This is a genomic window from Pseudomonas lundensis, assembly GCF_002269125.1.
GTDB classification, from domain to species: domain Bacteria; phylum Pseudomonadota; class Gammaproteobacteria; order Pseudomonadales; family Pseudomonadaceae; genus Aquipseudomonas; species Aquipseudomonas lundensis_A.
Genome location: NZ_NQKI01000018.1, coordinates 1 through 91,396 on the forward strand (window position 1 = coordinate 1; position 91,396 = coordinate 91,396).

General features: G+C 56.5%; 73 protein-coding genes and 2 pseudogenes. 32 read left to right on the top strand and 43 right to left on the bottom strand.

Annotated elements, in window-relative coordinates; translation table 11 throughout:
* Positions 1–429 (bottom strand): exodeoxyribonuclease VII large subunit (locus tag CJF39_RS12655; protein WP_170942680.1); only part of this gene is annotated, 429 nt, incomplete at its 3' end.
* An 80-nt stretch (positions 430–509) separates the two neighbouring features.
* Between CJF39_RS12655 and CJF39_RS12660 the strand changes: the two genes are divergently transcribed.
* From CJF39_RS12660 to CJF39_RS12695, 8 genes are all read left to right on the top strand, one after another.
* Positions 510–1,256, top strand: a complete 747-nt coding sequence (locus tag CJF39_RS12660) for a sulfite exporter TauE/SafE family protein (RefSeq protein ID WP_094993729.1) — start codon at positions 510–512, stop codon at positions 1,254–1,256.
* 102 nt (positions 1,257–1,358) lie between these two features.
* The gene (locus tag CJF39_RS12665; protein ID WP_094993792.1) at positions 1,359–1,907 is read left to right on the top strand and encodes a sugar ABC transporter ATPase; all 549 of its coding nucleotides are present in this window, start codon (positions 1,359–1,361) and stop codon (positions 1,905–1,907) included.
* A 150-nt stretch (positions 1,908–2,057) separates the two neighbouring features.
* Positions 2,058–3,527, top strand: a complete 1,470-nt coding sequence (guaB, locus tag CJF39_RS12670; protein ID WP_094993730.1) for an IMP dehydrogenase — start codon at positions 2,058–2,060, stop codon at positions 3,525–3,527.
* 102 nt (positions 3,528–3,629) lie between these two features.
* A complete protein-coding gene (gene guaA / locus CJF39_RS12675; protein WP_094993731.1) occupies positions 3,630–5,207 on the top strand; it encodes a glutamine-hydrolyzing GMP synthase in 1,578 nt (525 codons plus the stop codon).
* 307 nt (positions 5,208–5,514) lie between these two features.
* Positions 5,515–6,723: a tyrosine-type recombinase/integrase gene (locus CJF39_RS12680; RefSeq protein WP_094993793.1), complete on the top strand. Its 1,209-nt coding sequence runs from the start codon at positions 5,515–5,517 to the stop codon at positions 6,721–6,723.
* A gap of 306 nt (positions 6,724–7,029) precedes the next feature.
* The gene (locus CJF39_RS12685; RefSeq protein ID WP_170942681.1) at positions 7,030–7,260 is read left to right on the top strand and encodes a helix-turn-helix transcriptional regulator; all 231 of its coding nucleotides are present in this window, start codon (positions 7,030–7,032) and stop codon (positions 7,258–7,260) included.
* A 3-nt stretch (positions 7,261–7,263) separates the two neighbouring features.
* On the top strand, positions 7,264–8,160 hold the full coding sequence (locus CJF39_RS12690) for a helicase RepA family protein (RefSeq protein WP_094993733.1): 897 nt from the start codon (positions 7,264–7,266) through the stop codon (positions 8,158–8,160).
* Complete coding sequence (locus CJF39_RS12695) at positions 8,147–8,899, top strand: ABC transporter ATPase (RefSeq protein ID WP_094993734.1); 753 nt, start codon at positions 8,147–8,149, stop codon at positions 8,897–8,899. Before CJF39_RS12690 ends, CJF39_RS12695 begins: the two co-directional genes overlap by 14 nt.
* A gap of 496 nt (positions 8,900–9,395) precedes the next feature.
* Here the strand turns inward: CJF39_RS12695 and CJF39_RS12700 are convergent, their stop codons facing one another.
* From CJF39_RS12700 to trbJ, 4 genes are read right to left on the bottom strand one after another with little or no spacing between them, the layout of a single operon-like run.
* A complete protein-coding gene (locus CJF39_RS12700; protein WP_094993735.1) occupies positions 9,396–9,590 on the bottom strand; it encodes a hypothetical protein in 195 nt (64 codons plus the stop codon).
* Between the two features lie 29 nt (positions 9,591–9,619).
* The gene (gene trbL, locus CJF39_RS12705; RefSeq protein ID WP_094993736.1) at positions 9,620–11,194 is read right to left on the bottom strand and encodes a P-type conjugative transfer protein TrbL; all 1,575 of its coding nucleotides are present in this window, start codon (positions 11,192–11,194) and stop codon (positions 9,620–9,622) included.
* Positions 11,195–11,196: 2 nt separating this feature from the next.
* Positions 11,197–11,367: a hypothetical protein gene (locus CJF39_RS23055; RefSeq protein ID WP_170942682.1), complete on the bottom strand. Its 171-nt coding sequence runs from the start codon at positions 11,365–11,367 to the stop codon at positions 11,197–11,199.
* A gap of 2 nt (positions 11,368–11,369) precedes the next feature.
* The gene (gene trbJ / locus CJF39_RS12710) at positions 11,370–12,176 is read right to left on the bottom strand and encodes a P-type conjugative transfer protein TrbJ (RefSeq protein ID WP_094993737.1); all 807 of its coding nucleotides are present in this window, start codon (positions 12,174–12,176) and stop codon (positions 11,370–11,372) included.
* A gap of 927 nt (positions 12,177–13,103) precedes the next feature.
* On the opposite strand from trbJ, the gene CJF39_RS12720 reads away from it, so the two are divergent.
* A complete protein-coding gene (locus CJF39_RS12720; protein ID WP_047282258.1) occupies positions 13,104–13,475 on the top strand; it encodes a plasmid mobilization protein in 372 nt (123 codons plus the stop codon).
* Positions 13,476–13,656: 181 nt separating this feature from the next.
* The gene (locus CJF39_RS12725; protein ID WP_047282259.1) at positions 13,657–18,549 is read left to right on the top strand and encodes a DEAD/DEAH box helicase; all 4,893 of its coding nucleotides are present in this window, start codon (positions 13,657–13,659) and stop codon (positions 18,547–18,549) included.
* Between the two features lie 517 nt (positions 18,550–19,066).
* On the opposite strand, the gene treR is transcribed toward CJF39_RS12725, so the two are convergent.
* Positions 19,067–19,771 carry a trehalose operon repressor gene (gene treR / locus CJF39_RS12730; protein ID WP_094993738.1) on the bottom strand — a complete coding sequence of 235 codons (705 nt, stop codon included), beginning with the start codon at positions 19,769–19,771 and terminating at the stop codon, positions 19,067–19,069.
* Positions 19,772–20,038: 267 nt separating this feature from the next.
* Here treR and treP point away from each other — a divergent pair, with 267 nt between their 5' ends.
* The 7 genes from treP (at position 20,039) to tadA (ending at position 29,092) form a co-directional block, all read left to right on the top strand.
* A complete protein-coding gene (gene treP, locus CJF39_RS12735; protein ID WP_094993739.1) occupies positions 20,039–21,481 on the top strand; it encodes a PTS system trehalose-specific EIIBC component in 1,443 nt (480 codons plus the stop codon).
* 48 nt (positions 21,482–21,529) lie between these two features.
* Positions 21,530–22,912, top strand: a complete 1,383-nt coding sequence (locus CJF39_RS12740; RefSeq protein ID WP_094993740.1) for an alpha-amylase family glycosyl hydrolase — start codon at positions 21,530–21,532, stop codon at positions 22,910–22,912.
* 111 nt (positions 22,913–23,023) lie between these two features.
* Positions 23,024–24,247 carry a maltoporin gene (locus CJF39_RS12745; RefSeq protein ID WP_094993741.1) on the top strand — a complete coding sequence of 408 codons (1,224 nt, stop codon included), beginning with the start codon at positions 23,024–23,026 and terminating at the stop codon, positions 24,245–24,247.
* Positions 24,248–24,306: 59 nt separating this feature from the next.
* Positions 24,307–26,829 (top strand): phosphoenolpyruvate--protein phosphotransferase, encoded by a 2,523-nt coding sequence (gene ptsP, locus CJF39_RS12750; protein ID WP_094993742.1) that lies wholly within the window; start codon positions 24,307–24,309, stop codon positions 26,827–26,829.
* Between the two features lie 2 nt (positions 26,830–26,831).
* Positions 26,832–27,098, top strand: a complete 267-nt coding sequence (locus CJF39_RS12755) for a PTS transporter subunit EIIB (protein WP_094993743.1) — start codon at positions 26,832–26,834, stop codon at positions 27,096–27,098.
* Between the two features lie 120 nt (positions 27,099–27,218).
* On the top strand, positions 27,219–28,595 hold the full coding sequence (locus tag CJF39_RS12760) for a multicopper oxidase family protein (RefSeq protein WP_094993744.1): 1,377 nt from the start codon (positions 27,219–27,221) through the stop codon (positions 28,593–28,595).
* Entirely contained in the window at positions 28,595–29,092 is a 498-nt protein-coding gene (gene tadA, locus CJF39_RS12765; protein WP_094993745.1) for a tRNA adenosine(34) deaminase TadA, read from the top strand. Before CJF39_RS12760 ends, tadA begins: the two co-directional genes overlap by 1 nt.
* Positions 29,093–29,121: 29 nt before the next feature.
* Here tadA and cmoB read toward each other — a convergent pair whose 3' ends face one another.
* The 7 genes from cmoB to lon all read right to left on the bottom strand — a co-directional run bounded on the left by cmoB (position 29,122) and on the right by lon (position 35,733).
* The gene (gene cmoB / locus CJF39_RS12770) at positions 29,122–30,078 is read right to left on the bottom strand and encodes a tRNA 5-methoxyuridine(34)/uridine 5-oxyacetic acid(34) synthase CmoB (protein WP_094993746.1); all 957 of its coding nucleotides are present in this window, start codon (positions 30,076–30,078) and stop codon (positions 29,122–29,124) included.
* Positions 30,075–30,818, bottom strand: coding sequence for a carboxy-S-adenosyl-L-methionine synthase CmoA (gene cmoA / locus CJF39_RS12775; RefSeq protein ID WP_094993747.1), 744 nt, complete (start codon positions 30,816–30,818; stop codon positions 30,075–30,077). Before cmoA ends, cmoB begins: the two co-directional genes overlap by 4 nt.
* A gap of 111 nt (positions 30,819–30,929) precedes the next feature.
* Entirely contained in the window at positions 30,930–31,439 is a 510-nt protein-coding gene (locus tag CJF39_RS12780) for a hypothetical protein (protein WP_094993748.1), read from the bottom strand.
* Positions 31,440–31,529: 90 nt separating this feature from the next.
* Positions 31,530–32,165: a lysoplasmalogenase gene (locus CJF39_RS12785; RefSeq protein WP_094993749.1), complete on the bottom strand. Its 636-nt coding sequence runs from the start codon at positions 32,163–32,165 to the stop codon at positions 31,530–31,532.
* A gap of 1 nt (position 32,166) precedes the next feature.
* Positions 32,167–32,559 carry a protease inhibitor I42 family protein gene (locus tag CJF39_RS12790; RefSeq protein WP_094993750.1) on the bottom strand — a complete coding sequence of 131 codons (393 nt, stop codon included), beginning with the start codon at positions 32,557–32,559 and terminating at the stop codon, positions 32,167–32,169.
* A gap of 89 nt (positions 32,560–32,648) precedes the next feature.
* Positions 32,649–33,149: a hypothetical protein gene (locus CJF39_RS12795; RefSeq protein ID WP_094993751.1), complete on the bottom strand. Its 501-nt coding sequence runs from the start codon at positions 33,147–33,149 to the stop codon at positions 32,649–32,651.
* Positions 33,150–33,303: 154 nt separating this feature from the next.
* Complete coding sequence (gene lon, locus CJF39_RS12800; protein WP_094993752.1) at positions 33,304–35,733, bottom strand: endopeptidase La; 2,430 nt, start codon at positions 35,731–35,733, stop codon at positions 33,304–33,306.
* A 400-nt stretch (positions 35,734–36,133) separates the two neighbouring features.
* Here lon and CJF39_RS12805 point away from each other — a divergent pair, with 400 nt between their 5' ends.
* From CJF39_RS12805 to CJF39_RS12815, 3 genes and pseudogenes are all read left to right on the top strand, one after another.
* Complete coding sequence (locus CJF39_RS12805; RefSeq protein ID WP_094993753.1) at positions 36,134–38,476, top strand: putative bifunctional diguanylate cyclase/phosphodiesterase; 2,343 nt, start codon at positions 36,134–36,136, stop codon at positions 38,474–38,476.
* 56 nt (positions 38,477–38,532) lie between these two features.
* A pseudogene (locus tag CJF39_RS12810) lies at positions 38,533–38,721 on the top strand (transposase); the annotation flags it as partial.
* A 159-nt stretch (positions 38,722–38,880) separates the two neighbouring features.
* A complete protein-coding gene (locus CJF39_RS12815) occupies positions 38,881–39,069 on the top strand; it encodes a hypothetical protein (protein ID WP_094993754.1) in 189 nt (62 codons plus the stop codon).
* 251 nt (positions 39,070–39,320) lie between these two features.
* Here CJF39_RS12815 and CJF39_RS12825 read toward each other — a convergent pair whose 3' ends face one another.
* From CJF39_RS12825 to CJF39_RS12850, 6 genes and pseudogenes are all read right to left on the bottom strand, one after another.
* Positions 39,321–40,028, bottom strand: coding sequence for a DUF4225 domain-containing protein (locus CJF39_RS12825; protein ID WP_094993756.1), 708 nt, complete (start codon positions 40,026–40,028; stop codon positions 39,321–39,323).
* Entirely contained in the window at positions 40,025–40,522 is a 498-nt protein-coding gene (locus CJF39_RS12830; RefSeq protein WP_094993757.1) for an Hcp family type VI secretion system effector, read from the bottom strand. The genes CJF39_RS12825 and CJF39_RS12830 overlap by 4 nt, the downstream gene beginning before the upstream one ends.
* A 181-nt stretch (positions 40,523–40,703) precedes the next feature.
* Positions 40,704–40,886: pseudogene (locus tag CJF39_RS12835) on the bottom strand (IS5/IS1182 family transposase); the annotation flags it as partial.
* A 450-nt stretch (positions 40,887–41,336) separates the two neighbouring features.
* Positions 41,337–43,766, bottom strand: coding sequence for a glucose/quinate/shikimate family membrane-bound PQQ-dependent dehydrogenase (locus CJF39_RS12840; protein WP_094993758.1), 2,430 nt, complete (start codon positions 43,764–43,766; stop codon positions 41,337–41,339).
* A 138-nt stretch (positions 43,767–43,904) separates the two neighbouring features.
* The gene (locus CJF39_RS12845; RefSeq protein WP_169963184.1) at positions 43,905–45,287 is read right to left on the bottom strand and encodes a carbohydrate porin; all 1,383 of its coding nucleotides are present in this window, start codon (positions 45,285–45,287) and stop codon (positions 43,905–43,907) included.
* Between the two features lie 448 nt (positions 45,288–45,735).
* A complete protein-coding gene (locus CJF39_RS12850) occupies positions 45,736–47,772 on the bottom strand; it encodes a TonB-dependent receptor (protein WP_094993759.1) in 2,037 nt (678 codons plus the stop codon).
* A 222-nt stretch (positions 47,773–47,994) separates the two neighbouring features.
* Here CJF39_RS12850 and CJF39_RS12855 point away from each other — a divergent pair, with 222 nt between their 5' ends.
* The gene (locus tag CJF39_RS12855; RefSeq protein ID WP_094993760.1) at positions 47,995–48,225 is read left to right on the top strand and encodes a VF530 family DNA-binding protein; all 231 of its coding nucleotides are present in this window, start codon (positions 47,995–47,997) and stop codon (positions 48,223–48,225) included.
* 7 nt (positions 48,226–48,232) lie between these two features.
* Entirely contained in the window at positions 48,233–48,880 is a 648-nt protein-coding gene (locus CJF39_RS12860) for a Pr6Pr family membrane protein (RefSeq protein WP_094993761.1), read from the top strand.
* A gap of 57 nt (positions 48,881–48,937) precedes the next feature.
* Here CJF39_RS12860 and CJF39_RS12865 read toward each other — a convergent pair whose 3' ends face one another.
* The 3 genes from CJF39_RS12865 to CJF39_RS12875 all read right to left on the bottom strand — a co-directional run bounded on the left by CJF39_RS12865 (position 48,938) and on the right by CJF39_RS12875 (position 53,526).
* A complete protein-coding gene (locus CJF39_RS12865) occupies positions 48,938–49,723 on the bottom strand; it encodes a siderophore-interacting protein (RefSeq protein ID WP_094993762.1) in 786 nt (261 codons plus the stop codon).
* Positions 49,720–50,295: a PadR family transcriptional regulator gene (locus tag CJF39_RS12870; protein ID WP_094993763.1), complete on the bottom strand. Its 576-nt coding sequence runs from the start codon at positions 50,293–50,295 to the stop codon at positions 49,720–49,722. Before CJF39_RS12870 ends, CJF39_RS12865 begins: the two co-directional genes overlap by 4 nt.
* Positions 50,296–50,427: 132 nt before the next feature.
* The gene (locus CJF39_RS12875) at positions 50,428–53,526 is read right to left on the bottom strand and encodes a transglycosylase domain-containing protein (RefSeq protein WP_094993764.1); all 3,099 of its coding nucleotides are present in this window, start codon (positions 53,524–53,526) and stop codon (positions 50,428–50,430) included.
* A gap of 369 nt (positions 53,527–53,895) precedes the next feature.
* Between CJF39_RS12875 and CJF39_RS12880 the strand changes: the two genes are divergently transcribed.
* Entirely contained in the window at positions 53,896–55,326 is a 1,431-nt protein-coding gene (locus tag CJF39_RS12880) for an amino acid permease (protein ID WP_094993765.1), read from the top strand.
* A gap of 53 nt (positions 55,327–55,379) precedes the next feature.
* Here CJF39_RS12880 and CJF39_RS12885 read toward each other — a convergent pair whose 3' ends face one another.
* From CJF39_RS12885 to CJF39_RS12895, 3 genes are all read right to left on the bottom strand, one after another.
* Positions 55,380–56,486 (bottom strand): OpgC domain-containing protein, encoded by a 1,107-nt coding sequence (locus CJF39_RS12885; RefSeq protein ID WP_169963190.1) that lies wholly within the window; start codon positions 56,484–56,486, stop codon positions 55,380–55,382.
* A 174-nt stretch (positions 56,487–56,660) separates the two neighbouring features.
* Complete coding sequence (locus tag CJF39_RS12890) at positions 56,661–61,685, bottom strand: dermonecrotic toxin domain-containing protein (protein ID WP_094993767.1); 5,025 nt, start codon at positions 61,683–61,685, stop codon at positions 56,661–56,663.
* Between the two features lie 209 nt (positions 61,686–61,894).
* Complete coding sequence (locus CJF39_RS12895; RefSeq protein WP_094993768.1) at positions 61,895–63,514, bottom strand: FMN-binding glutamate synthase family protein; 1,620 nt, start codon at positions 63,512–63,514, stop codon at positions 61,895–61,897.
* Positions 63,515–63,870: 356 nt separating this feature from the next.
* Between CJF39_RS12895 and CJF39_RS12900 the strand changes: the two genes are divergently transcribed.
* The 3 genes from CJF39_RS12900 to CJF39_RS12910 are packed head-to-tail and all read left to right on the top strand — an operon-like array spanning position 63,871 to position 65,525.
* The gene (locus CJF39_RS12900; protein WP_094993769.1) at positions 63,871–64,314 is read left to right on the top strand and encodes an NUDIX hydrolase; all 444 of its coding nucleotides are present in this window, start codon (positions 63,871–63,873) and stop codon (positions 64,312–64,314) included.
* A 32-nt stretch (positions 64,315–64,346) separates the two neighbouring features.
* Entirely contained in the window at positions 64,347–64,982 is a 636-nt protein-coding gene (locus tag CJF39_RS12905; protein ID WP_432760246.1) for a LysE family translocator, read from the top strand.
* Positions 64,983–64,994: 12 nt separating this feature from the next.
* Entirely contained in the window at positions 64,995–65,525 is a 531-nt protein-coding gene (locus tag CJF39_RS12910) for a GNAT family N-acetyltransferase (protein ID WP_094993771.1), read from the top strand.
* A 32-nt stretch (positions 65,526–65,557) separates the two neighbouring features.
* Here CJF39_RS12910 and metR read toward each other — a convergent pair whose 3' ends face one another.
* Entirely contained in the window at positions 65,558–66,475 is a 918-nt protein-coding gene (gene metR, locus CJF39_RS12915; protein ID WP_094993772.1) for a transcriptional regulator MetR, read from the bottom strand.
* A gap of 107 nt (positions 66,476–66,582) precedes the next feature.
* Between metR and metE the strand changes: the two genes are divergently transcribed.
* Complete coding sequence (gene metE / locus CJF39_RS12920; RefSeq protein WP_094993773.1) at positions 66,583–68,895, top strand: 5-methyltetrahydropteroyltriglutamate--homocysteine S-methyltransferase; 2,313 nt, start codon at positions 66,583–66,585, stop codon at positions 68,893–68,895.
* A gap of 219 nt (positions 68,896–69,114) precedes the next feature.
* On the opposite strand, the gene CJF39_RS12925 is transcribed toward metE, so the two are convergent.
* The 11 genes from CJF39_RS12925 to CJF39_RS12975 form a co-directional block, all read right to left on the bottom strand.
* Entirely contained in the window at positions 69,115–69,441 is a 327-nt protein-coding gene (locus CJF39_RS12925; RefSeq protein WP_170942683.1) for a GlpM family protein, read from the bottom strand.
* 8 nt (positions 69,442–69,449) lie between these two features.
* On the bottom strand, positions 69,450–70,775 hold the full coding sequence (locus CJF39_RS12930) for a sigma-54-dependent transcriptional regulator (RefSeq protein WP_094993775.1): 1,326 nt from the start codon (positions 70,773–70,775) through the stop codon (positions 69,450–69,452).
* Positions 70,772–72,676 (bottom strand): sensor histidine kinase, encoded by a 1,905-nt coding sequence (locus CJF39_RS12935; RefSeq protein WP_094993776.1) that lies wholly within the window; start codon positions 72,674–72,676, stop codon positions 70,772–70,774. The genes CJF39_RS12930 and CJF39_RS12935 overlap by 4 nt, the downstream gene beginning before the upstream one ends.
* Positions 72,677–72,788: 112 nt before the next feature.
* Complete coding sequence (locus CJF39_RS12940) at positions 72,789–73,523, bottom strand: amino acid ABC transporter ATP-binding protein (RefSeq protein ID WP_094993777.1); 735 nt, start codon at positions 73,521–73,523, stop codon at positions 72,789–72,791.
* Positions 73,520–74,194: an amino acid ABC transporter permease gene (locus tag CJF39_RS12945; RefSeq protein ID WP_047273982.1), complete on the bottom strand. Its 675-nt coding sequence runs from the start codon at positions 74,192–74,194 to the stop codon at positions 73,520–73,522. Before CJF39_RS12945 ends, CJF39_RS12940 begins: the two co-directional genes overlap by 4 nt.
* The gene (locus CJF39_RS12950) at positions 74,194–74,940 is read right to left on the bottom strand and encodes an amino acid ABC transporter permease (RefSeq protein WP_094993778.1); all 747 of its coding nucleotides are present in this window, start codon (positions 74,938–74,940) and stop codon (positions 74,194–74,196) included. The genes CJF39_RS12945 and CJF39_RS12950 overlap by 1 nt, the downstream gene beginning before the upstream one ends.
* A gap of 195 nt (positions 74,941–75,135) precedes the next feature.
* Entirely contained in the window at positions 75,136–76,053 is a 918-nt protein-coding gene (locus tag CJF39_RS12955; RefSeq protein ID WP_094993779.1) for a glutamate/aspartate ABC transporter substrate-binding protein, read from the bottom strand.
* 307 nt (positions 76,054–76,360) lie between these two features.
* Entirely contained in the window at positions 76,361–77,899 is a 1,539-nt protein-coding gene (gene glpD, locus CJF39_RS12960; protein ID WP_094993795.1) for a glycerol-3-phosphate dehydrogenase, read from the bottom strand.
* A gap of 231 nt (positions 77,900–78,130) precedes the next feature.
* Complete coding sequence (locus tag CJF39_RS12965; RefSeq protein ID WP_047273988.1) at positions 78,131–78,886, bottom strand: DeoR family transcriptional regulator; 756 nt, start codon at positions 78,884–78,886, stop codon at positions 78,131–78,133.
* 135 nt (positions 78,887–79,021) lie between these two features.
* Positions 79,022–80,527: a glycerol kinase GlpK gene (glpK, locus tag CJF39_RS12970; protein WP_094993780.1), complete on the bottom strand. Its 1,506-nt coding sequence runs from the start codon at positions 80,525–80,527 to the stop codon at positions 79,022–79,024.
* Between the two features lie 87 nt (positions 80,528–80,614).
* A complete protein-coding gene (locus tag CJF39_RS12975; RefSeq protein ID WP_094993781.1) occupies positions 80,615–81,466 on the bottom strand; it encodes an MIP/aquaporin family protein in 852 nt (283 codons plus the stop codon).
* Between the two features lie 379 nt (positions 81,467–81,845).
* On the opposite strand from CJF39_RS12975, the gene ybaK reads away from it, so the two are divergent.
* Entirely contained in the window at positions 81,846–82,316 is a 471-nt protein-coding gene (ybaK, locus tag CJF39_RS12980; RefSeq protein ID WP_094993782.1) for a Cys-tRNA(Pro) deacylase, read from the top strand.
* A gap of 44 nt (positions 82,317–82,360) precedes the next feature.
* On the opposite strand, the gene CJF39_RS12985 is transcribed toward ybaK, so the two are convergent.
* Positions 82,361–83,470, bottom strand: a complete 1,110-nt coding sequence (locus CJF39_RS12985) for an ABC transporter ATP-binding protein (RefSeq protein ID WP_094993783.1) — start codon at positions 83,468–83,470, stop codon at positions 82,361–82,363.
* Entirely contained in the window at positions 83,467–84,387 is a 921-nt protein-coding gene (gene argF, locus CJF39_RS12990) for an ornithine carbamoyltransferase (RefSeq protein WP_094993784.1), read from the bottom strand. Before argF ends, CJF39_RS12985 begins: the two co-directional genes overlap by 4 nt.
* A 389-nt stretch (positions 84,388–84,776) precedes the next feature.
* On the opposite strand from argF, the gene grxD reads away from it, so the two are divergent.
* Positions 84,777–85,118, top strand: coding sequence for a Grx4 family monothiol glutaredoxin (gene grxD / locus CJF39_RS12995; protein WP_094993785.1), 342 nt, complete (start codon positions 84,777–84,779; stop codon positions 85,116–85,118).
* Positions 85,119–85,211: 93 nt separating this feature from the next.
* Here the strand turns inward: grxD and bfr are convergent, their stop codons facing one another.
* Both bfr and CJF39_RS13005 read right to left on the bottom strand, forming a co-directional pair.
* A complete protein-coding gene (bfr, locus tag CJF39_RS13000; RefSeq protein ID WP_094993786.1) occupies positions 85,212–85,682 on the bottom strand; it encodes a bacterioferritin in 471 nt (156 codons plus the stop codon).
* A gap of 199 nt (positions 85,683–85,881) precedes the next feature.
* Positions 85,882–86,100: a bacterioferritin-associated ferredoxin gene (locus tag CJF39_RS13005; RefSeq protein ID WP_094993787.1), complete on the bottom strand. Its 219-nt coding sequence runs from the start codon at positions 86,098–86,100 to the stop codon at positions 85,882–85,884.
* A gap of 278 nt (positions 86,101–86,378) precedes the next feature.
* Between CJF39_RS13005 and CJF39_RS13010 the strand changes: the two genes are divergently transcribed.
* Positions 86,379–86,981: a peroxiredoxin gene (locus CJF39_RS13010; protein WP_047274004.1), complete on the top strand. Its 603-nt coding sequence runs from the start codon at positions 86,379–86,381 to the stop codon at positions 86,979–86,981.
* Between the two features lie 72 nt (positions 86,982–87,053).
* On the opposite strand, the gene rnt is transcribed toward CJF39_RS13010, so the two are convergent.
* Both rnt and pyrC read right to left on the bottom strand, forming a co-directional pair.
* Entirely contained in the window at positions 87,054–87,725 is a 672-nt protein-coding gene (gene rnt / locus CJF39_RS13015) for a ribonuclease T (protein WP_094993788.1), read from the bottom strand.
* Positions 87,722–88,768: a dihydroorotase gene (gene pyrC, locus CJF39_RS13020; protein WP_094993789.1), complete on the bottom strand. Its 1,047-nt coding sequence runs from the start codon at positions 88,766–88,768 to the stop codon at positions 87,722–87,724. The genes rnt and pyrC overlap by 4 nt, the downstream gene beginning before the upstream one ends.
* A gap of 155 nt (positions 88,769–88,923) precedes the next feature.
* Here pyrC and CJF39_RS13025 point away from each other — a divergent pair, with 155 nt between their 5' ends.
* Both CJF39_RS13025 and CJF39_RS13030 read left to right on the top strand, forming a co-directional pair.
* Positions 88,924–89,829, top strand: a complete 906-nt coding sequence (locus tag CJF39_RS13025; RefSeq protein ID WP_094993790.1) for a flagellar protein MotY — start codon at positions 88,924–88,926, stop codon at positions 89,827–89,829.
* A 128-nt stretch (positions 89,830–89,957) separates the two neighbouring features.
* Positions 89,958–91,175 (top strand): argininosuccinate synthase, encoded by a 1,218-nt coding sequence (locus CJF39_RS13030; protein WP_094993791.1) that lies wholly within the window; start codon positions 89,958–89,960, stop codon positions 91,173–91,175.
* The last annotated feature ends 221 nt before the right edge of the window (positions 91,176–91,396 follow it).

Below are 91,396 nucleotides of genomic sequence, written 5' to 3' on the forward strand. Positions count from 1 at the left end.
GGCGGGCAGGGCAACCTTGCGTTCAGCGCTGAACAGGCCTTCGGCGCTGAGCTTTTCTTTCAGTGCCTCAAAGGCCAACCGCAGCGCGCCGTCACCCGCGGGTTCAACGGTATCGAGGATCAGTTGGTAATCGCCCCGGCCTTCGAATAACGACACCTTGCCGCGCACCTTGACCGCCAGGCCGTCTTTTAATGCTTGGCGCACGCGGGCAGCATTGTTGCGAAACAGCGCGCAGCGCACCTGAGCGCCGCTGTCTTTGAGTGTGAAATACACGTGGCCGGACGCCGGGCGGGCGAGGTTGGAGATTTCGCCTTCGACCCAGATGTTGCTGAACACGTCTTCGAGCAACACCCGGGCTCGGCCGTTGAGCTGGCTGACGGTCAGGACTTCGCGGTCGAGATTGAGTCTTGCAAAGGGGTCTTTAATCATGTCGGCCATCATAAGGGCGGATTGTTATGACTGCACGTATCTGGTTACAGTCCGCGCACTAAAAACAAGGAAGTTGCCCCATGGATCTGCCTTATACCGGGAGCGAGTGGCTGTTGCTGGAGCTGGCCATTGCACTGGCGTACATCGTGTTTGGCGTAGCCGGGTTCGGCACGGCGCTGGTGGCGGGACCGCTGTTGATCCTGTGCCTTCCCCTGTCGAAAATAATCCCGCTACTGGTGTTGCTTGATTGTGTAGCGGCATTTGGCAATTGGTTGCCTGCGCGTCGCGACGTGGCGCGTCTCGAACTTTTACGTTTACTCCCTTGTATGGCGTTGGGTTGTGTTGTCGGGGTGGTGTTTCTGCTGAACCTCAAGTCAGATTTATTACTGCTGCTGATGGGAATATTCATCAGCGCGTATGCGGTTTATAGCTTGGCCGTGAAGGTACGGCCGAAGCACGTGCCTGCCGGTTGGGCGATTCCGACCGGCACCGTGGGCGGATTATTTGGTGCATTGTTTGGCAGCGGTGGCTTTTTGTATGCGCTGTACCTCAATGCACGTTTGCCCATAGAGGCGGCGCGGGCCACGCAAAGTGCGTTGATCAGTTGCAGCACGGTGGTGCGCCTGAGCTTGTTTGTGATTGCCGGGGTGTACGCCGATGGCGCTCTGCTGCTATTGGCCGTGTGTCTGTTACCGGCAATGGCGCTTGGGCTATGGGCAGGGCGACGACTGACGCGCAAATTGTCCCGCGAGGCCTTTGTGCGACTGGTGACATGGCTGGTGCTGGCCAGCGGCATCGCGCTGATCGTCCGCTACTTGAGCGCTTGACCTCAGGGGATCAGGCTTTAAGCTGCGCCCCCTGAGACCCAGCAGCCTGCGCCAGTGTTTACACTTTTGGCTTTGTTTTCTTTTTTATACGTGTCGTTTGTCATGAATTCGCAAAGCATCATCGTCCCCAAAATATCCACCTTGCCGGTTCATGAGCCGCGCGCCCGCGCGATCGTGCGCTGGTTGGTGCGCAAGAACATCATTGAGGAAGCCCTGACCACGTGCGGCCGCACCGGCAACGGCATGGCCCATGCGATCGCGCCGGGGGCTGCCGACGTCGTGCTTCATCCCGAGGCGCTGCCGTTCGCGGAACCGGTCAATGGCCTGGAAATCATTACCAAGCGCTGCATCTATACCCCGGCCAAGGGGTTTCTTGAAGAGGCCGGATGCGCCGAGTGCCGCAAGGAAGTCGGTGAGGCGTTGTTCGAAAGCCTTGAAGACTGGATGCCGGGGCGTACAGACAACTTCACGTGCCCGTTATGTGGCCATGAAGATGACATCAATGGCTTCCTGTTCTTGCAGCCGTGCGCGTTCTCCAATCTGGGGTTCATCTTTAATAATTGGGCCGAAGCGGGTTTCAAGCAGAGCTTCCTGGATGAATTTGCTGACTGGCTGGATCAGCCGGTGGCGTGGGTGAAGGTGGAGCTTTAACGCTTGTGCCGGTGCCAGGGCGTTTTTCTGCCTTGGGAGTCAGCAAATCATTGACCCTTAGCGCAAAACTCTCTAAAGGTTTCCGTTGAGCCGCACAGGTGTTTTAAGTACAATGGCGCGCTTCCATTTTCCCGCTCGGGAGCCCCAGCGATGCTGCGTATCAGCCAAGAAGCACTCACCTTCGATGACATCCTTCTCGTCCCCGGTTATTCCGAGGTTCTCCCGAACGAAGTCAGCCTCAAGACTCGTTTGACCCGTGGCATTGAACTGAATATTCCGCTGGTTTCCGCCGCAATGGACACCGTAACTGAAGCCCGTCTGGCAATCGCCATGGCTCAGGAAGGCGGTATCGGTATCATCCACAAGAACATGACCATCGAGCAGCAAGCTCACGAAGTCCGCAAGGTCAAGCGCTTCGAAGCCGGTGTGGTTAAAGAGCCCATCACGATCGAGGCGGATGCAACCGTCCGTGAATTGCTCGAACTGACCCGTCAGCACAACATCTCCGGCGTTCCGGTCCTGCAAAATGGCGACCTGGTCGGTATCGTGACCTCCCGTGACGTGCGCTTTGAAAACCGTCTGGAAGCCTCCGTACGCGATGTGATGACGCCTAAAGAGCGTCTGGTCACCGTCAAGGAAGGTGCCGACAAAGAAGAAGCCCGCGAGCTGTTGCACAAGCACCGCATCGAGCGCGTCCTGATCGTTGACGACAAATTTGCCCTCAAAGGCATGATGACCGTTAACGACATCGAAAAAGCCAAGGCTTACCCGTTGGCCAGCAAGGACGATCAAGGTCGTCTGCGTGTGGGCGCTGCGGTCGGCACCGGCAAAGACACCGCCGATCGCGTTGCAGCGCTGGTTGCTGCCGGCGTAGACGTTGTCGTTGTTGATACCGCGCACGGTCACTCCAAAGGTGTGATCGACCGCGTACGTTGGGTCAAGCAGAACTTCCCTGAGGTTCAGGTGATTGGCGGCAACATCGCCACCGGCGCTGCGGCGCTGGCGCTGGCCGAAGCGGGCGCTGACGCGGTCAAGGTCGGTATCGGCCCAGGCTCGATCTGCACCACCCGTATCGTGGCCGGTGTTGGCGTTCCGCAAATCAGCGCGATTGCCAATGTGGCTGCTGCCCTTGAAGGCACTGGCGTTCCCCTGATCGCCGATGGCGGCATCCGTTTCTCGGGTGACCTGTCCAAGGCCATCGTGGCCGGTGCGTCCTGCGTGATGATGGGTTCGATGTTTGCCGGTACTGAAGAAGCACCGGGCGAGATCGAGCTGTTCCAGGGTCGCTCGTACAAGGCCTATCGCGGCATGGGTTCGCTGGGTGCGATGTCGCAGTCTCAGGGTTCGTCTGACCGTTACTTCCAGGACTCTTCTGCGGGTGCCGAGAAGCTGGTGCCGGAAGGCATCGAAGGTCGCGTACCGTACAAAGGCTCGCTGACAGCGATCATTCACCAACTGATGGGCGGTCTGCGTTCTTCGATGGGTTACACCGGCAGCGCCGACATCGAGCAAATGCGTACCAAGCCAGAGTTCGTGCGTATCACAGGTGCCGGCATGGCTGAATCTCACGTCCATGACGTGCAGATCACCAAGGAAGCGCCAAACTATCGCGTAGGTTGATAGTTATCGCACCCAGGCCAGTGCCGGGTGCGATGCGAATTAAGTAACCGGGGCTGTTTGATTCAGCCCCGTGTCGTTTCTGAAATTAATCGAGATTTTGTCATGGCCCTCGACATTCACGCTCACCGCATCCTGATCCTGGACTTCGGTTCCCAGTACACCCAGCTGATTGCCCGCCGCGTGCGCGAGATCGGTGTTTACTGCGAACTGCACCCGTTCGACATGGACGACGCCGCGATCCGCGAGTTCGCCCCAAAAGGCATCATCCTGGCAGGCGGCCCGGAGTCGGTTCACGAAGCCAACAGCCCGCGCGCACCGCAGGCCGTGTTCGATCTGGGCGTACCGGTATTCGGCATCTGCTACGGCATGCAGACCATGGCCGAGCAACTGGGCGGCAAGGTTGAAGGTTCCGAGCTGCGTGAGTTCGGTTATGCCCGTGTAGACGTAGTCGGTAAAAGCCGCCTGCTCGACGGCATTGAAGACCACATCGACTCCGACGGCCTGTTCGGCCTGGACGTATGGATGAGCCACGGTGACAAAGTCACCAAAATGCCTTCTGACTTCCACATTCTGGCCAGCACCCCGAGCTGCCCGATTGCCGGTATGTTCAACGACGAACGCGGCTACTACGGCGTTCAGTTCCACCCGGAAGTGACCCACACCAAGCAGGGCGGCCGCATCCTGTCGCGCTTCATCCTCGACATCTGCGGCTGTGAAGCCCTGTGGACGCCATCGAAGATCGCTGAAGACGCCATCGCCAACATCCGTTCCCAGGTAGGCTCCGACAACGTGTTGCTCGGTCTGTCGGGCGGTGTGGACTCCTCGGTCGTGGCGGCCTTGCTGCATAAGGCCATTGGCGACCAACTGACCTGTGTGTTCGTCGACAACGGCCTGCTGCGCCTGCACGAAGGCGAGCAAGTGATGGCCATGTTCGCAGAGAACATGGGCGTCAAAGTGATTCGCGCCAACGCTGAAGACCAGTTCCTCAACAACCTGGCTGGCGAATCCGATCCTGAGAAAAAGCGCAAGATTATCGGCCGTACCTTTATCGACGTGTTCGATGCCGAATCCTGCAAGCTGGACAACATCAAGTACCTGGCCCAAGGCACCATCTACCCGGACGTGATCGAGTCGGCTGGCGCCAAAAGCGGCAAGGCACACGTCATCAAGTCGCACCACAACGTGGGCGGCCTGCCGGAAGAAATGAACCTCAAGCTGGTTGAACCTCTGCGCGAGCTGTTCAAGGACGAAGTGCGTCGTCTGGGGCTGGAACTGGGCCTGCCGTACGACATGGTCTACCGTCACCCGTTCCCGGGCCCGGGCCTGGGTGTGCGCATCCTGGGTGAAGTGAAGAAGGAATACGCCGACATCCTGCGTCGTGCTGACCACATCTTCATCGAAGAACTGCGCAAGGCGGACTGGTATCACAAAGTCAGCCAGGCATTCGTGGTGTTCCAGCCAGTGAAGTCGGTAGGTGTTGTGGGCGACGGCCGTCGTTACGCCTGGGTTGTGGCCCTGCGTGCGGTAGAAACCATCGACTTCATGACCGCGCGTTGGGCGCACCTGCCTTACGAACTGCTGGAAACCGTAAGCGGTCGCATCATCAACGAAATCGAAGGCATCTCCCGCGTCACCTACGACGTGTCGAGCAAGCCGCCGGCAACGATTGAGTGGGAATGATTGGACGTCCGGCATTGACCGGCACCAAGCAGCAATAAACACCCTGAAGCCCGCGTAATTGCGGGCTTTTGGCTTTTTGGGTCTGGCAAATTCTGGCAGCTTTGTGCATCGCCAAGCACCGTGTTTATGTGGCATGGTACGGGGCATTGACTGAGCCAAATGCCATGCTTGGTGCTCGATACCATGTCGCCTTCGTAGGAGAGGGCATGGTATCAAATCTCATCATCAGCCCGGTTTCATTGGGTTTTATCGTGGTGCATGAGTGCTTTCTGAGCATGGTATTTTTTCCATGGAATCCATGACTGCCATGCTGACCGATACCAAGCTGCGTAACCTCAAGCCGAAAGAAAAGCTCTACAAAGTGAACGACCGAGATGGACTCTACGTCGCTGTCACTGCTGCGGGATCAATCTCATTTCGCTACAACTACTCCATCAACGGCCGTCAGGAGACCATTACGTTCGGCCGCTATGGCGTGGGTGGCATCACACTTGCGGAAGCTCGAGAGCGTTTGGGTGAGGCCAAAAAGATGGTTTCGGCTGGTAAATCACCGGCCAAGGAGAAGGCCCGTGATAAGGCTCGTACCAAAGGAGCAGAGACGTTTGATGCATGGGCCGAGAAATGGCTACGCGGGTATCAAATGGCCGACTCGACGCGTGACATGCGCCGATCAGTCTACGAGCGCGAGCTCAAACCGCACTTTGGCAATCAGAAACTGGTCGAAATCAACCATGAGGACCTACGAACGCTAACTGATGTAATCGTGGAACGAGGTGCACCAGCAACGGCGGTGCACTCCCGTGAGATCGTGATGCAGGTTTTCCGTTGGGCAATCGAGCGTGGTCAGAAGGTTGAGAATCCCGCCGATCTAGTACGTTCTGCGAGCATCGCAAAATTTGAGCCACGTGACCGCACTTTGACACCTGATGAAATCGCTTTGATGTACCAATACATGGACCGTATTGGCACCGCGTCATCTGTGAGAGCTGCGGCGAAGTTGCTGCTGTTAACAATGGTACGCAAAAGTGAGCTGACAAATGCAACCTGGAATGAGATCAACTTCACCGAAGCTCTTTGGACCATTCCAAAGGAACGGATGAAACGGCGCAATTCCCATTTGGTGTTCTTATCCAGACAAGCATTGGATTTCTTCATCGCATTGAAGACTTTCGCCGGTGGTTCAGATTACGTCCTTCCCTCCCGATACGATTCTGATTTACCAATGAGTACCGCAACGATTAATCAGGTGCTTACGCTTACTTATCGACTTGCGCAGAAAGAAGGAAAGCCACTGACTAAGTTTGGGCCACACGACCTGAGACGGACAGCAAGCACGCTGCTGCATGAAGCCGGCTACAACTCAGACTGGATTGAGAAGTGTCTTGCGCACGAGCAGAAGGGCGTGCGGGCCGTCTACAACAAGGCTGAGTATCGTGACCAACGCCGGGATATGCAGCAGGATTGGGCCGATATGATCGATGGCTGGACCCTGAAAAAAGCAGCCCTAAACGACTGACTTTACCACCATGTGATGTTCTGAGTTTCGCGCCATTAGCTTGAAGTACAGTCAATCGCCCACCTTCGGTGGGCTTTTTTTTGCCCGTAAAACCCCTAGTTAATGGACACGTTATTTGTCGAAATACTAACAGGCAAAAAGCCTATAAAAACAAAACATTACCCGTGGATTTCTGTCCGAAAACTCAACGTTTTATGGGCAGTAACTTACTGATTTATATATATAAAATTAAATATTCATGCTGGAATGCACCAGCATTGTAGGGCAATAATCGAGCCTCGCTATAGAGCAGTCGAGGTATTTGGTGTGACAAAGGAATCGGAAAAAAGGAACAAAGTCCTCATCAGCAAAAAGCAATTGCTGGCGATCATCCCGTTGTGCGAGCGCACGATCTACAACTTCGAGAGAGATGGGAAATTTCCGCGTCGGATCGCGATTAGCAGCCGTAAGGTTGTATGGGATTTGTCCGAGGTTGAGGCGTGGATTGATACTTGTAGGGAGTCTGGCTCAGCCACTCGCCCGGGGATCGGGGTATGAGCTATGGCAATTGATCTACTTGTAGCGTTCGAAAATGAACCTCCAGCACTGGACTTCATATGGCCTGGATTTTTAGCAGGGACAGTTGGAGCACTAGTAGCTCCCGGGGCAACAGGGAAGAGTTTTTGGGCGCTGGAAGCTGCAATGTCCGTTGCATGCGGTGCAGCCGTCGACGGCAAGGCTGCTGGAGGCGATTTAGTCGGGCTCGCCCCTGAAAGGCGAGGTCGAGTTATCTATTTTGCCGGAGAGGACCCAGAGATCGCATTGGTGGGCCGAATTCACTCTATAGGCAAGCATTTAGATCCGCAGGCTCGTCAAGCCATCGCGGATAACTTGACGGTTGAACCGATCATGGGCAAGCGTCTGAATGTGATGGATAAGGAGCACCTTGCCCGTGTCATCAAGTTTTGCGGAAATGCTCGGCTGATTGTGCTGGATACCTTGAGTCGAATTCATTGTCTTGATGAAAATAGCAATGGCGATATGGCGCAGCTTGTCGCCACTCTGGAGCACATAGCAGCTAACACCGGAGCTTCTGTCTTATACCTGCACCACGTTAGCAAAGGCAGTGCCCGAGAGGGCCAAACAGACCAGCAGCAGGCGGCGCGTGGCGCGTCGGCTCTGATCGACAATGCCCGGTGGTGCGGATTCGTCGCGAAGATGACCGAGGACGAGGCCAAGTGTCTAAGTGATCGCTCCTTTGATAGACAGCCTATCTACAATGACAGGCGACGCTTATTTGTGCGTTTCGGCGTATCTAAACAAAACTATTCAGTAACGCCGGTTGACCATTGGTACTTACAGCACGACGGCGGAGTGCTATTGCCGGTAGAACTTATGGAGGCTAAGAAGGAGGGCGTCTTGCGCACAGTAAAAGGTCGCGACGATGAGCGGTGGTAATGCTGTAACCCCAACCAGTACTACGGCGCAGGCACGGGTAATGCTTTATCAGCCTAGCCAGCGCCCGCGCTGGAGCCAAGGCGGCTGGATGGATACATCTTTCGGTCGCTGCCGTGTGACCGGTAGGCTAGGTCAGCGGCACGCTGATATTGTTGAGGCACTTCTGTATCGAGCGGAGCGTCGACGTGATGTCTCAGACGGAGGCATTGAGCTTTTGGTTGACCCTGCCCGCGTGCGGAAAACGCTGTCCGACAGCGGCTATAGCTTCACTCAGATGAGAAAGCTTTTGGCTGAGCTGCGAGCTGCGACAATCACAATCGAAACGCCGCAATTCGATTTCCCAATCATAGGTGGATTGATTGATCACGTAATCCCTTCAGAGCTGAAGCGTCCCGATCCGCTTACAGGAGGTGAGCGGAGTCTATGGCGTGTGCGGCTTGGAGTTGCGCTGGTTATGCTGCTTGAACATGACTTGAGTTTGTATTACGACCCTACCCCCATTGCCCGTCTATATCATGGCATCAGTCAGGCCATCGCACGGCACGTTTTGAGCCATAAAATAGAACCAACAGGTGGTTGGTATCTGGACACACTAATCGTTGCCGTGGCCGGGAATCTGCCCAGTAAAGCCATGCGTGATGCACGATTCAGGCTGAAAAAGGACTCGGCTGGATTATGGGCTATTGGACTAGTTCTTGACGGCATCCGCATAAGGAAAAGACGTACCAGCGACTGTTAGGCGTCGCACAGACGCCCGATAGCGTCGTACACCCGCCTGATGGCGTCGCATACCCGCCCGAAACGTCGCATACCCGCCCGGAAGTAGCAGGATACTCAGGATAGTCAGTACCTGCGCGGCGCAGCCCGCGCTTGAGGCGCGGTCAGGCCTTGCCGGTCGGTTTATGGCCTCATTGCCAGTAAAGAGTCTGTCCGTCGAATACACACCATCAGCGCACCTGACAGACCGTGATGCCAGAGCGTTTAGTTTTACACCAAAAGGAAAGGCAGAGCATCATCGACCGTGTGAGACAGGCAAAATAGCCTTAATTCCAGCCACGTTAAGTGGAGGACGCGCAAGTATGGGCTGTGTAGCTTGTCGTCCACTGAGTAATCTTACAGAGTACAAGTGTGTGTAATAGACGCAGCCGCCTGCCCCTCCTTTTGGTGTCAAAAAAAACCTCACATACCCAAGCCTTGTCTGCGCGAGGCTTGGGTATGGCAACTAGATAAGTTAACTACTTTCTCCTTTTGAACATGACATTGGCCATAGGCAGGAGAAGCGAGTTAATCCGCCACTGCACCGCATAGTAATGTTTCCCAACAGCTTCAAGTTTTGCGCCATGGCCACGTAATTGCAGCCAGCGGCCAAGGAAGTGCATCCCAAAAGCGTAAGAAGTAGCAGCCACACAAAAAAGGATAAATTCGATCATTAGGAAAACTCCGGTTTTTCAGTGTTGTATTAGGATGGCGTAGGTGCTGCCGCTGGCTCTTGAGTCGGGCGGATGATGTTAGGCGTCTCACTTACTTCAATACTGTTAACGCTGCTGCGTTCGTTAGCGAAACCGCTATCGACCTGGGGTTGATTGCTCCCGAATTCACCACCCATAGTCGCGGCATGTTCCATTCCAGGTACGGATATAGCCGCCAGAATGCCAGCGCCACGGGTCAGCGCATTGGCCACCTGATGCCCACTGATGCCGCTACCCTCCTGCTGAGAGGTATGCGGCGAGCTGCTGCCGCCCTGAACGCCTTGTGGGGTCGCCTGCGGTTGCCCCTCACCTGCGCTGCCTTTGGTATTGTTATGTCTTTGAGCCGAGTTACTGGACTGTTTCACCCATTCGCTTGGTTGTGGTCCTGAGCCGCTAACGTTAGGGACGCCGGAGTTACTACCGCCAGCTTTGGCACCAGCCGATTTGGCGGCAGAGCTGCCACCAGTACTGGAGCCGAGGCTAGCGCCAAATGGCTCAGTGCGGGCTGAGCCAGAACCACCAGCTCCGGTGGCACTACCACCGGTAAAGCTAGAGTTGATCGAGTTGGCTAACCCACCAACTGCTTCACCTGTCTTGCTACCGGTAGCGCCAAGTCCTCCCGCCACTGCCGCACCTGCTGTTGCAATTGACGCTGTAGCTGTTACTGCGGCTGCTATTGCTGTAGTAGCCATGCTACCAATCCCGGTGCCACCACCCATAGACGAGCCGTTAATCATGCCCGCTATCAATTCGGGGATGGTTTTTGTCAGATAGGCACAGACCAACGACAACCCAATCAAGGTCATAAGAGACGCCTCATCATTGATATATGCAGCTCGCCATTGCTCTGCGACTGTCAGAACAAGACCAACTATGAGTGTCACCATAAATAACTTGGCACCCACAGAAACGGTATAGCGAACAATGGCTAAGGTGTACTCCCGCGTCCATTGTGATGCGCCAAAGCCCATAAACAAAACAGCGGCATTTATAACAACGTAAGCTTCGATCAAGGTCACAAAGACAAACGCTGCAATGAACGAAAAGCAGAGAAGAACAAGGAGGCCAGCTAAGGCAACAACAAAATTTAGTGACCCATTAAAAAAACTTATTCCGCTTAGGATTGCCCGCGAAAAATCAACCGCCATAGCAAACATATCACCCGGCATTAGCTCAGGGGTTGGTAAGTTTGCTGCGTGCGCGCCTGCTTGCCTGAAGCTGCTAATTATGTATCCGGTCCACTCTGTTGAGTGGTCAAGAAGGATGTTGAAAAATCCGATTATCATAATAAATCGGATCAATTCCCCGATTAGCTCTCCGAAATCCGCCTGTTTGAAGATCAGTGGGACAAATGTCCATATAAATTGGATAAGAGCCAAACTCCAAAATACAGTAACGGCATTGCCATGAAGGCGAGGCCCCCAACTGTTAGATGCCTGCTGTATTAATTGTAGAAGTCCAGTCATTGATGTGTTGCTTTGTGCCAAGTCAAGTTCAGCAGCGATTGCACTGCCGAAGGGAAGTAGTGCTACTAAAATTATTGCGTAAATCGCTAATTTTCTCATAATTAAAATCCCTGAGACTGGCCGCGAATATTTGGGCGTTCTTGGAATTTATTTACGGTTTTCTCAGAGGCTTCTGAGCAACCATTTACGTTTGAAATCACGTTATTTAAAATTGCGCCACTAACTCCAGATGCAGCGAGTAGAGCAGTCAGAAACCATTTTGAAATTGTCATGATCAAAACCCTCGAGATGGACCGCGAGTATTGGGGCGGGCTTGAAACTGCTCGGCAGCTGCATCACTGGTTGCTTGACGGTCCGTTTCAAGAGCCAGGTAATTAGCTTGTGCGGTGATTTGAGTCGCCACTAAGTCACGCAGTTTTTGGAGTTGCTGCACATTGGAGACGGCAATTTCGTTTCCGGCTTGAATTGCTTGCATTCGACCTGCCGACGACTGAGAACGATTCACTAGTTGTTTTAGGTGTGCGTCTTCATCGGCAAAGGTACTGATGTTCATGCCTGCCGACTTCATTGCAGTTTTGACACTATCAAACCCTTTGCTTGCCCATATTTTGAACTGTTCCGATGTGCTGCTAGAAGCTGTGCCGCTCGACTGGTAGAAGTTGTTTAAGTGTTTTTCATAATCAGGATACTGCGCGTTAAACTGAGTTTCGATACTCTCTACGTTTCGGCCTAGAGACTGCGCTTGGTTATAGATGTTGGCCACTCGCTCCATATCATTGTTAATGCTGATAAACATACTGTTAGGCAACGAAAGTCCTTGTGTGATCATGTTGTTGTATTGTTGGATTTGCGTTGAGAGTTGTTCGGCTGTGTGCAGCGTTGTGTTGACTGCTTCTGCGTACTCAAACATTTGTTGATAAAATGTCGAGCAGTTGGAGCAATAAATGGCGTAGGCGGGTGTGTTTGTAGAAATGTACAGGCAGCTACCGAGTATCGAAGCGATAAAGGTATTAATTAATGGTTTTTTGTGTGCGATTAATGAGCTAAGGGTTGGCTTGATTTTTAGTTGTTTATTTTTCATTGGTGATCTTCACTTTGTTGTTTGGTTGTCTTTCATTATCGTCGTTTATTTTGATAAGGAAAGAGTGTGTCAGTTGATGGACATTTGATGGACAAAAAATATGGAGCCCAGAATGAATTCTGTAGGCTGGTCGCTATTTTTAATGCTGAATTTATTTGGTGGTTATACCTACGTCAGATTCATCGAAAAAGCTACGCTAAGTAATTGCGTGCGGATATCATTTGGTGTTTTTGGTGTGGTTTTGTATTTCACTCGCAGGAGTACGCGCAGCGGACCACTGGAGTAATAATCACAAGACGCGCTGTGCATTTGAGTAGGAAGTGGGGTTGTTATGTTTTATATGTCGAGTTAGATATTTTGTAAATTGTGTATAGCCAGATTTTAGGCGGACCGAGAAAGCCTCATGAATCCATATCAAGGAATAGCCTTAATTAACCTTGCTTTTTATTTTGTTCGCGATGGCTATGAATGATGCGCGGCCGTCCCCACGTCTAGCCTGTGTGTCTATTCCGAGTGTTTTGTTTTGGGTGCTCACATGTCAGTCCTGTGTTTTTAATTCCTATGGCTAGTATAGGTATGCAAGAAGAAATAATGGAGGTTGGCGCAACTTAATTAGGTGGGGAGCTGTCTCAAGGCAACTTAAGGCAACTTAAGGCAACTTAAGGCAACTTAAGGCAACTTAAGGCAACTTAAGGCAACTTAAGGCAACTTAAGTAAAATTAACGCAACTCGGCGCGATTGGTTTGTAAGTTGGATAGAGTTGCCTAATAACCGAAGGCAAGATGTGTGTTGTACGGGTACGGGCAAGCCCGCCCCCGTTCAACCCCTCCTCTTATTCGCCTTCGGCTCAACGGATCTCGCTCGCGAGGCAGGCAGCCGCTGCCGCGTCTAAGAGCAAAAGTGCAGTGGTAAAAACAGGGGGCAATCATGACAGGCGACACCAAAGAAAAGGCCCCGGCTCGTCGACGCAGCAAGCCAATCGAGGTTTGGGTTTCTGACGAGGAGAAGTCGGCGATCACAGAGAAAGCTAACGAAGCTGGTTTGTCTCGGTCCGGTTATCTTCGCGCCCTTGGCTTGAGCACGCCAATCCGTTCGGTCGTTGATCTGAAGGCGGTGGCCGATCTCGCTAAAGTCAACGGCGACTTGGGTCGGGTCGCGGGCTTGCTGAAACTATGGCTTGTGGAAAAAAACGGCCACGGCGCAAGGCCAATCGAGATTGAGCGGATGATGATCGAGTTTCGTGAATTGCAGGCAGGAGTCCGAGAGAAAATGAGTGCTATCGTCTTTGCTCGAAGATAGCGATAGCCCATATGTGCTGCTTTTCTTTCTCTGGACTGTGCAATCCAATCGAGTAGTAGGACTGATGGGAGTAGCGGGGCTTTAAGCTGGATCTTTGTGGTGATAATCCCGCGCTGAGGCAGCATTCAATTGCTAGAATGCCGCATTTCTCTTCTGTTAGCCGCCTTGAAAGGAAATGCACATGTCGGTTCTTGCTACGCTTTTGGAATCGTACCGTACCGCCTCAGTTACCGAACGCGAAAAAGGCACCTACTTCGAAGAGCTAATATGCGCCTACCTGCGCAATGAGGCTACCTATCGCGATCTGTACGACAAGGTGTGGATGTACGGCGACTGGGCTAAGGAGCATGGGCAGGACGGTCGCGACACCGGCATCGACTTGGTGGCGCGTACCCAAGGTACCGGCGAATACCACGCCATCCAGTGCAAGCTGTACGCTGAGGGTTATCGCGTCCAGAAGAAGGATATCGATAGCTTCTTCACCGCCTCGGGAAAAGCACCGTTCTCGCATCGTATCATCGTCACCACGACCAATAACTGGAGCGGACACGCCGAGGACGCATTGCAGGGTCAGCACCAGTCAATCAACAAGATCGACTTGCAAGCCTTGGAAGACAGCCAAATTGACTGGGCCAAATACCAACCCAACCAGCCTGTTGCCCTGAAGGCGCGTAAACAACTGCGGGATCATCAACAGACCGCACTGAATGCAACCGCTGCCGGCCTCAAAGATGCCGAACGTGGCAAGCTGATCATGGCCTGCGGCACTGGCAAAACCTTTACTAGCCTCAAGATTGCTGAAAAGCTAGCTGGCAAGGGCAAGCGTGTACTGTTCCTAGTGCCGAGTCTGTCATTGCTGTCGCAGACGCTAACCGAGTGGACGCAGGAAAGCGAAACGCCGCTCCACAGCTTTGCCGTGTGCTCCGACAGCGACGTGGGCAAGAAGCGTAAGGCCGATGAAGACACCGTACAGGTGTTCACCCATGAGCTGCGTTACCCGGCCACCACCAAGGCGGATCGCCTCGCGGCAGAAATGCTCAAGCGCCATGACGGCGAGCATATGAGCGTGGTGTTCTCGACTTATCACTCCATCGATGTGATCAGCCGCGCCCAGCACGAATATGACCTAGCAGCGTTTGACCTAGTGGTCTGCGACGAAGCGCACCGTACAACCGGCGCCACCTTCGGCGAGGATGATGAAAGCACTTTCGTACGTATCCATGATGCCGACTACATCCGCGCAGCCAAGCGCCTGTACATGACTGCCACGCCCCGTATTTATGGCGACAACGCCAAGATCAAAGCCGAGTCAGGCGAAGTCACCCTCTGCTCGATGGACGATGAAGCGCTGTACGGCAAAGAGCTGTTTGTCATCAACTTCTCCGAGGCTGTTCAGCGTGGCTTGCTCACCGACTACAAGGTGCTGGTGCTCACTGTTGAAGAAAGCGCCATCAGCCGCCGCCTTCAAGACTTGCTGAAAGACGAAGACAACCAGCTCAAGGTGGATGATGCCGCCAAAATCGTCGGCTGCTGGAAAGCGCTGGCCAAGCAAGGGCTAGCAGAAAACCTAGTAGGCGATGATCAGCCCATGAAGCGTGCCGTGGCCTTCTGCCAAGTCATCGCACCCAACTATAAGGGCACCAAGCACAAGGTCAGCTCTATCAATATCGCCAGTATGTTTAAGTCGGTGGTGGAGGCTTACCAGGAGTCGGAAGAAATAGATGAGGCTTCACGCATCATTTGCGAAGCCGAGCACGTCGATGGAGGCATGAATGCCAGCCAGAAAGAAGCCAAACTCGACTGGCTTAAGGAAGAGGCTCCGGTCAACACCTGTCGCATCCTCAGTAATGTGCGCTGCTTGTCTGAGGGTGTAGACGTACCTGCCTTGGATGCAGTGCTATTCCTTACCCCGCGTAACTCCCAGGTGGACGTTGTGCAGTCAGTAGGCCGGGTGATGCGCAACGCCCCAGGCAAGAAACGCGGCTATGTCGTGCTACCCGTGGTCATTCCGGCTGGTATGGAACCCCACGAAGCACTTAACGACAACCAGACATACAAGGTCGTTTGGCAGGTGCTCCAGGCGCTGCGCTCCCATGATGACAGCTTCGACGCGATGGTTAATAAGCTTGATCTGATCGGATCAGACCCACGCAAGATGGAAGTTATCGCCATCACTGACAAGGTCGATAAGAAGTCGAAGAAAGGCAGTGGCACGAGCAACGGCAAGGCCGGCAAAGGTGGATTCGGCATCGGTAGCAAAAAACACGATGCCGAAGGCCAGATGACCCAACAGGCTGATTTGACCTACGAAGTGGGTGAGATCGAAAAAGCTATCTACGCCAAGATCGTTGAGAAATGTGGTAACCGCCACCACTGGGAAGACTGGGCCAACGACATCGCCAAGATCGCCCGCACCCATATCGACCGTATCCAAGGCATCTTGGCGAACCCATGCAACACTCAGGAAAATGCGGCATTCAATGCCTTCGCCACCGAGCTGCGTGACGACCTCAACGACAGCATCAGCGATGGCGAGATTGTCGAAATGCTCGCCCAGCACTTGGTAACCAAGCCGGTGTTTGATGCGCTGTTTGATGAATACAGTTTTGCCAGCCACAACCCAATGTCCAAGGCCATGCAAGGCGTGCTGGACGCGCTCCACGAGCATCAACTAGCCAAGGAAACTGACACTCTAGAGAAGTTCTACGCCAGCGTGCGTCAACGCGCTGCGGGCATCGACAACGCACACGGCAAACAAAAAATTATTGTCGAGCTATACGACAAGTTCTTCCGCAACGCCTTCCCCAAGATGACCGAGCGCTTGGGTATCGTTTACACCCCGGTCGAGGTGGTGGACTTCATCCTCCACAGCGTCAACCACCTTCTGAAACAGGAGTTCGGCCAGACCCTCGGCAGTAAAGGCGTCCACATCATCGACCCGTTCACTGGCACAGGCACCTTCATTACCCGCCTGATCCAGTCGGGCCTGATCAAACCGAATGAGTTGCCGCACAAATACAGACACGAGATCCACGCCAACGAGCTGGTTCTGTTGGCTTACTACATCGCCGCCATCAACATCGAAGCGGCCTACCATGGCGAAATGAACGAAGAATACACCCCGTTTGAAGGTATCTGCCTGACCGACACCTTCCAGATGTATGAGAAGGACGACCTGGTAGACGCCCTGCTGGAGGACAACAGTGCCCGTCGCAAGCGGCAGAAAGCGTTGGATATTCGGGTGATTGTGGGCAATCCGCCCTATTCTGCGGGACAGAAAAGCGAGAATGATGACGCCGCCAATATAAGCTACCCATCATTAGATAAGCGTATAGAAGAAACATACGTTAATAGATCTTCAAATAAAATGGGCAAGAGTAAGGCTTATGATTCATATATTCGTGCTATTCGCTGGGCCTCAGACCGCATCGGTAATGCAGGGATAATTGGGTTTGTCACAAATGCTGGATTTCTGGACTCCAATTCTGCTGACGGACTACGCCTTTGCTTGGCGGAAGAGTTCTCCAGCCTTTATGTGTTTCACCTGCGCGGAAACCAGCGTACCAGCGGCGAAACCTCCCGTAAGGAAGGCGGCAAGATTTTTGGCAGTGGAAGTCGTGCCCCCATTGCCATTTCTCTGTTAGTCAAAAACCCCGAAGCGGAGGCTCACGGGCAGATCAACTTCCACGATATTGGCGACTGTCTTAGCCGCGAAGATAAGCTGGAGAAGATTGTCAGCTATGCCAGTGTTGCCGGTATTCCTGGCTGGCAGCATGTAGTCCCCGACGAGCATGGTGATTGGATCAAGCAAAGAGATACATCATTTAATAACCATATCTCTATAGGGAATAAATCATCGAAAAGCGAATCTGTAATTTTCACTACATATTCTATCGGTGTTCTTAGTAATAGAGACTCTTGGATATATAATTCTTCCAAAAAAACTCTTGAGCAAGTTGTAAGAGGTACGGTGGCTGCCTATAAGGAGGAGTTGTTGAAATATTCCGGCCTGCCGGCAGAAGAGGTTGAGAAAAAAATCAAGCGCAGTGATCCAAGGATTAAATGGTCTTCAGATGTCATAAAAAAGTTGGCAAAAGGACTGGATTATTCTTTCGATCCTAGTGTTCTTAGAGTTTGGCAATATCGCCCGTTTTCAAGGTATTGGCATTATTCAAGCAAGATGTGGAATTGGTCACATCACTTAATGCCCCGTTTTTTTCCTACGCCAGATACTGGAAATATTGTTATATGTGTACATGGCGTTGGAATGAGCAAGCAATTTTCGGCCCTTGCCTCTAATGTACTTCCTGAAAAGCAATTTTTAGCAAATGGCCAATGCTTTCCGATGTATTTGTACGAGTCCGCGGCAGAAAGCGACCAGATTAATTTTGATGGCACGGACGATCTGTTCAGCGAAAAAGCCGTCAAGTCCGGCGCCTGCAAAACGGGCTATACCCGTAAGGATGCCATCACGGACGCTGGCCTGGCTCACTTTCAAGTGGCCTATCCCAGCGAGCAGATAAGCAAGCAAGACCTGTTCTACTACGTCTACGGCGTCCTGCATTCCTCGGACTACCGTGAAAGCTTTGCTGACAACCTGAGTAAGGAGCTGCCGCGCATTCCGGCAGTCAAAAAAGCTGCAGACTTCTGGGCCTTCAGTAAAGCCGGCCGCGACCTGGCCGACCTTCACTTGAACTACGAAACCGTCGAGCTATACCCGCTGACCATCGAATCCAAGGGCGCGCTCACCAACGCTGATTACCGAGTGGAGAATATGAAGTTTGCCAAGAAGGGTGACAAGACCACCGTCATCTACAACCACCGCATCACCCTTAAAGGCATCCCCGAGGGGGCATGGGATTACGTGGTCAATGGTAAGGCCGCACTCGACTGGGTGATGGAGCGCCAAGCAGTGCGCACCGACAAAGCCAGCGGCATCGTCAACGACGCCAACGATTGGGCCATCGAAACCATGGACAACCCCAAGTACCCACTGGAGCTGTTCCAACGTGTCGTGACTGTCAGTCTGAAAACCATGGGGATCGTGAACGGATTACCTGCCCTGGATATCTGATTCTGCGAGCTTGAGATGTTGATGCCGGCTTGGATGCTGGCTCAGCGTCCTATGGATTGCATCGTCGCTAATGGACAGGTGAATTTTGATAGATCGTAGCCACGATGAAGCAATGGAAAATTTGTTCCAGACTGATCCGTAGTACGCAGCTGAATTGCTCACCGAAGTCCGCCTTGATGGTGGTGCCGATGAGTTGGCGGTTCTTGAACGTCAGCTTTGTTCTGTCTTTGCTGTCAAGGAGGCTGAACTAAGCATCCAGTAATTCGGCTTGATTCTAAATGGTATTTTTCATGGTTTTTAAATCGTGAGTACCTTTCGGACTCTTATTTTACTGGGGCTAAGCAGGCACTTGATAATAGAGTGGGTAAGTCTGGCCGGTTAACCGGTTCGATGTGAAAAAGGCGGTCAACACTCAGTGTTGGCCGCCTTTTTTGTTTCTCCGGGTGGTCACTGTTCGGCTGTCCGGGGCCTGGTCACTGAGGAGAGCAAGCCTGCGCGCAACCAGTGAGTGAACGACCTAGCGCCGCGCCACATCGGAAAAGTAAAACTTGTCCAGCGTGTGCCGCGACTCGGTGTACTCAAACTGCCGGCCGTCCTGCAAAAACGTCTGGTTGCTGACCACGATCACATGGCTTTGGCCGTCCATGTCCAGGTGTTGCTGATCGTCCTGGCTGCGCGGCACGGCTTCGATGGTGCGCTGGGCGTAGCTGATTTGCAGCTTCAGTTGCTGTTCGATATAGGCATAAATCGAGTGCTGGGCGATGCCTTCGTCCAGCCCCGGGATCAGGTCGGTCACGAAGTGGTTGATGTCCAGAATCACGCGTTTGCCATCGATGCGCCTGACCCGTTTGATGCGGGTGATGGCGCTACCTGCCTCGGCATCAATGTGCTTGTGCAGGGCTCCTTCGAGGGCAACCTGGCTGAACTCGACGACATCGGTGCTGACGTTTTCACCCAGCCGCGGCCAGGTTTCTTGAAAGCTGACGATGCCACCCAGTTGAAATTCAATCGGGCTGGAAGACAGTACAAACGTTCCTTTGCCATGCACCTTGTGCGCAAAACCGCGCTCCTGCAGTTGCTCAATCGCTTTGCGCACCGTGCCGCGACTGGCGTCGTAGGTGGTCATCAGCTCTGCTTCCGAGGGCAGGCGGGCACCGCGTTGCAGCCGCTCAGTGGTAATGCTGGCAAGCAGATCGCTATAGATCTGGTTGTATTTGGTCATGGCGATGGCTCTATGCCGATGGGTGCTCAGGGCCCGAACCTTAAGGGCAGGGCTCAGGCAGCGCAAGTCTCATAAAGGATTGGGAGTCTTCATACGCAGTTTTCAGAACGTCCTCTCAGACTCAATCCTGTGCCCGCGAATGAAAAATAAAATAACTCAACTCGTCTGTACCAGTTATTAATTTAACTGGTACAGACGAGTATTTTTCGTTTCAGCGTGCTGCCTCAACGACGCGCCATAAAAATAATGACAAGCGGGAGATACGGCATGAGCCACGATTACTCATCCATCGCCAGCGAGCTGCTAAAAAGCCTCGGTGGTGCCGACAACATCGAACAGGCTGCGCACTGCGTCACGCGTCTGCGCCTGGCGCTAAAAGACGTGAATCGGGTCGACAGTGCAGCGCTCAATCAGATCGATCTGGTCAAGGGGTCTTTCTTCAACGGCGGGTTGTTTCAAATCGTGATCGGCCCCGGCGACGTCGAAAAGGTGTATGCCGCCTTACGCGAGCAAACCGGGCTGGCGGCTGCCACCCTGGCTGACGTCAAACAAAAGGGCGTCGACAAGGCCAACGCCATGCAGCGTCTTGTACGGGTGTTTTCGGATGTGTTCATGCCGATTCTCCCCGCGCTGATCATTGCCGGCCTGTTGATGGGCATCAACAACCTGATCGGCGCCAAGGGCATGTTCATCGAAGGTCAGACCTTGCTTGAGGCCTACCCCAAGCTGGACGGGCTGTGGAGCCTGATCAACATGATGGCCAATACCTCCTTTGTATTTCTGCCCGCGCTGGTCGGCTGGTCGGCAGCCAAACGATTTGGCGGCAGTGAAATCCTGGGCATTGTGCTGGGCCTGATGCTGGTCCACCCCGACCTGCTCAATGCCTGGAACTATGGCAAGGCCGTGGCCGGGCTGGAGGGTCAAAGCCTTCCCTACTTCGACATTTTTGGTCTGTTCCAGATCGAGAGGGTCGGCTATCAAGGGCAAATCCTGCCGATCCTGCTGGCCGCCTATGTGATGAGCGTGATCGAGAAATGGTTGCGTGCGCGGGTGCCCAATGCCATTCAATTACTGGTCGTGCCGATAACGACCATCGTCATTACCGGTGTGCTGGCGCTGGCAATCATCGGCCCGGTAACGCGGCACCTGGGTATTTTGATCACCGAGGGCGTGGTCACGCTGTTCAATCTGGCCCCCCTGATCGGCGGCCTGATTTTTGGCCTGCTGTATGCCCCTATGGTGATTACCGGCATGCACCACATGTTCCTCGCGGTCGACTTGCAGTTGATCTCCACGCAGGGCGGCACCTTTATCTGGCCGATGATTGTGATGTCCAACCTGGCGCAAGGCAGCGCGGCACTCGGGGTTTTCTACATGAGCCGCAATGTGCGTGAGCGCAGCATGGCCTCCACCTCGGCAGTCTCGGCCTATTTCGGAATCACCGAACCGGCCATGTTCGGCATCAACTTGCGTTACAAATTCCCGTTTTATGCGGCGCTCACAGGGTCGGCACTGGGCAGCATTTTCCTGTCGTTAAATCAGGTCCAGGCTTCGGCAATAGGTGTCGGCGGCTTGCCCGGTTTTATCTCGATCATCCCTCAACACATCCCCATGTTCGTGATCGGGATGCTCGTGGCCATCGTGGTGCCGTTCGTCCTGACCTGTGTCCTGAACATGAAAATCATCCGCCCCGGTTTCCGCGTGGCCTGACTTCCGTCATTTGCCGGCAATGACGCAGAGCAAAGCAAGGAACTTGATATGCACGACTGGCAGCGTTCGGTGATCTACCAGATCTACCCCAAGAGTTTTTACAGTCACGCCGGCAATGCCACGGGCGATTTGCTGGGGGTGGTCGACAAGCTCGATTATCTGCAATGGCTGGGGGTCGATTACCTGTGGCTGACGCCGTTTCTGCGTTCGCCCCAGCGGGACAATGGCTACGACATCAGCGACTACTACGCCATTGATCCGAGCTACGGCAGCATGGCCGATTGCGAGCTGCTGATTCTCGAAGCCCGTGCCCGGGGCATCAAGTTGATGCTCGATATTGTGGTCAATCACACCTCCACGGAACACCCCTGGTTTCAGCAAGCCCGCAGCAGCCTCGACAACCCGTATCGAGACTTTTATATCTGGCGCGACCAGCCAAACAACTGGCATTCCAAGTTTGGCGGGTCAGCGTGGGAGTACGAAGCGCAGACTGGCCAGTACTACCTGCACCTGTTTGACCACACCCAGGCCGACCTCAATTGGGACAACCCCACGGTGCGCGCCGAGGTCTATAAATTGATGCGCTTCTGGCGCGACAAAGGCGTGGGCGGTTTCCGTCTGGACGTCATCAACCTGATCTCCAAGCCCGCCGATTTTGCCCAGGATGACAGCGACGGCCGCCGTTTTTACACCGATGGCCCGCGTGTGCACGCCTACCTGCAAGAGATGCACCGCGAGGTGTTCGCCGGGCACGATCTGGTCAGCGTCGGCGAGATGTCTTCGACCTCCCTGCAACACTGCATCCGTTACTCGAATCCGCAGAGCCGTGAGCTGTCGATGACGTTCAATTTTCATTACTTGAAGGTGGACTACCCAAACCAACAAAAGTGGGTGCACGGCGACGTCGAAACCTTGAACATCTACCGCCTCAAGCGCGACGCAGGCGAGACCCATGCCGGGTGCATGGCCGCGATCATGCAAAAGTCGCGGGACAACGGCCGCACCCCGATGCAATGGGACCATCAGCCGAATGCGGGTTTCAGCAGCGCCCGGCCCTGGATAGACCTGCCTGACAATGCCGCCCGCATCACGGTCCAAGACCAGCGCAATGACCCGTCTTCGGTGTTGCACCACTACCGCCACCTGATTGCCTTACGTCGCGCTGAGCCGTTACTGCAACACGGCAAATATCACCCGTTATTGTTGGAGCACCCGCACGTCTGGGCCTACCTGCGCGAGGGCGATGACGAGCGATTACTGGTGCTCAACAACTTTTACGGCATGCCCTGCGATATCGAATTGCCTGCTGAGGTCATCAGCGAGCACATGCCGCAGCGTGTACTCATCAGCAACTACGACGACTGCCCGCAGCGAACGCGGCGCATCACGTTAAGGCCCTACGAATCGTTCGTCCTGCACGTGCAGTCCTGACGCGCATTCAGCCTTGCAGGCCGCGTTGTGCGGTCTCAAGCAGCCTGTTGCAGCGGCGACAGGCGTTTTGCCCGCAGCGTTTTACCCATAAAAATAAAAAAAGGTGGATGTATGAACACAACACTCAACCGCAGCGTAATCGCCGCGTGCTTAGGCTTGCTTGCGCCCTTGCCATCACAGGCCCTGGAGTTCTCGGGCTACCTGCGCAGTGGCGTTGGCAACGCGCTCAACGGTGGAAAACAAACCTGTTTCAAGCTCCCCGGCGCTGAAACCAAATACCGGCTGGGCAACGAGTGCGAGCAGTACGCGGAGCTGGAACTTCGCCAGGACATTTTGACCCTCGATGACGGCTCGGTGCTCAGCGTCGACGGCATGGCGTCGTTTTATAACCGGTATAACCGCCAGCTCACCTTCCAGGGGGAGAACGGTTCGGTGCGCATGCCCCAGCTGTATGCACAATGGTCGAACCTGCCGAGTCTCAATGGCGGTTCGCTGTGGGCCGGGCGCCGTTACTACAAACGTAACGACATCCACATCTCTGATTTCTACTACTGGAACCAGAGCGCCACAGGCGGGGGCATCGAAGATGTACTGATCGGCGGCCTGAAATACAGCTACGCCTTGTCCCGCAAAGACAGCCTGTACCAAAAAGACCCTGTCACCCGTCACGACGTTAACGTGGCCGGGTTCAAGATCAATCCCGGGGGCGAGCTGGAGTTTGGTCTGACCTACCTGGAAAAGCCCACGCGCACCAATGCCCACAGCGGTTGGGCGATCACCGCCCAGCATGTGCAAAACGACTTTTTGGGCGGCCGCAACAAGTTCGCAGTGCAGTATGGCGAAGGGTCGGGCACGGGACTCGGTTACACCGGCAATACCCAACTGGACAACAGCAGCAAACGCTATCGCCTGGTTGAGTTTTTTGACTGGCAAGTGACGCCGCGTTTTGGCGGCCAAATCGAAGCCGTCTACCAAAAGGATGTTCGTCCCCAGGGTGGCAATCAGCACTGGATGTCGCTTGGCGTACGCCCGGCCTACGCGATCAGTGAGCAATTCAAACTGGTGACGGAGCTGGGCCACGATCAAGTCAGGGCCGCAGACGGCACCCGCACCCTGAGCAAATTCACCTTCGCGCCCACCTGGTCGCCCAAGGGGCCCGGCTTTTGGGAGCGCCCCGAAATTCGCCTGTATTACACCTATGCCCGCTGGAACAAAGCTGCGCAGCTCGCCGCCAATCAATTGGACGCCGGTTCGGCGTTATCTGACAGCGGCGCGTTTGGCAGGGCGCGGCATGGTTCAAACATGGGGTTGCAGGTCGAGTACTGGTGGAAATAAGCGACGCTGCCGGGGCTCGCACGCCATTGGCACTCAAACTCTCTATTGCAGGTGAAGTCATGGTTACACCCTCACAACTGGAACTGCTGACGCCCCTGCCGGGAATCGTGCGTGCACTTGATGATGTCCCCGACCCGGTGTTTTCCAGTCGCCTGATGGGCGACGGCGTGTGCATCGATCCAACGTCGCAGATGTTGTGCGCCCCGCTGGCGGGCGTCGTCACTAACGTGCAGCACACCGGGCATGCCCTGAGCATCACCCATGACAGCGGCGTGCAGGTGCTGCTGCACATTGGCCTGGACACGGTGAACCTTCAAGGCAAAGGTTTCATCGCGCAGGTGGAAGACGGCCAGCGTGTTGAGGCCGGGCAACCGTTGATCGAGTTTGATGCCGATTACCTGGCGCTTCATGCGCGCAGTTTGCTGACGTTGATGCTGGTCATCAGCGGCGAAGCGATTCAGTCGCTGGCGCAATGCGGGGTGAAGGTCGAGACCGGTCAGCCTGTGTTGCACGTGCACGTGAAAACAGGGACGCAACCTGCGTCCGCCAGCCATGAAGATCGTCCAGTGTTGCATTCGCAGGCCGTGTTGCTGCCCAACCCCAACGGCCTGCATGCGCGTCCGGCTGCGGTTTTGGCGCAGGCTGCAAAAGGTTTTGCTGCGCGTGTTCAACTGCATCGCCAGCACGACAGCGCCAACGCCAAGTCGCTGGTAGCGATCATGGCGTTGCAAACCGCGTATGCAGACAGCGTTTACCTCAGTGCTGCGGGGCCGGATGCCGACGCGGCCATCCGTGAGCTGTCCGAGTTGCTGGCACAAGGATGCGGCGAAGAGGTTGAGTTCGTGGTGTTGGCTCCTGACCCGCAACCCGTCGCCAATGATGAGGTGTCAGATGTGCTGCGCGGGGTGTGCGCCTCCACGGGGTCGGCGTATGGGTATGTGGTGCACGTGGCGCAAAGCGCGCTGGAAGTGGTCGAACAGGCCAGCGAGGCACAACGCGAACATGCGGCGCTGCAACACGCGCTGGACCGTGCGGCCATTGAACTGCAAGGCTTGCGCGATGACGCAGCAAGTCCGGCGCAGAGTGAGATCTTTCGGGCTCATCAGCAGCTGTTGCAAGACCCGAGTTTGGTGGAGCATGCCGCTGAACTGATCAACTCCGGCAAAAGTGCGGCCTTCGCTTGGCGCAATGCCACCGAAGCCACCGCGGCGTTATTCAAAGGGTTGGGCAGTCCGTTACTGGCGGAGCGGGCGCTGGATCTCGAAGACGTGGGGCTGCGCGTGCTGAAACGGATTCTCGGCGTGGATGACAGTGCGCTGGCATTGCCCCATCAGGCGATATTGGTGGCGGAACAACTGACGCCCTCGCAAACGGCCAGGCTGGATACCCGCAAAGTCGTGGGATTTGCCACCGTGGGCGGAGGGGCTACCAGCCATGTCGCCATTTTGGCCCGTGCCCTGGGCATCCCGGCGTTGTGTGGGGTGTCACCTCAGGTGCTGGCGCTGGCCAGCGGCTTGCCGGTTTTGTTGGATGCCGATGCGGGTCAGTTGCACTTGCAGCCCGATATCAAACAGGTAGAGCGGCTGGGTGAGCAGCGCGCACTGCGTCAGGACCGGCACCAGCGGGATTTGCAACACGCGTCCTTGGCCGCCTGCACCCGCGACGGGCACCCGGTTGAGATCACGGCCAACATTGCCTCGCGGGCAGAAGCTGAACACGCGATGACGCTGGGCGCCCACGGTGTCGGGCTGCTGCGCTCGGAGTTTTTGTACCTGGATCGCAACCGCGCCCCTTCCCATGACGAACAAGTGGCGACTTACAGCGAGATTGCTCGCTCCGTAGGCCTTGACCGCCCGTTAGTCGTGCGCACGCTGGATGTGGGCGGCGACAAGCCGCTGGCCTACGTGCCGATGACCAGTGAAATCAACCCGTTTCTGGGCATGCGCGGGATCCGTTTATGCCTTGAACGCCCTCAATTGTTGCGCGACCAATTGCGCGCCATTCTGAGCTGTGCCGGGCTAACACAGTTGCACATCATGCTGCCGATGGTGACGAATCTGTCGGAGCTGCGAATTGCACGGCAAATGGTGCAGGAGGAGGCGCAACGGTTGGGGCTCGCCCACTTGCCCAAGCTGGGCATCATGATCGAAGTGCCCGCCGCTGCCTTGATGGCCGATCTGTTTGCACCGGAGGTGGATTTCTTCTCGATTGGCACCAACGACCTGACTCAATACACCTTGGCCATGGACCGCGATCATCCACGTCTGGCCCGTCAGGCCGACAGCTTGCACCCGGCAGTGCTGCGTTTGATCGCTCACACGGTCCGGGCAGCCCACGCCCATGGCAAGTGGGTGGGCGTCTGTGGCGCCTTGGCGTCCGAGCCGTTGGCGGTGCCGGTGCTGCTTGGCCTGGGAGTGGATGAGCTGTCGGTCAGCGTGCCGCTGATCCCGGCGATCAAGGGGCGGGTGCGCGAGATCGATTTCAAGGCCTGTAAGGTTTTGGCAGAAAAGGTGCTGGCGCTTGAAAGTGCCGAGCATGTACGAGCCACCTTGCAGCCTCAATCTGTGGGTGTGGAGATCTGAATATGTTTGAAAAAATGCGTCAGGCGCTCTGGAAAGCGCTGAGCCCGGATCTGGTGCCCGATGCGGCCAGTGCTGCCTCATCCTTGCTGGACAGCGCTGTGTTGGCGGCCTTGGGCGGGGCCGATAACGTTAAATCCGAACAAAAAGTCGCACTGACCCGCGTGCGTGTCGAAGTGTGCGATGCCTCGAAAATGGCCGCGCATGTGCAGGCCTTACCCAACGTCATGGTCTTTGCCAATGGCGTGGTGCATGTGCTCGACGGCAGTTAACCCACGTTTCGGGGTGCGGCCCTTCGCCACCCCGGCCTTACTGTTTCTCAACTGCAGGTGTATCGTATTCGCCTTTTGCGGGCCTTGAGCCTGTTTACGATACGAGAGGTAGTTGAGCCCATGTCCTTTACCCGTCGACAAATACTCGGTGGTTTGGCCGGCCTGGTCGTGGTGGGTGTCGGGGCGGGTGGCGCTTCGCGCTACTGGCTGGGAAAAATGGCGGACGCCGAGGCGGGCCACGATTACGAACTGATTGCCGCGCCGCTGGACGTTGAGCTGGTGCCCGGCCACCAAACCGAAGCCTGGGCCTTTGGTCCTTCGGCGCCGGGCACCGAGCTGCGGGTGCGCCAGGGCGAATGGCTGCGGGTACGCTTTATCAACCACCTGCCAGTGCCCACCACCATTCACTGGCACGGTATCCGCCTGCCGCTGGAAATGGACGGCGTGCCTTATGTTTCCCAGTTGCCGGTATTGCCGGGCGAATACTTCGACTACAAATTCCGGGTGCCGGACGCTGGCAGCTACTGGTATCACCCACACGTCAACAGTAGCGAAGAACTGGGCCGCGGGCTGGTGGGGCCGCTGATTGTCGAGGAGCGCGAGTCAACCGGCTTTGAGCACGAGCGCACGTTGAGCATCAAAAACTGGCACGTGGATGAGGAGGGCGGATTCATGCCATTCAGCATCACCCGCGAAGCCGCACGCGGCGGGACGGCCGGGCGCCTGTCCACGATCAACGGCAGCCACGTGCCGACTATCGAACTGCCTGCCGGGCAAATCACCCGTGTGCGCCTGCTCAACCTCGACAACACCTTGACCTACCGCATTAACATTCCGGGGGTGGAGGCCAAAATCTACGCGCTGGACGGCAACCCCATCGCACCAAGGCCGCTGGGCAAGGAGTACTGGCTGGGCCCCGGCATGCGCATTTGCCTGGCAATCAAGGCGCCTGCCGAAGGCGAAGAATTGTCCCTGCGTGACGGGCCTGTGCGCCTGGGCACGTTGCGTGCGGTCGCCAGCCCCGGTTCAGCGACGCAATGGCCGCCCGCACTGCCTGCCAATCCGATCGCCGAGCCGGACGTGGCGAACGCCGAAAAACTCAATTTCAACTTTGAATGGGTAGGGTCGGTGTCGGTCAATCAAAGCGGCGATCAACCCCCGAGCCTGTGGCAAATCAACGGCGTTGCCTGGGACATCAAGGACAAGACCTGCGCTGATCGGCCGATCGCCAAACTCAAATTGGGGCAAAGCTACATCTTCGAATTGAAGAACATGACCCAGTACCAGCATCCGATCCATTTGCACGGCATGACCTTCAAGGTGCTGGCGTCCAATCGCAAAAAAATCACCCCGTATTTCACCGACACCTATTTGTTGGGTAAAAACGAGCGTGCCCGCGTGGCGTTGGTGGCGGATAATCCCGGCGTGTGGATGTTCCACTGCCATGTGATTGACCACATGGAAACGGGCCTGATGGCCGCTATTGAGGTTTCCTGATGCGACAAGGGCGTCAACCCCGGATCATCGACCGCAGCCGCGATCAAGACTACATGCGAGAAGCGCTGGCCCTCGCGGCCCAGGGCGCGGCCCTGGGTGAAGTACCCGTGGGGGCAGTGCTGGTGCAAAACGGCGAGATTATCGGGCGCGGTTTCAACTGCCCGATCAGCGGTCACGACCCCAGCGCCCATGCTGAAATGGTCGCCATCCGTGCCGCAGCCGCTTCGGCCTGCAACTACCGCCTGCCGGGCAGCACGCTGTACGTCACGCTGGAGCCGTGCAGCATGTGCGCGGGCCTGATCGTGCATTCGCGGGTGTCACGCGTGGTGTATGGCGCGCTGGAGCCCAAGGCCGGGATTGTGCAGAGTCAGGGGCAGTTCTTCACCCAGGGCTTTCTCAACCACCGGGTGCTGTTTGAAGGCGGGGTGCTGGCCGACGAATGCGGCGCGATCCTGAGCGATTTTTTCAAGGCCCGTCGCGCCAAACCGCCGTTGTAGCGGCTGACGCGTCGCGGGTTAGCGGCGGATCACTTGCGGGCAACAATCACTGCGCGCATCGGCGCAGGCAAACCCTCGATGGTTTTGCTGTGGTCGTTGGGGTCGAGGTAGTCGCTCAACGACTGGAACTTCATCCACTCCGTCGCCCGCTGCTCCTGGACGGTGGTAATGCTCACGTCCACACAGCGCACATCGCTGAAACCGGCGCGCCGCAACCAACGCTCCAGCGCCGGAATCGACGGCAGGAACCACACGTTGCGCATCTGTGCGTAGCGGTCTTCCGGCACCAGCACTTGATTCTCGTCGCCTTCAATCACCAAGGTTTCCAGCACCAGCTCGCCGCCCTTGACCAGGCAGTCCTTGAGCGCCAGCAAATGCTCGATGGGTGAGCGGCGGTGGTAGAACACGCCCATGGAAAACACGGTATCGAAGCCTTCAAGGTTCGGTGGCAGGTCTTCGAACGGGAAGGGCAAATGCCACGCGGCGTCTTGCTGTAAGAAGCGCTGCACGGCCTGGAACTGACAGAAAAACAGCCAGTTCGGGTCAACGCCGATGACGCTGTGGGCACCTGCGCCCAGCATGCGCCACATGTAGTAGCCGTTGCCGCAGCCCACATCGAGGATGCGTTTACCGTTGAGATCGATGTGCGGCGCGACCCGCGACCATTTCCAGTCCGAGTGCCATTCGGTGTCGACATGCACACCGAACAGGTCAAACGGGCCTTTACGCCACGGCGACAGGCCCATCAGTGCCTGACGCATCCGCGCGCGGGTTTCGTCGTCGCAGTCGGTGTCGAGGGTCAGCCCGTTGAGCAAGTCGATTTCGGTGGGCTTGACGTCAGGTAACGCGTCCAGGGCGCTCTGCCAGCGTTCAAGGTCGCCATGGCCTTTTTCCATTTTGATGTCGAGCTGAGCTTGCAGGGTGTTGGCCCATTCAGCCAGGGGCGTACCGGCCAGACGCCGGGCAAGAGGGGAAAGATCAATCATGGCAAGGCAATCAACGAGGCAAAGTTAAGACACTGGAACCACGGCACGACTTTCGAGAACCCGGCCGCGAGCAAGCGTTCACGGTGTTCTTCGAGGCTGTCGGGCTTCATGACGTTTTCGATGGCGCTGCGTTTTTGCGCGATCTCCAGATCGCTGTAGCCATTGGCGCGTTTGAAGGCAATGTGCAAGTCAGTGAGCAGGGCATGTTCTTCGGCGTCATTGAAGCGCAGCTTCTCCGACAGAATCAGCGCGCCGCCCGGCAACAGCGATTGGCGGATGCGCCCGAGTAAAGCCAGCCGTTGCTCGGGGGCTATGAATTGCAGGGTGAAGTTCAGCGCAACCACCGAAGCGGGTTCGAACGCCAGCGCCAGAATGTCGCCTTCGATCACCTCAACCGGCAACAGCTCCTGAAACATCGAGTTTTGCCCGTTCAGGTATTCGCGGCAGCGTTCGACCATCGCCGCCGAGTTGTCCACCGCAATGACCTTGCACCCTTCGCTGCGCACATGGCGGCGTAACGCCTGCGTCACCGCACCCAGCGAGCTGCCCAGGTCATAAAGGACACTGTTTGGTTGGGCGAATTGCGCAGCCAGCACACCGAGGTTTTCCACAATGGTCGGGTAACCGGGCACCGAGCGTTTGATCATGTCCGGGAACACCCGCACCACGTCTTCGTTAAAGGCGAAGTCCGGCACCTGGGCCAGGGGCTGGGCGAAAATACGGTCGGGTTCTTTGCTCACGAGGGTTCCGGCGATGGAAATTTAAAAGGGGCGGCATTTTAGCCAAGTTGGCGCCGGAGTGCGCGGTCTGTCTGATAAACCGCGCAGCATTCTGAACATGCCTACACAGTGTCAGGGGCATTCACACAATGATGACGAGACACTCACGTGGCCGGTCAGGGTGATGTTCTTCTGCTCGCTGTCCTGCGCGGTGAACGTGAACTCACGGATGTAATACGCGTGGTCGATGATGTCCAGCGTCAAGGCGCCGCTTATCCCTTCGCAGTTGTAATAGATTTCATTGCCACCGACGACAGCGAACTCCACATACGACAAGCCCTGAATCGGTCCGGGTTCACCCTGTTTGAACGTGTGTGTTCCGCTTTCAATACCCAGGTCAACAATGAAATTAATTACCCGGTATTCGTACGAACCAAAGGTTGCAGCTGAGGCTGCAATGGAAAGGGTGTTGAGGCCGCTGCCTAACATGATGTCATCGGCTTTGAAATCAGCGCGGTCAGTAATGGTGGCCGACGCGTCGCTGATCAGTGCCTGTTTATGGCGTGGCGAATGCTTGGGGCTTGGCTTGAGTGTGCCTTTGACTCTGTCTTTGCCGCGGGTAGAAAAGTGATTGGCCATCATCGAACCCTCGCTGACTGATTGGGTGTACGGAGACGGTATTAATGATGGCTGCGGGCATGGCGTCTACTGTCATAAATAACAGTTGAGGGGTCAGCGTTTGCCCTGGCTGAACGCCGATGCGGCAATGCCCCATTGGCCGAGCCAGTAGCTGAGAATGATCAGGTACGGCGCCGCACCGAACTTAACCACGAAGCGGTCAATTCCGATCAGGCTGTCGGAGACCACAAACGCCAGTGCGCCGCCCGCTGCCAGCCACGCCGAGCGTGCAGGTACATCAGTCCCCACGCGGGCGAAGGCGCGCCACAGCATGGCGCTGATCGTGAAGGCGTAGACAAAAACTGGAATCAGCATCTCCCCCAGGCCATGGCTGGCCATGACGCTCAACAAACCGGCACCGGCTGCCAGCGCCAGTATCAGGGGCAGTGCTGCGAGACGGCGGCAATCGGCCAGATAGGCCTTGAGGTAAGCCAAATGGGCCAGCAGAAACGCCCCGAGGCCAAACACAAACAAGTCCACGGGCCAAGCCAGCAGCAGGTCACCGAGCAACGAAAACAGCAAACCGATACTGATCCAGCGCCGGTAAAGGCTGGGCGGCGCATCTTGCAGCCAGCCGAGCAATGCCAGCACGGGCAGGGGTTTGCTCAGCAGGCACAACAGCGTGGAGTGCATGTTCACGCCGTACAGATACGCGGCGGCCCCCATGACAGCGAGGATCAGCCATGGCATGTCAGTTCACCGTAACAGGGCAGTCAAACACTTGAGCGGGTTCGGCCTCAGGCTCCCAAGGCTGTTGATACGTCAGGCGCAGGCGACCGGTGCCCGGGGCAAATGCTTGAAAGCGCCAGGTGGATTGCCCGCCGCTGCCCAGTAACTGGCCACTGTCGGCGCTTTTGTAGACTTCTGGGCCGAGGCTGCGTAACACGCCGCCTGCCGAATCCTGAATGGCCCAGCGGTAACCGGTCGTGGGGTTACTGGGCAGGGTCAGCGTCAGGTTTTGCCCCGTGTGCAATTGCATCGGGCAGTCACTTTGTTCTTCCACAATCACGTTATGTGCCGGTTGCTGAGCGCAAGCTGTCAGCAAGGTGAAACTGAGCAAGGGGATCAGACGCGCGGGGGACATTGAAGGCTCCGTCGGGACAATAACAAGCGCGCAGCATAACCCAAGACGGCTATCGGGCTATGCCACGCGGTCAAAGTCGCGAGCGGGCCTTAATAATTGAATGAGGCGTGAGGAGGGGTCACCGTGAAGTCGCCGCAGACCTCAAAAGGGTCGGTCAGATGGTCTGTACCTTCAAAGGTGAACAGGCGTGCGCTGTAGCAGCTCTCGATCACAGACAAGTGCAGGGTGCCCACCTCGGCCTGAGTCAGGTGATACACCAGGTCGCCATTTTTCTCGATGCATTCTGTGTAAGACATATCTCTGACCGGACCCTGCTGCCCGCGTTTGTACAGGTAAATGCCGGACTGGATATTGACGTCCAGAGTCAAGGACACGCAACGATACTGCGGCGATCCGAAGTCTTCGAATTCTGCGGTAATCACAATCTTTTTTTGGCTGCTGGCAAAGGTGATTTCCTGCGCTTCGAACAGATGGCGGCAAGACACCTCGGCCCTCATCTCACCCGTTGTTCTGGGATGGAACAGCGGTGTGCCCAAAGCCTTCTGCCATATAACAGCAGGGTTTCCATATCCAGGGTGTTGCAGTGCCATGATCTAAGCCCATCCAGCGCTAACGGTTCTGGGCCTATTAGTGACGGGATTGGATTTTGTGTCTACTGACAGAATTGACAGGGGGTTTGAGATGAAGATGTGACAGCGCCGCCGCTGTGGGGCGGCGGCGCTGTCATCGGGAACGTTCTACGGTTTAAAACAGCACTTTGGCCACGTCATTGAACCGTTTGGCAAAGTGCACGGTGATGCCTTCTTTCAAGTAGTCCGGCAGTTCCTCGAAATGGCCCCGGTTGGCTTCGGGCAGGATCAATTCATGGATTTTCTGCCGACGTGCCGCGATGACTTTCTCACGCACGCCACCAATCGGGAGTACGTGCCCGGTGAGGGTCAGCTCGCCGGTCATGGCGATGCCCTTTTTCGGCGGCTGGTTGCGTGCCAGCGACAGCAGTGCGCTGGCCATGGTCACACCGGCGCTTGGGCCATCTTTGGGTGTGGCGCCTTCGGGCACGTGCAAATGCACGAACGCTTCATCGAAGAACTTGGGGTCGCCGCCAAACTGCTTGAGATTGGAGCTGACATAGCTGTAGGCGATCTCTGCCGACTCTTTCATCACATCCCCTAGCTGCCCGGTCAGCTTGAACCCGCGATTGAGGGTATGGATGCGCGTCGCTTCGATTGGCAGGGTCGCGCCGCCCATGCTGGTCCAGGCCAACCCGGTAATCACGCCCGTACCGCTGATGACTTGTTCATTGCGGAACACCGGCATGCCCAACGAAGCTTCGAGGTCTTTGGGGCCGATTTTGATCACCGCCTTCGGGTCTTCCAGCAATTTGACCACGGCCTTACGCACCAGTTTGCCGAGCTGCTTCTCCAACTGACGCACCCCGGCTTCGCGGGCATAGCCATCGATCACGGCGCGTAAGGCGCTGTCGCTGATGCTCAGGCTGTTTTTGGAAACACCGGCTTTCTCCAACTGTTTGGGCCACAGATGGCGCTTGGCAATTGCCACCTTTTCTTCCGTGATGTAACCCGACAGGCGAATCACCTCCATCCGGTCAAGCAACGGCCCCGGAATGGAATCCAGCGTGTTGGCGGTGCAGACGAACAGCACCTTGGACAGGTCCAGGCGTAAATCCAGATAGTGGTCGAGGAAATCGACGTTCTGTTCCGGATCAAGGGTTTCGAGCAGGGCGGAGGCGGGGTCGCCCTGGAAGCTCTGGCCCATCTTGTCGATCTCGTCGAGCATGATGACCGGGTTCATCACTTCGACGTCTTTGAGGGCCTGCACCAGCTTGCCCGGCTGGGCACCGATGTACGTGCGACGATGGCCTTTGATCTCGGCTTCGTCACGCATGCCGCCGACACTGAAGCGGTAGAACGGCCGCCCCAGGGACTCGGCGATCGATTTGCCGACGCTGGTTTTACCCACGCCCGGCGGGCCAACCAGCAACACGATCGAACCACTTACCGAACCCTTGTAGGCGCCGACCGCCAGAAATTCGAGGATACGGTTTTTGATGTCATCCAGCCCCGCATGGTGGGCGTCGAGCACCTTGCGGGCATGCTTGAGGTCGAGTTTGTCTTGCCCGAACACACCCCAGGGCAGCGATGTTGCCCAATCCAGATAGTTGCGGGTGACCGCGTATTCCGGTGAGCCGGTTTCCAGAATCGACAGTTTGTTCAGTTCCTCGTCGATGCGCTTTTGCGCCTGAGCCGTCAGGGTCTTGCCTTCCAGACGCTGCTTGAACTGTTCGATGTCCGCGCTGCGGTCGTCTTTGGTCAGACCCAGTTCCTGCTGGATCACCTTGAGCTGTTCCTTCAGAAAGAACTCACGCTGGTGCTCGCCGATTTTCAAGTTCACTTCGGCGGAGATTTCTTTTTGCAGGCGCGCAACTTCAACTTCCTTGCGCAGCATTGGCAGGACTTTCTCCATGCGTTTGAGCATGGGCACGCAATCGAGCACTTCTTGCAGCTCATTGCCGGTTGCCGACGTCAGCGCGGCCGCGAAATCGGTTAGCGGCGACGGATCGTTAGGGCTGAAGCGATTGAGGTAGTTTTTCAACTCTTCGCTGTACAGCGGGTTGAGCGGCAACAGCTCCTTGATGGCATTGATCAGCGCCATGCCATAAGCCTTCACCTCATCGGTGGGCTCCTTGGGCTGCTGCGGGTATTCGACTTCCACCAAATACGGCGGGCGGTGATGTTTGAGCCACATGCTGATGCGCACACGGGTCAGGCCTTGGGCCACAAATTGCAATTTGCCGTTTTCGCGGCTGGCGTGATGCACTTTTACCAGCGTGCCGTATTCCGGGAGGCTGGACGTGTCGAAGTGGCGAGGGTCATCCGGTGGCGTATCGACAAAAAACAGGGCCAGCGAGTGATGGGGTGATTTGCTGACCAGCTCCAGTGTTTCGGCCCACGGCTCTTCATTGACGATGACCGGCAGCACTTGTGCCGGGAAGAACGGGCGGTTGTGAATCGGGATGATGTAAACCTTGTCGGGCAGATTCTGCTCCGGCAACGCCAGTTCAGTTCCGGCCGAGTGGGGTGTGTGTACGGATTCCGTGTGTTCTATGTCTGCGTATTCAGGGGTGTTATCCGGGAAATCTTGCTGGTCGCTCATGGGGCACCTGCGCAATGGGGTATGGGGGTTAGATGGGGCGCGGTGTCAGTGGTTTCAATGGTGAAACGTTTTTCATGCGCTCGCCGCTGCCAAAGCTTCGCCGTGGAGCGTAGACGATGAGCACCTGAGCACGGATGAGTGCATGCGATTGAACGGCGCAAAGCGCCTGCTGGTGATTGATAAAACCTTGCGCGAGGTTCGCGTTCGCTAGGCCTTTGTCGCCAACAACTTGACGGTAGACGGCCCGAAATTATTAGGCGATCTTCTGCTGAGCGACAGTTACGACTTATAACAATAAAGATGGAGCAAGCGGCCACCTGGCAGGCTGCCTGCAAGGCGCACAAGGAGCGCGTATGCCTCAGGGAATCAGCGCAATGACGCGGTGTGCCGAGGGCGTGGCATGAAGCTGCGTAACAGTTTTCAGGCGCGCATCAGCCTGTTTTTGGCGATGCTCCTGCTGTTGGTCATTGGCGCGGTGTATTTCGCGGTCAAAGCCGTCACGATCACGGTGGCCCGCGATCAGGCCGAAGAACAACTGCGTACCGGCACACGGGTGTTCGAGCGGTTCATGGATTTGCGTTGGCGACGCATCCAGTACGGCCTCAACTGGCTGACCAATGACTCGGACTTCCGTCAGGCTGCACTCAATGGTAATCGCGCTCAAATCAACGCCGCGCTGCAAGAGTTTGAGCCGAGCATCCGGGGCAGTGAACTGTTCGTGCTGGATCTGCAGGGCAACATCATCACCAGCACCCTCAAAGCGTTACCGGCGGGGCAGCCCTTTCCCTACGCCAAAGCCTTGAGGCTGGCGCGCCGACATTCTCAATCGATGGTCATTGGCGTGCTGGATGATCGCCCGTACATGATGGTGCAAAGCGTGGTACTGGCACCGTTGCCCGTGGTGCGCGTGGTGTCGGGCATGCCGATGGACGACGTGTTTGCTCACGAGTTGCGCTCACTGAGCAACCTTGAAGTGTCATTCATGACCATCAAACAGGGCGATAACGGCGTGCTCAGCAGCACCCAGCCTGACGTCATGAACGCCAGCAACGAGCAGTTTTTGAGCGATCACGCGCCCGGTATGAAGGTTCACTTCAGCGTATTTCATGGCAAGCGTTTTCTCGGGCAGCTACTGCAACTGGCCAATTCTGGGGACCCGGCCAACGGGCAAGTGCTCGCGCTTCTGCAAAGCCCGCTGGACCAGACCATGCACGCATTCAACGCCCTGGATCGCAAGTTTCTGTGGATATCCCTTGGCGCGTTGCTGCTGTCTTTGTTCGGGGCCTTATGGCTGGCGCGCGCGGTGTCGCGTCCGGTCAGTTTGCTGGCCGAGGCCGCTCAGCGAATCGGGCGCGGCAACTACGAGGTTCCGGTAGAACTCAAGCGTAAGGATGAACTGGGCTTTTTGGCCAAGGCGATCAACGCGATGCAGAGCGGAATCGCGCTGCGCGAGCAGCAACTGGCACATAACGCGCTGCACGACGCACTGACCGGCTTGCCCAACCGCGCACTCGCCATGGAGCGATTGGGCAGCGCCATCAGTGCGCGAAGGGGGGTGGTGCTGATTTATCTGGGCGTCGAAAACTACCGGGTTATCAACGAAAGTTTCGGCCAGGACGGCATGGAATTGATCATGCGCGAAATCAGCCGCGTCATGCTCGACACGTTGCACGCGCGGGACACCGCTGCGCGCATCACCGGCAATGAATTTTTACTGCTACTGGAAAGCACCCAGGTCGATGCCGCGGTGGCCGTGGCCGACAGGCTCTACCGGCTGTTGAATCGACCGCTGAGCATCGACGGGCATGAGGTGTCGCTGGAAATCTGCATGGGCATTGCGGCCTATCCGATTAATGGGCAAAGCGTCGAAGAGCTGATCAGCCGCGCCGCGCTTGCCCGACGGGATGCCGCTGCGCTGCCGGGTTACTTGCAGGTTTACCAGCAGGACCGCGACCTGGCCCATCAACGGCAAATCCAGTTGATACGCGACGTGCGCAGCGCGGCAAGCGAGGGCGAGCTGTTTTTGCTCTACCAGCCCAAGCTGGATATCCGCAGCGGCCAAGTGCATCAGGCGGAAGCGCTACTGCGCTGGCGCCATCCGGAGCTGGGCGTGGTGTCGCCTGCCGAATTCATCCCGCTGGCCGAACGCACTGGCAGCATGCCGTTGCTCACGCAATGGGTCATTGAGGAGGGCGTGCGCCAATTGGCCGAGTGGAACCGCAAAGGGCTGCACCTGCAACTTTCACTCAACATATCGGCGGCGGACTTACAGGGCGAAGACTTGCTGTTGAGCGTCGAAGCCTTGCTCTCGCGCTATCAAGTGTCGGCCGGGCAATTGATTTTCGAAATCACCGAAAGTGCGGTCATGCGCGACCCGGAGCATTCACTCAGCGTGCTGGAAAAACTGCGCGAGGGCGGCATTGGCCTGTCGGTGGACGATTTCGGCACCGGCTATTCGTCACTGGCGCACCTCAAACGGCTACCGGTACAAGAGTTGAAAATCGACCAGTCATTTATTCGTAACCTTGACGAGCGCAGTGAAGACGCGGTCATCGTGCGTTCGACCCTGGAGATGAGCCATAACCTGGGGTTAAAGGTCGTGGCCGAAGGCGTGGAGTACCAGCACACCCTTGACCTCCTGCAGCGCTGGCAATGCGACACGGCCCAGGGTTACCTGATCAGTCGCCCGTTGGAGGTTTCAGCGTTTGAAACATGGCTGTCGCGACTGGAGGAAACTGCCTGAAAATACGTTTTGCGACGGGCTTCGTGGCGGCATTAACTTTCCAGAGTCCATGCCGGTATACCGGTGTCGAGAAGCGCGAAGAGCATGCTGGGCGCCACGTCATCTGGCAGATTACATCCCTGCGCAGTACCTACAAGGTTGAGCATCCATTTCGAGTGATCAAGCGTGAGTTTGGTTATACGAAAGTGCGTTTCCGAGGCTTGGTGAAAAACACTGCTCAGAGGATGACGCTGTTCGTCCTGTAGAGCCTTTGGATGGCGCGTCGATATTTACTCTCCAGCGCAGGAGAGGTGCGTCCGTAATGAGGGAGATAGTTGCTGCGAGGAGCGTTCAGCGGCAAACTTGGATGGAAGAGGTGGCAGACTTGATCGGTTTTGAACGGCTGCCGTTTATTGAAAGCACCTATGGCTCAGCAGTCGAAAGATAACGGCCTACTTCAGACCATCCTTAAGGCTATTACAAGAAAAGTAGCTAAACTTAGGCAGGCTTTGCGTTTAATTGAGCGTGAACCTGATGAGCTAACTGATGAAATCGAAATAGGCTGGAGCAACACGGTGCGGCCATGGTGGGGGTTGAGAATTTATTACAAATAAGTCGTAACTAAATACATCTAAAGTTTTTTTATGAAAATGGAAGATATTCGGTATTACACAGTAGTAACACCGCTGGTTTTAGGGTCGGCAGGTTTAAATACTATGATTGTACTTTGGGTGATTGAGAGGCTTTTCATATTGTCTGATAGCGCTCTCTACGCCACAGCTGCTGTGACTTATACTGTCATATGCGTAGTAGGATTAATTCATGCTATCCCCTGATTAAGAGGAATTTTCTGATGAGTGCAGCTTTAGTGCTGACCATCAGCACCATCTTTAGGATGGTGCTCTGTTTTTAATGTGTGTATTGATTGTATGTTTATTGCATCAACAAAAGCTTCTAATGTTAGAGCGATTTTCCCTGTTTGCTTGTAAGCTCGCTCATAATCTTCTGGGATGTTTTTAAATAGCTTAAATGTATTTTCTTTTTGGACTTTTCTCCCAGGCCCCACTCCAGCTAGCGCTAAGTCAAAAGAATAATATGTCATATCTCCATAATAGTCGCTTCTAAATATTTCCCTGTAGAATTCCTTAACTGGTCCTGCAGTGTTATTGGTGCTGTTATAAATATTCATTCCGCCTTCGTATATATTATTAAGTCCGTGCGCAATCATCGGTCCGCTATAAGGGAGGCTAAAACCTCTTGTGATAACAGCAGATTCAATGCCTGTTTTGAATTGCATGAATCCACCGGCAATCCCTGCATTATTTTTGGCATAAAACCACGCTTTATTGGCTAGCTCGTCATATTCTTTGATCAGTTCCTGCATCCCGTCCCAGGCACTAATAACGCCGTCATTAACTTCGCGAATGAGTTCGTTTACGTAGTTCGCAATAATCGAGCTGAACTTCAGCTGCATGATGCTATCAAGGTAAGTAGCGCTCGTCGTGCAGCCCAACGACATCAGGTCAGAGGCTGCTTTCGTGACATCATGGATGTCGCACTGTTGGTCGCTCATACATCATTATTCCATGAGCTGTGCGCGCTGGTGCCGGCCCCAACGTGTGTCCACGTAATATCCCGATAGCGAATCGCGACGACTTCTTGCGGCTGACCTTCCGACATATTGATCACATGCGGTACTTGAAAGTTTATGTACGCAATTCGTGCGCCGGATAAACGAACAACAAAGTATTTTTCCTGACTCCCTATTGGTGAAGTGCGATAAAAGTCAATTACGCATTCAACTTCTTCACCATCATGCAAAGCGCCGAAAATCAGCGGAGAGGACTTGTCAATATTTTTAGTTATAACAACAGGCCTGTGTTGCCCACGACCACCTGTAACTGTTCCATCGCTCCCCGCAACCATGTCGTGCGAGTAAGCCAATACCATGATTTCATCAAAGTGGCCGATCTGACATTTATTGCCGATGGAATCTTGACTAGAGCAGCCCGAAGAGATTAGGCCTTGTTTTTTTCCTGTAATAGACATGTATCCATGGTTGGCCATTTAATACCCCCTGTATTACTAATCATCATATGACAGTCGTGACCAGCTTGCTGTAGGATGATTCCTAAATGTTAAGTTTAGTATCCTTGAAATTATTTAATTCCTATTAACCCCCTCCTGCCGCAATCACAGCTGAGGTTGTTCGCGAACCAGATCGACTCTGGCGCAAAGCCGATTTGCCTTAGGCTCTGTACGAAAAGTAATGCCGCAAACACCGCATGGCACAGGCCAATGAGACCATCGCCGCAAAACTTTTCGGGAGCTTGTCGAAACGCGTAACGATGCGGCGGTTCTCTTTCAACCATCCGATCATGCGCTCGATGATGTTGCGCTACCGGTATTTGGGGCGCCCGCTACGGCGTGGCTCATAGAAGATATCTGCAACCAAATCCCAGGCTGCGTCGGGTAGTTCGTACCGTTTGGCCATCATGGGCTCCTGCCTTTGATGGTCGCGGACTTTACTGAATCTCAACGCCCGCGGAATTCAAATTGGTTTCAGCTGATTTCGTACAGAGCCTAGATTGTGGCGATGGGTATTTTTCCTGCGTGTACTTAGCTGCATGCAGTTGAGTACGTCGCAAGTCACCTAAACGGCAAATCCACTTCCCCTAAAAGCAGTGATATATCGCATGCCAATGCTATGAATTGGCTTGGCGTATGCCTCGGCTAGCGTCTTTAGCGCGGCATATAGAGCGAGGCGGAGCACCATTAAGATCAATTAATAAATGTGTCGCTCAGAGCACGTGGCGGTGTTTACCCATAAAAAAAGCGGCTATCTCTCGATAGCCGCTTCTCTTTCAACGAGCCGTGTTACTTAGTCGGCCAGTTTGAACGCCATGATGTAGTCACCTTTTTTGGTGCCCAGGCCGCCGTGACCGCCCGCCATGACGACGACGTATTGCGTGCCGTCTTTGCCGGTGTAGGTCATCGGGGTGGCCTGACCGCCTGCTGGCAGGCGACCTTCCCACAGCTGCTTGCCGTTACGGACGTCGTAGGCACGCAGGTATTGGTCGAGGGTACCGCTCAGGAAGGCTACGCCACCGGCAGTGGTGAAGGTCCCGCCCAGGCTTGGAACGCCCATCGACAATGGAATCGGTACCGGCGAGCTGTCACGCACGGTGCCGTTTTTGTGTTTCCAGATCACGTTGTTGTTGGTCAGGTCGACCGCAGCAACGTAACCCCACGCGGGTGCCTGGCAAGGCAGGCCGACAGGGGACAACAGAGGTTCCAGGATCACACCGTAAGGTGCGCCTTTGTTCGGTTGTACACCGGATGTTTCGCCTTTACGAGGGCCCATTGCCGCCACGTCCGCCTGAGGAACCAGTTTGGAAGTGAAGGCCATGTAGCTCGGGTTCAGGAAAGCAATTTGACGTACTGGGTCAACCGAGATGCCGCCCCAGTCGAATACACCGAAGTTGCCGGGGTAAACGATCGAACCTTGCAGCGATGGCGGGGTGTACATGCCATCGTAACGCAGGGACTTGAAGTTGATCCGGCACAGCATTTGGTCAAACGGTGTTACGCCCCACATGTCGCGCTCGGTCAGTTCCGGCGGAATCATGTTCAGGTCCGAACGTGGCTGGGTCGGTGCGGTGTGGTCGCCTTCAACAGCGCCGCCCGGAGCCGGCAGTTCACGGATCGGTACGATGTCTTCGCCGGTGCGACGGTCAACAACGTAGATGCTGCCTTGTTTGGTGGACGCCAGCAGGGCCGGTTTCACGCCATCGGCAGTTTTCAGGTCCATCAGGGTTGGCTGACCGCCCACGTCCATGTCCCACAGGTCATGGTGAGTGAACTGACGATACCAACGAACTTTACCGGTGTTGATGTCCAGCGCAGTCACGCCAGCGCTGTAACGCTCGGAGTCTTCGGTACGGTCGCCGCCATATTGGTCGGGCATTTGGTTGCCCATCGGCAGGTACAGCATGCCGAGGTTTTCATCGACCGCGAACATCGACCACATGTTTGGCGAGTTGCGGGTGTAGTGCTTACCTTCTGCAATCGGCGTGGTGTCGTCCGGATTGCCGCTGTCCCAGTTCCACACCAGTTTGCCGGTACGTACGTCGTACGCACGGATCACGCCCGATGGCTCGTCAGTCGAGATGTTATCGGTCACGTGGCCGCCAATCACGACCAGATCTTTGGTCACGGCAGGTGGCGAAGTGGAGTAGTAACCACCCGGTGCAAAGCTGCCGATGTTGTGGCGCAGGTCGACAGAACCGTGGTCACCGAACTCTTCACACACTTTACCGGTGTCAGCGTTCAGGGCGATCAGACGGGTGTCGGCGGTCGGCAGGAACAGGCGACGCGGGCACGAGTTGCTGGCAGTGGCAGTGGCTGCTTCAACCGCTGGCTCGGCAGCGCTCTGCTCGGTGCTGGCTTTGGCATAGGCCGCCTCGTCGTGATAGCTCACGCCACGGCAAGTCATGTGGGCCCAACCCTTGAAGTTTTCAGCGTTCTGAGTGCTGATCTTCGGATCGAAACGCCAGATTTCCTTACCGGTATCCGGGTCAAGGGCAATCACCTGGCTGTGCGGGGTGCACACATACAGCATGCCGTTGACTTTCAGCGGGGTGTTCTCGGCCGTTGTTTCGCCCGGATCGCCTTCGCCTGGAATGTCACCGGTGCGGAAGGTCCACGCTGGAACCAGCTTGTGGGCGTTTTCCGGGGTGATTTCTTTCAGCGGCGAGTAGCGGTCGCCATGGGCGGTGCGCCCGTAGGACTGCCAGTCACCGTCCGGCATGGCCGGTGCAGTGTTGGTCATGCCTGGAACGGCATCGCGGTCCAGTTCGCCCTTGATTTCGCCAGGGCTGGTGAACTGGCTGGCCAATGCTGCCAGACCGGCCAGCACGACAGCAACGCTCAGCGCGCCGGTCGTGACAGGGGCCGATTGGCCGCCGGTCAACGGACGACGGAACCAAGGCAGCAGCAATACGATACCGATCGCAAACCACAGGGCCAGACGCGGTACCAACTGCCACCAGTCCAGGCCCACTTCCATCAGTGCCCACACCGTGCTGGCGAACAGCACCACTGCATACAAGCCAAGCGCCGCGCGGCGTCCCGCCATCAGCAATGCGCCCGACAGACCAAAGCCGATACCCGCCAGCAGGTAGTACATCGACCCGCCCAGCGTGACCAGCTTGATACCCCCGACCAGCATGGCCAGGCCCATTAGCAGCAGCAGGATACCGAGCAACGTCGGTAACAGGCGGCTACGACTTGAAGCACCTTCAGTGCTCATAGTGTGGTTCTCCGTTACGTTGATAGTGTCCCCGCGCGGGCCCTGCAGAGCAGGGCGCGACGCGGGTATGAATCAGTGAAATAAGTCCTTGTGAGTCAGCTTCAAGCTTCGTGCTCGTTGCGTTAGTCCGTTCTTGGATCAGAACGAGCTTTGTATCTTCAACCCGCCAATCAGCGCGTCGTCCAGATGGCTGACGCCGCCCGGGTGACGGATGTATTGCAGGTTCGGCCGAACGGTCAGCCAGTTGGTCACGTGCACGCCGTAGTAGAGTTCGGCGCTGTATTCAGTGTCCTGAGGGGGCAGGTAATCGGCGTTGTCGAAATCGTAGACAGCGCGAGCCTGATTGGTCGCCTGGGCGTTCTTGCGATACGCCGGGTTGACGTGAACCCGTGCCACGGCAAAGCCGATATCGTCTTTGGCGCGTGAATCGAATACGCCTTTGTAGACGATGCCCGCCTGGACATAGTTGTCGATAGGGTTGGTCTTCTTGTCGTGCACAGTGGCATTGGCGAACACACTCAAGCCCCTCGACTGATCGCTGGCGCGGCTGGTGAGTTGCTGCTGCACACCCAGCCACATGCCGTGCTTGCTCGAACTGCTGCGGTAGGCTTCACCGCTCAGGGCGGCAGGTTGGCCATTGGCATCTTTGTAAACATCGGTTGCCTTGGCACTACTGTAGTAGTAACCGGCACGGTATTCCCCCGGCAGGCCATTGATTTTTGGCGTCCACACCAATTCAACCGGCAACACTGCGCCTTGGGTGCCGCTGCCGCTGAGCTTGAAACCATTGCCGCGATCCAGGTTGGACGGGTTCTGTTCGTAAGCGCCAACCTGCGCATACAGCTCGGGCGTCAGGTGATATTTGACGCGCAACGCCCACTGGCTGACAGGCCAGTTGTACCAGATGCTGCCAGCCCAGTTGCCGACTTGCGAACCGCAAAACGCGAGGTTCTGGAAGTCGCACGGGAAGCTGTTGAAGTCTTCGCCCTGACCAAAGCGGCCGACTTTGATGTCGAGCTTCTGGTCAAAGAATTTTTGCTGGTACCACATCTGCGTCAGGCGAGTGGTCTGACCGCGGCCCCAGACTTCCTGAGCCGACGTGAAGCCGCCCACGCGCGGGTCGTTGATGCGGTCGTTGCTGATGTTGTTGCCGCTGCGGTGGGTAATCGTCAGCTGGAACTCAGCATCGTCCCACCCCAAAATCTTTTGCAGGTCCAAGTGCGTGCCCAGGCCGAACTGATCGCTGTAGCGCGCCGTACGGTCGTGGTCATAGCCGCCGTGCAGGTTGGAACCCACTTCGCCCACGTAATCGAGGGAGAAGGCATAGCCTTTTTGCTCAAGCTCGCTGCGGGTGCCGTTCCAGTCGCCGAGCATCCATTTGGAATCGCTGTCGAAGGCGGGGGCCGCCTGAACGCAGGTCGCCAGACCGAGAGCGGTGAGTCCGCCCATCAGGTTCAGGGCTTTTTGCCCGGCAATAGGAAACAACGCACTGTGTTTGCGCAACATCAAAAATTTGGACATAGGTTGAGGTGTGAGTCTTTATAGGTATGGCTGTGGCTGTGGTAGCGCTGTCTGGTGGAGACGGTGCTAGCCCTTCAAGATTTTGAGGCGGAATGAATCGGTTCAGCCTCTAAAAATGGAATGATAAAGTGCTGTAACGTTTTGAAACAGCACTTTAAATGACATGGATCATTTCGTAATTGGTAACAGTGTGCTGCGACCGATCGTCTCAGGCTGTTTCGCCCAGTATTTACTGGCCTTCGTCGGTCCCCCGTCGCAACCTGTCCGGCTAGAAAAAAATCTTCGTCGATCTTCCACGCACGGCGGCGAAATGAAGGTTTGAGGCCTTTTTTCGTGCGTGAACGGTGTTTCCCCTTCGCTAGAAAGACTCGAATCGAGGCGTAGCCGCACGTTGAGCAAACCGCACAACTGAGGGTTTAACCTGCAGCCGTGCGTCCGGATTGATGCCTTAAAACGTCGTGCGCAAGCCGACTTCAATACTGCGGCCGGGGGCTGGCGCGATGTCTCGCAGAATCGAACTGGCGTAACGCACGGTCTGGTTGGTCAGGTTCTCGCCTTTGACGAACGCCAGCCATTGGCTGTTGCCCACCTCAAAGTGATAACCGGCGCTGGCGCCCAACGTGGTGTAGCCGTCGGTGCCAGACTCGTTGTCCGGGACGCGCCCCTGATTGCTGGCGTGTTCGACGTCCACTCGCGCCTGCCAGCGGTTCAGCTCCCAGAGGACGCCGCTGCGCAAGCGCAAGGGGGCAATCCGGGGCAGGGCTTGGCCCGTGTCGAGGTTGGTGGCGCGGGTGTAATCGCCAGCCAGTTCCAGAGCGAACTTACCGTAGGCGCTTTCGCCTAGCTTCCAGTGATCTTTCGCTTCAAATCCGGTGAAACGTGCGCGAACCCCGGAATAGATGTATTCGGGAATGCCATCGGCGTCGGGTACGCCTTCGTCATTGAGCGTGCGACCTGTGCCCAGAAGGCCGATGTAATTGGAGAAGTGGCTGTAGAACACGCCAACGCTGCCGGTGTGGGTGCCAGTGTCAAAACGCAGTGCCAGGTCGCTGGAGACAGCTTTTTCTTTCGACAGGTTCGCGCTCCCCACTTCATAGGTTCCAGTGGCCACGTGTGCCCCGTTGGCGAACAGCTCATAGAACGTCGGGGCGCGCTCGGTGTAGCCCAGCGTAGCTGCAAGCGACCAGACCGGGGTGAGGCTCAACAGCGCACCGGAAGACACGCTGCCGGCGGTGAAGCTTTTTGAGCTGTCCGTTGCCTCGAAGCGCTCATTGCCTTTGGCGTCCGGGTCAACCACGGTGTGCTCCAGTCGCCCGCCCAGGCTGAATGTGAGGCGGTCGGTGGCCTGAAACTCTTCGAGAATAAACAGCGCGCCACTGGTGGTGTCGGTGTGCGGGACAAACGCTTCTTCGCCCAAGGCGGAAAACGCGTTTCGATTGAACTGTGCGCCGACTACCCCATTGAGTGAGCCAAGGGGCATGTGTCTTGCCTCCATACGCGCCTCATACCCCTTGTTTTTAAAGGTGGTGCCGACTTCGCCGTCTTCAATTTCACGGTGCTCATAGTCGGTGTAGCCCGCGTTGAATTTCAGCGAACTGAAGGGGCCTTGCAGGTTGCGCAGTTCTGACGCGAAGGCGTAGTGGTCCTGTTTCATGCGAATGCGCACGTCCTGCTCAGCCGGTGAACCGTAATTGGCGTCGTAGTTGCTGTAGGACAGGCCCGCGTATCCGTCGTTCCAGGTGTAGGAACCGCCGACTGCGCCGCCATCTTGTCGGCCATTGCTATTGCCCAAACGGCCTTTCTTTTCGTCGCCGCTTTCGCTTTGCGGTGCATGACGGCTGCGAGCATCGCCGGGGATTCTCAAGTCATTGAACGCCCGCGCATTGGCGTCCAGATGCAGGGCGAAAGTGCCATTACCGGCTTCGAGTTTGCCGGCGCTGCTGCGGGTCGTGGCGGCGCCGCCATAGCGCAGTTCCCCGGCACCCTGAATGCCCTCTATGGCTTGTGTCGGGATGCGATTGTCGAAGGTGTTGACCACGCCACCCATGGCATTGCCGCCGTATAGCAGGGCGGCGGGGCCGCGCACTGTTTCAATCCGTTCGACATTGACCGGGTCCAGTGGCACGGCGTGGTCGTAGGACAGCGACGAAGCGTCCAGCGCGCCCACGCCATTGCGCAGAATGCGAATACGGTCGCCATCCAGGCCGCGAATGATCGGGCGGCTGGCGCCCGGCCCAAAGTAGGACGACGACACGCCGGGTTGCTTGTTCAGGGTTTCTCCCAGGCTGCCTTGCTGTTGCAGGGTCAGGTCGTCACTTTCCAGCACGCTGGTGGGTGACGCCAGTTGGCGGCTGCCCAGCGGGTTGCCGGTAATCACTTGGGGTTGCAGTTCCAGTGCGTAGACGGGAGAGGTGATGAAGAGGGCGGCGGCTAACGGGGTAAGGGGTAAACGGCGGAAATGTCGTGGGAAAACGGGGGACGGCATTGCAAGTTCCTTGGCAAAGTGGGCAGGGAAATCGGGCGAGGCGTATGCTCTTTAGGGATATCAATAGTTACAATATAACATCTCTTTAATTGTAACCATGGGGAACTTTCATCCCAGATGCCCACTCAGGGCTAAACTGCGCCAAGGCACGCGCACTTCCCCCTGAGCCAGCGCTCGGCTAAGGTGCGCGGCTTTCCTACATTTGCTTACTTAAGGCTCGGCATGACTGAACCCAACAACGATCCCCTGCACGGCGTGACGCTGGAGCAGATCCTGACCGCGCTGGTGGCGCACTACACGTGGGACGGGCTGGCGCAGCGCATTGATATTCGCTGCTTCAAGAGTGACCCGAGCATCAAGTCGAGCCTGACTTTCCTGCGCAAGACCCCTTGGGCGCGGGAAAAGGTCGAGAAGCTGTATGTGAAATACGCCCGCACCAAGCGCGATATTTGACGCCCTCATGACGTCTCGCCCGGTGAAATTGAGCGCAGCAACGGTCCGCACGCTGTGCACCTGGCTGGCGATCCTCGGCTGGAGCGGCTTGGCGATTCAACTCGATCTGATTCTGCTGGCGCGCTGGACGTCAGGCGCCAGCGTGTTGGGCGGGTTAGTCAATTACTTCGGCTTTTTCACCATCCTCACCAACACCCTGGCTGCTGTGGTGTTGACCTGCGAAGCCACGCGGCGTGAATCAGCTGGCAGGCGGTTCTTCCTGCAACCCAAGGTCAGCAGCGGGATATGCGTGAGCATCATTGTTGTGGGCGGGGCCTATAGCCTGTTGTTGCGCAATCTCTGGCAACCCGAGGGGCTGCAATGGCTGGCCAATGAACTGCTGCACGATGTGATGCCGGTGTTGTACGCGTTGTATTGGTGGTGGTGCGTGCCCAAGGGCGCGCTGCGTATCCGGCACATCGGTCTGTGGGTGCTGTACCCGATCGTGTATTTCGGCTACATCCTGTTACGCGGGCATCTGTTAGGGGTCTACCCGTATCCGTTTGTCGATGTCGACAAGCTGGGTTATGCGCTGACGATCATGAATGCCAGCGGCATATTGGCAGGCTTTATCGCCGTGGCGGTCATCGTGGTGGGGCTGGATCGCTGGAAGTAAGGGCTGAGCAGCGGGTAATCATGGCCCTCTGGCTGAGCCAGCAATCGGCCAGGTCACTCATTCTTCGGCACCGGTCTCCAGCCGCCAGTAGCCTGCGGCCTTTATCCACGCCTCCTCCAGCCCATGGGTATCGAGCAACACTTTGCGTACCTTGCGCGACAGTGCGCTTTCGGTCGCCACCCATGCATACAACTGGCCTTCAGGCATTTTCAATTGCGCGACCGTACTGAGCAATTCTTCCCCGGGCTCATCGCGGTGCACCCAAATCACTTCGACGGTCGCCGCGCTGTTGAGCGGTTGCTCTTCTGCGGCATTTTCGATGTCGATCACCACAGTGGCACGGCGGTTGGCCGGCAGCTCTTCCAAGCGGCGGGCGATGGCGGGAAGGGCCGTTTCGTCCCCGATCAGCAGGTAACTGTCGAACATGTCCGGCACCACCATCGAACCGCGCGGGCCACCGATGTGCAGGGTGTGACCGGGTTGGGCCTGCGCCGCCCAAGTGGACGCAGGGCCATCGCCATGCAGCACGAAATCAATGTCCAGTTCGAGTGCCTTCAGATCAACGCGACGCGGCGTGTAATCACGCATCGGCGGCATGGCCTGGCTTTTCAGGCCTGCGCTCAGTTCAAGGCTTTCCAGTGCGGCTTGTTCTTCGGCGTTTTGCGGGAAGAACAGCTTCACGTGGTCATCGCTGCCCAAACTGATAAACCCGGCCAGCTCAGGCCCGCCTAGGGTGATGCGGCGCATGCGTGGGGTAAGCTCGACGACACGCAGTACGTCCAGTTTTCGGCGTTTAATTTCATGCATGACGCGGTGAATGGTCTGGGCGGTTACGGCACTCATTGAGCATTCTCCTGCGCAGGCCGTGCAGTTACGGTGCCATCGACAATGGCTTTGGCGGTGCTATTGAGCAGGTCGCGCACACGCAGGATTTCTTCCGGATTCCAACGACCGTGGTGCATTTGCAGGGCATGGCGCAGGTTGTGAACGGCCTCGTGGATTTCTTGCGGCCGGTCATGGCCACGCAACGAGCGTTTACTCACTTCAATGCGCATCCGCACGCCTTCCAGGGCAATCGCCTGTTCGGTCAACGACTGGCGACCCGCGTCGGTGATGCAATACCGTTTTTTGCCGCCTTCGGTATCGCCCTCAATCATCTCGCTTTCTTCAAGGAACGTAAGGGTCGGATAAATCACGCCGGGGCTTGGGCTGTACGCGCCATCGAACAGGGTTTCGATCTGGCGGATCAGGTCATACCCGTGGCAAGGCTGTTCGGCGATCAGGGCCAGCAACAGCAGTTTCAGGTCGCCCGGTGCAAATACGCGAGGCCCCCGGCCACCGCGTTCACGGCCGGGGCGCTTCTCGAAACCATCCGCGTGCACGCCATGCTCTCGGGGGTGATGGTGTTCTCTCATTTTCTCTTCGCTCTTTGTATAAGTTAGATACAACTTAAGATATATCTTAAGACTGTTCAAGATGAAGTGATGAACGGTAATAGTTCTCAAATGCACGGAGGGCTTTTTTCACTCACTGGTGCTTGGCAGGGGCTACAGTTGCGCGGTGGGCGAATTACATAACGTGTGGGTGGCGGGTTGTAGGTAGGGAGTGAGGATGGGCGCCATGCCTTTGAGCACTTGCACTGGCAACGCGGAAGTGAATTTGAAGGCTTCGGCCGAGCGGCCCGGCACAAATGCGGTCAGGGTGCCAAAGTGTTGTTCGCCGATGTAGAACACAAACGTCGCTGTGCGGTTGATCGACTTGGAACTGATAAGCCGCCCGCCAGCCCCCATGCTTTCAATGCGGTTATCGCCAGTGCCGGTTTTGCCGCCCATGGCCAGCACACTGCCGTCGGGTTGTTTAAAGCTGCCCGACACACGGCGTGCCGTACCGGCGTCCACCACCTGCGAAAGGGCCTCGCGCAGCGCGGTGGCCACTTCACTGGGCATTACCCGTTCGCCCTTGTCCGGGTCATTGACCAAGCGGGTTTCATAGGGTGTGCCAGCGGCGAAATGCAACGTATCGATACGCAACACCGGCAAACGCACGCCATCGTTCAAGATAATCCCCATCAGCTCGGAGAGCGCTGCCGGGCGATCCCCTGAGCTGCCCAGCGCGGTCGCCAGCGAAGGCACCAAGTGATCAAACGGGTAACCGACTTTCTGCCAGCGTTGATGGATATCAAGGAACGCTTCGATCTCCAGCATCGTGCGGATCCGGCTGTCCCGCGCGCTCTTGTGTCGGCTTTTGAACAGCCAGCTGTAAACCTCCTGACGCTCGAACTGGCTGGCGGCTACGGCCTGTTGAAACGTGGCTTGCGGGTTGTTCAGCAAATAGCCCATCAGCCACAGGTCCAGCGGGTGCACCTTGGCGATGTAGCCTTGATCCGGCAGGTCATAAGCGCCGGGACCGTAGCTTTGATACAGCGTGGTCAGACGCTCGTCAGGCACCTTGTCAGTGCGTAAATGCGAACGGACGAAACTGTTGAAGGTCGCCTGATCGGCATGAGGAAACAGATAACGGTGCACCGCCGCCATGCGAATCGGCGTCGGGTGCATGCTGTCCAGAAAGGTATCGAGGCGCGCCTGGGTGTCCTTGCCTTTGTATTTTTTCCAGAACTTGAGCATATAGGTGGTGCCTTCACGGTCTGCGAAGCGTGCCAGGTATTCCTGCCGACGGGGGTTTAGGTCGTCCTTGAGCAGTTCTGCGCTGTTGCTCGGCGCCTGATACGTCGTGTAACGCACCACATCGCGCATCAACCGTACAAACGGCAGGTTGATGGACTCGCGAATGGCGTCGCGCAGGGTCGGGTTGCGGCCGTTGTCCTGATTGCGAAAGTTGTTGAAGTGATGCATGCCGCCGCCAGTGAAAAACCGCTCGCCCGGGTTTGCCGAATAGGTACGGTTGAGCGCTGCATCGAGCATGCTGGCAAGGCTCGCGTCAGGGTCGCGGATCAGATAATCCAGCGCCCAGCGACTCAAGCGGTCTTGATCTTCGACCTGAACTTTTTTCAGATTGGCGCTGGACTGGCCGCCGTAACGCGCATGCAATTCGGCAATGATTTGCAGGTAAGTGGTCAGCACCCGCAGTTTGGCGGTCGAGCCCAGCTCCAGTTTGCTGCCTTCATTGATGTCGAATGGTTGATCTGTGTTGTCGGTTTGTACCCGGGCACGGGCGCCATCGGGCGTGAGTTCAAACAAGGTGAAGCTGTAACGCACCTGCGCCGTGCTGCTGGGGGTGAGCAAGCGCTCGCCCAGCAGCCCCAATTGGCCGGCAAAGGCGGGATCGGCCAATTTGCGCAGGTATTCACTGACCTGGCGCTGCAAGTCGTATTGCAAGGTGCTGGTGGCAGACAAGTCGAGGCGGTCAAGGTCGTACAAAGGGCGTTGGAGCAGGGCCGACAAACGACCGCGGGCCACGCTGATGCCTTTGTTGGTTTCGATCGGCTGGATCGTCGGCGCGGCGTTCCAGTCACGGTATGTCACACGGCTGGCCAGCGCGGCGGTCGTCAGCGCGGGATCGATCACCTTGTTTTGGGCCAGCAGGCGGATATGGCTGTCCGTCAGCACCGCCAACTCGTCGCGGCCTTTGGCCAGGTAATGCGAAGGGCGGCGCTGGGCAATCATCAGTGACAGCACTTCGCGTAACGCCAACCCGCGCTGCGCAAGGCTTTGCGGATCGCTGGCGGTGCTTGCCAGGTGCTGATTGACCTGATTGAAGTCCGCGCCGTACCAGACGCGCAAGCCTTCGGCCATGCCGTGAACCTCGCCATGCCCCGGTACAGCCGACAAGGGCACACTGTTGAGGTAGTCGCGCACAATTGTCTCGCGTGCCTGCAGGGTATCGGGGCCGTCTTGGTACGCGCGCACGCTGGCAGAAATCATCTGCCGCAGTTTTTCACTGCCAGATACAGTGAGGCCATCGGGGGAATGCCGGTATTTCTCAAGCTGGGTGGCCAACGTGCTGCCCCCTGCCGACTGACCGGGTAAATAAAGTATTTTTGCCACCTGTGACCACGCAGCCATGGCAAAGCGCGGCCAGTCCACCGCCGGGTTGGCCAGCGGCTTTGCGGGGTCGAGCAAGTCGCGGTTTTCAATGAACAGCAAACTCTGCACCACCACGGGCGGGATGCTGGCGAAGTTGGAATAAAGCTGCTGCGGGTAGTTGTAGTGGTACAGCGGCGCCCCCGAGCAGTCCGTGATAGACAGTCCGGCCTGAATCTTTTCTGAGTAGGGGACGAAAAACCCTTTTTTGCTGTAGCTCAATAGCGCTGGCGAGAAACGAGTTTGCTCTGCAATTACGTAGTCGCGTTTTAACAGGCGCGGCAAAAAGTCGCCCAGCGAGCTGTAGCCCAAACGCTTGTCGAACGGTCCTGCGCCGGGATACAGCATGGAATCGCTGGCGCCTGCGTGTATCGAGTAGTTCAGGGCTGCGGCAAAGCGACTGAATTCCTGCGCTTGTAGCCTTGAAGTACGGACTTCCTTCTCCACGGCAACTCCCAGCACCCCCAGCGCGATCAACAGCAGCAGGCCAAACAACATCCAGCCATAACGCCGCCCGCGCGACCTGGGCGGCGGGGACGGGAGGTCTTCCACTGCCGTTTCAGGCACTGCGAGTTTGCTGGAGTTTGAATGCCACAGTGCGCCCATAGTCGACCGATCCACCTACGCATTTTGGCTGCGCTTGAATCAAGCGTAGACGCTGCCCCAAAGAGGCGAGCACTTTGTGCGCCGTTCTTTACTCTGGTTTTCCGACACGCGCCGCACTTCCGTCTGTCAGATAATTTGCCTGAAAGCATAGGGATAGAGCCTTCAAGTCAGGTAAATACGTCCTAGGTAGGGGCATGACTGTGCACCAACGCTGTGCAATACTCGCCGCCGATCTCAGTAGGGCATTTCCCTTTTGACCTGTCGACCCACGAGGTCCGGGCCGATCAAGAGGGGAGCCGGGTCACACGCCCGGCTTGGTAGAGCGCCCGATTGATGCCACATCCAATAACAATATGAGGTTGTACTTTTATGCCAGTCGGCAACCACCAGCCCCACAGCGACACCGCTCAGGGCGGTCCGCTCAAGCGTGAACTGGGCGAACGTCATATTCGCTTGATGGCGCTTGGCGCCTGTATCGGCGTAGGCCTTTTCCTGGGCTCGGCCAAGGCAATTGAAATGGCAGGGCCTGCCATCATGCTGTCCTACATCATCGGTGGCTTGGCCATTCTGGTGATCATGCGTGCGCTCGGCGAAATGGCCGTGCACAACCCGGTAGCCGGTTCGTTCAGCCGCTACGCACAAGATTATCTGGGCCCGCTGGCGGGCTTTTTGACCGGCTGGAACTACTGGTTCCTGTGGCTGGTGACCTGCGTCGCGGAAATCACTGCAGTGGCGGTGTACATGGGGATCTGGTTCCCGGATGTCCCGCGTTGGATCTGGGCGCTTGCCGCGCTGATCAGCATGGGCTCGATCAACCTGATCGCGGTCAAGGCGTTTGGTGAGTTCGAGTTCTGGTTTGCCCTGATCAAGATTGTGACCATCATTGCGATGGTGCTTGGCGGCATCGGGATCATCGCCTTCGGTTTTGGCAACGATGGCGTCGCGCTGGGTATTTCTAACCTGTGGACCCACGGCGGCTTCATGCCCAATGGTGTGCAGGGCGTGCTGATGTCCCTGCAGATGGTGATGTTTGCGTACCTGGGCGTTGAGATGATCGGCCTGACCGCCGGTGAAGCCAAGAACCCGCAAAAAACCATCCCGAGCGCGATTGGTTCGGTGTTCTGGCGTATTTTGCTGTTCTACGTCGGCGCGTTGTTCGTGATCCTGTCGATCTACCCGTGGAACGAAATCGGCACTCAGGGCAGCCCGTTTGTGATGACCTTTGAGCGTCTGGGCATCAAAACTGCCGCCGGGATCATCAACTTCGTGGTCATCACGGCGGCGTTGTCGTCTTGCAACGGTGGCATTTTCAGCACCGGTCGCATGCTCTACAGCCTGGCGCAAAATGGTCAGGCACCGGCCAACTTCGGTACAACCTCCAAAAACGGCGTGCCGCGTCAGGCGTTGCTGCTGTCGATTGCGATGTTGCTGCTGGGCGTGGTCCTTAACTACCTGGCCCCGGAAAAAGTCTTTGTGTGGGTAACCGCCATTGCCACCTTCGGTGCGATCTGGACCTGGTTGATGATCCTGTTGGCACAATTGCGCTTTCGCAAAAACCTGAGCCCGGAAGAAGCCGCTGGCCTGAAATACCGCATGTGGCTGTACCCGTACAGCTCCTATGCTGCGCTGGCGTTCTTGTTGTTGGTGGTCGGGCTGATGGCGTACTTCGAAGAAACCCGCGTGGCGCTGTTTGTTGGCCCTGCTTTCTTGATCCTGCTGACCGTGCTGTTTTACGTGTTCAAGTTGCAGCCGACTCAAGTGAGCGAGTCGAACCAGGGTGCGCAGCTTAAAAAAAGCTGATCGCTAACCCCGTAGTACAACGTGCCGCAGCGAGTGACCTCGCTGCGGCACTGTCATGTTGCAGGGGCATTCAACCGCTTGTTCCAGTCCAGCCACGCTGCCAGTAGCACCATCACCCCCACGCCCATCACGGCGCTGATCAGTTTGATCGCCAGCGTGTCACCGCCCAGTGCATTGAGCATGTCAGCCAGCGGCGCCAGCACTACCCCCAGACAAAACACTTCCAGCGAATAGCGCCCCATTCGACAGGTTTGGCGTGCCACCCAGAGGTTGAGCCAATGGCTGTGGGGGACCAGTTTTGCCGCCACATACGCCAGTGCCAGAAAGTGCACTAAACGCACCGGGGACAGGTTGGTCTTGCTGATCGGATAGAGGTACTCGCCCAGCCACAGCGGGATGATGGCATCGTGTAGCTGAGGCCATTTCCAGGACAACGCCAGCAGCCCGGTCAACAACAGGTACAGCGCAGCGCCCATGAACAGCGGTTGACGTGTCAGGGGACGACTATCAGGCACCTTGTCGCGTTGCGCCCACAGGGACGCCGCGCCCCCCAGTACAAACAGAAACTGCCAGGCCAGCGGGTTGAAAAACCACACGCCGCCTTCTTGTGCCGCCAAGTTCCAGTAAGGGGCCGTGAGGTACACCAGAAACGAAATACCCACCACCAGGGCGCACCTGCGCAGTAGCAGTGGCAACACCAGCGGTAAACCCAGTAACAGCAGAATGTAAAGGGGCAACGGGTCCATCAGGTTGGGTTTGAAGCGCAATAACAGTTCATCGGTGAGCGCCTGTTGCGGGTTGCTCAAGAAGTACTGCAAGCCCATTTCTTGCACCAGATCGCGGGTTTCGACGTGGCTGTTGGCGAAGAACACAATGCCCATCAGCACCGCCAGCAAAAAAATGTGAACCACGTACAGCACCCAGGCGCGGCGCAGGATTTTGATCCCGGCCCGAACAAAGCCATCACGTTGTGCAATCTTGCCGTAGGCCAGTACGGCGGCGTACCCCGCCAGAAAGACAAAAATTTCCGCGGCATCGCTGAAGCCGAAGTTGCGCACGGTTAATTCGGCCAGCGGATTGTGCGGAATGTGATCCCAGAAAATAAAAATCAGCGCCAGCCCGCGGAAGAAATCGATGCGGTGGTCGCGTCCGGTCGTCATCACGGCAGTTCTCAGACAAAGGTTATAAAAAGACCTGCCTATACGGCAGAGGTTGCGCGCCGCACAACGGCGGCGCGCAGGGTGAAGGGAAACCACGGTAAATGCAAAGCTTTGACAGGACGTATTGTGGCCAATCATTACGCGTATGGGCGGCACACAGGGCTTGGCATCCGGTCATTCTTCGAGGATCGTCTCCAGCGGTTTTTTATCCAGGATGCCTTGGGTGATGACTTCCAGGGTTTTGGCTTTGTTGTTGGCCAACGCGGTGAGTTCCCTGCTGTAAAGATCTTCAAACGCCGTGGTTTGCGTGAATACCTTGCTTTCATCGATTACCAGCGTTTGTGACAGCGCGTTGAGCTCGCTTTCCAGGCTCGACACCTCGGCTTGATCCCCGGCTTCCACGGCGGCGACCCACAGCGTATGAGTTTCACGCAGGGTTTCAAGGTCCAGATAGCGCTGATCGAACAATGCATTGGTGGTCTTGATGTTGCCCTTGTAGGCCGATTCGATATGGTTTCGCCACGGCTCCTGCGCCAGAAGCTGTTTGGCCATGAAGCCTGGGGTGGCTTCTTTATTGAGGATGATGTGATACGCCTCCTCGATTTGAACCGGCGTGATTTTTGCGCTGATCCTGAATTTCATGTGGGCAGGCTGCCATAGCAACTCAAGCCGTTTTGCCAAGTCCACTTGATAAATCAGTTTCACCTGCAGGGGATCGGGTTTGAGCCGGCTAACGTCCGACATGGGCATTACGCCTTCGCGCAACGCGGTGTCATAGGCCTCTTGTTGCAAGGCAATCTGGGTTTCAGCGATGTCATTGAGTTCAATCAGGCGAACTTCACTTTTCATCAATTTGAGTAATTTAAGTTCCCTTTCAGCCCCTTCAGCCAGCAATGCTTCGCGCAGCAGCACTCGGTAGCCAAAACGGCTGAAAATAGTTGCAACACGGTCGACACAGGTTTCGTTTTCGATCGCATGTGCAAACACCGTTGCGCGGTACTCACTGTCTTCTGCTGCGGTTTCGAGGACGCGCCACACGCGATCGGTCAACAGTGCCCGGTCATGTTCGAAGTCCGCACTGGCGACCAGGTCTCGAATGACTTTGAAGAAGTTTTCGGCGTGTGGCTCTGCACTCAAGGCTTCCCACAGGTCACGTTTCAAGCTGAGTTCGGCGGCGGGCAACTCCTGGCTCAACCATAGACCACCAGGGTGCGGTGCGTCAGGCACATGGGTACGTGACTCCAAAGCAAGCCCGAGCCTTATTCTGAGCTCATTGACGGCCTCCAGGGTTCGCAATTCCAGTGGATTGTCATGCAAAGAGGTGGAACTCAGCCTGCTTGCCGGCAGTTGGAAGTACGCATCAGGTACGGTAACGAGCCGGTTGGCGCGCAGGTCGAGATGGGTCAAGTGCGGTAGGTTGTCTACACCGGCAGGCCACTGGGTCAGTCGATTTTGACTCAAGTTCAGGCTGCGCAGCTCGGTCATCTGGCTGAAGTCAGGCGCGAGGTTGAGTTTGTTGTGGCTGAGGTCCAGCACCCTGAGGTTTTTGAGACTGGCCAGTTTGCTGGCGCTCGCTTGGGTGAGTGTCAGCTTGTTCATATGCAATTTGAGTTCAGTCAGTTCCTGCAAGTTAAACACTGTCGAGGGCAGTTCTCGCAGGTTGGCCGATTCCATGGAAAGTGTTCGCAATTTGGGAAACCGCTTCAAAAACGTCTCAAAGTGCGAGCCCAAAAACAGGTGGTTCGCTTCCAGCGAGGTGACATGGCTGAAATCGGCATCAAGGGTTGGCAGTCTGCCGAGCTGAACACTGCTGATATTGAGACGGGACCCCGGAATCGGGACATCTGGCTCGGGGATTCGCTGCCAGCATTTGATTAAACGTTGCGCAAAAATATTTTTGTCCCGCAGATGCACCGGACGGATGTGGTGTTCGCTGAACTGCACAAACTCCAAGGGTTCCCTTTGCCATTCTTCAAGGCTCATTTTCAGCCCCTTGAACTCCTTGTTCAGGGCTTCAAGTCGGCTCAACCCTTCGCGGCTGAACAGGCTATCAACACCGATAAAGCCTTGAACCTCTTCCGTGCTGTGCGCCGGGTACAACTTGGACTTCAGGTGCCTGATCCTTCGAGGATGGGTGGAGATACAGGCAAACGGGGCGCGCGCACAACGCAGGCCCTCTGTGTCACGGCGCGGATACCCGGCGCGCCCCTTTGCCAGGCGAAGCGGGGAGTGCGCGTGCGGCTGTTCCGGGGGCATCCCCAAGAGGCGTCTGAGTGTGGCGCGTGACAGGGGCGGGCGTTGTTTGAGGGCTTGTTTGAGCATTTGGCCCTGATTGGTCGCTGGAAAACCCAGTGCGGCTCTTTGCGCGTCCGGCAAGGCGTGCAGAACGGATGCGTAGACATCATCCAGCGGATGCAGCATTTGATCCTGGCCGTTGTAGGTCTCGTAACGGTTGCCTTGTTTGACCAGTACTTTGCGAACCGTGGCATCGGGGGCGCCAATTTCATCGATCAGGGGGCCGGACAGCACGCTGTCATGCACCTCCAGCCTGACGTCTTGCGGCCAGCCCGGCATGTCCGCCAGGCTGTGCAGGATCAGTTTCTGTGAGTCCAGCGAGAGGGCATCATCGAAGTAGTACCCTTCGTACGCGCGCATCAAGCGATTTTCCTGTTCAAAAATCGTCGATTCTTCTTTTAACCGTAAGGGGATACGCCCTTGCGTCAGTTGCTCGATTTCAGAGGTCGTGGCAGCACCGATCATTTCGCTGGCGGCCGATACCGGTAGACCGGGCGATGCATGAGTCAGGGTTTTTATCAGGGGATCATCGCTCGCCTGAGATTGGTCGTATTGCGCGCGCAGCAGATCTTCTTGCAGCACCTCGGCGTGATCGGCCACCTTGGCACTCAACAGCCTGACCTGCTCGTCGATGTCCGAGACAAACGTACCGGTAAGAGGATCGGTTCCAATCCACTGACGTATTTGCGCGGTGTCCAGGGACATCAGCACCGTCTTGAACAACTCCCCGCGGCGCACCTGGCTGTCGAGCACTTGAACAACCGATACATGGCCTGCCTTGACCGGCCCGTACTCGATAAGGGTTTTCCCCGCACTGTCGACGCAGCGCAGGATCTTGGTTGATGGCCACAGGTCAGCATGCGCCAGCACCTGGATTTGCATCAAAGGATCGGCTGTCACATCGCCGGCACGCATTTTTGTCACGAACGCTTTGAGCTTTGCGCGTGCGTTGTATCGTTGCACACAGTCACCTAGCAGAGCCGGGGGAGGTTGCTGATCGACGAACGCCTGCCGCAGGACTGACTCATCGGTGCCGGAAGCGTTTAAAAAATTCAGTGCCTGTCCATCACTCAAGTTTTGAAGTGAGGCGTCTAGGCGACGAACAAAAGTCGACGTCTCCCAAGCCTCGATTTCCTCAAATTCGTGGGTCCATGCCCCTTGACCGTTTGATGTGATCAGCGGGGGGTAGGCATTGGGGCGGGTGGGGTGTAGCACGCGGTAGGCATGATGGGCTTCGTGATGCACTCGGTAGTGCTTGCCTTCGAGTTGCAGGTACTGTTTGCCCTGATGCCTATAAAGCCCGCGTTCATCCGCTTTGTCAGCGGCCTCCGGGGGCACATCGTGTTCAAAGGGGGCGAGGTCCGGCTTCCACAACTGCCTCTTGCCCTCTGGCCGTTCAAGGATCTCCAGCTCTTCCACAAGCGGCGATTTCTCAATGGCCGGGGGGGCCGTGAATTCTTTGGCCAGCTTTCCGGCAGCGGCGATGAATGCCACATTGATCAGCACACTGCGGGTATAGGACCAGGCCAGCGCCTGATCGCCCTGTTCCCAAGCCTCAATGCCGTGATAGATGTCCGTCATGATTTGCGCGGCAAACACGACGGTCATGATTTCCCCAAGCCCGGGAATAAACAGGGCAGCCACGTTCAATACATTCAGGCTGACGTCGAAGTAATGCTCGATGCGCTTGAGGAGCGAGAGGCGGTTAATTTCCGCGGTGGGCACAGCCAGAAAACGTGCGTCATTGATGATCTGGAATTTCTTTTGTTCAAACAGGTAGCGAAACAGATTGTCCTGTATCGGGTTAGGCGTCATTTCCAGCGGGTCATTGTTCTTATCGACAAAGCGTGCGTTCAACCGTTTAGTCAGTTGCAATTTTTGGCGTTGAGGGACGAGGTGAATAAAGAATTGGCGATAGGTGGGATCTTGCATCTTGCGCATCCAGTCTGAAGATGCCAGACGGATGGAGTCGTACTCTTTAATACAACTGACCGGGTCCCCTGGAATATAAAGAATGCACCGCCGGTCACGTTCAAGCGCAGAGCCGTGGGACAAAATCATTGACGGAAAAAGAATATCGTCCATGTGCAAGGCGTTGCACGTCAGCGGAAATCCGTTAAATAAAAGGTTTTCTTCGCCCCGGCAATACGCTAACAACAGCGTGTGCGTGCTGGCGCTGATATCGCCTTTCATCAATGCAATTTGCGATTGCAGTATCAACGTGTGGCGTTCGTGACGTTCAAAGGTGTACAGCAGTTGATGCTTTGCCGCCGTATCGACGGGGCTGAAAATTCCGTTTAAATGCGTTTGGTATTGCCCTCCGATATCCAGGTCCCGACACAGGCGGGCAAAATCCACGGGTTCGATCTCAATCAACCTGGGCGCCGGTTGATCATAGCCCCCGGATTGATGACTCCACAGGTGAGAGCCTCTGGGCATGCCGGCGGGCTGGGCCTGACTGTCATCAAAATTATGCAAAGCCGCTTGCAGTAAGGTTTGCGTCGCGGTGCTTTCAACTTCCTGGGTGAAAAAGTTAAGGCTGGTTTGGGTGATGATGTTGTGTTCGACATCGCACGCAATACCGAACCGGGCGTGCAAGGCGGCGGTTAATAACGGTGCGGCGAATTCGTTAACCGAGCGGATGTCGTTCAAGTAATTATTGACCGCTGCCAGCGACAGATTATTAAGGGCGTGAATTTCTTTGAGGGCATCACGCTGAGCATCGGTGGCGTCGGTAAACCAGAGTGGAAGTTCCAGTTGATGATGAGGCAGGCGGGAAATAATTTGATGCGGCGCTTGGCGTATTGGCTCATGCACGGCCTCTTTAATGAGGTCGTGATGGATGCCGAGAATCGGTAAGTCGGGAGCAAGTTCGGAGGCGGGTGAAGGCAAGTAAGAGGGCATGCGTTAACGTCCAGTCGGGGGGGAGACGTCAAGTTTAGAAAGTTTGCGGGGGGCTAAAAAGGTTAAATAGTTGATGGGGCAAGTTACGCTTCGACGCTATTTTTGCGCTGAAGGTATAGTTATTTAATACCCGGTTTTATAAAAAAAGTTAAAGGGGTTAAATGCGCCGGGAGAATGTCTTTATTTCTCCCGGCGCAATGCGAGTCAGTTTAGGCCGCCGCGATCACGTTGGGTTCAAAACTGTCGGCTCGCGCCATTTGCCACATGCGCGAATAAAACTCGCCGTTGACTTCGCCGGTCAGCAGTTCACCGGGTTTGAGGAACACATGTAATTGGGAGAACAGTTTCACCTCGGTTGCCGATACCCGGCGAACCAAGTGCTTGGCCTGGAGCTGGGAGGGATGCTCTAGGCCGGCAGCTGCCAGCATCTCCGCCAGGCCTTTGAGTGTGTTGCGGTGGAAGTGGAACACCCGTTGCGCCTTATCGGGCACCACCAGTGCGCGCTGACGCAAAGGGTCTTGGGTAGCAACCCCGGTCGGGCATCTGTTGGTGTGGCACGACTGGGACTGAATGCAGCCGATGGCGAACATAAACCCTCGTGCGGAGTTGGCCCAGTCAGCGCCGATGGCCAGAACGCTGGCGATGTCGAAGGCGCTGACGATTTTGCCGCTGGCGCCCAGTTTGATCTTGTTGCGCAGGTTCAACCCCACCAGTGTGTTGTGCACGAACAGCAGCCCTTCACGCATCGGCGCGCCCATGTGGTCGGTGAACTCCACCGGGGCTGCGCCCGTCCCGCCTTCTTTACCGTCGATCACGATAAAGTCTGGCAGGATGCCGGTTTCGAGCATGGCCTTGGCGATGCCCATGAACTCCCATGGATGGCCCAGGCAGAATTTAAAGCCCACCGGTTTGCCACCGGACAACGCGCGCAGTTGTGCAATCCAGTGCATCAGCTCAAGGGGGGTTGAAAATGCACTGTGGCGCGACGGTGAAATGCAGTCTTCGCCCATCATGATGCCGCGTGTTTCCGCGATTTCCTGGGTGACTTTGTCTTTGGGCAGAATCCCGCCATGGCCGGGTTTGGCGCCCTGGCTCATCTTGATTTCAATCATGCGCACTTGCGGGTTTTGCGCCTGGACGGCGAAACGTTCCGGGTCGAAGCGGCCATCGGCGGTGCGGCAACCGAAATAGCCGCTGCCCAGTTCCCAGGTCAGGTCGCCGCCATTTTCCCGGTGGTAGGGGCTGATGCTGCCTTCGCCGGTGTCATGGGCGAAGTTGCCCAGTTTTGCGCCCTGGTTCAGCGCGCGGATCGCGTTAGCGCTAAGGGAGCCAAAACTCATGGCCGAAATGTTGAACACCGATGCTGAGTAAGGCTGGGTGCACTGCGGGCCGCCGACCATCACCCGAAAACTGGCCGGGTCGCTCAGCGGCGCGGGACGCATGGAATGACCGATGAATTCGAAGCCTGACTGGTACACGTCAATCAGTGTGCCGAACGGTTTGTCGGCGCTTTCATTCTTGGCGCGGGAGTAGACCAGCGAGCGTTGGGCGCGGGAGAAGGGCAGCGCGTCGCTGTCGGACTCCAGCAAATACTGGCGAATCTCCGGGCGGATGGTTTCCACCATGTAGCGGATATTGCCCAGAATCGGGTAATTACGACGCACGGCGTGGGGTGTTTGCAGCAGATCGAAAATACCGATCAGGCTCAACACCAGGGTGACCGCGGTGAACGGCCACAACCACTCGTGGTGCATAAACGGCAGGCTGGCGAGGGTGAAAATCACGCAAAAGGCAAAAAACGCATAACGGCTCAACAGTGACAGGCTCATACGGTTTCCTGTTTCAGGCTTATTTGTTCAGTCAGGCCATTGCGCCTGAAGGGCTCGCGCAGAACACGAGCGGGAGACTCACGGTGTGGTTAGGACCCTCTCTTTAGCCTGGAGGTTTCCCGGGGGAGACGCTTGCTTTGCATCAAGTAAACGCCGCACAGAAAGCAGACTAGCCATTGAACGAGATTTCGCAGCACGCAGCATCCCGACGAAAGTCGCGGGTTGAGTCCCGCCAACGCCAATGGTGGCCTTTTCAGCGAGTCACCATACAGACGGATGCTGACACCACGCTATCTGTGTCTTTTCGTCAGCCTGCTGGCATGTGATCCTTCGCGCCCTTTCCGGTTTGTTGGCAGATGCCCGTGAGTGTTTCAGATATTTCCTGCGTTGTTCCCCCCAACACCCTTCGCATTGCCGCGGCCGTACTGATTGGGCCTGACGGCCAGACACTGCTGGTGCGCAAACGCGGCACGCAAGCGTTCATGCAACCGGGTGGCAAGATTGATGCCCATGAGCAACCCATTGAGGCACTTGTCCGGGAACTTCAAGAAGAACTGGCGCTCGTGATCGACCCGACGCGTGCCACTTATCTAGGGCACTTTTGTGCACCGGCTGTGAACGAACCCGGCTTTGAGGTGCAGGCCGAACTGTTTTTGCTGCACATCGACGCACGGGTGTCGCCTGCCGCCGAGATCGAGGAAGTGCAGTGGATTGATCCGCAGGGGGACGGCGGTCTGACGCTGGCGCCCTTGACCCGTGACGTGATTTTGCCGTTTTACCGCCAGATTATTCCTGCTTGATCCCGACTCACTGCTGACAAGGACTGTCCCTGATGCCTGTCCATGATGTGCTGATGTTTGCCGCCGCGTGCCTGGTGATGGTGCTGACCCCCGGGCCGAACATGATTTACCTGATCTCACGTTCAATCTGTCAGGGCCGCAAAGCCGGCGTCACCTCGCTGCTTGGTGTGGTTGCAGGCTTTTTCGTGCACATGCTGGCGGCGGCTGTAGGGCTTACAGCTGTGTTTCTCGCCGTTCCACTGGCCTATGGAGCCTTGAAGTGGGCAGGCGCGCTGTATCTGTTATGGATGGCCTGGCAGGCGGTACGGTCCGGCGCGCGCTCGCCGTTCGAAGCCCGGGCGCTGGCGCCGGATACCCCGTCCAGGTTGGTGATGATGGGTTTTTTGACCAGCGTGCTGAACCCCAAGGTGGCGATGTTCTACCTGTCGATTTTTCCGCAGTTCATCAGCCCGGCGCACGGTTCGCTGTTTATCCAAAGTATCCTGTTGGGCCTGACGCAAATCAGTGTCAGTTTCACCGTGAATTTTTTGATTGCACTGTTCGCTTCCGCCATCGCCGTATGGTTCGTGCGTAACCCGCTGTGGTTGGCCGTGCAGCGTTATGTGATGGGCGGCGTGCTGGCTGCGCTGGCCGTGAGACTGATGCTGGAGCAACGTAAAACCGTATGACGTGGACCTGTAATGGCTATAGAACTGCTTGATCCTTCACACGCCAGGGCGTATCGCCAATTAATGCTTGAGGCGTACGCACAGCACCCGGAGGCCTTTGTCTCCCGCATTGCCCATCGTGAGAAATTGCCCCTGAGTTGGTGGGAATCACAACTGGACGACGAACTGAGCACGCTGTATGGCGCGTTTGTGGAAGGGCAGTTAGTTGGGATTGTCGGCCTGGCGTTTGAACCCTGGGAAGACATGCAACACAAGGCCACCTTATTTGGCTTGTACGTGTGTGAGCGCTGCCGCGGGCAGGGCCTGGGCGAGCAACTGGTGCACGCCGTGCTGTCATTGGCCGAAGAAGAGCCCGACATCAACGTGATTGAGCTGACCGTGAGTGCGAACAGCCTCCCGGCATTGGCGTTGTACACCCGCTGCGGGTTTCAACAATCGGGCCTGGAAGACTGCGCTATCAGGGTGGGCGAGAACTATTACGACCGTGTGCACATGCGCCGGCGCGTGAATCAAGCGGATGATCCGGCAGGCGCAGTTGGGTAGCTGCGCCTGGCGTTTACAGGTGCGCAGAGGGTTCAACGCACCGCGCTGACGCCATCAAGCGTCGAGAACGAGGTGTCCTTGGCGGTCAGCAGGAAGTCGCGCATATAGGGCGCATCCAGCATGTCTGCCCGGATGGCCGCGTACAGCGTGGCGAACAATCCTTTTTCACCCAAACGCTTGGCCTTCACATAGCCCCGCGAGCTGTATTCGTGCAACGCCCAGTGCGGCATGCCGCAGACCCCGCGCCCGCTGGCCACCAGTTGCATCATCATGACGGTCAGCTCCGAGGTGCGCACTTGCGCCGGCTCCACGTCTGCGGGCTCCAGAAAACGCGTGAAAATATCGAGACGATCCCGCTCGACCGGGTACGTAATCAACGTTTCGCTTTTCAGGTCGTCGGGCACGATGAACGCTTTGCTGGCCAATGGGTGCTGATTGGCCACCGCCAACATGGCTTCGTAGGTGAACAGCGGCACATACGTCAGGCCCGCAATCTCTTGCGGGTCGGAGGTCACCACCAGGTCCAGATCGCCACGGGCCAGTGCCGGGAGTGGCGCGAAGGCAAATCCCGACGCCAAATCGAGTTCCACCTCGGGCCATGCATCGCGGAACTGGTCAATGGTGGGCATCAGCCACTGAAAGCAACTGTGGCATTCGATGGCCATATGCAGACGCCCGGCCGTGCCACCCACCAGGCGTGCGATATCACGTTCGGCGCTGCGCATCAGCGGCAACATGGCGTCGGCCAGTTGCAACAGGCGCAAACCGGCACTGGTGAAGCGCACGGGTTTGGTCTTGCGCACGAACAACGGCATGCCCATGCGCTCTTCCAGCTCTTTGAATTGATGAGACAAGGCCGACTGGGTCAGGTGCAGGCGTTCTGCCGCTTCCACCAGGCTGTCGGATTCGCGCAAGGCGTGCAGGGTTTTGAGGTGACGAATTTCCAGCACGGGTTCTCCATGAGTAATTTTGATGATCAACACGAAAACGTTGAGTTTGTCTCATGTTGTGCCGTCTGTCGATAATTGGGCCATTACTGACATGGAGGAATGCCGTCATGGCCCTGGCCCACAATCTTGGTTTCCCACGCATCGGCGCGGATCGCGAACTTAAAAAAGCCCTTGAAGCCTATTGGAAAGGCGACATCGATCAAGCCGCGCTGCAAGCCGTGGGCCGTGAATTGCGCGCCAAACACTGGCAACTGCAAAAAGACGCTGGCATCGACTTGGTGCCCGTAGGTGACTTCGCGTGGTACGACCAGGTGCTGACCCATTCATTGACCTTCGGTGCTATCCCGGAGCGCTTTGCCAATACGCGGGACAACAACGGCCGTCCGACGCTGGACACCCTGTTCGGCATGGCCCGTGGCGCCAGCCACAGTTGCTGCGGTGCAGAACACAGCCAAGGCCAGTACGCTCAGGAGCTGACCAAGTGGTTCGACACTAACTATCACTACCTGGTCCCGGAGTTCAGTCTCGATCAGCGTTTTGAGTTGAGCTGGAGCGCGCTGTTTGAAGAGGTCGATGAAGCGTTGGCGCTAGGCCATAGGGTCAAACCGGTGATCATCGGCCCGCTGACTTACCTGTGGCTGGGCAAGGCCAAAGGTAACGCGTTCGACAAACTTGAGCTGCTGGAAAACCTGCTGCCGGTGTACGCCCAGATCCTGTCGCGACTGGCTGAGCAAGGTGTGGAGTGGGTGCAGATTGACGAACCGATCCTGTCGCTGGACTTGCCGCAAGCCTGGAAAAGCGCGTTCGAGCGCGCATATCACATTCTTCAGTATTCGCCGCTTAAAAAGCTGGTGGCGACCTACTTCAGCGGCCTGGAAGACAACCTCGGTCTGGCGGTCAGCCTGCCGGTGGAAGGGCTGCACGTTGACCTGGTCCGTGCCCCGGACCAGTTGCACGGGATTCTGGATCGCCTGCCCACCTACAAGGTGCTGTCGCTAGGACTGGTTAACGGCCGCAATGTCTGGCGCTGCGACCTGGAAAATGCCCTGACGCAATTGCAACTGGCCGAAGAACGTTTTGGGGACAACCTGTGGGTCGCCGGTTCGTGTTCGCTGTTGCACAGTCCGGTGGATCTGGACCGCGAGACCAAACTGGATGCGGAACTGAAAAGCTGGCTGGCCTTCGCCAAACAAAAATGCAGCGAAATCGCCGTGCTGCGTGACGCTTTGAACATCCCGCAAGCCCCACAGGTGCAACAGGCGCTGGCCGAAAGCCGCACTGTAGAGCAGCGCCGCGCCCACTCACCGCGCATTCACAAACCGGCGGTGCAAGCGCGCCTGGATGCCATTACGGCCGCTGACAGTCAGCGTCAATCGCCCTTTGCCGAGCGTATTGAAGTGCAACGTGCGCGCTTGAATCTGCCAGCGTTTCCGACCACCACCATCGGCTCCTTCCCGCAGACAGCTTCTATTCGTCTGGCGCGTCAGTCCTTTAAGCAGGGCAAATTGTCGGCCAGCGAATACACCGATGCCATGCACAGCGAAATCCGAAACGCTGTAGAGACTCAGGAGCGCCTGGGTCTGGACGTGCTGGTTCACGGCGAAGCCGAACGCAATGACATGGTTGAATACTTTGCCGAGCAACTGGACGGCTACGCGTTCACACAATATGGCTGGGTGCAGAGCTACGGCTCGCGTTGCGTGAAACCGGCAATCATTGTGGGTGACCTGAGCCGTCCGAAAGCCATGACCGTGGACTGGATCACCTACGCTCAAGGCCTGACTGACAAAGTGATGAAGGGCATGCTGACCGGCCCGGTGACCATGTTGATGTGGTCCTTCCCGCGCGAAGACGTTTCGCGCAAAGTCCAGGCGCAACAGCTGGCGCTGGCCCTGCGTGACGAAGTGGTGGACCTGGAAAACGCGGGTATCAAAATTGTGCAAATCGACGAAGCGGCGTTTCGAGAAGGCTTGCCGTTACGCCGTGCGCAGTGGCAAGAGTACCTGGACTGGGCGGTGGAAGCGTTCCGTTTGTGTGCCTCGGGCGTGGGTGACGCCACCCAGATCCACACCCATATGTGCTACAGCGAATTCAACGACGTCATCAAGTCGATTGCGGCGATGGATGCGGACGTCATCACCATTGAAACCTCGCGCTCGGACATGGAGCTGCTGGAGGCGTTCGAAGCGTTCGATTACCCGAACGACATTGGCCCGGGTGTTTATGACATTCACTCACCACGGGTGCCGGACACGGCGCAGATGGTGACGTTGCTGAGCAAGGCCGCACAGCGCATTCCGGCTGAACGGTTGTGGGTCAACCCCGATTGCGGCCTTAAAACCCGCGCGTGGGCCGAGACCGAAGCCGCGTTAATCAACATGGTCGCGGCGGCCCGCAAGCTGCGGGCCGAAGCGGCCTGATCTGTCGCCAGGCGCACTCGGTCCGCTGGGTGCGCTCGGTGGCCCCCAGACGCTGAGCGATGGCTCTTTGCGCCGTCAGGCTTGAATCGAGATCGAGTGTATTCAACCTCAGATGCACCCCGTTAAACACCCGCCGGGTTTACTTCGGCGGGCTTTAACGGGGAACGTCGAGTGGCGGGCAGAAGCCTCAATGAGGGGAACGGCGCTGCCGGTTTTGGGTTAGTGGAGCCTGACCCAGACGCTGACCAACACGGTTGCAGCCATCAGCCAGGCCACGGCAGCCAGCGCCAGCGAAGCTTCAAGGCGCATGCGATCGACCAGCAGGTACAAGGCCGCTAAATACACAAAGTAGGGGATGATCGACCACATGCCGAACACGATGGTGGTTTTCAGGTCTTCGATGGATCGGCCCTTACCCACGATGTAATGCGCGATCAGGGCAAAGGTCGGAAACAGCGGCACCAGGCCGGCAATGTAGTAGTTTCTGGTTTTTGCCAGCATGGCCAGAATGATCACCACGCCAGCCCCGAGTGCCGCTTTTAAAATCAGGTCCATCAGTGCGTCAAACCGTATTTTTTAACTTTATCGAACAGTGTGGTCTTAGCCATGCCCAGCTCCTGGCTGGCTTGGGTCAAGTTGCCACCACTGCGTTGCAGGGCGTCGTTGAGCAGATTGCGTTCGAAGGCTTCCACCGCTTCAGAAAACCCCAACCCTTGCGCGACCGTGCCGCCGGTCTTTTTAAATGCGGGCAGCCCGAGTGCAAAGCGTTCGGCCACGTTGCGAAGTTCCCGCACGTTGCCGGGCCAGTCATGGCTCATCAGGCTGGAGAGGGTCTGGTTGTCGAGCTCCGGTGCGGTGCGGTCGAAGCGCAGCGAAGACTGCTGCAGGAAGTACTCGAACAATTGCAGGATGTCTTCACGGCGCTCGCGCAAGGGCGGCAGTTCGAGGGTGACAACGTTCAACCGGTAATACAGGTCGCTGCGAAACTGGTTAGCTTTGCCCAGTTGGTCGAGGTCGGATTTGGTGGCCGCGATCACCCGGCAATCGACATCAATGCTTTGGTTGGAACCAAGCCGCTCCAAGGTGCGCTCTTGCAGCACGCGCAACAGTTTGATCTGCAAATTGAGGGGCATGCTTTCGACTTCATCGAGGAACAGCGTGCCGCCGTCGGCATGTTCGATTTTGCCGATTCGCCGCTTGCCCGCCCCGGTGAAAGCGTTGGCTTCGTGGCCGAAGATTTCACTTTCAAACAGGTTCTCGGGCAGGCCCCCGCAGTTCAGGGCGACGAACTGCTGGGGGTGGCGCCGACTGAAGTCGTGCAGGCAGCGGGCAACCAGCTCTTTGCCAGTGCCTGTTTCGCCTTCAATCAGCACGTTGGCAGATGTATCGGCGACGTTGGCAATCAGTTCGCGCAAGTTCTGCATAGCCGGCGAGCGGCCAATGATGCGGCCTTCGAGGGAGTCGCGCTCAGCCAGTTGCCGACGCAGGGACCAGACCTCACGGGCCAGGCTGCGCTGCTCCAGCGCACGGCGCACGACGTCCACCAGACGCTCGGGGGAAAACGGTTTTTCCATGAAGTCATAGGCACCGTCGCGCATCGCACCCACGGCCATGGAGATGTCGCCATGCCCGGTGATAAGCACCACAGGCAAGCTGTGGTCGCGGGCCTTGAGGCGCTTGAGCAGTTCAAGGCCATCAATTCCGGGCAAGCGGATATCGCTGATGACAATGCCGGGGAAGTTGTCACCCACCAGCGCCAACGCTTGCTCGGCGCTGCTTACGCCTTCACTGCGAATGTCTTCAAGGGCCAGTGCCTGCTGGCAACCCAGCAAAACATGGGGGTCGTCTTCGACAATCAGGACGCTTAATTCAGGGTTCATAGCGGCTCGGCCTTAACGGGTTGCAGCAACGGTAATAAAAGGACAAACGCAACACCACCGCTGGCCGGAAATTCAACATTCAAGCTGCCACCGGCGGCGGCCGCGAGGCTGGCCGACAGGGTCAGGCCAAGGCCCAGACCTTGCTCACCGGGTTTGGTGGTGAAAAACGGTTCAAACAGATGCTTGCGGGTTTCAGGGTCAATACCGGGGCCGTTGTCGCGCACTTGCAGGCGGTATTTGCCCTCGCTGGTATGGCCTTCGAGCCACACGTGTTGCGGCGCGCTCTGACCGTGCATGGCATCAAGCGCATTGCCGATCAGGTTGATCAGGATTTGTTCGAGCCGCGTCTGGTCGATTCTCAGATCGGCGTCGCTGAACTCACGGTGCACTTGCGCACCCGACGCCTCGAGCCGGCTATCGAGCAGCTGGAGGGCGGCATCGACGGCGTGAGTCAGGTTGGCGTGACCATGATCGTCGCCGCGCCGTGCAAACGAACGCAGGTTGGCCGTGATCCGGCCCATGCGGTCCACCAGGTTGTTAATGGTGCCGAGGTTTTCAGCCGCAACCTTGAAGTCACCGCGTTCCAGAAACCGGACCGTGTTGCCCGACAGCGTGCGCAAGGCGGCCAAGGGTTGGTTGAGCTCGTGGGCGATGCTGGTGGACATTTGCCCGATGGCGGCGAGTTTGCCAGCTTGCACCAGCTCATCCTGAGCGCGGCGCAGGGTGTCTTCGGCCTGACGACGTTCGCGAATCTGCCCTTTAAGACGTTCGTTGCTGGCGCGCAGGTGCGTCGTGCGTTCAGTGATTTTGCGTTCCAGCTGATTGTTGGCTTCTTGCAGGGCTTCCCGGGCGGCCAGTCGGGTGGCGATCACCTTGCGCCGCTCGTTCCACGCGATCAGCAGGAAGGCCAGCAGAGCAAAGCCCACAGCCACCAACATGCCCTGATTCGCGGCTTCGCGCCGCAAGTCTTGCAAGGGTGTCAGCAGGGTGATGTCCCACGGCGTGTCGTTGAGGTTGCGCGTTTGCGCCAGGTAACTGACTTGCTGATGATCGGTGATGACTTCGCTGTTGGTGGCGAAGGTGACTTTCTCCACACCTTCGGCCAACTGTTCGCGTTGTAACGGTTGCAACTCATTAAGCGGCCACCAGTAGTACTGAAGGCTGCGCGCCAGTTTTTCTTTGGTGTCGGCCGAAAGAGGCCTGACTGACTTCAGGCGCCGGGTAGGGTCGCTGGACAAGATAATGATGCCGTTCTCATCGCTGACGTAGGCTTCAAGGCGCGCCCGCTGCCAGCGCTCTTCAAGGGCTTCAAGGCGCACTTTAATAACCGCGACACCGATGATTTTGCCTTGTTCTTCCAACCCGTGGGCCAAGTAGTAGCCGGGCTCGCCGCTGGTGCTGCCGATTCCGTAGAAGCGCCCCGGCTGGCCGCGTACAGCGTCTTGAAAGTAAGCCCGAAAGGACAGGTCTTCGCCCAGGTAGCTGTCGGCATCTCGCCAGTTGCTGGTAGCCAGCACCCGCCCGGTGGTGTCGAGGACATAGATGGCGCGGCTGCGGCTGCGGCGGTTAAGGCCTTCGAGGTATTGATTGACGGTGGTGCGGTTCTGCAAATTCGGGTCGGCCAACAGCTTCGATACGCTGGACTCAAGTTCCAACAAGCTGGGGAGGTAGGTGTATTTGCCGAGTTCACTTTCTACAGTGCGGGCGTGCAGCTCAAGCTGACGCTCACCGTTTTCGCTGAGGGCACGAATGCCGAAATGCTCACTGACGCGATAGCCCGTGTACCCCAGGCCGATAGTCAGCAGGATAATCAGCGGCGGCAACAGCCAATGGCGGAGCAGACGAGGTTTCACGGCAAGTGAGGGCGGGGCACCGCGATAAAGTGTGGGGTCGCATTTCATCACAGATGCCTTGGGTCAACCACTGCGCAATAAAAAGGTGGCCAATGCTGTAACCGGGCGCAGCGCGCGCCAGCGGTTACAGGCGTGTGGCATACACCCGGCGGGTGTGGTTTTAGTGCTGCAGAATTTTACTGAGGAAGTCTTGCGCGCGTTGCGAGCGGGCGCTCACATCGCCAAAGAATTCTTCTTTTTCGCAGTCTTCAACGATTTTCCCCTGATCCATGAAGATGACCCGGTTGGCCACTTTGCGCGCAAAACCCATTTCATGAGTCACACACATCATGGTCATGCCTTCGTGGGCCAGTTGCACCATCACGTCGAGTACTTCGTTGACCATTTCCGGGTCGAGTGCAGAAGTGGGTTCGTCAAACAGCATGACAATCGGGTCCATCGCCAGCGCACGGGCAATCGCGACACGTTGCTGCTGACCGCCCGACAGTTGACCGGGGTGCTTGTGAGCATGAGCCGACAGGCCCACACGCTCCAGCAACTCAAGGCCTTTTTTGGTGGCTTCGGCTTTGCTGCGCCCCAGTACCTTGACCTGAGCAATGGTCAGGTTTTCGGTGATGGTCATGTGCGGGAACAGTTCAAAGTGCTGGAATACCATGCCCACGCGCGAACGCAATTTCGGCAGGTTGGTTTTAGGGTCGGCAATCGAGATGCCGTCAACCACGATGTCGCCTTTCTGGAACGGTTCAAGGGCGTTGACGCACTTGATCAGGGTCGACTTGCCGGAGCCCGATGGCCCGCAGACCACCACCACTTCACCCTTTTTGACTTCAGTACTGCAATCGGTCAGTACCTGAAAGTCCCCGTACCACTTGTTGATGTTCTTGATCGAAATCATACGGCAAACCTTTTTTGCAGACGCTTGACCAGCAGCGAGGCGGAAAAGCTGATGATGAAATACACCAGACCGGCGAAGATCAGGAACTCATTGGAGCGGCCGATAATATCGCCGCTTGAGCGCGAGGCATTGAGGAAGTCCACAAGGCCTACGGTGTAAACCAGCGAGGTGTCCTGGAACAGGATGATGCTTTGTTGCAGCAGCAACGGGGTCATTTTGCGGAACGCCTGAGGCAGGATGATCAGGCGCATGGCCTGGCCGTAACTCATCCCCAGTGCTTTGGCGGCGCCCATCTGACCTTTCGGGATGGCTTGTACGCCTGCTCGCACGATTTCGCAGAAGTACGCTGCTTCGAACATGACGAACGCAACCAGGCACGACTCGAACGCGCCGATAGGGGTGTCTTCACCGGTGATCCAGCGCAGTACGAACGGTACGGCCAGGTAGAACCAGGTGATCACCAGCAGCAAGGGTATCGAGCGGAAGTAGTTAACGTAGGCGCCTGCCAGATTGGACAGCCACTTGCTTGAAGACAAGCGCATGAGGGCCAGCACGGTCCCCAGTGCTACACCACCGATCACGCCCATCACCATGAGCTTGAGGGTCATGATCATGCCGTTCCAAAGGCCCGGCAGGGCAGGGACGATCCCGCTGAAATCAAAGAAGTCCATTATTTGCCCCCCAAAGACATGAGGCCGGGTACGGCGACCTTCTTCTCGATCAGGCGCATGAGCAGCATCAGGCTCATGTTCAAGGTGAAGTAAATCAGCGTTGCCAATGTGAAGGCTTCAAACAGGTTGGCGGAAAACTCGGCCGTCTGTTTGGTTTGAGCCAGCAGTTCCATCAAACCGATCAACGAGGCCACTGACGAGTTCTTGAACACGTTGAGGAATTCGGACGTGAGTGGCGGAATGATGATCCGGTAGGCTTGAGGCAGCAGCACGTGCCAGTAAATCTGCGTCATGCTGAAGCCCATGGCGCGAGCGGCTGACTCCTGACCGCGAGGCAACGCTTCGATACCGGTGCGCACTTGTTCGCACACGCGGGCGGCGGTGAACAGGCCCAGGCACACAACGACGCTCAGATAGGCCGAGGTGGTCGGGTTGAGGTCTTGCTTGTACCACTCTTGCAGGTCTGGTGGCAGCAGATCGGGCACCAGGAAGTACCAGATGAACAACTGCACCAGCAGCGGTACGTTACGGAAGATTTCCACGTAAATGGTGGCTATGCCCGCGATGAAGCGGTTCGGCAGTGTGCGCATCACGCCCAGCAGCGAACCCAGCATCAAGGCAACGATCCAGGCGACGACAGCGATCGCGATGGTCCAGCCCAAGCCCGAAATAAACCAGTCGAGATAGGTCTCGCTGCCTACGCCGGTGGACTTGAAGAACACGGTCCAGTCCCAGTTGTAATTCATGCAGGGTCTCCCCTCAGAGGGTTCTAGTCACAAGCACTTGCTTCAGGGAATCCGTTCTCACCTGACACGATCGTCAGGCACACGCTCCCCGCTCGACATCCGGCGGGTCGAGTGCTCTCTAATGCAGTTAGTAGCGAGTACAGCGGGTGATCAAGGCGACCGGGCGCGATTATTCGCGCCCGGTCGCCACCAGCATCAGGCTTTTGGCTTGTCGTCTGCTGGCTTATCGGTAGGGTTTGCGATCAGCGCTTTCAGCTCGTCGCTCATCGGGAACTGCAGATTCAGCCCCTTGGGCGGGATTGGCTGCTGGAACCACCTGTCGTAAATCTTGTTGATTTCGCCAGACTTGTAAGTCGCAACGATGGCGTCATCCACGGCTTTTTTGAAGTCCGGGTCGCCTTTACGCATCATGCAACCGTAGATTTCGTACGATTGAGGTGTTCCGGTTACAGCCCAGTCACCTGGCTTCTTGGCCTTGGCCATTTCACCGGCGAGCAGGGCGTCGTCCATCATGAACGCGACGGCGCGGCCAGATTCCAGCATGTTGAACGCTTCACCGTGGTCTTTTGCCGAGATCACGTTCATGCCCATCTGCTTGTCAGCGTTCATGGCCTTGAGAATGCGCTCGGACGTGGTGCCAGCGGTGGTCACGACGTTTTTGCCTTTCAGGTCAGCAAAATCTTTATATTGCGAGTCTTTTTTGGACAGCAGACGGGTGCCGATTTCGAAGATGCCGACCGAGAAGTCGACTTGCTGACCGCGTTCGGCGTTGTTGGTGGTAGAGCCGCATTCAACGTCGACGGTGCCGTTCTGTACCAGCGGGATGCGGGTCTGGGAGGTGACCAGGTTGTACTTGACCTTAAGCTCCGGCATGTCGAGCTGCTTTTTCAGGCCTTCAACAATGGCCAGCTGCACATCGTGGGAGTAACCCACCGGTTTGCCGGAAGCGTCTGCGATGTAGGAGAACGGGATGGAGGAGTCACGATGGCCGAGGGTGATGGTGCCGGATTCTTTGATTTTCTTCAGCGTGCCGGTCAATTCGGCTGCAAAAACTGGAGTGCTAATCAGGGCTGCAGTAATGGCTGCGGCCAAAAGTTGCGGGACGATGCGCATCGGTGGTTCCTCGACATTGTTTTTTTTATTGAGCCAGTTCACTGGACCCTTTATGTACTTCGAACAACTCAACAGGCTAAGGCTGTTTAAGCAGTCGGCCCTGAGTGTAGAGCATGAGTCGTGCCAGATCGCGCTATTAAACCTAACTATATGATTTATATAGGGTTATAGATTTTTTGCGAATTGGGGAAAAGAGGCAAATGCCCGGAAAGCCGAACCATGACGAATCATTGCGTTCGGAAAACCGAATGCCTGCGAATGTTCAGACAAAAAAACGCCCACATCAAGGTGGGCGTCAAAGGGAGAGTTAAGCGGCTTCTACTTTGCGGTGTTTCAAGTTCAGGCTGGCCATATAGTGCGCCAAGTGCTGCTGTTCTTCGGCGGTGGTGAACAAACCCAGCTTGGTGCGGCGCCACAGGATGTCCTGCGCGTCCAGTGCCCATTCCTGATTGCACAGGTAATCGACTTCGCGGCTGTATAGGCCGCTACCAATGTGCTCACCCATGTCTTCCAGGCATTGCGCGCCTTCCAACAGCTTCCACGAGCGGTTGCCGTAGGTAATGGCCCAACGCTTGGCGATCGCTGCATCCAGCCAGCTGTGTTTGCTGATTAACGCTGCGCTCAGTGCCGCCGGGGTGGTCATGTCTTCACCACCTGGCAAGGTAGCAGCTGCCGTCCAGCTGGGTTTGATCTGGGTGAAGAATGGGGTCAGTTGCGCCATCGCCGACTCAGCCAATTTGCGGTAAGTGGTCAGCTTGCCGCCAAACACCGACAACAAAGGTGCTTCGCCCGGCACGCCCGACAAAGCCAACGTATAGTCACGGGTCACGGCAGACGGGTTGTCGGACTCGTCGTTGCACAGCGGACGTACCCCGGAATAAGTACGCAGGATATCGTCGCGGCTCAACTGCTTTTTGAAGTGAGCGTTGACCACATTCAGCAGGTAATCGGTTTCTTGCTCAGTGATGCTGACCTTGGCCGGGTCGCCTGTGTATTCACGGTCTGTGGTGCCGATGATGGTGAACTGGTCCATGTACGGGATCGTAAATACGATGCGTTGGTCTTCGTTCTGCAGGATGAACGCGTTTGGCGCGTCATACAGCTTCGGCACGATCAAGTGACTGCCCTGGATCAGGCGGATGCCGTACGGCGAATCCAGCTTCAGGTCGTCCTTGATGAACTTCGCGACCCATGGGCCTGCAGCATTGACCAATGCTTTGCTGCGGATTGAGAACAGGCTGCCGTCTGCACGTTCCAGGTTCAGTTCCCACAGGCCTTTGCTACGACGGGCACCCACGCAACGGGTCTGTGTATGGACATGGGCGCCTTTTTCACGCGCAGCCATGGCATTGAGTACGACAAGGCGAGCGTCATCAACCCAGCAATCCGAATATTCGAAGCCCTTGGTGATTTCAGCTTTTAGCGGGCTGTCGGCCCCGAATTTGAGGCTGGTGGAGCCTGCCAGTTTTTCGCGTTTACCCAAATGGTCATACAGGAACAGACCGGCGCGGATCATCCAGCCCGGACGCAGGTGCGGGCGGTGTGGCAATACAAAGCGCATCGGTTTGACGATGTGCGGCGCTTTGGCCAAAAGCACTTCACGTTCGGCCAGGGCTTCACGCACCAGACGAAACTCGTAGTGTTCCAGATAGCGCAGGCCGCCGTGGATCAGCTTGCTGCTGGCTGAAGACGTGTGGCTGGCGAGGTCATCTTTTTCGCACAGGAACACTGACAGGCCGCGGCCAGCGGCGTCTGCGGCGATGCCGACACCGTTAATTCCGCCGCCAATCACGGCAACGTCGTAAACCTCGGCAAGAGGCGTGGCAGGCAAGGTGGTGTGCGACATGAATGAGCCTCGCGTTGAATACGCATATTTGAATTCGAACATTAATGTTCATTTTCGAAAATGGTAGCGGATAAACACGCGCACAGCCAGTCTACTTCGATTGAAAAAACTCATCGAAGGCGGCTTAAAGGAAAAATTTCGAACATTTACGCTTGAGATGCAGGCCACGACTGACTTTCGCGGCGCGCACAGGGCTCGGCTATTGCGAGCCCCTGATCCTGCACAGAAGGGTTACACCACTTCGAGGCGGATTTTGTTCTGTGCCAGTAACTGTGCCAGCTCCGGGACCGGCGGTTGGTCGGTGACCAGGCAATCAATCAGGGTGATGGGGCCCAAACGAACCATGGCGTTGCGACCAAATTTGCTGGAGTCCGCAGCCAGAATAGTCTGTCGGGCATTGGCAATAATGGCTTGGGATACGCGTACTTCTTGATAGTCGAAATCCAACAAGCTGCCGTCAGAATCAATACCGCTGATTCCCACCAAGGCGTAGTCAAACTTGAACTGATTAATGAAGTCGACGCTGGCCTGACCGACGATACCGCCGTCACGACGAACGTTGCCACCTGCAATCAGGACTTCAAAGTCGTCCTTTGCGCTCAGGATCGAGGCAACGTGCAAATTGTTGGTGATGATTTTCAGGTGGTTGTGGTTGAGCAGCGCGCGTGCGATGGACTCGGTAGTTGTCCCGATATTGATAAAAATAGAGGCGTGATCAGGGATTTGAGCGGCAATGGCTTCACCGATCCGGCGTTTTTCATCGCGCATCTGGTCGGCGCGCATCGCGTACGCCGTGTTTTCAACGCTGGAATCATACGCAGCGCCACCGTGATAGCGGCGTAACAAATCGGCTTCAGCCAACTGGTTGATATCGCGACGAATGGTCTGTGGCGTGACAACGAATAACTGCGCCATTTCCTCGATGCTGACATAGCCGCGCTCGCGAACGAGTTCGAGGATCTGCTGCTGGCGTGGAGGCAGATTCATGGAGTTTCCTTTGGGCGGCGAAGCAAATTCGACCATGATGCCGCAGGAAAGCGCCGTCTGCTACTCGCAGGTGAGAGGAAGTCAGCAGGCAGCAGCCAGCGCGGGAAGCGCCAGCTGCTGTGTTTCGCGTGGTGCTTAGTTGTTTTCTTCGTGGGGTTCCCAGTCGCGGGTACGGCTCACGGCCTTTTTCCAGCCTGTGTAAAGTTTCTCTTTGCTGGCCTCTTCAAGGGTGGGTTCGAACTCGCGTTCAATCACCGCTTTACCGCGCAATTCGTCGAGGCTGCTCCAGAAACCGCAGGCAAGACCGGCCAGGTAGGCAGCGCCCAAGGCCGTGGTTTCGCGCATTTGCGGACGCTCGACCATGGTCCCCAGAATGTCAGCTTGAAATTGCATGAGGAAGTTATTGGCCACGGCGCCGCCGTCCACGCGCAGGGCTTTGAGGCGTTCGCCGGAATCCTGCTGCATGGCGTCCAGAACATCGCGGGTCTGGTAGGCAATGGATTCAAGCGCTGCACGAATAATGTGATCGACGCGTACGCCACGGGTCAGGCCGAACAAGGCGCCCCGTGCATACGGGTCCCAATACGGTGCGCCAAGACCGGTAAAGGCGGGTACCAGGTACACACCATTGCTGTCCTTGACCTTGCTGGCGAAGTACTCGGTGTCGTGGGCGTCGTTGATGATCTTCAGTTCATCGCGCAGCCACTGCACGGTGGAGCCGCCGTTGAACACTGCGCCTTCCAGCGCATACGCCACTTCGCCCCGGGGGCCGCAAGCGATGGTGGTCAACATGCCGTGGGTGGACTTGACCGCGTTGGTGCCGGTGTTCATCAACAGGAAGCAACCGGTGCCGTAGGTATTTTTGGCCTGCCCCGGCTCAACGCACATTTGGCCAAACAGCGCGGCCTGTTGGTCTCCCGCAATGCCGCCAATAGCGATGCCGCTTTTGGTGCGGCCATAGATTTCGGAGGAAGATTTAACCTCCGGCAACATTTCACGCGGGATATCCAGCACTTCCAGCATCTTCGTGTCCCACTCCAGCGTGTGGATATTGAAGAGCATGGTGCGCGAGGCGTTGGTGTAATCGGTGACGTGTGTCTTGCCACCGGTAAATTTCCAGATCAGCCAGCTGTCGACAGTACCGAACAGCAGTTCGCCGTTACGGGCACGTTCGCGGCTACCTTCGACGTTGTCGAGGATCCACTTCAATTTGGTGCCGGAGAAGTACGGGTCAGTCACAAGGCCGGTGGTGTCGCTGATGTACTGCTCGTGGCCGTCACGCTTGAGCTGTTCGCAGATTTCAGTGCTGCGTCGGCACTGCCAGACAATGGCGTTGTAGATCGGACGGCCGCTGACCTTGTCCCAGACCACAGTGGTTTCACGCTGGTTGGTGATACCGATGGCGGCGACTTGATCGTGATGCAGGCCCGCTTGCGCGAGGGCTTCTACCATCACGGCGCTCTGTGTCGCGAAAATTTCCATCGGGTCGTGTTCGACCCAGCCTGCCTGAGGGTAATGCTGCTGGAACTCGCGTTGGGCGGTGCAGACCACGTTGGCGTCACGATCAAAGATGATCGCTCGCGAACTGGTGGTGCCTTGGTCCAGCGCAATAATGTAGTTCTTATTCTGAATGTCGGTCATGGGATTGCCTTGCAGAATGAAGTAATGGGTTCAGGGCGCGAGAAGAAAACGGGCAGAGTCTCGTGCGCCCCGTTTCATAAGTCGATATCAGGACGCTTGGGTTTTCACCTCAGCGCTTGCTTGGGCATCCGTTGCCACAGGTTCGACGGCAGGCAGGTGGCGGGCAATCATCCCGCGGTAAATGGCTGCGCCGAGGCAAGCACCCACGATGGGTGCAAAGATTGGAACCAGGAAATAAGGAATATCGCGTGCGCCGGTGAACGAAACTTCACCCCAGCCCGCAAAGAATGTCATCAGCTTAGGCCCGAAATCACGTGCAGGGTTCATTGCAAAGCCGGTCAATGGGCCCATCGAGCTGCCAATGACCGCAATCAGCAAGCCAATCAGCAAAGGTGCCATTGCACCGCGTGGCAGGCCATTTTTATCATCCGTCAGGGCCATGATTACGCCCATCAGGATGGCCGTAATCACCACTTCCACGAGAAAGGCTTGCAGCGTCGACAGGGATGGATGCGGATAAGTCGAGAAAACAGAAGCCAGATCCAAGCTCTCTTTACTGCCGCGTACCATCTGATGGGCTTGTTCGTAATCGAAGAACAGGTTGCTGTACAGCGTGTACACAAGGGCAGCGGCGCAAAACGCACCTGCGACCTGCGCGAGGATATAAAAAGGCAATTTGCGTTTTTCAAAATCGGTGAACAGGCACAACGCGATGCTGACGGCCGGGTTCAGGTGGGCACCTGAAACGCCAGCCGTGAGATAAATCGCCATGCTCACGCCAATACCCCAGATGATGCTGATTTCCCATAAGCCAAAGCTTGCGCCCGCGACCTTGAGAGCCGCGACACAACCGGTGCCAAAGAAGATAAGAAGTGCGGTGCCGAGAAACTCGGCCATACACTGGCCTGAAAGCGTAGGGTGCTGCGATGCAGTCGTCATGTGAAACCTCATTTTTGTTGTTTTTTGACATCGTCAGTCAGGTGGCAGTGAAACTGCACAAAAACCGGGAAATGCTTTTCCGTGTTTTTCGTGTGCTGGTAAATAGGAACATAATTTTGGCAGATATATTCAGAATCGAAAAAATATAGACAAGAAACACAACTGTCAAAGGTCGAAAGTGAACGAGCATTCACATTCTGACTTTTGCAGGATGTTTTGGTATTGGTTTTTCTGTAAGCAAAGACTACAAATCGGTAGGTCCAGATGTAACGATTCAGCCCGGATTTGAATTGGAACGCCCGTTCCAGCGCCTTTTCAGGCCTGAATTGCCCTAAAATCACCGGCGATTATGTGCCATTACCAAATGACAGGAATGCCAATGACCCCTGCACTGGATCTGCTGAAAAAAGTTCGCGCCGAGCATCGGATACACAGCTACGAGCATGACCCCAAAGCGGCATCCTACGGCCATGAAGCTGCGGAAAAGCTTGGTCTGGAGCCTGCTCAGGTGTTTAAGACGTTGCTAGCCAGTAGCGAAAAAGGTGAATTACTGGTCGCTGTGGTACCGGTCGTCGGAAGCCTGGATCTTAAAGCGCTTGCGCATGCCGCCGGGGTTAAAAAAGCTGAAATGGCTGACCCGGCGGCAGCGCAGCGATCGACAGGCTACTTATTGGGCGGGATCAGCCCTCTGGGGCAGAAGAAGCGCTTGCGTACTTTTATAGACAGCAGCGCTGAGGAGTTTGCGACGATTTATGTGAGCGCCGGGCGACGCGGGCTGGAGGTCGAATTGGCGCCCTCAGTGCTTGCAGAGCAGACCCGGGCAACCTTTGCGGCAATTGGAAGGGCTTGAAACACCGGCGAGGTGACAGTCACGTCGCCGGTGTATCAGATGTTTCAGTGAACGTTGCTGAAACGTCTGACACCTGAGTCAGAGTGGGGAATTTGCGCAGCGGTGCTACCACTGGTTTGGAACATCACGAGGTGCTCAGCTGCAACACGAATGCCCACTTCTGCGCCTGGAAGATGGTCGACGTGGCTTGGGAAAATCGACTCCAGCTGACTGCCTGTCGACAGTTGCAAGCGATACAGCGTCGATGCGCCGAGGAAGGTCTTGCCGATGATTCTGGCTTTCAGGTCGCTGTCCGGCGCATAGACGATATCGTCCGGGCGCAGCAGCACATCGACGGCGCCACCCGTTGGCCATGTGTATGCGCGGTTGCCCTGCAGGACACCCAGCTCCGTTTGCACGGACTCCGGGCTCAGTAACTGGCCGCGAATGAAGTAACCCTGGCCAATAAAGCTCGCCACGTAAGGTGTCAGCGGTTCGTGGTAAAGGTTGTAAGGCGTATCCCACTGTTCCAGCCTGCCTTCTTTGAACACGCCAACGTGATCACTTACGGCGAAGGCTTCTTCCTGATCGTGTGTCACCAAAATCGCGCTGGTGCCGCGTGCTTTCAAAATATCCCGCACTTCATGGCTCAGCTTGCGACGTAACTCACCATCCAGATTGGAGAACGGCTCATCCAGCAGAAGCAATTGTGGCTCCGGCGCAAGGGCGCGAGCCAGTGCAACGCGCTGCTGTTGCCCCCCAGAAAGCTCATGGGGGAAACGCTTGCCGAGGTTTTTCAGGTTGACCAGTTCAAGCAGTTCTTCCGTCACACGGTCTTTGTTCGGCAGTTTGCGAATACCGAAGGCAATGTTGTCGGCCACGCTGAGGTGAGGAAATAGCGCGTAGTCCTGAAACACCATACCTATACGACGTTTCTCCGGCGCGAGGGTAAAGCCTGCGCTGGAAATGATCTCGCCACCCAGCTGGATTTCACCTTGATGGATCGGTTCAAAGCCTGCGATTGCACGCAGAGTGGTCGTCTTGCCGCACCCCGAAGAGCCCAACAGGCAACCGATGTCGCCGGCATTGAGGTGCAGATTGAGGTTTTGTACAACGCTTTGGCCTTGGTACCCACAGGCCAGATCGCGAAGGTTAAGCAGAAGAGGTTGACTCATGCGTGGTGGTACGCCGGTTGTACAAGGAATTCGAGCAACGCTTTTTGCGCGTGCAAACGGTTTTCAGCCTGGTCCCATGCGACTGAACGCGGATCGTCCAGCAGGTCCTCGCTGATTTCTTCCCCACGGTGCGCGGGTAAGCAGTGCATGAACAGTACATCGTCGGCCGCCAGATCAAGCAGTGCCTTGTTAACTTGATAAGGCGCGAACTGCTGCAGACGCTTGGCAGTCTCTTCTTCCTGGCCCATGGAGGTCCAGACATCGGTGCTGACAAGGTGGGCGCCTGCGACAGCATCTTGCGGCGCACGCACGATGGTCACGCGCTCGCCTGCCTGGGCCAGGAGCTCGGCATTGGGTTCGTAGCCTTCCGGGCAGGCGATGCGCAGGTGGAAGTCGAACTGAGTGGCGGCTTCTATATAGCTATTGCACATATTGTTGCCGTCACCGATCCAGGCCACGGTTTTGCCTTTGATCGAACCGCGGTGTTCCAGAAACGTTTGCATGTCAGCCAACAATTGGCAGGGGTGCAAATCGTCTGAGAGGCCGTTGATCACCGGGACGCGAGAATTGGCAGCAAATTCTGTAAGGGTGCTGTGGGCAAAGGTACGGATCATGACGGCATCCAGCATGCGCGACATAACAATCGCGCAGTCGCCGATGGGTTCACCGCGGCCCAGTTGGGTATCACGAGGCGAGAGGAAAATGGCCTGACCGCCGAGCTGAATCATACCCGCCTCGAATGACAAACGGGTGCGGGTCGATGACTTTTCAAAAATCATACCTAGCACACGGTTTTTCAGAGGTTCGAAAAGTACGCCGCGGTTGCGCAGGTCCTTGAGCTCGATGCCTCGACGAATCACGCTGATTAGCTCTTCGGGCGTGCAATCCATCAGGGAGAGAAAGTGCCTTGCGCTCATCATTAACTACCTTTTTTTACAACGACTGCAGATGCTCAAAGCCGGATTTTTCAGGAAAACGGGCGAGACCTGCGGCGTTAGCCGCACCGGGCGACGAAATAGGGGAAGGCGCGATCTTATAAGGAAATGTCGCGTCTTGCCAATAAGGGTGTTGTTTGGGGGTGTCAGGCGATGGGCAAGCGGCATGAGCGCGTGCCTTGAAATCACTAATGGGTGGTTTACCTGCCCCCTCAGCTGCTCATTTGTACACTGCCCCACCCGGGGTTGGCAATTATGGGCAGCAGAAGCAGACTATCGTCGGTGGGGGAGACCGAGCGTGGTGCTTGGGTTTCCGTTACAATGCGCCACCGTGCCGACAACTGAGTCGGAAAGTTCAGCCGAGGTGCTCCATGGATATCATCGAAACTATCAAAGAACAGATTGCCAACAACACCGTTCTGCTCTACATGAAAGGCTCACCGAATGCCCCGCAGTGCGGCTTTTCGGCGAAAGCTGCTCAGGCCGTTATGGGCTGTGGTGAAAAGTTCGCTTACGTGGACATCCTGCAGAATCCGGAAATTCGCGCCAACTTGCCAAAGTACGCCAATTGGCCAACCTTCCCGCAATTGTGGGTCGGTGGTGAGCTGGTCGGCGGCAGCGACATCATGGCGGAGATGTTTGCCAATGGTGAGTTGCAAACCCTGATCAAAGAGGCAGCCGCTAAAGCCGCTGCAGCCAAGACCGAAGCGTAACGGTCTTTGCGCGCTGATTTGAATAAATTAGCGCGCATTAAAAACCCCGCCACTGTTAAACAGGGCGGGGTTTTTTATTGAATGAGAGGCTGTTTATTCGCCCATCTGCGATTGCAGATAATTCTCAAGGCCTACTTTATCAATCAGGCCAAGCTGAGTTTCGAGCCAGTCAATATGCTCTTCTTCGGACGCCAGAATGTCTTCAAGAAGTTCTCGGCTACCAAAGTCACCCACAACTTCGCAATGTGCGATGGCTGCTTTGAGATCGGCGTGACCGGTGCGCTCGATGCGCAGGTCGCACTCAAGCATTTCCTTGGTGTGCTCGCCGATATGCAGCTTGCCCAGATCCTGTACGTTCGGCAGACCTTCCAGAAAGAGGATGCGTTTGATCAGCTTGTCCGCGTGCTTCATCTCATCGATGGACTCGTGGTATTCGTGTGCACCCAACTTTTCCAGGCCCCAGTCTTGATACATGCGCGCATGTAAAAAGTACTGATTGATTGCGACCAGCTCGTTGCCGAGGATTTTATTGAGGTGCTGAATGACTGAAATGTCGCCTTTCATCGCGAGGGCCTGCCTTCATTAACTGTATATGCGCAAGAGTTTGATCCGCACACTTACAGCTGTCAAACCTAAGTATTTGAATACTCTATTAAAATTAATCGGAATAAGAATGTTTGTATTCCGCGTCTAGACCCTAAGCACTTGAATTCAAGGCATAAAAAAACCGGACATTACGTCCGGTTCTCTTTAAAAGGCGAAATCAGGCGACTGAAAATTCTGCCGGGTAACTCATGGCTGCCTGACTGGCTTGTAGGGAAGTCAGGGTTTCGCGCACCACTTGCTTGGCCAGGCACGCACATTTGCCACACTGACTGGCAACACCGGTCGCTTCGCGCACTTCACGGTAGCTGCAGCAACCTTCATAGATTGCGTCTCGAATTTTTCCATCAGTGACGCCAGTGCAGAGGCAAACGTACATAAATAAGAACCATCGCTGGTTGGGATTCAATGCGAAGGATCTTAATGTTAACGAGAATGATTGTCAAAGCAACTTGTGTCTCGATTGCGTGTTTAACTCCCGACGCTGACGAACGGTGCGGCGCTCAACCCTCTTGGGTGTAAAAAAATGGGGGAGGCCGGACCCGACGACCGGTGTATGATGGCCGATCTTTTTTCATGCGCGAGCTGATTGTTAACCGTGTCATTACCCATGACTGGCCAGCTCCCGTTTACCACGCTGCACATCAGGAGATATCCATGAGCGTACTCGTAGGCAAACAAGCCCCTGACTTCACAGTCGCCGCCGTTTTGGGCAATGGCGAAATCGTTGACAGCTTCACGCTGTCCACCGCCATCAAAGGCAAATACGGCCTGGTGTTCTTCTACCCGCTGGACTTCACGTTCGTTTGCCCGTCCGAGCTGATTGCTCTGGATCACCGCATTCCTGAGTTCAAAGCGCGTAACGTGGAAGTGGTAGCAGTCTCCATCGACTCCCACTTCACCCATAACGCATGGCGCAACACGCCGGTAAACAACGGCGGTATCGGTCAGGTGCAATACACCATGGCTGCCGACATGAAGCACGAAATCTGCAAAGCCTACGATGTTGAATCCGAAGGTGGCGTAGCTTTCCGTGGCGCATTCCTGATCGACGACAAAGGCATTGTTCGTTCGCAGATCGTCAACGACCTGCCTCTGGGCCGTAACATGGACGAACTGCTGCGTCTGGTTGACGCTCTGCAATTCCATGAGGAGCACGGCGAAGTTTGCCCGGCCAACTGGAAAAAAGGCGACAAAGGCATGACCGCTTCTACTGCGGGCGTAGCGGCGTACCTGTCCGAGAATGCTGACAAGTTGTAAGCGTCAGTCAAAGGGCATAAAAAAACCGGACGCACTGTCCGGTTTTTTTATGTGCGATAGAAAGTGTCAGACTCAGTCGTCGAAATCTTTCCAGCCGCCCATTTGTTTCCAGCTGTTGACGATGCCACAGAACAGCTCAGCTGTTTTTTCAGTGTCGTACCGCGCTGAGTGAGCTTCGCGCCCATCGAAATCGATGTCCGCGGCCTGACAGGCTTTCGCGAGCACCGTCTGGCCGTAAGCCAGACCCGCCAACGTAGCCGTGTCGAAACTCGAGAAGGGGTGGAACGGGTTGCGCTTCATGTCCAGTCGAGCGACGGCCGCATTCAAAAAACCGAGGTCGAAGCTGCTGTTATGTCCCACCAGGATCGCGCGCTTGCAGCCATTGGCTTTCAAGGCTTTGCGAACACCGCGGAAGATATCGGTCAGGGCCGTTTCTTCGCTGACGGCCATGCGCAACGGGTGATCCAGCTTGATACCTGTAAACTCGAGCGCCGCAGGCTCAATGTTGGCGCCTTCGAACGGCTCCACGCGATGGAAATAGGTGTGTTCAGGGAACACGAAGCCTTTCTCGTCCATGCCGATCGTTACGGCCGCGATTTCCAGCAATGCATCGGTCGCACTGTTGAAACCGCCGGTTTCAACGTCAATAACTACCGGCAGGTAGCCGCGAAAACGTTCCGCCATCGGGTGACGCGGTCCGCCATGCCCGCCTTCATGTTCGTCGTCGAAATGGTCGTCACTCACAGCTGTTCCTCCAGCAGGCGCCAGCGCAGTTTTTCACCGGCGCGCAGCGGGATTACGGTCAGCTCGCCAAACGGCAGGCTGGTTGGGGCGATCCACTCCTGGCGAACCAAGGTGATGTGTTCGGTGCTCGGCGCCAATCCGTAGAAGCGTGGGCCGTTCAAGCTGGCAAAAGCTTCCAGCTTGTCCAGCGCATTGCGCTGTTCAAAAGCTTCGGCGTACAGCTCGATGGCGGCGTACGAGGTGTAGCAACCGGCGCAGCCGCACGCCGCTTCTTTGGCGTGCTGGGCATGGGGTGCCGAGTCAGTCCCGAGGAAGAATTTCTCGCTGCCGCTGGTTGCAGCATCCAGCAGGGCTTCCTGATGGGTGTTGCGCTTGAGAATCGGCAGGCAGTAAAAGTGCGGGCGTATACCACCCACCAACATGTGGTTGCGGTTGTAGAGCAGGTGGTGAGCAGTAATCGTCGCGCCGACGTGGGTTGAAGCTTCGTTGACAAATTGCACGGCGTCAGCCGTGGTGATGTGTTCGAACACAACTTTGAGTGTCGGAAAACGATCTACGACGCGGCGCATGTGCTCGTCGATGAAGATTTTCTCGCGATCGAAGATATCCACGTTAGCGCGCGTCACTTCGCCGTGAATCAACAAGGGCATGCCGACTTCAGCCATGGTTTCCAGAACAGGGAAAATAGCGTCGATACTGGTGACACCAGAGTTGGAGTTGGTCGTTGCACCTGCAGGATAAAGCTTTGCAGCGTGTACGAAGCCACTGGATTTTGCTGCGCGAATGTCTTCAGGCTGCGTGCGATCAGTCAGATACAGCACCATCAGCGGCTCGAAGCGGCTACCCGCAGGGCGAGCGGCCAAAATACGCTGTCGATAGGCATCAGCTTCGGCTGCGTTACGCACCGGAGGCACCAGGTTGGGCATGATGATGGCGCGGCCAAAAGTGCGCGCTACATCCGCGACAGTGTGAGGCAACACAGCACCATCGCGAAGATGTATGTGCCAGTCATCGGGACGCAGAAGGGTCAGGCGGTCGGACATTGGGGATTCCAGGCGGGTCAAACTGAGGCGAATCCTACCGGAAAACACTCTGTCAGGCACTCGCTATCAAGTTTTGCGGCGCTTAACCGATATCTTTTGAGAATGCCGTCTATCTGTTTGCTGTTTTTTTGCAGTACAAGCCTGTGGAGCCGCCCGTGCGCCAGCGTTATCTAGCCCTACTCAGTATGTTTGCCAGCCTGCCTGCCATGGCCCTGACTTTCCAGACGCGTCTGGAGAATATCGAGTGGAAGGTGGAAGGTGACAAATTCGAGTGCCGTCTTATCCAGCCGATCACGGACTTCGGGTCTGGCGTATTCGTGCGCCGCGCGGGTGAACAAGCTATTTTTCGCCTCAATGCCTTCAACGCTTTGTTGGGTGAAGGATCTGCTACGTTGCTGGCGGCCGCTGCACCTTGGCAGCCGGGGCGTGGAGATATCAATCTTGGATCTGTCCGGATTGGTCGGGGTCAAGTGCTGTTCAGCAGTTCTCAGGCTCAGGCCTCCAGCCTCGTGCGGGGCTTGCTGGAGGGGCGTACTCCCTTAGTCAGGCATTATTCTTCGACCGGCGGAACGTCTGAAGTTCGCTTGCTTCCTGTTAAGTTTCGCCAGGCGTACAGCGATTACGAGGCTTGTACGGCCAAGTTGTTACCCAAAAATTTCGAGCAGGTTCGTCAAAGTCGGATTGGTTTTCCGGGCGGCGGGATTGATCTGGACAATCAGGCGCGGGCAAACCTGCTGGTTATGGTGGAATATATGAAGGCAGATCCCTCGGTCAATCATGTCACGCTGGATGGGCACTCGGACAATTCCGGTAACCGTCTGACCAATCGTGACTTGTCACGACGCAGAGCGCTGGCCGTCATGGATTTCTTCAAGGAAAACGGCATTCAAGAGTCGCAAATCACACTCCGGTTTCATGGTGAGCAATACCCGTTGGTGCGTAACTCCAGTGCTGCGAATCGTGCAAAAAATCGCCGTGTCAGTGTGCGGCTTGAGCGGGTTCCCGCGCCGGAAAAAACGACTCCTCCTGCAAATACGACCCACCCTGCTAACGTCTCTTAATGCAGACACCGTCGTCGCCCTAATGAAAGTAACTGTCGCTTTGTCGTCTTAAGCTGTCGCGCCTCTGTAATTTATGCAACTTGAGCGGTAGACTGTTCGGCTTTTCGAACAACCCGTGGAGTGATGGCATGGCGGACGTAAACAAGGTCGTTCTGGCTTATTCGGGCGGCCTGGACACTTCGGTGATCCTGAAGTGGCTGCAGGATACTTATAACTGTGAAGTCGTAACCTTTACCGCTGACCTGGGTCAGGGCGAAGAGGTCGAACCTGCACGTGCCAAGGCGCAAGCCATGGGCGTCAAGGAAATCTATATTGACGACCTGCGCGAAGAGTTTGTTCGAGACTTCGTGTTCCCGATGTTCCGTGCCAATACTGTTTACGAAGGCGAGTACCTGCTGGGTACCTCCATCGCTCGTCCGCTGATTGCCAAACGCCTGATTGAAATCGCTAACGAAACGGGCGCTGATGCCATTTCCCACGGTGCCACAGGTAAAGGTAACGATCAGGTGCGCTTCGAGCTTGGCGCCTACGCACTGAAACCCGGCGTTAAGGTGATTGCGCCCTGGCGTGAATGGGATCTGCTCTCGCGTGAAAAATTGATGGATTACGCTGAAAAGCATGCAATCCCAATCGAACGCCACGGTAAGAAAAAATCCCCTTACTCCATGGACGCTAACCTGCTGCATATCTCGTACGAGGGCGGTGTGCTGGAAGACACCTGGACTGAGCACGAAGAAGAAATGTGGCGCTGGACCAAGTCACCTGAAGACGCACCCAATACGCCGACGTATCTGGAATTGACCTACCGCAATGGTGACATCGTGGCGTTGGACGGTGTTGAAATGACGCCTGCTACGGTATTGGCTACCCTGAACCGCATTGGCGGAGAAAACGGTATCGGTCGCCTGGATATCGTTGAAAACCGCTACGTGGGCATGAAGTCCCGCGGCTGTTACGAAACCCCGGGCGGCACCATCATGCTGCGTGCTCACCGTGCGATTGAGTCGATTACGCTGGACCGTGAAGTGGCGCACTTGAAAGATGAGTTGATGCCTAAATACGCCAGCCTGATTTACACCGGTTACTGGTGGAGCCCTGAGCGCGTCATGTTGCAGCAGATGATTGATGCCTCCCAAGCTCACGTGAACGGTGTCGTTCGTCTAAAACTCTACAAAGGTAATGTCATCGTCACCGGTCGTAAGTCTGATCAGTCGTTGTTCGATGCGAATATCGCAACCTTTGAAGAAGATGGTGGCGCTTACAACCAGGCCGATGCTGCAGGTTTTATCAAACTGAATGCACTGCGCATGCGTATTGCGGCGAATAAGGGTCGTACGTTGTTCTGATCGACTACGCCTGTTGAAAAAAAAGCCCCGGCCAATGGTCGGGGCTTTTTTTAAAGCGCTTTTGAAGTGCCAATAATTTCAATGTGTCATGCTCAGTGAGTCAGTGTCGGTGTTGTAGGTGAAAACAGTGGTTGTGTCCCCTAAGGATGCTCCGATCAACTTGCTGCGCGGCGGCGGCAAGTCGTAATTTGCACGGCACGCAGCGCTATTTGCTCAAAACG

What these genes read in the sequence shown, in the direction of transcription:
- CJF39_RS12660 (WP_094993729.1), top strand. Translation starts at nt 510, where the DNA reads ATGGATCTGCCTTATACCGGGAGCGAGTGGCTGTTGCTGGAGCTGGCC.
- CJF39_RS12665 (WP_094993792.1), top strand. Translation starts at nt 1,359, where the DNA reads ATGAATTCGCAAAGCATCATCGTCCCCAAAATATCCACCTTGCCGGTT.
- guaB (WP_094993730.1), top strand. Translation starts at nt 2,058, where the DNA reads ATGCTGCGTATCAGCCAAGAAGCACTCACCTTCGATGACATCCTTCTC.
- guaA (WP_094993731.1), top strand. Translation starts at nt 3,630, where the DNA reads ATGGCCCTCGACATTCACGCTCACCGCATCCTGATCCTGGACTTCGGT.
- CJF39_RS12680 (WP_094993793.1), top strand. Translation starts at nt 5,515, where the DNA reads ATGCTGACCGATACCAAGCTGCGTAACCTCAAGCCGAAAGAAAAGCTC.
- CJF39_RS12690 (WP_094993733.1), top strand. Translation starts at nt 7,264, where the DNA reads ATGGCAATTGATCTACTTGTAGCGTTCGAAAATGAACCTCCAGCACTG.
- CJF39_RS12695 (WP_094993734.1), top strand. Translation starts at nt 8,147, where the DNA reads ATGAGCGGTGGTAATGCTGTAACCCCAACCAGTACTACGGCGCAGGCA.
- CJF39_RS12700 (WP_094993735.1), bottom strand. Translation starts at nt 9,590, where the DNA reads ATGATCGAATTTATCCTTTTTTGTGTGGCTGCTACTTCTTACGCTTTT.
- trbL (WP_094993736.1), bottom strand. Translation starts at nt 11,194, where the DNA reads ATGAGAAAATTAGCGATTTACGCAATAATTTTAGTAGCACTACTTCCC.
- CJF39_RS23055 (WP_170942682.1), bottom strand. Translation starts at nt 11,367, where the DNA reads ATGACAATTTCAAAATGGTTTCTGACTGCTCTACTCGCTGCATCTGGA.
- trbJ (WP_094993737.1), bottom strand. Translation starts at nt 12,176, where the DNA reads ATGAAAAATAAACAACTAAAAATCAAGCCAACCCTTAGCTCATTAATC.
- CJF39_RS12720 (WP_047282258.1), top strand. Translation starts at nt 13,104, where the DNA reads ATGACAGGCGACACCAAAGAAAAGGCCCCGGCTCGTCGACGCAGCAAG.
- CJF39_RS12725 (WP_047282259.1), top strand. Translation starts at nt 13,657, where the DNA reads ATGTCGGTTCTTGCTACGCTTTTGGAATCGTACCGTACCGCCTCAGTT.
- treR (WP_094993738.1), bottom strand. Translation starts at nt 19,771, where the DNA reads ATGACCAAATACAACCAGATCTATAGCGATCTGCTTGCCAGCATTACC.
- treP (WP_094993739.1), top strand. Translation starts at nt 20,039, where the DNA reads ATGAGCCACGATTACTCATCCATCGCCAGCGAGCTGCTAAAAAGCCTC.
- CJF39_RS12740 (WP_094993740.1), top strand. Translation starts at nt 21,530, where the DNA reads ATGCACGACTGGCAGCGTTCGGTGATCTACCAGATCTACCCCAAGAGT.
- CJF39_RS12745 (WP_094993741.1), top strand. Translation starts at nt 23,024, where the DNA reads ATGAACACAACACTCAACCGCAGCGTAATCGCCGCGTGCTTAGGCTTG.
- ptsP (WP_094993742.1), top strand. Translation starts at nt 24,307, where the DNA reads ATGGTTACACCCTCACAACTGGAACTGCTGACGCCCCTGCCGGGAATC.
- CJF39_RS12755 (WP_094993743.1), top strand. Translation starts at nt 26,832, where the DNA reads ATGTTTGAAAAAATGCGTCAGGCGCTCTGGAAAGCGCTGAGCCCGGAT.
- CJF39_RS12760 (WP_094993744.1), top strand. Translation starts at nt 27,219, where the DNA reads ATGTCCTTTACCCGTCGACAAATACTCGGTGGTTTGGCCGGCCTGGTC.
- tadA (WP_094993745.1), top strand. Translation starts at nt 28,595, where the DNA reads ATGCGACAAGGGCGTCAACCCCGGATCATCGACCGCAGCCGCGATCAA.
- cmoB (WP_094993746.1), bottom strand. Translation starts at nt 30,078, where the DNA reads ATGATTGATCTTTCCCCTCTTGCCCGGCGTCTGGCCGGTACGCCCCTG.
- CJF39_RS12780 (WP_094993748.1), bottom strand. Translation starts at nt 31,439, where the DNA reads ATGATGGCCAATCACTTTTCTACCCGCGGCAAAGACAGAGTCAAAGGC.
- CJF39_RS12785 (WP_094993749.1), bottom strand. Translation starts at nt 32,165, where the DNA reads ATGCCATGGCTGATCCTCGCTGTCATGGGGGCCGCCGCGTATCTGTAC.
- CJF39_RS12790 (WP_094993750.1), bottom strand. Translation starts at nt 32,559, where the DNA reads ATGTCCCCCGCGCGTCTGATCCCCTTGCTCAGTTTCACCTTGCTGACA.
- CJF39_RS12795 (WP_094993751.1), bottom strand. Translation starts at nt 33,149, where the DNA reads ATGGCACTGCAACACCCTGGATATGGAAACCCTGCTGTTATATGGCAG.
- lon (WP_094993752.1), bottom strand. Translation starts at nt 35,733, where the DNA reads ATGAGCGACCAGCAAGATTTCCCGGATAACACCCCTGAATACGCAGAC.
- CJF39_RS12805 (WP_094993753.1), top strand. Translation starts at nt 36,134, where the DNA reads ATGAAGCTGCGTAACAGTTTTCAGGCGCGCATCAGCCTGTTTTTGGCG.
- CJF39_RS12815 (WP_094993754.1), top strand. Translation starts at nt 38,881, where the DNA reads ATGGCTCAGCAGTCGAAAGATAACGGCCTACTTCAGACCATCCTTAAG.
- CJF39_RS12825 (WP_094993756.1), bottom strand. Translation starts at nt 40,028, where the DNA reads ATGAGCGACCAACAGTGCGACATCCATGATGTCACGAAAGCAGCCTCT.
- CJF39_RS12830 (WP_094993757.1), bottom strand. Translation starts at nt 40,522, where the DNA reads ATGGCCAACCATGGATACATGTCTATTACAGGAAAAAAACAAGGCCTA.
- CJF39_RS12840 (WP_094993758.1), bottom strand. Translation starts at nt 43,766, where the DNA reads ATGAGCACTGAAGGTGCTTCAAGTCGTAGCCGCCTGTTACCGACGTTG.
- CJF39_RS12845 (WP_169963184.1), bottom strand. Translation starts at nt 45,287, where the DNA reads ATGTCCAAATTTTTGATGTTGCGCAAACACAGTGCGTTGTTTCCTATT.
- CJF39_RS12850 (WP_094993759.1), bottom strand. Translation starts at nt 47,772, where the DNA reads ATGCCGTCCCCCGTTTTCCCACGACATTTCCGCCGTTTACCCCTTACC.
- CJF39_RS12855 (WP_094993760.1), top strand. Translation starts at nt 47,995, where the DNA reads ATGACTGAACCCAACAACGATCCCCTGCACGGCGTGACGCTGGAGCAG.
- CJF39_RS12860 (WP_094993761.1), top strand. Translation starts at nt 48,233, where the DNA reads ATGACGTCTCGCCCGGTGAAATTGAGCGCAGCAACGGTCCGCACGCTG.
- CJF39_RS12865 (WP_094993762.1), bottom strand. Translation starts at nt 49,723, where the DNA reads ATGAGTGCCGTAACCGCCCAGACCATTCACCGCGTCATGCATGAAATT.
- CJF39_RS12870 (WP_094993763.1), bottom strand. Translation starts at nt 50,295, where the DNA reads ATGAGAGAACACCATCACCCCCGAGAGCATGGCGTGCACGCGGATGGT.
- CJF39_RS12875 (WP_094993764.1), bottom strand. Translation starts at nt 53,526, where the DNA reads ATGGGCGCACTGTGGCATTCAAACTCCAGCAAACTCGCAGTGCCTGAA.
- CJF39_RS12880 (WP_094993765.1), top strand. Translation starts at nt 53,896, where the DNA reads ATGCCAGTCGGCAACCACCAGCCCCACAGCGACACCGCTCAGGGCGGT.
- CJF39_RS12885 (WP_169963190.1), bottom strand. Translation starts at nt 56,486, where the DNA reads ATGACGACCGGACGCGACCACCGCATCGATTTCTTCCGCGGGCTGGCG.
- CJF39_RS12890 (WP_094993767.1), bottom strand. Translation starts at nt 61,685, where the DNA reads ATGCCCTCTTACTTGCCTTCACCCGCCTCCGAACTTGCTCCCGACTTA.
- CJF39_RS12895 (WP_094993768.1), bottom strand. Translation starts at nt 63,514, where the DNA reads ATGAGCCTGTCACTGTTGAGCCGTTATGCGTTTTTTGCCTTTTGCGTG.
- CJF39_RS12900 (WP_094993769.1), top strand. Translation starts at nt 63,871, where the DNA reads ATGCCCGTGAGTGTTTCAGATATTTCCTGCGTTGTTCCCCCCAACACC.
- CJF39_RS12905 (WP_432760246.1), top strand. Translation starts at nt 64,347, where the DNA reads ATGCCTGTCCATGATGTGCTGATGTTTGCCGCCGCGTGCCTGGTGATG.
- CJF39_RS12910 (WP_094993771.1), top strand. Translation starts at nt 64,995, where the DNA reads ATGGCTATAGAACTGCTTGATCCTTCACACGCCAGGGCGTATCGCCAA.
- metE (WP_094993773.1), top strand. Translation starts at nt 66,583, where the DNA reads ATGGCCCTGGCCCACAATCTTGGTTTCCCACGCATCGGCGCGGATCGC.
- CJF39_RS12930 (WP_094993775.1), bottom strand. Translation starts at nt 70,775, where the DNA reads ATGAACCCTGAATTAAGCGTCCTGATTGTCGAAGACGACCCCCATGTT.
- CJF39_RS12935 (WP_094993776.1), bottom strand. Translation starts at nt 72,676, where the DNA reads ATGAAATGCGACCCCACACTTTATCGCGGTGCCCCGCCCTCACTTGCC.
- CJF39_RS12940 (WP_094993777.1), bottom strand. Translation starts at nt 73,523, where the DNA reads ATGATTTCGATCAAGAACATCAACAAGTGGTACGGGGACTTTCAGGTA.
- CJF39_RS12945 (WP_047273982.1), bottom strand. Translation starts at nt 74,194, where the DNA reads ATGGACTTCTTTGATTTCAGCGGGATCGTCCCTGCCCTGCCGGGCCTT.
- CJF39_RS12950 (WP_094993778.1), bottom strand. Translation starts at nt 74,940, where the DNA reads ATGAATTACAACTGGGACTGGACCGTGTTCTTCAAGTCCACCGGCGTA.
- CJF39_RS12955 (WP_094993779.1), bottom strand. Translation starts at nt 76,053, where the DNA reads ATGCGCATCGTCCCGCAACTTTTGGCCGCAGCCATTACTGCAGCCCTG.
- glpD (WP_094993795.1), bottom strand. Translation starts at nt 77,899, where the DNA reads ATGTCGCACACCACCTTGCCTGCCACGCCTCTTGCCGAGGTTTACGAC.
- CJF39_RS12965 (WP_047273988.1), bottom strand. Translation starts at nt 78,886, where the DNA reads ATGAATCTGCCTCCACGCCAGCAGCAGATCCTCGAACTCGTTCGCGAG.
- glpK (WP_094993780.1), bottom strand. Translation starts at nt 80,527, where the DNA reads ATGACCGACATTCAGAATAAGAACTACATTATTGCGCTGGACCAAGGC.
- CJF39_RS12975 (WP_094993781.1), bottom strand. Translation starts at nt 81,466, where the DNA reads ATGACGACTGCATCGCAGCACCCTACGCTTTCAGGCCAGTGTATGGCC.
- ybaK (WP_094993782.1), top strand. Translation starts at nt 81,846, where the DNA reads ATGACCCCTGCACTGGATCTGCTGAAAAAAGTTCGCGCCGAGCATCGG.
- CJF39_RS12985 (WP_094993783.1), bottom strand. Translation starts at nt 83,470, where the DNA reads ATGAGTCAACCTCTTCTGCTTAACCTTCGCGATCTGGCCTGTGGGTAC.
- argF (WP_094993784.1), bottom strand. Translation starts at nt 84,387, where the DNA reads ATGAGCGCAAGGCACTTTCTCTCCCTGATGGATTGCACGCCCGAAGAG.
- grxD (WP_094993785.1), top strand. Translation starts at nt 84,777, where the DNA reads ATGGATATCATCGAAACTATCAAAGAACAGATTGCCAACAACACCGTT.
- bfr (WP_094993786.1), bottom strand. Translation starts at nt 85,682, where the DNA reads ATGAAAGGCGACATTTCAGTCATTCAGCACCTCAATAAAATCCTCGGC.
- CJF39_RS13005 (WP_094993787.1), bottom strand. Translation starts at nt 86,100, where the DNA reads ATGTACGTTTGCCTCTGCACTGGCGTCACTGATGGAAAAATTCGAGAC.
- CJF39_RS13010 (WP_047274004.1), top strand. Translation starts at nt 86,379, where the DNA reads ATGAGCGTACTCGTAGGCAAACAAGCCCCTGACTTCACAGTCGCCGCC.
- pyrC (WP_094993789.1), bottom strand. Translation starts at nt 88,768, where the DNA reads ATGTCCGACCGCCTGACCCTTCTGCGTCCCGATGACTGGCACATACAT.
- CJF39_RS13030 (WP_094993791.1), top strand. Translation starts at nt 89,958, where the DNA reads ATGGCGGACGTAAACAAGGTCGTTCTGGCTTATTCGGGCGGCCTGGAC.